Raw genomic sequence first — 112,202 nt, forward strand, 5'->3', positions numbered from 1 at the left:
CCGGATCATCAAGGACAGGGGCAACGAGTCATACCGGCCCCGAAGGCCACGAGCCCCGAACCGGGCTCTACGAAGACGGTAATGGGCAACGGGGGACGGGGCGCGGCACGGTGAGGGGGGTGCCGCGCCCCGCACTCCGCGTACAGCCGATCGTTCGCGATCTTCGGCGGCATAACCCCAGAAACTGGACACGGTCCATCTGGAGCACCCGGCCAACTCCCTCTTCCCGCGGGATGGAGTCCAGCTCGTCGAGTACGCCAAAATGTTCGAGCGGCTCTGCGAGTTGGCCCTGGCTCCGGTCGATCCCGAATCGGCGCCGGAGACACACGAGTCACGCGACTCGCCGAGCGAGAGCGAACACCCGCACGAGATCACCACGACCACACCCCACGCCTTGGCGAACCTGCTCCACGCGGTCAAGGCCGGAGGCCTCCGTCACTGAGGCCCAGGTGTGCGAAGACGACGTCCCGTACGCGGAGGACGGCGTCGGGGTCGATCGCGGCGAGAACCGGGACGGCGTGGTGCCAGCCGTCCGGGGTGAGGGCTTCCGCGAGGAGAGCTCACGCTCGGGGGAGGTCTGCTCCGGACAGGGGTGGGAGCAGGAGAGAGGCCAGGCGGCGGCTGAGCGAAGCGACGTTGCGAAGGTCTTTGATGAGCGGAACGTCCGTGGAGTCACTGGGGATACAGGCGACATACGCGGCGACGTGGGCGAACATCTCCGAGCGTCCCTCTTCATCCGCTTTGCGCCGGGCGATGGTCTGGGCCGCCTCATAGTCACCGAGCGCGGCGTAGACAACGGCTGCAGAAGCGGTTCGGGAACCAGGCCCCACTCGTCCTTCGTACAGTGATACCGATGCGTCGATGAAGCGACGGGCGGCGGCCGGGTCGACGGTAGCGGTCAGCAGGCTGAGCAGCACCCTGTCGTCGTACTCCAGAGCTACGTCGGCGCACCCGTACTGACGGTGCAACACCTGCTTGATGCTGGTGGCGAGCTCGCTGTCGTGGGGCCCCACGACGACGAGGTGTTGTGCACGGCGCGATACGGATCCGCCGTACCTGCCCAAGAGCGCCTCTCCCACCAGTCGGCCTGCCAGGTCCGGGTCGTGCGGCCACAGGCCCGCAGCCGTGGCTGTGCGGACGTGATCGCACTCAACCATGGTCAACCCGCGCCGGCTCAAGAGCCTCTCGAAGAGCTCCACAGCGCGATCCCTCGCGCCCGCGCACCCCAGCGCCTGGACGGCGGTCGTCACTGCGTCAGGGGGACCCAGGACGAAGTTCGCGAACGACAGGTCGGCCGCCTCTTCGGCGAGCCGCTGCGCCCGGTCCGGGTCGACGCGCGCGGCGGCCAGGGATACGACGGCACAGCCCCAGGCACGCGCCCCTTCGACGTCAGAGATGGCTGCCAGGAGTCGCTCTGCCTCATCGGGTCGCCCTGCGGTGGCGAGCGCACCCGAGAAGGTGGCGAGGCGTTCATGCTGGGTGTAGCTGACCGGTCCGCCCACGGGCTGATGCCAGTGCTCGGCCTCGTGGAGAAGCGGGAGCGACCGCTTCGGATCGCCGGCGACAAAGTGATCGGATAGGACGGCAAGTGCTTCCGCGCCAGCCCATCGGGGGCAGTCCGCCCCGGTGAGTAGGGCTTCCAACTGATCGGCCGCACCGGCTCCGGTAAGGAGCTCGGCGATTCGCGCGGTGGAGCCGTCGCCGTTGTCAGAGCTCCCGTAGAACGCCCAGGAATGTTCGAGAGCCGACCAGGCTTCGGTCGCCTCGCCCTGGCGAGCCCATCCTTCGGCGATCGCCAGCCAGGCGTCCCGATACCGGTCCCCCTCATCCTAGTGATCACCGAATTCCGGCATGGTTTCCGCGATCCGGCGGGCATCCACCATCCGGTTCGCGGCGACGAGCGCGTACACGGCGCCATATGTCGCCCTCCCACCGACCGCGTGTCCGCGTCGGCCCAATTCGGCTGCGGCCAGCGAGGCCAGGAGCTTCGCATTGCGCGGGCGCGTCGCACGCAGGGCCTCCGCGGCGACTGCGGGGAGGTTCTCGAAGCCGCCCGCGTGACGTCGGGCGAACCAGACCACGGAGCCATGTCACAAGCCCCCACACCGCGCACCGGCCCACAGCGACGACTACACAGCGACGAGACGCACCCTGTCCCCGCAGAGTTTCGCCATGTCGTCGATGTCCGAGGTGAGCATGACCACCGGACGATGCTGCCGCAGCGCCATCTCGGCCACGGCGGCGTCGATCGCGTACTTGTGACCATGCAGTCCAGCACTGATCAGCATGTCCGACGCGGCCTTCGCCTCTTCGTCACCGATATGCACGATCCGGATGCCGGACAGCACCCAGGCGAGCCGCGCTCTGTCGGTCCGACGATGGACCGCTTCGATGAGGGTGAGCGCGCTGATGACCACCTCCATGCCCCTCTTCCGCGCCTCGGCAACAAGGGCCACGACTGGCTCGTGATCGCCGACGAGCTTGGACAGGCCTTCGCGGTCGAGGACGAGGGTGCCTTCGTGGCTCAGCTTGCGGCGGGCCACTGGCCCTCCTCGGTGAACACCTCGTCGAAGACACGACGAGCCCGCTCTTGTTCCTGCTCGGAGATGGGTCCCTGGCGGTGCTCGTAATCGGCCAGGTACTCATCCAGGATCTGGCCGCGCAGTTCACGCTCCACCGCCTCGGTGATGAACGCGGAGAACTCACGCTTGCCGACCCGCTGACGGATCGCCTCGGCCGTCCCCTCCGGGAGCGAGAGGCTGACCCTGGTGGCGGGCCCTTCGCCGATGCTGTACGGAGTCTCACCCATGCGGCAAGATTATCAAACGAGTAGGAATCCCGTCGCGCCGCAGCTCCCAGCCGACGAACCATCCCTACGGATGCAGCGACCCCTCGCCCACCACCCGGATCCCCGTCTCCTCCCCCGGCCGGACCGACAGCGGTCCCGCGACCCGGATGCCGACCGGGTCACCGTGTCCGTCGACGGACACGGTGACCATGGCGTCGTGGCCGTAGAAGCGCACGTCGGTCACCGTGCCCCGCACCGCGCCCGTCGTGCCCGGGCCGGTCAGCCGGAGCTGTTCCGGGCGGAGCAGGACCGTGCCGGTGCGGGGGCCGTCGGAGGGGGCGGCGAGGGGTACTGAGCCGAGCGCGGTGCGGGCCGTGCCGTCGGCGTGCACGGCGGCGGGGAGCAGGACGGCGTCGCCGACGAAACCGGCGACCCAGGGGTCGGCGGGGTGGCGGTAGAGGTCCTGTGGAGTGGCGCACTGGACGACACGGCCGTCGCGGACGACGGCGACGACGTCGGCGGTGGACAGGGCCTCCTGCTGGTCGTGGGTGACGAGGACGGCTGTCGCGCCCGTCGCGCGCAGCGCGGCCCGCACATCCGCCCGTACCCCCGCTCGCAGCGCGCTGTCGAGGGCGTTGAACGGCTCGTCCAGCAGCACCAGTCGGGGGCGCGGGGCCAGTGCCCTGGCCAGGGCGACGCGCTGCTGCTGGCCACCCGACAGCTCGTGCGGCATACGGTCGCCGTAGCCCGCCAGACCGACCAGATCCAGCATGTCCTCCGTGCGTCGGCGTCGCTCGGCCCGGTCCACGCCCGTCAGGCCGAAGGCCACATTGCGCGCCACGCTCAGGTGCGGAAAGAGCGCGCCCTCCTGCGGCACGATGCCGACGGAGCGTCGCTCGGGCGGAAGATGGGTGCCCGGACCGGTCAGCACCCGGTCGCCCACCCGGACCGTGCCCGCGTCGGCGCGCAGGAAGCCCGCGACGATACGCAGCAGCGTGGTCTTCCCGCAGCCGGAGGGTCCGAGGACGGCGGCCAACGCACCCGCCGGGACCGTGAGTCCGAGTCCGCGCAGGACCGGCTCCCCGGCTCCGTAGGACTTGGTGAGCCCTTCGACGTGCAGTTCGTGCAGTTCGTTCATGTGCGGTGCCTGCCTAGGAGGTACGACGGGACGGCGGCCAGCAGGATCAGCGCGGCGGCGTAGGGGGCCGCGGCCGCGAAGGATCCGGCGCCCGTCTCGGTCCAGAGCCGGGTGGCGAGGGTGTCCATGCCGGTGGGGCGCAGGAGGAGGGTGGCGGGCAGTTCCTTCATGCAGACCACGAAGGTGAGCGCGGCGCCGGCCGCCACTCCGGGCGCGGCCAGCGGCACGGTGACCTCGCGCAGGACCTGCCACGGCCGCCGCCCCAGCGACCGGGCCACGTCCTCGAGGGCGGGCGGCGCCTGGAGCACGGCGGCCCGGGTGGCGGCCACCGCGACCGGCAGGAAGAGGACCGCGTACGCGCCGACCAGCAGCGGGAGTTGCTGGTAGAGCGGGTACGCGTACCGGACCGCGAAGAAGACCAGCGACAGCGCGACCGTGATGCCGGGCAGCGCGTGGCCCGCGTACGACGCCTGTTCCAGGAGTCGCGCGCCGCGCCCCCGGTGCCGGGCGGCGATCACCCCGACCGGCAGGGCGAGGGCAGTGGTGAGGGCGGCTCCGGCTGCCGCGACTCCGAGGGTGGCCCAGGCCGTGTCCGCGAGCCCGCCCAGGTCCCAGGTGGCCGAGGTGCCGGCGGCCAGCCAGTACCCGAGGGTGCCGAGCGGGAAGGCGACGGCCACGGCCGCCACCGCCCCGCACCACAGCAGTGCGAGCGGCCGCCACCGGCCCAGGGGGAGCGGAACTGCCGGGCGTGCGGTGCCCGTTCCGGTCCTGGTGTGTCCGGCGCGTCCGCGTGTACGGGCCTCGGCGGCGACCAGCGCCACCGTCATCACCACCAGCACCACGCTGAGCGCGGCGGCGGGCGTGCGGTCGAAGGAGGCGCGGTACGAGGTGTGGATGGCCCGGGTGAAGGTGTCGTACCGCATCAGCGAGACCGCGCCGAAGTCGGAGAGCACGTACAGCGCGACGAGCAGCGCCCCGCCCGCGGCCGCCGGTCGCAGTTGGGGCAGGGTGACCCGGAGGAAGGTGCGCAGCGGCCCGTATCCGAGGGAGCGCGCGGCCTCCTCCTGCGCCGGGTCGATGCCGCGCAGCGCTGCGGCGACCGGCAGTTGGACGTACGGGAAGCTGACCAGGGTCAGCGCCAGCGCGGCTCCGCCGAACCCGGCGAGCCCCGGCTCGGCGGACAGCCAGGCGAACGCGGCGACATAGCTGGGCACGGCCAGCGGCAGCGTGGCCAGCACCGACCAGGCGCGGGCGCCGGGCAGGGCGGTGCGCACCGTCAGCCAGGCCAGCGAGACGCCCAGCACCAGGCAGGCCGCCACGACGGCGGCCGTGAGGCCGAGGCTGCGGCCGAGGAGCTGGAGGGTGCGTTCGTCGGCGACGATCTCCCACGCGTAACCCGGGCCGCGTTCGAGGGCGCGGACGGCGAGGTAGCCGAGCGGGAGCAGGGCGAGGACAGCGGCGGCGCAGGCGGGGATGACGAGGACCAGCGGCGGTCTCCGGCCGGCCGGCTCGCCTGCCGTACACGATTTCCGCCCGGCCGCCGTACGGAACAGCCGTGGCCCGCGGCCGCCGCCCCCTCCAGGAGTACTGACGCGCTCGCGTCCGGCCGGAGCGGACGCTCCGGCCGGACGCGACGCGGACTCTGCTGACGCGGACCCCGATGTCCCGAACTCCGGTGACTCGGATTCCGGTGGTGTGTGCACGGCCGTCAGACCAGTCCGACGTCCTGGAGCATGGCCTGGGTCTCCTGGACGGACTCCAGCTTGCCCAGGTCGATGTCGGGGGCCTCGAGGGAGTCGAGCGGCGGCAGGTCCTCGACGGTGCTCGTGACGCCCGCGGCCAGCGGGTACTCCTTGGTCTTGTCGGCGAAGTAGGTCTGCGCCTCCTTCGACAGCAGGAAGTCGACGGCCTTCTGGGCGGTGGCGCTCTGCCCGCTGTCCTTGAGGATGCCCGCCCCGGCGACGTTGATCAGCGCGCCGGGGTCCTTGCCGGGCAGGAAGTGCAGCCTGGAACCGACCTTTTCCTCGCCCTTCTCGGCGACCCGCTCGTACCAGTAGTAGTGGTTGACCAGCCCGAGGGAGACCTCGCCGGCCTCGACGGCGTCAAGGGTGGCGAGGTTGTGCGCGTAGGTCTTGGCGCCGTTGTCCTTCAGCGCCTTCAGCCACTCGCGGGTGGCGTCGTCGCCCTCCAGGACGCGCATGCCGGTGACGAAGGCCTGGAAGGAGGCGTTGGTGGGCGCGATGCCGACCTTGTCCTTCCACTCCGGCTTCACCACGTCGTGGACGCTGTCCGGGACCTTGTCCTCGGTGACCTTGTCCGGGTTGTACGCGATGACGCGGACGCGCCCGGAGAGGCCGATCCAGTCGCCCTCGCCGCCCCGGTAGGCCGTGTCCACCTCGTCGAGGGTGGCCTGGGGCAGCTTCTGGAGCATGCCCTCCTTGGAGAGGGCGCCGAGGGCCCCGGCGTCCTGGGAGAAGAAGAGTCCGGCCTTGGTGCGGTCGCCCTCCTCCAGGATCTGGGCGGCCAGTTCGGCGCTGTCGCCGTAGCGCACCTCGACCTTGGCGCCGACCGCCTTCTCCAGCTTGTCCAGGAGCGGCTTGACCAGCTTCTCGTTGCGGCCGGAGTAGATGACGAGGGCGGAGTCGCCGCCGTCCCCCGAACCGCCGCTGTCGTCGTCGGAGCCGCAGGCGGCGAGGGCAGGGAGAAGCAAACCAGCCGCGACGAACGCGGTGATCCGGCGAGCCGAGGGGCGTCGCATGGTGAGGAACCTTCCTGCGTGGCTCGCCTTTACGCCGCGGTCGCGTCGTCGGTCAGCAAGCGGCGAATCGATACTTTCAAGCCAACTGTGAACATGCTATGAATAAGGTAAAGCTTGCCTAAGCGTCAAGGGATCTGTGTTACCGGCGGACGCTGCCACGGAAAGGGCGCGCCCCGTGATACATCCCTCTGGTCCCCTCCGGGTCCCGGCCACCGTCCGCCCCCCGCGCCCCACCACGTCGCTTCGGCCCACACCGCTTCCGTCTCCATCGCTTCCGCCTTCATCGCTTCCGTCGGGGTCGCTTCCGTCCACGTCGCTTCCGCTCGCGAAACCGCCCGTACGGCCGCACGCGCACGGCGTGCCCTTCGCACGCGACCTCGCGGTGTACGGCGACCGCGTCGCCCTCCACACGCCGACCGGCGCACTCACCTACCGCGCACTCGCCGACCGGGTCGCCGCCACCGCCGAACGCCTCGGCCCCGCCCGCCGGCTGGTGCTGCTGGCCGGCGCCAACCGGGCCGACGCCCTCGTCGTCCACCTCGCGGCCCTCTCCGCCGGCCACCCCGTCCTGCTCGTCCCGGGCGACAGCGACAGCACGGTCCGCTCGCTGACCACCGCGTACGACCCGGACGTCGTGGCCCGGCCGGACGCGGACGGCAGCTGGACCCTCGAGGAACGGCGGCGGCACCCGGGGAGCGCCCACACCCTCCACCCCGACCTCGCGCTGCTGCTGAGCACCTCCGGTTCGACCGGCTCACCCAAACTGGTGCGGCTCTCGCACGAGAACCTGCAGGCCAACGCCGAGTCCATCGCCACGTACCTCGGCATCTCCGACACCGACCGCGCGGCCACGACCCTCCCGCCGCACTACTGCTTCGGTCTGTCGGTCATCCACAGCCACCTGCTGCGCGGCGCCGGCCTGATCCTCACCGAGCGTTCGGTGTCGGAGGCTGCCTTCTGGCAGGAGTTCCGCGCCGCGCGAGGCACCTCCCTGGCGGGCGTGCCGTACACCTTCGACCTGCTCGACCGGGTCGGCTTCGAACGGATGGAGCTGCCGCACCTGCGCCGCGTCACCCAGGCGGGGGGCCGCCTGGCGCCGGAACGCGTGCGGCGCTACGCCGAGTTGGGGCGCCGTTCCGGCTGGGAGCTGTTCGTCATGTACGGGCAGACCGAGGCGACGGCCCGCATGGCCTACCTGCCACCGCACCTCGCCGCCGAGCGCCCGGAGGCCGTCGGCGTACCGATCCCGGGCGGCTCCTTCCGACTGGCCCCCGTGGACGGCCCGGACGACGACGGCCCGGACGACCACGGTCCCGAGGTCGGCGAACTCGTCTACTCCGGGCCGAACGTGATGCTCGGTTACGCCGAGAGCCCCACCGACCTCGCCCTCGGCCGCACCGTCCGGGAACTGCACACGGGCGACCTGGCCCGGCGCGCACCCGACGGGCTGTACGAGATAGTCGGCCGCCGCAGCCGCTTCGCGAAGATCCTCGGCCTGCGGATCGACCCGCAGCGCGTCGAGGCGTTGCTGGAGCAGCATGGGGTGAGGGCGTACTGCGCGGGCGACGGGGACGCCCTGGCGGTGGCCGCGCTCGGCGACGCGGGCGAGGAGGCGCAGGCCCGGCTTCGGCGGCTGGTCGCCCAGGAGTGCGGACTCCCGGCCCGTGCGGTCCGGGTCCTGGCCCTCCCCGAACTCCCGCGGCTCGCCACGGGCAAGCCCGACTACGAGGCCGTACGACGACTGACGCGCCCGGCGCCGGAGGAAGCAGCCGGGCCCACTGGGGATCTGTGCCGGCTCTACGCCGAGATCCTCGACCGCACCGGCGTCACCGAGGACAGCAGCTTTGTGAGCCTCAGCGGCGACTCGCTCTGCTACGTCGAGATGTCGCTGCGGCTGGAGGAGGCGCTGGGCGGTCTGCCCACCGACTGGCACACGAGACCGATCCGCGAACTGCGGTCCGCGACGGTGTCTCCGCCGGCTGCACAAGCGCCCCTGGTGACAGCGGAAGCAACGGAACGTACGGCTCGTCGGCCCTGGCGGTCTCCGGCATCATCACCCCGATCCCGGAGCGTCCGGCGCTCCCTCGAAACCGGCATCGCCCTGCGCGCCATCGGCATCGTCCTGATCGTCGGCTCCCACATCCCGGTCTTCTCGGTCCAGGGCGCCGCCCACGTACTCCTCGGCGTCGCGGGCTACAACTTCGCCCGCTTCCAGCTGACCGGGGCCGAACGCCGGGAGCGCGTACGGCACTTGTGGCGCAGCATCGCCCGCATCGCCGTGCCCAGCATGGTGTGGATCACCTGCGCGGTGATGCTGACCGGCCTGTACGACCCGGCCAACGCCCTGCTCCTCAACAGCCTCCTCGACCAGGGCACCGAACGCCACGAGTGGCACTACTGGTTCGTGGAGGCCCTGGTCTACGTCCTGGTCGCCCTGTGCGTGCTCATGACCGTCCCGCTGCTGGACAGGCTGGAGCGGCGGTACGCGTTCGGGGTGCCGCTGGCCCTGATGGGGATCGGGCTGATCGGCCGGTACGACCAGCTGGGGCTGGCGCCGGCCCGCTTCCACCTGGGGCCCACCGTGGTCTTCTGGCTGTTCGCGCTGGGGTGGGCGGCCGCGCGGGCGACCACCGTGCGGCAGCGGTCGCTGCTGACCGCGGCGCTCCTGCTCACCGTGCCCGGACTGTTCCCCGACCAGCCACTGCGCACGGCGCTCGTGGCGGCCGGGCTGACGCTGCTGATCTGGGTGCCGACACTGCCCAGCCTGGGCTCGCTCAACCGGGTCGCCGGGGTGCTGGCGAGCAGCTCGCTCTACATCTACCTGACGCACTTCCAGGTCTACCCCCATCTCCGGGACGACTTCCCGCTCCTGGCCCTCTTCGCTTCGCTGGCGGTGGGCATCGGGTACGCGACCGTGGCGACCCGAGCGATGCGGTGGCGCCCCGGCCGGGTGGGGGGAAGGGCCGGCCGGGGCGCGTAACCCCCGTGCGGAGGTGGCTGTGTGCAGGACTCACGCGTGGGGTCGCTCGTAGAGCCGCTCGCGGGCTGCTTGTACGCGCCGCGCTCGCGGGCTGCTTGTACGCGGCGCTCGCGGGCTACCTGTATGTGGCGAAGGCCTTCGAGAAGGCGTGCCCGTCCTGGAGGATCGAGCTGCACGTCGCGTCGGCCGAGGGCTTGGTGCCGCCGGGGCACTGCTTGTCCCGGGTGGCGGACCACATGGAGAGCCAGCCGAGGCCCTTGGACTCGGCGAAGTTCACGAGCTGGGCGGCGTCGTCGACCTTGAAGATCTCCGTCGTCACGTCGTTGACGCCGATCATCGGGGTGACGGCGACCGTCTTCCAGGCGGCGGACTCGGACAGTCCCAGAACTCCCTTGATCTGAGCCTGCGTTGCCGTGGCGGCCTGTTCGGCGTAGGTGCCCATGTCGCCGCTGTACGCCGGGCCGTAGTCCATCGCCATGATGTTGACGGTGTCGATGCCGACGCCGTTCGACTTGGCATTGGAGAGGAGGTTCACGCCGTCCTGGGTGAGGCCCTCGGGCATGACGGGCAGGGTGAACGAGACGTCCAGGCCGGGGTGTTCCTGCTGGAGCTCGGCTATCGCCTTCGCCCGGCGCGTGTTCGCCGCCGTGTCCGGGAGCGCACCGCCCTCCACGTCGAAGTCGACCTTGGTGAGCTTGTACGCGTCCACCACCTTGCCGTACGCCGCCGCCAGGGCGTCCGCCGACGAGCAGTTCAGCGCCAGCTCCGAGCCCGCCGCGCCGCCGAAGGACACGCGGACGTCGCCGCCCTTGGCACGCAGGTCACCGATCTGCGCGGCCACCGCGTCGCTGCCGAGGTCCGTCACACCGCCCCACTTGGGGGTGCAACCGCCGCCGTCCGTGACGAAGGCGAGGTTGTAGTCCTTCACGCCGGTGGCCTCGGCCGTGGCGAGCAGGTCGAAGGCGGGGTAGAGGGAGGTGTCGACGTAGGGCGCGAAGCCGGCGGTGGCAGGGGTGCCACCGCCGGTGGACTCGGAGGGCGACGGGGTGGGGCTGGAACTCTGGGTGGGCGTGGCCGTCGGGGTCGGAGTCGCGGTGGGTGCCTGTGTGGGGGCCTGCGTCGGGCGGCCGGTCGGCTCGGGGGTCGCGCCGTCGTCCACCGAGCACTTGGCGTTGTCGATGAGACAGCCGGTCGGGTTGCCGGAGCCGTTCACCACGAAGCCGACCGTCACCGATTCGCCTTTCGCCAGCCCGTCCTTGTCCCAGGCCGGCGGCTGCACGGTGACATGCCGGCCGCTCACGCTCGACTCTCCGTTCCAGAGCGAGCCGAGCCTGGCGCCGGACGGCAGGTCGAACTCCAGCGTCCAGTCGGCCTTCGCCCCACCGCTGTCGTTCGTGATGACGTACTGGGCGGTGTAGCCCGTCGACCAGTCGCTGGTCCTGGTGTACGCGGCGCCGACCCCGGCCGCCTGCGCGGTCCCGGAGAACGCGAAGGCTCCACCGCCGACCACGGCCGCGGCGACCACGCCACCTACCGCCTTGCTTCTGCCACTGACCTTGCGCCGGTGCGTGCTCATCGCGTGCCTGCCTTCGGTGTTCACGAGGGGGGTGGATGCGGCAGCACGCTAGCGAGGCCGAACCGGGCAATCTGCCCGATCCGGACGGGGGTTGGGGATCTTAGGGTGCGCTTAAGGAAGGGATCGGGACCGGTTAAAGGTCGAGACCAATTTGGTGTTTCTGCGACGCCGTACCGTCGCGCCCCGATGTCCCCGCCGCACCGGCTCGCGCCCGTCCAGCTGGATCCAGATCCGGACCTCGGTCCCGCCCAGGACGGAACGCCCGATCCGTACGTCCCCGCCCGTCGACTCCGCGAGCCGGCGCACGATGTCGAGCCCAAGCCCGGTGGAGCCGTCGCTGCCGGAGCCGCGGCCCCGTGCCATCGCCGCCTCGGGGTCCGCGATCCCCGGGCCCGCGTCCGACACCAGGACGATCACCGCGTCCTCGCCGTTGTGCACGTCGACCGCGAAGGCCGTGCCCTCGGCCGTGTGCCGGAACACGTTCCCCAGCAGCGCGTCGAGCGCGGCCACCAGCTCGGCGCGGGCCACGGGTATGCGTACGGGCCGGTCGACCCCGGCCACCCGCACCTTGCGCCCCTCGTCCTCCGCGAGCGCCGACCAGAAGTCCATCCGCTCGCGGACGACCTCGGCCGCGTCGCACCCGCCGCCGACGCCTATCGCCGCGGTCTGCGGCTTGGCGTCACGGGCCGTCCGGATGATCGTGTCGACCTCGCGCTCCAACTGCGCGACCGCGGCCCGGGTCTGCTCGGCGGCCGGCCCGTCGCCCAGCGAGGCCGCGTTCAGCCGCAGCACCGTCAGCGGCGTACGCAGCCGGTGTGAGAGGTCGGCCGCCAACTCCCGCTCGTTCGCCAGCAGTTGGACGACCTGGTCGGCCATCGAGTTGAAGGCGACCGCCGCCAGCCGCAGTTCGGTCGGCCCTTCCTCGGGCACCCGGGCGCCCAGCTTCCCCTCCCCCAGCTCGTGCGCGCTCTCCACCAGGCGCTGCGCGGGCTGCACCATCCGTACGCCGAGCCGGTCGGCCACCGCGACCGAGCCGACGATGAGCGCGACGCCCACCCCGGCGAGTACGGCCCAGGCTGTGGCCACGCCGTTGGTGACCTCCGACTCGGGGACGTACACCTCGACGACCGCGATCTCGCCCGAGCTGAGCGCGACGGGCTGGAGCAGCGTGGAGCCGCCGGGGACCTCGGTGGTGGAGGCCCGGCCCAGCTTCCGGGTCGTGGCGATGTCCTCGTCCGCGGCACGCTGCCGCCCGATGTCGACCGCCTGCGCGTCGGCGGCCGCGCCCTCGCTCGCGCTGTCGCCCTCGCCCGCGCTGTCGCTCGCGGGTATGTGCACGGCCATCCCCGCGTCCGAGCCGGCGGAGGCGACGACCCGCTCCAGCTGGTCCCGGTCGGTGGTGATGGAGAGCGCGGGAGCGATGGCCGCGGCCTCCCGCTCGGCGTTCGAGAACGCCCGGTCCCTGGCCATCTCCCTGATCACGAGCCCGAGCGGGACCGCGAAGGCCACCACGACCATCGTGGTGACGGCCACACAGACCTTGACCAGCGCCCACCTCATCGCGGTGGCTCCGTGCCCGTCGGCCCCGGCGGCTCCAGCTTCACCCCGACCCCGCGCAGGGTGTGCAGATAGCGCGGCCGGGCCGCCGTCTCGCCCAGCTTCCGCCGCAGCCAGGACAGATGGACGTCGATGGTCTGGTCGTCGCCGTACGACTGCTGCCACACCTCGGCGAGCAGCTCCTTGCGCGCCACGACGACCCCGGCCCGCCCGGCGAGGAAGGCCAGCAGGTCGAACTCGCGCCGGGTCAGATCGAGACGTACGCCGTCCAGCTCGGCCTGGCGGCGCAGCGGGTCGATGGACAGGCCGCCGACCCGGATCTCCGGCGACGGCGGGGCGTCCCCGGCCGAGGACCGGGCGCGGCGCAGCACCGCCGACATCCGCGCCGACAGGTGCTCGACCGAGAACGGTTTCGTCAGGTAGTCGTCCGCCCCGTCGTTCAGCAGCCGGACGATCTCCGTCTCGTCGTCCCTCGCGGTCGCGACGATCACGGGCACGTCGGTGATGCCGCGCAGCATCTTCAACGCCTCCGACCCGTCCAGGTCGGGCAGGCCGAGATCCAGGATCACGACGTCGAAACGGAAATGGGCGACCTCGCGCAGCGCCTCAAGCGCGGTGCCGACACTGCGCACCGTGTGCGCGGCCTCGGTCAGATGCCGGATGAGGGCCGAGCGTACGAACTGGTCGTCCTCGACCACGAGCACACTTGCCATGGCCCGCACCGTACGCCATACGAGAGAGGCAGGTCCGAGCCTGTGGACAACTGCCCGCGCGGCCCTCACACGGGACACGTGTGGGGCGCGTGGGGCAGTATGGCCCGCGATGCGCAGAGGACTCGTACACGGTTTGGCATGGTCGCTCGCCACGGGCGCGGCGGTCACGCTGTCGTGGTGGGGTGTGCACACGGTGATGACGGGGACGGCCTACGATCCGCCGCGGGCGCTTCCCATCACGGCGGAGGGGGCGACCGCCCAGGGGGCGAAGCCGCTCGCTTCTTCGACGAGTCGGCCCGAGCGCGAGACCGATCCCGAGCCCGAGCCGTCGAAGAGCCGCAAGCCGGGTACGAGCCCTTCGCCCTCGAAGCCTGCGAGCCCGAGCCCGAGTCCCACGCCGAGTGCGGGCGCCTCCGCCTCCGGCGAGGTGAAGAGTTACGACACCGAAGGTGGGCGGGTCGTTTTCGACCTCGGCGAGACTTCGGCGTCGCTGGTGTCCGCGACGCCCGCGTCGGGATGGTCCATGCAGGTGTGGAAGACCGAGACCTGGATTCGGGTGGAGTTCTCGTCGGGGGCGGATCGGGTTTCGGTGTTCTGTACGTGGCACGACTCGGCGCCGCGGGTCGATATCAACGATTACTGAGTTCCGGCCCGGTGGTGATCCGCGAGTCCGTTGTGGCTAGTCGCGCCGTTCCCCGCGCCCCTAGAAGGGGCACCACTGTCGGAGCAGTTTCAACGGAACACCGATGGTGGGGGTGCCGGTGACGCCACCGCCATTGCGTCCGTGACCGGCAGGGCTCCGCCGGTGAAGTCCCGTAGCCCCTTGCCGTGTTCGACCCTCGCCGGGTGCGGGTCGGAGGCCGCGCGGCGGGTCAGTTCGAGGATGGGCAGTGGCAGGTCGGACCCGATCAGGACGGCGTTGCCGAAGCGCTTGCCGCGTAGGACCGTCGGGTCGGCGACGAGGGCCAGTTCGGGGAAGACGCCGGCGGCGGTCGCGATCTGGCCGCGGAGATGTGCGAGGGGCGGGCCGTCGGCGAGGTTGGCGGCGTACAGGCCACCAGCCTTGACGACCCTGCGTACGTCGGTGAGGAATTCGCCGGACGTCAGGTGCGCGGGCGTCCGCGCCCCGCTGAAGACGTCCGCGATGACGAGGTCCGCCCAGTCGTCCGGCACCTTGGCGAGCCCTTCACGGGCGTCGACGGACCGCACCCGGATCCGGGCGTTCGGGTCCAACGGCAGTTCACGGCGGACCAGTTGGACGAGGGCCGCGTCACGTTCGACGACCTGCTGGGTGGAGCGGGGGCGGGTGGCGGCCACGTAGCGGGCGAGGGTGAACGCGCCGCCGCCGAGGTGCACGACGTGTACGGGTTTGCCGGGCGGGGCGACGAGGTCGATGACATGGCCGAGGCGGCGTTGGTACTCGAAGCCCAGGTACGCGGGATCGTCGAGGTCGACATGCGACTGCGGGGCACCGTCGATGAGCAGCGTCCAGGCCCGCGCCCGTTCCCGGTCGGGCATCAGCTCGGCGAGCCCCCCGTCAACGCTCTCGACGACAGCCGACACGGCCCCACGTCTGTCACCCGCCCGTTTGTCGTCCGACCGTTTGTTCCGAGCCCTCGCCATCCGCCCATTATCCGCCCGAGCGAGTGAGCAGGCTCAGCGAGAGGCGCCCCTCAGGGGCGCGGGGAACTGCGCGACCAGCCCAATCCGACCCGCACACGACAAACAACCCCAAGCCCCCCGAACCCCCCGCCAAGCCTCAACGGCAGTTGTCCGCGGCCTCGATCAGACGAGCCGCCTCCCCCAGCGCGGCCCGCAGCACAGCCGGATCCGTGGCCAGATCCGCGTCCTCGGGCGGAAGCAGCCAGTCCGAGCCCTCCACAGGCGGCTCGGGCGCGAGACGAACACCTCGCCCGTCGGTCTGCGTACACGTACTGCCGGGGACATCCCAGGCGTCAGCCGTCCCCGGCGGCACCAGAAACCCGAGCGTGTCGCAGCTGTCGTCGTGCAGCACGGGCCCAACCGCCTCCGCGGAAGCACCCCGGCGCAGAATGTCGACGGCCTCCAGCCCCTGCCGAGCGGGAACGGTGACGAGATCGCAGGGGTCCTCGGCGTCCTCACCCCGCTCACCGCCGGACGGCACGAGCGGCGTACAGGGATCGACGCTCTGCCTGGTCTCCATCCTGGCCTCCACCACGGAACCCTCCTCGATCGAGCTCACCGCATGGTTCAACGCCCCACTTCGTCAACGGCTACGGCGAAACTCGGCCGCAAAGGATGGCAGTTCATGGCAGATCAGGGATGAGATATCCGGTTTGTAGCCAAACTCCGCGTGGTGCTCTCGTCACAGCGGGTACGTTCGTGCCCGCCGGAAACACAGGTGCGGCACGATCGCCGACATGATCAACTCGCCCTGATTCCGGCATGGTTCGACGGTTCGTGAGAGAGGGCCCGGCCATGACGTCGTCAACGATGACCTCGTCGTCCCAGTCACCTCGGCCGCCGCGGCCGAACCTCGCCTTCCGGCGGCTGCGCGGCCGGCGCTCGCCGGGCGAATTCGCCGCGGCGGTGCGGCGGGCCGCCCGGGAGATCGGCGAGCGGGTCAGCTGCGACGCGCGCTACATCGGGCGGGTCGAGGCGGGGGAGATCCGGTGTCCCAACTACGCGTACGAGCGGGTGTTCCTGCACATGTTCCCCGGCCGCACGCTGACCGACCTGGGCTTCGCGCCCCGCTCGACGGTACGCGGCCGGGGGGCGCGCACCACCGAGGAGGCGCCCGCCCCGCACACCACGAGCCCGTTGTCCGCCCCGTATGAGACGGACGGGGCGCACGGGCCGTATGACACCACGTACGGCCCACAAGACACGCACGACCCGCACTACCAGCACCACCCGTATGACCCGCACCACCCGCGTGATCCGCACCACCCGCATGATCCGTATGACCCGCATGAGATCGACGATCAGAACCACGAGGAGAGCGACGTGCAGCGTCGCGCATTCATGAGCGGCGGTACCGCCACAGTGGCGGCCGCCTCCCTGGGCCCTTTAGGGCTCGCTTTCGGCGGCGTCGCCGCGGCCGCGGACCGTTCCGTGCGCCGGCCCGGCGAGGCCGAGGCGGGGGCACTGGAAGAGGCCGTACGCAAGATCCGGCTACTGGACGACCGGCACGGCGCCGACGGGCTGTACCGGAGGGCGGCGGCTCCACTGCGGGCCGCGTACGCCCTGCTGGACGCCGGCGCGACGCGGCGGGCGACCGCCGAGCGGCTGCACACGGGGGCCGGTGAACTGGCCATCTCCGTGGGCTGGCTGGCGCACGACTCGGGGCGTTTCGACGACGCGCGCTCGCACTACGCGGAGGCGCTGGCGACCGCCCGGGTGGCCGGGGACCCGGCCCTGGAGGCGCACGCCTTCTGCAACACGTCCTTCCTCGCGCGTGACGCGGGGCGCCCGCGCGAGGCGGTGCGGGCGGCGCAGGCCGCGCAGTACGCGGCGCGTCCGCTGGGCTCGGCCCGGCTCCTGTCGCTGCTCGCGCTGCGCGAGGCGGGCGGCTGGGCGGGGCTCGCCGACCGCACGGGCTGCGAGCAGGCCCTGGCCCGCGCGCAGGCGCTGTACGGCCGCGGTCCCTGTGACGCCGATCCGGAGTGGATGAGCTTCTACGGAGACGCCGAGTTGGCGGGCCTGGAGGCGCAGTGCTGGTCGACGCTGGGCGACTGGCCGCGCGCGGCCCACCAGGCGCGGCGCGCCGCCCAGCTCCAGGACCCGCACTTCACCCGCAACCTCGCGCTCTACACGGCCGAGCTCGCCGACGACCTGGCCCGCGCCGGGCACCCCGACGAGGCCGCCGCGGCCGGACTGCGCGTCCTGGACCTGCTGGACGAGGTCCAGTCGTCCCGGGTGCAGACGATGCTGGCGGGCACGGCCCGCGTACTGCTGCCGCACCGCCGCGCGTCGGGGGTGTCGGACTTCCTGGAACGGCACGGGGCACTGCCGCGATCGGCGTAGCGGGCGGGCGACGGGCGTGGGGGCGGGGCTACTACAGGGGTACCGGCGGGGTTACGCGGTCAGGTGGCCGCAATCGTTCCAGGTCTCGATGGCGGGCTCTCCGTAGGCCCAGCCCAGGATCGAGAGGGACGTCGGGTTGAGGCGGACACGGGCCGCGAAGTCGATGTCCAGGCCGAGCCAGCGGGCGCCTATCGAACGCAGGATGTGGCCATGGGCGAAGACCAGCACGTCACGGTCGGCGGAGCGGGCCCACTCGACCACCTCGTCCGCGCGCGCGGAGACCTCGGCGAGGGTCTCGCCCCGGGGCACCCCGTCCCGCCAGATCAGCCAGCCGGCACGGCCCGCCTGGATCTCGTCGGGGGTCATGCCCTCGTACGCGCCGTAGTCCCACTCCATGAGCGTGTCCCAGGTGGTCGCCCGGTCGCCGAACCCGGCGAGTTCGCACGTCTCACGCGCGCGTGCCAGCGGACTCGTGCGCACCTCGACTCCGGGGAGCCCGTCCAGCGGCGCCCTGTGCAGCCGCTCGCCGAGCAGTTTGGCGCCGCGCCGGCCCTCTTCCAGGAGCGGGATGTCGGTCCTGCCGGTGTGCTTGCCGGACAGCGACCATTCCGTCTGTCCGTGCCGGGCCAGCAGGATGCGCGGTGCCATGGAGGGGCCTTTCCGGGAGAAATGAGGGGCGGATCACTTCATCATCGCGCACCCTTGTGCGGGGCAACCTGCCGGGCGATCTCTGCGTCTATGACCACCAGGGGCGCCCCCGACAGGCGTTCGCATACACCGTAAATTGTGGGAGTGGTCCAACGGCCACGGAAGCAGGAGGGGGAGGGATCGGATGCTGCGGACCGATGCACCGGGCACCGAGGCGGCACCACGCACCCGCCTCCGCTGGTGGACCGAGCTCCCCCTGATCCTGCTGGTGTACGGGGCGTACTCGGCGGGCCGGCTCCTCGCGCGCGGGGATGTGACCAGCGCCGTCGACCACGGCCTGGCGATCCTGCGGGTCGAGAAGTTCTTCTACCTCAACGCCGAGCACCCGCTGAACCGTCTCTTCACGCGCGAGCCCTGGATCGGCATACCGGCCGACTTCTGGTACGCGTCGCTGCACTACATGGTCACGCCCGCGATCCTTGTCTGGCTCTTCCGGTCCCGTGCCGTGCGCTACAGAGCCGCTCGAACCTGGCTCATGGCCTCCACGTTCATCGGCCTGATCGGTTTCACCCTGCTTCCTACCTGCCCGCCGCGGCTGCTGTCGGCGAGCCACGGGTTCGTCGACACGATGGCCCAGTACAGCGACTACGGCTGGTGGGGCGGCGAGGCGAGCGCGCCGCGCGGGCTCGGCGGCATGACGAACCAGTACGCGGCGATGCCGAGTCTGCACTGCGGCTGGGCCCTGTGGTGCGGTGTGATGCTCTGGATGTACGGCGGCACACGGCTCACCAAGGTCGCGGGCGTCCTGTACCCGTTGATCACCACGATCGTGGTGATGGGCACTGCCAACCACTACTTCCTCGACGCGGTCGCGGGCTTCGTCGTCATGGGCGTCGGATTCCTGCTGACCCGGCCGCTGTTGCGGCTCGCGGACACGATGCGGGTGCGGCTCGGGGTGCGGCCCGTCGCACCGGCCACGAAGGGCTCGCACGGCGCAGGTTCCTCAATTGTCAGTGCGGGGTGCCAGACTTCCCCGGGTGAGCGAATTCCCCGACAGCGCAAGGCCCCAGCCACCCCGGGTACCGCCGAGCCGGGAGCCCGGCCACCGGGAGCCGAAGAGGGAGCGAGTCCCCCCGGCGCGGGGGACGGGGCTCCGGCAGCGGCTCGCTGAGCTGCGCGGCCCGGCGGTTCCGCCGCAGCCGCTCGACGCGCGCGCCCTCGCGGCGCTCGCCGCGAACCCGGGCTGCAAGCGGCGGGCGATCCTCGACGGGGCGGGGGTGAACAAGGCGGCATTGGCGAGCGCGCTCGGCTCCCCGTCCGCCTTCGGGCAGTCGCAGTTCGCGTTCATGCGGGGCAACGCCTTCGAGGCGCGGGTCAAGGCCGACGGCGGCGCGGAGCTGCTGCGCCTCGTGCACGAGAAGCTGGACGCGAGGGCCGAGCCGCCCACCTCCGGTGTCGTTCCCGACCTGTCCGCCGTAGGCCCCGAGGGGCGCACGGCCCGTACGGCCCTGGCCCTGCGCGAGGCCACCGCGGCGGGCGTCTGGACGCTGCTCGACCACCCCCTGCTCGCCCTGGAGGTCGCGGGCTCCCCCGCCTTCCTGGAGCCGGACGCGGTGGTCGTGCACCCCGACGGGAGCTGGACGGTCGTCGAGATCAAGTCCTTCCCGATGCTGGACGGTTCGGCGGACGCGGCGAAGGTGGGCGCGGCAGCGCGCCAGTCCGCGGTGTACGTACTGGCGCTGGAGCGGGTCGCGGCCCGTCTCGGCGCGGAGCCGGAGGGGCGCGCCGGTGCCGAGGGGAGGAGCGCAAAAGAAGACAGCGCGGAGCCGGAGGGGCGGCACGCCCAGGACAGCGCCCCCGCGCCCAAGGTCCGGCACACGGTGCTGCTGGTCTGCCCCAAGGACTTCTCCAACCTCCCCACCGCCTCCGCCGTCGACATCCGCAAGCAGCGCTCGGTGACCCGCCGCCAGCTGGACCGCCTCACCCGCATCGAGGACATCGCCGACGCCCTCCCCGAGGGCACCTGCTTCTCCCCCGACCTGCCCACCCCCGACCTGACGGTCGCGGTGGAGTCGGTCCCGGCGACATACGCCCCGGAATGCCTCTCCGCCTGCGAACTCGCCTTCCACTGCCGCGACCGCTCCCGAGCGGAGGGCGCGGTGACCTCCCTGGGACGCTCCCTACGAGCGGAACTGGGCGGCCTGACCACGGTCGCCGACGTCCTGTCGGCGTCCCGCGGAGAATCCGGCGACCCCACCGACCCGGCGGTCGCTGCCTTGCGCAGGGCAGCGGAACTGCGGGCGGAGGCGCTGAGCGGCGGGCCGGCCCTGCACCCCGAGGCATCGGGACATGCAACGTGATGAGCCCGTTCCATCTCCGGTGCGCACCGGCCAGCCCCTTCAGGGGCGCGGGGAACTGCGCGACCAGCCCCCACCGACCCGCACGCAATGCACCAGCCCGCGCGGAGCACCTCTCCGGCCATGAGGGAGCCGCATGTCCCTGATCACCACCCTCGCCCGCCTCGAGGCAGTCGACACCGGCCGAGCCCAACCGCTCGCCACCGTCCGACACCGCCACCTCTCCGACCGCCCCCTCGTCTTCGTACCGCTCACCACCGCAGGGGAAGCCGGGGCCCCGCTGGGGGCACTCGTCGGCACGGACCGCGACGCGCCGCGGCTGCTGGTCGTGCCGCAACCCCGCGACAGGGACCTGCGGTTCGCGTTCCTCGCCGAGCTCGCGGATGTCGTGCTGCCGTACATCGACTCGTACGCGGAGGACGTCGAGGCCGCCGAGCGCAACGAGACCGACCCGGAGACCGGCAAGCGCGTCAAGGTCGAGGTCGAACTGTGCGCGGACGCCCCGCAGTTGATCGTGCCGAGCCGGGCCGGCATCGACTTCGTACGGCTGCTCGGCCGCTCCATGCGCTTCAGGCGCACCGCCGAGCAGGACCCCGAGACACCACATCCGGCGCCGCCGCGCGTGCCGCTGCTCGGGCGGTGGCTGACGCACTACGGGGAGCGGGCCCGCGTGCCCGGTTCCTCGCTCCTGCTGGCCCTCACCGACGTTCTGTCCCGGCACTGGGCGACCGGGCAGAGCAGCCTGGAGGACCAGCACCTCGGGGCGCTGCTCGCCTGGATCGACCCGCCCGACGACGAGTCCGGCGCCGAGGCCGCGCTGCGGGCCGAGCTCCAGCGGGACGCCAAGGGCCAGCTCGTCTGCCCGCCCGCCGGGCCCGCCACCGACCCGGCCTTCGACAACAAGCTGCTCGCCCCCGCCATCGAGCGCTACGACCGCGCGCGTACGGCACTCGCGGCCGCCGAGGACGGCATCGAGGCGGACGACCGGCTCGGTGAACTCACCGCCGCCGAGCGGCAGATCCGCGACCTGGTGGCGAGCCGCACCCGCCCCACCTGGGACGCGGTGTGGCGCGGCCTCGACCTGCTGCGGGCCCTGCCGGAGGGTGCGCACGCGACCGACCGGTGGACCCGCGACCGCTGGTCGTTCACCGGCCACCGGGACCGTGTCCTGGCCGGAGAGCCCCCGCAGCCGCGCCGCGACGACGCGGTCACCGCGGCGAACAAACTCGCCACGCGCGAGCGCGAACAGGCCCGTCTGGAAGCCCAGGAGGCCCTCGACGACCCGCTCGTCATGGCCGGGCGGCGCCTCGCCGGCGAGGCCTTCGCGGGCGAGGTCACGGATGTCGTCATGGCGTACAGCGAGGGCAAGCGGCCCAGCCCGCGCCCCCTCGTGACCGTCCGCACGGACGACCGGCCGCATCTCGGCGAGCGCGCCAAGGTCTACCGCTCGCTGGGCGGAAAGCCGCAGGCGGCCGAGTTCGTGGGGTACGAGGGGAACGGCGGAAACGGGGAGGAGCAGGGGGGATACGGGGAGGAGCACGGGGGCTACCAGTCCGGTGGCGCCCTCGATGACAACGGCGCCCTCGTCGTGCTGCGCGTCGTCGACAAGATGGGCCGAGGCAAGGAGCCCGAGACCGGATCCGTACCGGAGAAGGGCGACCTCGTCTGCTTCACGCTTTTCGAGCACGAGCAGCGGGGCGGGGCCAAGCTGCCCGACCCGGAGGAGACGCCGTGGACACACGGCGGACCTCCGGGAGAGACCGAGGCCACCCCGCAGCTCCACGCGCCCGACGCCGTGACCGAAGAGGACGTCCTGTGACCACCGTGTTCGATCCGGGTGCCGAAGCCGCCCGCGCCACCGACGCGATCCTGTGCGACACCCTGCACGGGACGCACCGCGGGGTCGTGGTCGACTCCCCGCCCGGTGCCGGCAAGTCCACGCTCGTCGTCCGGGCCGCGCTCGAACTGGCCGACGCCGGACGCCCGTTGATGGTCATCGCGCAGACGAACGCGCAGGTGGACGACCTGGTCCTGCGGCTCGCCGAGAAGAACCCGGAGCTGCCGGTCGGCCGGCTGCACAGCAGCGACGCGGACCCGTACGACAAGGCGCTCGACGACCTGCCGAACGTCCGCAAGTCCGCGAAGGCCGGGGACCTCGCCGGGCTCGACGTCGTCATCTCGACGGCCGCGAAGTGGGCGCACGTCAAGGGCGTCGAGCCATGGCGGCACGCGATCGTCGACGAGGCGTACCAGATGCGCTCGGACGCGCTGCTCGCCGTGGCCGGGCTCTTCGAGCGGGCGCTGTTCGTGGGCGACCCGGGCCAGTTGGACCCGTTCGCGATCGTCGGCTCGGAGCAGTGGGCGGGCCTGTCGTACGACCCGTCGGCCTCGGCCGTGACGACGCTCCTCGCCCACAACCCGGAGCTGCCGCAGCACCGACTTCCCGTCTCCTGGCGGCTCCCGGCGTCGGCGGCGCCCCTGGTCTCGGACGCGTTCTACCCGTTCACGCCGTTCCGCAGCGGCACGGGTCACGGCGACCGCCGTCTCACCTTCGCGGTGGCGTCGGACGGTTCGGGCCCCGACCGGGTCATCGACGAGGCGGCGGAGTCGGGTTGGGGTCTGCTGGAGCTCCCGGCCCGGCACACCCCGCGCACGGACCCGGAGGCGATCCGGGCACTCGCCCAGGTCGTACGCCGCCTCCTGGACCGGGGCGGCGCGGCGACCTCGGAGCGCGCCCCCGACCCGGCGCCTCTGACGGCCGACCGCATCGCCGTCGGCACGGCCCACCGCGACCAGGCGGCGGCCGTCCGCTCGGCCCTGGCGGAGCTCGGCGTCCCGGAGGTGACCGTCGACACGGCGAACCGGCTCCAGGGCCGCGAGTACGACGTGACCGTCGTCCTGCACCCCCTGTCGGGCCGCCCCGACGCGACGGCCTTCCACCTCGAAACGGGCCGCCTGTGCGTCCTGGCCTCCCGCCACCGCCACGCCTGCATCGTCGTCTGCCGCGCCGGAGTCACCGACCTCCTGGACGACCACCCGTCCACGGAACCGGTCCAGCTCGGCGTCACGGTGAAGTTCCCGGACGGCTGGGAGGCGAACCACGCGGTGCTGTCGCATCTGTCGGAGCACCGGGTGGCGTGGGGATCGTAAGGGAGCGCGGGGGCTCGTAGGGGGCGCGCATCGGGGCCGGTCAACGGGGCTAGGGGCCCTCTTGCGCGGTCAAGGGACAATGGACTGTGGCCCACCCACACGGACGGGTCGACCGCTGTACGAGGAGGAGAAGTCATGGCGGAGCCCACGCCGCGTCGGAACGAGCCGCGGCTTCGCCCCGCGCCGCTGCTCTTCGAGCCCGCGGAGGCAGCCGCCGACCCGGAGCACTTCTTCGACCTGGAGTCGATCGACGACCCCCTGGCACTGCTGGACCGGGCCACGGAGCTGACCCTCGCGTTCCGCGCGGCCACCGATCGCGCGGTCGAGTTCCAGGCGATGGCCGCCGCGCAGCTCGCCGATCCCCGGCGGTTCGACCGGCTCACGCCCGCCGAGATCGCCGAGCGGGCCGAGTGGACCGAGGACTACGCGAAGAAGATGGTGGAGTTCGGGCGAGAGCTGCTGCGCGGGGCGGACGCCGAGGGGTACGCGGACCCGCTCTGAGCTCGGACGGGCACGAGCCTCAAGGCCGGGACAGGCCGCACCTCAAAGAGGCCGGGCGGGCGGGACCTGAAAGAGCCCGGACGGGCCGAGCAAGCCTGGCCGAGCCCCGAGCCGACCTGCGCCCACCCGTGAGTCCGGCCTCGAAACATCCCTTGGCATATGCCGGACGGGCAAGATACCCGAGCCCACCCCCTCCTGTCCCCGTTTCCTGCAACCCTCAGGAACGGGCCGCTCACCCCCCGTAGATCTAGAGCCATGAGCAGCACACGGAACCCGGTAAGCACCGTCCCCCAACGCCCCCGCCACGGCACGGTCGAGCCGCTCCCGGACCGGTTCGACGTCTCGGGCGGCCCGGCGGCGGGCGTCACCTCGGAGGGCGCCGCCTGGCTCGCCTCGGCGGGAACGTATCCGCGCGGCACGCTCTCCCTCTGGGAGGACCGGCCCGCCGCCGCAGTGGTCCTGTCCTGCGGCTCCGCCTTCGACGTCGTCAACGCGCCCGCGGTCTTCGGCCGCCGCATGCTGGACCGGCTGTGGGACGAGGGTCCGGGGTCGGGCCCCGTGGCCACCCACCGGGGCCGGATACTCCTGTTCGCCGCTCCGGGCACCGCGCAGCGCCTGCCCTCGCTCCTGGAGTGGGAGGAGTGGGGCTCGGGCGGCGCCTCGGACCGCGGCCGCGCGATCCCGCCACTCCTCTGCCACGGCACCGGCGACGCGGTGACGGTCCCCGCGCCGAGCCTGGCCGCCCCGGCCTCCCCGCGCCCCCGCTTCGACTCCCGCTGGCTCGTCGCCCCCGACACCCGCCACCCGTGGCTGCCGACCCCCGAGATCCTGCTCTGGGCGGCGGTACGGGCGGCCCGCGCGGCAACCCGCGCAGCGGCCCGGCGGAGGATCCAGGAGCCCCAGGCCGAGGCCCGGATATCGATTTTTCCTCCCACCGATCAGGATGCTAAGGTCTACGACGTCAGCAGGCGCCGCTAGCTCAGTTGGTTAGAGCAGCTGACTCTTAATCAGCGGGTCCGGGGTTCGAGTCCCTGGCGGCGCACAGACGGTGAGAAGCCCCTCGCGGAAGCGAGGGGCTTTTCGCATGCCCGGCAGGCGTCGGCAACGCGATCAACGCGCCGCCGAAATCGTCACCGTCCAAGCCCCCGATGCCGTCCGGTCCTCCACCTCGATCCGTACGTTCTCGCCCGGCACGGTGAAGCTCTCCCCGAGCCCGACCGGTGCGTCCGCGAGCGGTGGGTAGACCGAGTCCTCCCAGCAGGCGTCGGACGCGGGATGCGCGTCGACGACCTCGATCGGCCCGCCACCGGAGACGGTCCCGCTGCGTACGCGGTAGACGAGCACGCCCTGTGAGCAGACCGCCTCGTCGTTGCCGACCGGCCCCCGCGCCTCGAAGGCGATCGCGCTGTCCGGCCCGGTCCGCACGACCGCCACCTTCGTCCCGTTCCCCGAGCCGAACCCCAGTGGCCCCGAGTCGCCCCTTCGCCGGCCCGCCCCGAAGGCCTCCGCGCCCGCCGCGGCCATCCCCGGCCCCGCCCCCAACGGCTCCAGCGTCAGCCGCGTACCCTCGTCCCCCGCGCCCCGCACGCACGCCACCTGACGCGGTTCAAGCCACCCGAGCTTCCACTTGTGCCAGCCGAACAGGTCGGGGGCCAGTCCGAACTGGCTGCCCATGAGATCCCAGTCGCCGACGTACGTGTCCCAGTCGCCCTTGCCGTCGGAGGGCCGGTGGTAGAGGTCGGGCAGGTCGAAGACATGGCCGGTCTCATGGGCCAGGACCAGCCGGTCCGGCGGGTGCTCCTCGAAGACCGTGACGACCCGGCGGATGTCCTTCCCGTCGGCCCGCAGCGGCATGTCCAGGTTCACCACCTTCGTCGCGTCCGAGTCGACGCCCGGCGCGTCCGGGTCGGCGACGAAGTAGACGACGTCGTAGCGGGAGAAGTCGACCCGGTCGTCCGCCGCGGCGAGGGCGTCACGCAGGTAGGCGGAGCGCGCCGCCGCGCTCCAGTCGCGCTGTATGGCGTACGAGGTGGAGGCCCGCGGCATCCGGATCCACTCGCGGAGCGGGTGCGGGCGCAGGTGGAACCTTCCGTACGAGGCCTGTTCGAAGAAGCGGCTGGTGGCCGGGAAGTAGTCGGCCGTCAGTTCGTCGGGCATGGTCAGCGGCTCGGCGTCCGGGAAGGAGAGGAAGACCATCACCGCGTCGAGACGGCGGATGGGCCGCGGATAGGCGGCGTTCCAGGTGTCCACGCCCTCCGAGTGGTGCGCCTCGGTCCGCTTCAGCGCGCACGGCATCGAGAGGGGCACGGCGACCGAGGGGCCCGCCACCAGGGAGGTGGCGGCGAGCGCCGTCATGGAGGTGAACGCGGCCGCGGGGCCGTGCCAACCCTGCCGCCAGCCCGGCCCGCGCCATGGGAGCCGGCGCCGGTTCTGCCCACGCCGGCTCGAATCAGGCAGGCCGAAACCGCGCCAACGGGGTCGAACCCCGCCACGGGTGAGCCCCTTGAGGGGGAACAGACGCGGCACGTCGACCTCCGGACGCGGAATTCGGGATACCGCGTCCAGCCTGTGACGGTTTGATTACTAATGCCCTGTTTATCTGAACCAAAGGAGTGAGAGGGCCGACATCCGACCGAGAACCCCGGGGAGCGCCAGGGGGGCGCCAGGACGCGCCGACACCCCGAGAGCTCACGGAACGTCACAAGCGATCGGCCAGGGAAGGAACCCGTCCAGGTGCGGGCAGAAACGATCTGTCAGAGTGAGGGGTTCTTCCGGGACACTGGACAGTAGCTGGAAGGCCTTCCGGCCACCCTCTATGATCGGCACACTTTCCTGCGCGGACACGGCTAGAGCGGCCGTCCACCACCGGCCGACCCCCGACGAGACCTGTACGACGAACGAGTGCACAGCGGGAGCGAACGGTGAGCGGAACGTCCGATGGGCCGGCGCCCACGGCAGACCTCGTCCGACCGGCCGTCACAGACAGTCACATCGCGACCTCTCGTCGCGCCGGGGCCCCACCTCACGAGGAACGGACCCCACGCGTCGAGCCCCTGGTCGAACCCCAGGTCAACCACTCGGCCGGGCTCCCGGCCGAGTTCTCCGACGGATTCCCGCCCGGTCTCCCGGCCGGGCTCCCGCCTCACCCCGAGGCCGGTGCCGGCAGCGAAGCGGACGTGGGCATGGACGTGAACGCGGACGCCGGAGTCGAGGCCCATACCTTCCGCGCCATCTTCGGCGCCGCTCCCCTCGCGATGGCCGTCGTCAACCGTGAGGGCCTGGTCGTCACGGCCAACGACACGCTGGCCGCGCTGCTCGGCGCCGGCCCGGAAGGGCTCACCGGCCGGATCGCCGCAGATCTGGTGGACCTCGCCTCGGACGCCCGCACCTGGCACGCGTACCGCGAGGTGCTCCGCGGCCGCCAGGCAAGACTTCGCTGCACCCGACGTCTCAAACACCCCGACGGGCACTCGCTCTGGGCCCAGGTGACGGTCAGCCCGCTGCCCGAGGAGGAGCGGGCGGTGCTGCTCTCGGTCTCCGACATCAGCGCCCGCCGCGAACTCCAGGCCCGCCTGCGGCACTTGCAGATGCACGACCCGGTGACGCGGCTGCCCAACCGCGCGCTGTTCTTCGAGCGGCTTTCGGCCGCGCTGGAGGCGGAGGCGTACGAGGAGTCCGGCACCGGCCGGATCGGGCTCTGCTATCTGGACCTCGACGGATTCAAGGCGGTCAACGACACGCTCGGCCACCGCGTCGGCGACCGGCTGCTCGCGGCCGTCGCCGAGCGGCTCACGCGCTGCGCGAACGAGGCCGGGTACGCGAGAGCGGTCACGCCGCTGGTCGCCCGGCTCGGCGGCGACGAGTTCGCGCTGCTGGTCGAGGACTCCACGGGTACGGAGCAGCTCGCGGACCTCGCCGATTCCGTACTCCAGGCCCTGCAGGCGCCCTTCGACCTCTCCGGGCAGCGGCTCTCGGTCTCGGCCTCGATCGGTGTCGTCGAGCGGCACGCGGCCGGCACCACGGCGACCGGTCTGATGCAGGCCGCCGACACGACGCTGTACTGGGCGAAGGCCGACGGCAAGTCCCGCTGGACGCTCTTCGACCCGGAGCGCAACGCCCACCGCATGACCCGCCAGGCCCTCTCCTCCACCCTCCGCCCGGCCATCGAGCGCGGTGAGTTCGCCCTGGAGTACCAGCCGCTCGTGTGCATGGAGGACGGCGGGGTGCGCGGGGTCGAGGCACTGGTGCGATGGAACCATCCTCAGTTCGGCACACTGACGCCGAATCGGTTCATCGGACTTGCTGAGGAGGACGGCTCGATCGTGCAGCTGGGCCGCTGGGTGCTGGCCACCGCCTGCCGGCAGGCGCGCCGCTGGCAGCTCGACCACCCGGACGCGGAGCCGATCTTCGTCAGTGTGAACGTGGCGGTGCGTCAGGTCTGGGACTCCGACCTGGTGGCCGATGTGGCGGCGACCCTCGCGGAGACCGGACTCGCCCCGCACCTCCTCCAGCTGGAGCTCACCGAGTCCGCCGTGATGGGCTCCGCGGGCCGACCGCTCCAGGCCCTCCAGGCGCTCAGCGACATGGGCGTACGCATCGCCATCGACGACTTCGGCACCGGCTACTCGAACCTCGCCTACCTCAGCCGGCTGCCGGTCTCGGTCCTGAAGCTGGACGGGTCGTTCGTACGCGGCTTCCAGTACGAGACCGCCGAGAACGCCGCGGGCGGCGACGGCACCACCGCCCCGCCCAACCCGGCCGACGAGGTCATCGTCGAGGCGATGATCCAGCTCGCGCACCGGCTCGGTCTGACCGTCACCGCCGAATGCGTGGAGACGGCCGGCCAGGCGTCCCGACTGCGGCGCATCGGCTGCGACACCGGCCAGGGGTGGCTGTACTCCCGGCCGGTGGCGCCGGATCGTATCTCCGCACTATTGCACTCGGCCTGCGCTCAGGCCTGAGCCGTCGGCGCGGTGGGCAACTGGTAGGCGTCCGCGATCAGTTCGTACGAGCGCAGGCGTACGGCGCCGCTGTGCGCGTTGGCCGTGAGCATCAACTCGTCGGCGCCGGTGCGCTTTTGCAGGTCGTCGAGGCCGGAGCGGACCTCGTCGGCGGTGCCGTGGATGACGTTGGAGTTCCAGGAGTCGATGAAGTCCCGCTCCATCGGGCTGAATTCGTACGCCTCCGCCTCTTCCGGGGTGGGGACCAGGCCGGGGCGGCCGGTGCGCAGGCGGACCATGTTCAGGGCGGCGGCCAGGATCTGACGGCGGGCCTCCTTCTCGTCGTCCGTGGCGAGGGTGGAGACGCCGATCAGGGCGTAGGGCGAGTCGAGTACGGCCGAGGGCTGGAAGGACTCGCGGTAGAGGTCGAGCGCCGGGATCGTGTTCTGGGCGGAGAAGTGGTGCGCGAAGGCGAAGGGCAGGCCGAGGACGCCCGCGAGACGGGCGCTGAAGCCGGAGGAGCCGAGCAGCCAGACGGGCGGGCGGTGCGGGGACTGGACGCCGCCGGGGGACGTGGCCTGGATGGGGCCCGGGACCGCGTGGATGCGGGCGTAGGGGTGGCCGTCGGGGAAGTCGTCGTCCAGGAAGCGGGTGAGCTCCGCGAGCTGCTCGGGGAAGTCGTCCGCCCCTTCGTTCAGGCGGTCCGTGCGGCGGAGGGCCGCCGCGGTCGCCCCGTCCGTGCCCGGGGCCCGGCCGAGGCCCAGGTCGATGCGGCCCGGGGCCATGGCTTCGAGCGTGCCGAACTGCTCCGCGATGACCAGGGGGGCGTGGTTCGGGAGCATGACGCCTCCCGAGCCGAGGCGGATGCGGGTGGTGTGGGCTGCCAGGTGGGCGAGGATCACCGCGGGGGAGGTGGAGGCCACGCCCGGCATGGAGTGGTGTTCGGCCACCCAGTAGCGGTGGAATCCGCGGTTCTCTGCGAGGCGGGACAGTTTGACGCTCGTCCGGAGTGCGTCGGTTGCTGTGTGGCCTGCGCCCACCGTGACCAGGTCAAGGACCGAGAGGGGGAACTGGGCGGTGCCCTGCGTCCTGCCTCGGATTCCGTCGGGGTCGGTGGGCGTGTGGTCCGGTGCCGCCACGGGGTGCCTCCTGTTTTGTGCGTCGCGTTGTCCGCGGTGCACTAACAGGAGGGGGGCTCCGTTTATTCCCCGGGCTTTACTCGTGGGTGGTGACGTGCGGGTTGTCTGTGGCTGGTCGCGCCCACGCGGCGGAGCCGCACATGTCACAGCCCCGCGCCCCTTACGGGGCGCCCGAACCGAACGCCTCTCGACTACTGAACGCCTCTAGGCCTGCACGATCGGCTCCTTGGTGAAAAGTGTGCCTAGTTCTGGGGCGTTCACGCGGCGGTCTGTCAGGCGTAGGCCTTCCCAGACTGTGACCTGGTTGGCGGTGAGGATCGGCTTGGACAGGGCCTTTTCCAGGTCGGGGATGTAGGACGCCGTGTGGAGGGCGGTGTCGGGGAGGAGGATCGCCTCGGCCGACGGGTGATCGCCTTCCTCGGCCAGGAACATGACCTCGTCGTGGCCCCAGGTGCCCACTTCGGCCGCCGTGATGATGCCGCTGCCGCGGACCGAGACCACCTCCACTCCCCCGTCCTTCAGGAACTCGGCGAAGAGTGCGGCCACGTCGTCGGGGTAGGTGGCGGCGATCGCTACCCGCTTCGCGCCGAGTTCCCGGGCGGCGTGGGCGAACGCGAAGGACGTGGACGAGGCCGGCAGGCCCGCCGCCGTGGCCAGGGCGCGGACCTGGTCGTGGGCGCCCTGCCAGCCGTAGACGAAACTGCCGCTCGTGCAGGCCCAGACCACCGCCTCGGCGCCGGACAGGCGCAGCTCCTCGACCCCGGCGGCGAGGCGGGCCGCCGAGCCCATCTCCAGCAGGGCGTCCACGCGGTGGGCGTCCTCGCCGATGTCCGTGTGGACGACCTGGAGGCGGATGTCGCTGCCGAGGAGCTGCTCGATGCGCGGGTAGTCGTCCTCGGCCGAGTGGCCCGGGTAGAGGAATCCGAGAGCCGTCATGCCCAACCTTCCTGTTCTTCCGGCAGTGCGGGCGGTAGAGCGGGCGGCATCGGCCGCTGCCGTGCCGAAGCGTCGATCAGCGCCTGATACGGCCCTACCGCCCGGGTACCCAGATGGCGCAGGGCGGCCCACATCGTCACCTGGTTGGCCGAGATCACCGGAATGCGCAGCTCGGCCTCGAGCTGCGGGATGACGTCGTACGTCGGGAGGTTGGTGCAGCTGATGAAGAGGGCCTCCGCGCCCCCTCGTACGGCGCTGTGGGCCATGTCGACCACGTCGCGGTACGGGACCTTCCAGATATGCCTGGTCAGGCCCATGTAGGCGCGGCCGGTGACCGTGATGCCGGCCTCGGCGAGGTAGTCCTCCAGGGACTGGGTGACGGAGACCGTGTAGGGCGTGACCAGGGCGATCCGGCGCACACCCAGCTCTGCCACGGCCTCCAGGAGGGCGCCGGACGTGGTCACGGAGGGCACCTCGCCGGCCCGGGTCATGGCCTCGCACATCGCGCGCTCGCCGGCGATGCCGCCGACGAAGCTGCCGGACGTGCAGGCGTACGCGACGATCTCGGGCTCGACGGCGTTCAGCGCGCGGACCGCTTCGCCGAGCGTCTCGTGCTCGCTGACCAGGCGTGCCAGGTCGAGGCTGACCTCGACGGGGACGAACGGAGTGCGGGTGAGGTGCAGGGACACCTCGTCCGGGACCCAGCGCCACAGTTCGCGGTCGAGGGCGAAGTCGAAGGGGGCGACGATGCCGACACCCCTTTGAGGGTGCGGTCCACCAAGGAAGGAGACGTCCATGAGCAGCCCCAACTCAAATCGAGCGAGCGGTGGAGACCGGCCGGGAGGCCGGGGGACAGAAGCCGGCGCGTGCCGGGACGTCGGGACAGGGAAGCGGGCGGGACTCCGGGAATCCCACGGAAAACGAGCCCTTGTTGACGAAGGTAGGTTCCGGTGCGAGCGTGGTCAATCCGCGCATCTCAGACGGCGTGCCCGATCTCAGAAGGCGTGGCCGATGTCCCGCACGAGTGCCATAGATTCCAGAGAAGCGGACCCGCGTTGCGAAACGGTTTCCCCCCGATGACCGCTCCCACGTCCCCCCACATGGCCGAAAAGACGACCCTGCTGGTGCTCGACGCCGAGCCGCCGCCCCGGCTCGGACGGCTCACCGGGCGAGCCCGGATCGAGCACGCCGACGAGTCGACGCTGGCCGCGCTGCTGCCCGCCGCCGACGTCCTGCTGGTCTGGGACTTCACCTCGCACGCGGTGCGCCGGGCCTGGCCCGGCGAGGGACCGCGGCCGCGCTGGGTGCACACGGCGAGCGCGGGCGTCGACCACCTCATGTGCCCCGAACTGGCCGCGTCCGACACGGTCGTGACGAACGCCCGCGGCGTCTTCGACCAGCCGATCGCGGAGTACGTGGCCGCGCTCGTCCTCGCCATGGCCAAGGATCTGCCGCGCACCTGGGAGCTGCAGCGGGCGCGGGAGTGGCGGCACCGCGAGTCCCAGCGGATCGCGGGCACGCGCGCGTGCGTGGTGGGTTCCGGGCCGATCGGGCGGGCGATCGAGCGAACGCTCCAGGCCCTCGGCATCACGACGGCGCTCGTCGGGCGCACCCCGCGCGAGGGGGTGCACGGCCCCGACGAACTCGACCGGCTGATGGCCCGCGCCGACTGGGTGGTGTCCGCGGCACCGCTCACGGACGAGACGTACGGCATGTTCGACGCGCGGCGTTTTGGGCTCATGCAGCCGTCCGCGCGCTTCGTGAACGTCGGACGCGGGCAGCTTGTCGTCGAGGAAGCGCTGGCCCGGGCGCTCACGAACCGTTGGATCGCGGGAGCGGCGCTCGACGTGTTCGAGCACGAGCCGCTGGGGCCCGAAAGCCCGTTGTGGGAGGTCCCGGGCCTGATCGTGTCGCCGCACATGAGCGGGGACATCGTGGGCTGGCGGGACGAGCTCGGCACGCAGTTCGTGGAGTTGTACGAGCTCTGGGAGGCGGGCAAGCCGCTGCCGAACGTCGTCGACAAGCAGCGTGGATACGTACCTGGCCACTGACACACGTTGGAGGGCGGATGACCGAGCTCACCGAGCTGACGGCCGTACGACTCGTCGAGGGATACCGCAAGGGCGAATTCAGCCCCGTTGACGTGGCGCGGGCCGCGCTGCGCCGGGCCGAGGAGGTCCAGCCCGCGGTGAACGCGTTCGTACGCCTCGACGCCGAGGCCGCGCTCGCGCAGGCGCGGGACTCCGACGAGCGATGGCGGCGCGGTGAGCCGGCCGGGCTGGTGGACGGGGTGCCGGTCTCGGTGAAGGACATCCTGCTGATGCGGGGCGGCCCGACCCTGCGGGGCTCGAAGACCGTGCCGGTGGAAGGACGCTGGGACGAGGACGCGCCGTCCGTCGCGCGGCTGCGCGAACACGGGGCCGTGTTCATCGGCCGGACGACGACGCCCGAGTTCGGCTGGAAGGGCGTCACGGACTCACCGCTGTCCGGGGTGACGCGCAATCCGTACGCCCTGTCCCGCACGTCGGGCGGGTCGAGCGGCGGGAGCGCGGCGGCCGTGGCGCTGGGCGCCGGCCCGCTGTCCCTCGGCACGGACGGGGGCGGCAGCGTCCGCATCCCGGGCGCCTTCTGCGGGATCTTCGCCCTGAAGCCGACGTACGGGCGCGTGCCGCTGTATCCCGCGAGCGCGTTCGGCACGTTGGCGCACGTCGGGCCGATGACGCGGGACGCCGCGGACGCGGCGCTGATGATGGACGTCATCAGCGGATCCGACGTGCGCGACTGGTCGGAGCTCGGCCCGGTGAGCGGTTCGTACGCGGACGGTCTCGAGGGCGGCGTGAGGGGACTGCGGGTCGCCTACTCGCCCTCCCTCGGCGGGCAGGTGGCCGTCCAGCCCGGGGTCGCGGCGGCGGTACGGCGCGGGGTCGAGGGGCTCGCCTCCCTCGGCGCGTACGTCGAGGAGGCCGACCCCGACCTCACGGATCCCGTCGAGGCGTTCCACGTGCTGTGGTTCAGCGGGGCGGCCCGGGTCACCCAGCGACTCGGCCCGCACCAGCGGGAGCTGCTGGACCCGGGGCTGCGGGAGATCTGCGGGCTGGGCGCGGGCTTCAGCGCCCTGGACTACCTCGCCGCGGTGGACGTACGCATGGACCTCGGACGCCGGATGGGCCACTTCCACGAGACCTACGACGTCCTGGTGACCCCGACGATCCCGATCACCGCGTTCGAGGCGGGCGCGGAGGTCCCGCACGGCTCGGGCCACCGCCGGTGGACGGGCTGGACCCCGTTCACATACCCCTTCAACATGACCCAGCAGCCGGCGGCGACGGTCCCGGTCGGGGTGGACAGGGAGGGGCTACCGGTGGGCTTGCAGATCGTGGCCGCCCGCCACAGGGACGACTTGGTCCTGCGGACGGCGCACGCGTTGTATGCGGCGGGGGTCGCGGGGATCACCCCGCCCGCGCCCCTGTAGGGGCGCGGGGAACTGCGCGACCAGCCCCCACCGGCCCGCAGCTCAGGGACTACCCGGCACTACCCCATGCGCTCAGGCCCGACGAAAACTCAGCGTCTCCCCCAGCGCACCCCCACGCCACAAGTCGTTACAAGCCTCCGCCATCCCATCCAGCCCCTCCACCACCTGCCCCCACACAATCCCCGGCACCCACCCCACATCCCCGTTGAGCAGCAGATTGTTCCGCTCGTAGAAGAGGGCCAGGTCGATCACCGGCGTACCGGCCTGGACCCCCGAGGCGCCCCCGTACCCGTACGACTGCGTCCCGAGCTGCGTACCCGAGAAGGAGAAGTAGCAGAGGTCGCCGGGGATGGGGGTGACGGTGGGGTTCTCGAGGGGCGGTTCAGAGGGGGCGAACGCCGGGAACAGGGCATAAATCTCGTTGCGGGCATACTTCGCGTGGTACACGTCCCCGCCCAGCGGCAACGCGTTCCACACCGCCTCGCAGGTGATCGGCGCGCGGTCGTCGAGGAGCTTCGCGGTGCAGTGGACTCCGCGCTTGGACAGGGAGACGTCGATGTAGCGGTCGGCCATGATTCCCATGGTCCACCCGGGGTCAAGAGCGCACCCGCCGTAACAGGGGCGCAAACTGATCCGCATAACTCGCATGGTCCCGGGTAGCCGCGCGCCCATGGCTCCACCACTTGGGAACGACGCGAAGGAAGCTTCGGCAGAAGTAGGGAAACGCGGTCCGAGCCGCCGGTCACTGCTGGCCGGCGTCGCGGCGCTGGGCGCGCTCGGCGCCGCGGGTTGCAGCCGTGTGGCCACGGCGTCGGGTACGGAGGGCGGTGATCTCCTGGACCGGCTGAAGGCCCAGGGTGTCGTACGCCTCGGTATCGCCGGCGAGATCCCCTTCGGATACATCGACAAGAACGGAGAGCTCACCGGCGAGGCCCCGGAACTCGCGAAGGTCATCTTCAAACGGCTGGGGGTGGACAGCGTCCAGCCCGTGCCCACGGAGTTCGGCTCGCTGATCCCCGGCCTGAACTCCCAGCAGTTCGACGTCGTCGCCGCCGGGATGTACATCAACGCCGAGCGCTGCGAACAGGTGATCTTCTCCGATCCTGACTACCAGATGCTCGACGCCTTCATCGTGCGCAAGGGCAACCCGAAGAACCTGCACGACTACAAGGACGTCGTGGAGTCCAAGGCCAAGTTCGCGACCGGCACCGGCTACGCGGAGATCCAGTACGCGGTCGACGCCGGGTACAAGGAGAGCGACATCCTGATCGTCCCCGACCAGGTCGCGGGACTGAACGCCGTGGAGGCGGGCCGTGTCGACGTCTTCGCCGGCACGGCGCTGACCACCCGCGAGGTCGTCAAGAAGTCCGCCAGTACCGAGGTGACCGAGCCGTTCGCCCCTCTCGTGGACGGCAAGCCGCACGTCGACGGCGGCGGCTTCGCGTTCCGCCCGACCGAGACGAAGCTGCGGGACGCCTTCAACGTCGAGCTCCACAAGATGAAGGAGAGCGGTGAGCTGTTCCGCGTCCTCAAGCCCTTCGGCTTCACAGAGAAAGAGATGACCGATATGACCGCGAAGGAGTTGTGCGGCGGATGACATCGGGACTCTGGGAACTGGTACTGAAGGGGATCTGGATCACCGTCCAGCTGCTGTTCTTCAGCGCACTGCTGGGCGGGGTCGTCTCCTTCGTGGTGGGCATCGCACGCACTCACAGGCTGTGGATCGTCCGCTTCCTCGCGGGCTTCTACACCGAGGTGTTCCGCGGTACCTCGGCGCTGATCATGATCTTCTGGGTGTTCTTCGTGCTGCCGCCCGCCTTCGGCTGGCAGCTGGTCCCGATGTGGGCGGGCACACTCGCGCTGGGGCTGACCTACGGGGCGTACGGCTCCGAGATCGTGCGCGGCGCCCTGAACTCCGTCGACCCGGCGCAGCGCGAGGGCGGTATCGCACTGAGCTTCACGCCCATGCAGCGGATGCGGCTGATCCTGCTGCCGCAGGCGGTGCCGGAGATGATCCCGCCCTTCTCGAACCTGCTGGTCGAGCTGCTCAAGGGCACGGCCCTGGTCTCGATCATGGGCATGGGCGATCTGGCGTTCAGCGGCAACCTGGTGCGGCTCGCACTGCAGGAGAGCGCGGAGATCTACACGTACATCCTGCTGATCTACTTCGTGATCGCCTTCCTGCTCACGCGGATCATGCGCGGTCTGGAGAAGCGGCTGAAGGCCGGGATCGGCAAGGCGCCTGAGCGTCGCGGCAAGCTCGCGATGCCCCGGCCGGAGACCACGGGCGTCGGCGCCGGCGCCGGAGGTGGTGCCTGATGAAGTGGGACTGGGACGCGGTCGGCGACTTCATGCCGCACTTCTGGGACGGACTGCTGGTCACCCTGCAGGCCCTGGTGCTCGGCTCGCTGATCTCCTTCGCCCTCGGCCTGGTGTGGGCGCTGCTGATGCGGGCGCCGAGCCGCTGGGTGCGCTGGCCGGTGGGGGTCGTCACGGAGTTCATCCGGAACACCCCGCTGCTGGTGCAGCTGTTCTTCCTGTTCTACGTGCTGCCCGAGTGGGAGATCACGTTCTCCGCGATGACCACCGGTGTCGTCGCCATCGGGCTGCACTACTCGACGTACACGATGCAGGTCTACCGGGCCGGTATCGAGGGCGTGCCGGCCGGCCAGTGGGAAGCGGCCACGGCACTGAACCTGCCCATGCGGCGCACCTGGACCGCGGTGATCCTGCCGCAGGCGATCCGCCGCGTGGTGCCCGCGCTGGGCAACTACGTCATCTCGATGCTCAAGGACACACCCCTGCTGATGGCGATCACCGTCCTCGACATGCTCGGCGAGGCGCGGCTGTTCGCGCAGCAGAACTTCCAGTTCACCGAGCCGCTCACGGTCATCGGTGTGGCCTTCATCCTCATTTCCTATCCGGCTTCCCTCCTCATGCGAGCCCTGGAGCGACGTCTTGTCCGCTGACACGCCTTTGATGAAAGATCCCGACGCCAACTCCGACGCCAATCCGGCGGCGGACGGCAGTGAGCTGATCCGGTTCGACAAGGTCACCAAGCGCTTCGGCGCCAACACGGTCCTCGACGAGCTCGACTTCTCCGTCGCGCCCGGCAAGCACGTCACGCTGATCGGCCCGTCCGGCTCCGGCAAGACGACGATCCTGCGCCTGCTGATGACCCTGACGAAGCCCGACGAGGGCACGATCAAGGTCAACGGCGACTACCTCTACCACCAGGAGAAGGACGGCAAGCTGGTCCCGGCCGGCGAGAAGCACATCCGCGAGGTCCGCAAGAACATCGGGATGGTCTTCCAGCAGTTCAACCTCTTCCCCAACATGAAGGTGCTGCGCAACATCACCGAGGCGCCGGTCACCGTGCTCGGCATGTCCAAGGACGCGGCCGAGGAGCGGGCCCGCGAGCTGCTCGAACTGGTGGGGCTGACCGAGCACATCGACAAGTACCCGAGCCAGCTCTCCGGCGGCCAGCAGCAGCGTGTCGCGATCGCGCGCGCCCTGGCGATGCGGCCGCAGGTGCTGCTGCTCGACGAGGTGACCTCGGCGCTCGACCCCGAGCTGGTCGCGGGCGTCCTCGACGTGCTGCGGGACATCGCCCGCACCACCGACATCACGATGCTCTGTGTGACCCACGAGATGAACTTCGCCCGGGACATCTCGGACCAGGTGCTGATGTTCGACTCGGGGCGCGTCCTGGAGGCCGGGGTGCCGGAGAAGATCTTCGGTGATCCGGATCACGAGCGGACACGGGAGTTCCTCGGCGCGGTGCTGTAGGCCCTTCTTGAAGCACCTCTTGAGGCACTTCAAGAGGTGCTTCAAGAAATGAAGACGGCAAGGTCCGAGGCCGGGCCGCCGGGGCATGACTTTGGCATATGCCAGAGAAATGCACCGCTGTTGAGGGGACTGGAATGCGCCACCAATCTCGCCAACAGCCCCTCCCCGTCCGCCTCTTGGCGGTTATCGTGGAGGGGGCCCGGCCGTCCGGGCTGCGTTGATGTGAAAGCCGGGCCAGAAAGCGCAGGGGGACAACCGTGGCGCTGAAGCACGAGCCGACCGCGCCGTACCACTCGGCCCAGGACGCCCTGCGCGTCCTGGAAACCGTGGCGCGGCACACAAGCGGCGTCACCGACGTCGAACTCGCCCGCCTCACCGGCCTCGGCACCGAGCGCCTGACCGCCCTCCTGCGGATGCTGCGCCGCGAGGGGTACGTCGAGCAGGTCGCCGACGGGGCGTACGTCACCGGCGCCGCGCTCAGCAGGCTCGGTTCCGCACATGGCCGGGACCAGGCCCTGCGCGCCCAGCTCCAGCGGAACCTCGACCGGCTGCGCGACTCGGTCGGCGCCGCCGTCTACATCAGCCGGTACGTCGACGGCGAGATCCACGTCACCCAGTGCGCCGAGGGCCCGAGCACCCCGGCGGTCAACGAGTGGGTGGACTTCCGCTCCTCGGCCCACGCGAGCGCGATAGGCAAGAGCCTGCTCGGCCAGCTCGACCTCAACGGCCGCCGTGATCACCTCTCCCGCCACAAGATGGCCCGCCTCACCTCGCGCACCATCACGAACGAGCGGGTGTTCCTGTCCCGGCTCGACGCCCAGGCACCCACCGTGCCCGTGCTCGACCTCCAGGAGTACGCGGTCGGCACGGTCTGCGCGGCGGTCCCCATCACGGCCGGCTCTGCCGTGGGCTGCCTCGCCCTCTCGCTCCCGGTGGCCGACGCCCACCGGCTGCGCGACGCCGCGGACAGGCTGAACCAGGGCGCGGCACCGGTACTGCTCTCCCTCGCGATCTGAGGCCGTGCCCGAGCGGCCGGTCCCAAGTGGTCCGGAGCACATTCGCGCGGTCCGGAGCACCCCTGCGGACCGGGTAGTATTTTCTCTGTCGCCAGCCGCGAAAGCGGTCGGCGAGAGTCATGCGCCGCTAGCTCAGTTGGTTAGAGCAGCTGACTCTTAATCAGCGGGTCCGGGGTTCGAGTCCCTGGCGGCGCACAAAGTCGATGGCGAGGCGTGTTCGCGGAAAGCGCGAACCACCCGCCATCGTCGTTTCTGCGCGGTTTCGCCGCGCCCAGCGGGGCTCCGCCACCCGCCCCCTGCGCCGGGGCCGGGCTCAGCCCCGGAGGTAGGCCAGCACGGCCAGCACCCGCCGATGCGTGTCCTCCGCCGGCGGCAGGTCCAGCTTTCCCAGGATGTTCCCGATGTGCTTGCCGACGGCGGCCTCGGTGACGACCAGCTCACGGGCGATCGCCCCGTTCGACTTCCCCTCGGCGACCAGTCCGAGCACCTCCCGCTCGCGCGGAGTCAGCGCGGCGAGCGGATCGCGCCGCCGCCGCAGCAGCTGCCGTACGACCTCGGGATCGACGACCGTGCCACCGGCCGCCACCCGCTCCACCGCCTCCGCGAACTGCTCGACCTGCCCGATCCGGTCCTTCAGCAGATAGCCGACGCCGGTGCCGTCGCCGGTGTCCAACAGCTCGGCGGCATACGCCCGTTGGACGTACTGGCTGAGCACGAGCACCGGCAGGGTGGGCCGTTCGGCGCGCAGCGCGAGCGCCGCCCGCAGGCCCTCGTCCTGGAATCCGGGCGGCATCCGTACGTCGGTGACGACGAGTCCGGGGTCGTACGCCGCCACGGCCTCGACGAGCGCGTCCGCGTCCCCGACCGCCGCCACGACCTCGTGCCCGAACCGCTCCAGCACGCCCACGAGCCCCTCGCGCAACAGCACGCTGTCCTCGGCGAGCACGATCCTCAACGACTCGGGCAAGGAATCTCCAGACGCAGAACGGTCGGCCCGCCGGCCGGGCTGGTGACGGTCAGTGTGCCATCGAGGACGGCGAGCCGGTCGGCGAGCCCGGTGAGCCCGCTCCCGGCGGCCGGGTCGGCCCCGCCGCACCCGTCGTCCCGTACGCCGATGAGCAGCCGCCCGTCCTGGTACGAGCCGTCGATCCGGGCCCGCGTCGCCCCGCTGTGCTTGCCCACGTTGGCGAGGGCCTCGCGGACCGCGAAGTACGCGGCGGACTCGACGGATTCGGCGAACCGGGGCAGTTCGAGGGACACCTCGACGGGTACGGGCGACCGGTCGGCGGCGTCGGCGATCGCGTCCGCGAGCCCGTAGTCGGCGAGCACCTGCGGATGGATGCCGTGGATCAACTCCCGCAGCTCACCGAGGACTTGGCCCGCCTCCTCGTGCGCGGCGGCGAGCTGCCCGGCCAGCGCGGGCGGCGCGTCGAGGCGGGCGAGGCCCAGCGTCATCGACAGGGCGACCAGCCGCTGCTGTGCCCCGTCGTGCAAGTCCCGCTCAATGCGCCGCCGTTCGGCGTCGAAGGCCGCGACCAGCCGGGCCCGCGACCGCGTCACCTCCGCGAGCCGCCGCTCGGTCTCGGCCTCGCGCGGGGCGAGCAGCAGCCGGGCGAACGCGGCGCGGGCACGGGCGTACAGGGTGAGCGGCCACAGCAGGGCGAGGAGGAGTACGAGTCCGGCGGCGGCGCAGACGGCGGCCTGCGGGTAGCTGTCGATCAGCCAGAGCTTGACGATGCGGGTGTCGCCGCTGGTGTCCGCCGAGACCGCGAGCTGCACCGGCGCCCCGATCATGGCGCCGGGCACGGCCAACGCGAAGGCCAGGACCAGCAGGTCGAGCGGCCACAGCACGAACGCGAGCAGCACGGCGTAGGCCAGTTCGCGCCAGGTCGCCTGCTCGGTCAGCCGGAGCCGGGCCCAGGCGGTGAGGCCGGGTTCCGGCGGAGTGCGGTGGGGGTCCGGCACGGTTGCCGGGCCTAAGCGGTCTCGGGAGGTGGGGTGCGTTCCCGCGTCGTTCGGTGCGGTGCATCGGCGTGCTGCCGCATCGCCCTCGTACTGGACGTACTTGGGTGATGCGGCAGTGCGGCGAGGTGCCGTGCCGGGCGGCGTGGGGGCGTGCCTCACTTCCCCGAGACCGCTTAGCAGCCGCAACCGCCACCGTTCGAGCGCCCCGACCGGTACGCCCGACAGCGCGAGCAGCACCAGCAGCGGCAGCCCGACGAGCACGACCGACAGCGCTGCCCCGACGACCCCGAGCACCAGCATGCCGACGAGCAGCGGCGCACCCACCAGCACCCCGCCGACGAGATACCCGGCCGCCCGCAGCGGGTTCCGCCCGCGAAAGTCGATCACGCGCCCACGGTAGGCGGCCGCCACCGGCCCGGACCATACGAGCAGCGGGTGTTCCGGGGGTATGCCCAGCCCTACCCGATCCCCATGCGAGCCCTGTCCCATCCCCGTCCCGTGCCCAGCCCTACCGCACGCCCGTCCCGTGTCACCTCGCCAGCAGTTCCTCCCGCCCCCGCGCCCGGTACTCGGCCTCCAGCCCCTCGACATCCGCGCCGCTCAGAAGCCGGTAGCCGGACTCCCCCGGCGGCCGCCACCACACCGGGTCCGCGCACCGGAAGCCCTCGCGTCGCAGCCCGACCCGGTGGATCTTGTTGGTTGCGGTGACCGGCATACGGTCGACGACCCGCACGAAGCGCGGTGCCATCTTGGTCCCCAAGTCCGCCTGGTCCAGCAGGAACTCGGCGAACCCGAGCGGGGCGAAGTCCGCCCCCTCCCGCAACGCGAGGGTCGCCATCACCTGGTCCCCGGCCACCGGATCCGGCACCGCGTAGACGGCCACGGCGGCGGCGTCCGCGTACCGGGCGAGGATGTTCTCGATCACCGCGGCGGCGAGGTTCTCGCTGTCGACGCGGAGCCGGTCGTCCGTCCGCCCCGCGAAGTACAGGAACCCGTCGGCGTCCCGGTAGAAGAGGTCCCCCGTCCAGTACCAGCCGTCGCGCCGCCGTGCCGCGTCGGCCGCCGGGTTGCGCCAGTACCCCTCGAAGGGGTTGGACCCGCGGTTCACCAACTCCCCTATCGCGTCACGCCCGTTGAGCAGCCGCCCGTCCGCCCCGAAGACCGCGGCGGGGCACTCCGCCCGGCTCACCGGATCGACCACTGCCAGGTCGTCACCGGGTGCCGCCCGCCCGATCGCCCCCTTCGGCGTGCCGGGCGTCCGCTGGATCGCCGCCCCGCCCTCCGACGACCCGTACCCCTCCACCAGCCGCACCCCGAACCGCTCCTCGAACGCGGCCGCGTCCACCGCTCCGGCCTCCGTCCCGAAGCCGAGGCGCAGCGGACTGTCCCGGTCGTCGGCGCGGGGCGGGGTCGCCAGGATGTACTGCACGGCCCGTCCGACGTAGGTGAAGTACGTGGCCCCGTACGCCCGTACGTCCGTCAGGAACCCCGAGGCCGAGAACCGTCGCCGCAGCGCGACGCCCGCGCCGGCCGCGAGGGCGGGTGCCCAGTCGGCGATCACGGCGTTGCCGTGGAACATCGGCATGCAGATGTAGTGCACGTCGTCCGCGCGCACCCCGAAGTGGTCGACCAGCGACCGCCCGGCCGCCGCGAGCCGCCCCTGCGAGCAGATCGCCGCCTTGGGCGCGCCGGTCGAGCCGGAGGTGAAGTACAGGAGGAGGCGGCTGTCCGGCGCGGCGGCCTTCGTCGGCTCGGGGCGCGCGTCCGCGTACGGCGCGAGCAGTTCCTCGTACTCCTCCGTGTCGGTCACCAGCAGTCGCACGCCTGGGAGTTCGAGCCCGTCGAGGAGCGGGAGGTGCGCCCGCTCGGTGACCAGGACCCGGCACTCGGTGTGCAGGATGTCGCGGGCGAGTTCGGGGCCGCGGCGGGTCGGGTTGATCCCGGCGACGGCGGCGCCCGCCAGGGCGGCTCCGCTCAACCACAGCGGATATTCGGGGGTGTTGTCGAGCAGCACGCCCACATGCGGCTCGGCGCCGGGCGGCAGCAGGTCACCCAACAGCGCGGCCCGCGCCGCCGCACCCGCGGCCACCTGGTGATGCGTCAGGGAGCGCTCCTCGAACCACAGCCCCGGCCGGTGGTCGCCCCACCGCTCCTGTACGAGTTCCGCGACGGTCCGCACGCTCTCGGCTCCCATGAGGGCGCACCATAATTGACGGAGCGTCAGATGTGGAGGGTCAGACGCGGAGCGTCAGACGCGGAAGGTCACGGCACCTTGTCGTACGGCATGTCGTCGAGCCCAGGGGGCTCGTCCACCTGGGTGCCGGAGGGTCCGTCGTCCATGAAGGAGTCGCCCGCCGACAAGACCTCGGCGTACGTGACCATGAAGCCGACGCAGAACAGCACGACCACCCCGAGGAACAGCAGGATGCCCACGGTGGCCGCCGTGTTCCTGACGCGGCTCGGCGTGTGGGCCGTGGCCTTCACCGTCTCGCCCTCGGAGTAGTGCACGACGACGATGTCGCCCTCGAGCGTCGTCCCTGGCCCGCCCTCCTCCTCGAAACGGATGGTGCGCCCGCCCCGGGCCGTGAACTCGTAGACGTGATGCAGGGTCGTGCGCACGGAGGAGTCGCCGCTGCCGCCGCTGGTCGTCGTGTACGTGCGCAGGCAACGCGCCTCGGCGGTCAGGCCGCTGTTCCAGGCCCGCCTGAGCTCCAGCGAGCGACGGATCACGCGGCTCGCCACGAAGAGGACCAAGGCCATGATCAGCACCGGTGCCCCGTAGAACATGAAGTCCATCGACAACCCCCGATGTTCGGTACAGCTCCACGCACGCCGTCATGGTCATGTCGACGTGCGTGGAACCTACCCGTGGGGGGTGCGGAAGAGCCTCAAGGGATGCTCAGAGGTCGGGCGTTCAGAACGTGACGTCCGAGCAGGCGTAGAACGCGTTCGCCGTGTCGGCGATCGTCCACACCGCGAGGATCACGTGGTGCCCGCTCCTGCCGCCGGGGACCGTGCCGCTGTGCGAGAGCGTGGACGGCGGGCGCTGGCCGTTGTAGGGGACGGTGAGGAACGGCGTGGTGTCCAGGTCCGAGCGGCTCAGCGCGTGGTTCTGGTTCCAGCCGTTCTTGGTGATGTAGTACTTGAAGTCGGTCGTGGCGTGCATGGCCGTGAACTGCCAGCGGAAGGTGTAGCTCTGCCCGCCGTTGACCTTGGTCGTCGGCCAGGCACCGCCGGACGGCGTCCTCGGCTGGTTGAGAGCACCGAAGTTGGCGTGGTTCGCCGAGCAGATCTGGCCGTCGGCGGGACCGGCCGCCGGGAAGCCCTTGGGCCCCTCGACACTCTGGGGCTCCCACTGGATGGCACCGCAGTTGGTCACGGTGCCGTTCTGGCAGAGCTTCTGCCGGCTGATGGGGAGGTCGGTGTAGCCGTGGCCGGTGGCACCGCCGCTGGAGAGCACGAACGCTCCCGTGGTGGCGAGCCCCACCACGGTGGCGTACCACTTCGTCTTTTTCCGCATGCTGCCGCTCCTGGAGAACGTGGGGGAAGTTCCGTGAGCTGTGCGTGCGCATCGCGATGCGTATGACGATGATTCAGGTCTAGACCAAGTTCCAGATTATTGCCGGTTGTTGGCTGTGTCCATATCAAAAAGAGGATGGGTCCATACCAATCGTGGTGAGGATTCGGTGGCAGCGGTCCCGCGACTTCTCCACGAGCTCCCCGTTCGGATCGTCGTTCGTCGCGACCCAGTCCCGCGCCTCCACCTCGTTCCTCCCACCTGCCAACTGCCGCTCCAACAGCCTCACTTGACGCACGTCCCCGGGCGCCTCCACGTACCAGCACTCCCCCATGAACACGTACGCGTCCCGCCACCCCGGCAGATCGCAGGCGAGGTAGTTCCCCTCGGTGACGACGAGCCGGGCGGCCGGGGGCACCACGTGCCGCGCCGCGACGGGCTCGTCGAGCGTGCGGTCGTAGTCCGGTACGTAGATGTCGCGGCCGGTCTCGTCGAGGACCCGGCGCAGCAGGTCGACGTACCCCCATACGTCGAAGCTCGGCTCGGAGCCCTTGCGGGCGGTCAGGCCGAGGCGCTCCAGCTGGGCGTTGGAGAGGTGGAAGCCGTCGAGCGGGAGATAGGCGGCCCCCTCCCCGAGGTGCGCGACCAGGGCGCGGGCGAGGGTCGACTTCCCGGCGCCGGGCGGACCCGCGAGGCCCAGCACGGCGCGCGGTGTGCCGTCGGTCAGGCTCCAGGCGTCCGAGGCGAGCTCGGACAGTGTGGGGCGTTCTCCAGCGGGCGTACGTCGGTCAGCGATCTCCATGTCCCGTATAGAACGCCACCGTCAGATCCTTCACCAGAGCCTTGCGCTCGTAGTCGTCGAGTTCGACGAGCCCGCGTACGGTCAGCCGGGTCACCGTGTCCTCGACGGAGTCGACGACCGAGGTGAGGACCTTGTCGCGGTGCTGGGCGTCCAGGGCCGCGATCCGGCGGCGCTGCATCACGGCGGCGACCTCGGGCGCGTACTCGACGCGGACCGGCTGCGCGGAGAACACCTGGAGGCCGACCGCCCCCGCGTCCGCGGCCACGATGCGGGTCAGCGAGTCGCTGACGGCCTCCGTGTTGCGCAGGGTCGCGGCGTCCGCGGCCCTGGGCGCACCCGGCGACACATCGGCGGGCAGCTGCGCGAGCACCCGGGCGAGCGCCGCCTCGACGCACTCGCGCAGATACCGCTGGTGGTCCTCGACGCCGAGCGCGGCGCGGGCGGTGTCCTTCACCCGCCAGACGACGAGCACGACGACGCGCAGCGCGACCCCGTTCGCGTCGACCGCGGGCATCGGATCGCTGCGCCAGTGCCGCAGGCGTACGTCGATCCGGCGGCGCAGCAGCAGCGGGTTCACCCACATCAGCCCGGTGCGGCGGACCGTGCCCCGGTAGCGGCCGAAGAGGCCGAGCACCCAGGCGCGTCCGGTGCGGCCGCGGGCCAGCCCGCCGAACCCGAACAGGCCGAGCGCCCCGGACCCGGCGAGCGCCGCCCACTGCGGTCCGCGCAGCCCGGCACCCGTGTGCGTCGGCAGCCCCAGCGCGTCCACGGCGAGCGCCGGCAGTACGCCCGCCCACCACGACGCCAGCACACAGCCGGCCGCACCGACCGTTCCGGCCAGCACCCCGGCCGCGCCCGGCAGTACGCGTGCGGGCCGCTCCACCAGGTCGGGGTCGACCTCGGGCACCGGCCGCGGTTTCACCGGGGCGGATGCGCGCCGGGGGACCCGCGGCTGCTCGCCCGTGCCCCGCCGCCGGCTCACGACGGCGGGCGCGAGCGGTACGGACACCGGCTCGGGCTCGTCGCGGAACAGCAGGTGGACCGGGATCTCGGTGGTCGCCTCGTTGTGGATGAGCCGCGCCCCGCGGCCACCCGCCTCTGGGGTCCCCTCGAACTCCGGGGACTGTGAAGTCGTCGTGGTCATACGTGCCTCCGTGCCTCCGCGCCAGGAAGAACTGCCAAGAGAGAGGTGCCGTCAGGGGCCGTCGAGAGCCCTCAGGAGAAGAGCCGCCGCCACGTCTCGGGCCCCGGGTAACCGTCCGCCGCCCCGCCGCGCCACCCCTGCGCGCGCTGGAACGCCTCGACGTTGCGCCGGTCGCCCTCGCCCCAGCGCGGCCCCGGACCCTGCGTGTAGTACTTGCCGAACCCCTTCCTCACCAGCTGCTTCCCGAGCTGGGTGACGTATGTGTTGCTGGCCCCGGGCCGGAACAGCGCCCGCCCGGGATAGCCGGCGACGCCGTGCGAGGCGACGCCTCCGGCCGGGGGCAGTGCGGGGGTGCCCGGGCTCCCGCCGCTCGCGACCCTGATGTCGCGGCCCTTCCCGTTCACCAGGTACGACCAGGTCGTCGGCCCCGGAAACCCGTTCGCGTCGGCCCCGGTCCAGCCCTGCGCCCGCTGGAACGCCTGGGTCGCCCGCCGGTCCGCCTCCGACCAGCGCGGCCCGGGCCCCGCCGAGTAGTACGCGCCGGCACCTCGCGCGACGAGCATCCGCCCCAGCCGGGTCACGTTCGCGTTGTTCGCCCCGGGCCCGAAGGCGGCCGCGCCCGGGTAGGCGGCTGTGGCCGGATCCGTCGCTGGAGACGCCGGAGACGCCGGGAACTTGACGGGGGTCGCCGGGGTTTTCGGGTCGGCGGGGGAAGCCGGGTCCGAACCTCCCGTCCCCGTCCTCACCCCTTTGTACTGGTAGGCCAGATAGCGGTCGGAATGGCTCCAGTAGGCGTAAGGAGTGGCCTGCCTGCGGGTGTGCGGGCGGGTCTGCTCGTACGCGAGGTAATGGCTCCGCGTGTAATCCGTCCAGCCGCCGAAAATCACAACGTGCGACCCTTTTTCGGGGTCCGCCGGGTTGTGGAACAGCAGAATGTCCCCGGGCTGGAGCTGGTCCTTGGAAATGCGGACGCCGTACGTGTGGAGGCTGCCCGTCCACTCGTTCCCGCCGAGGTTCCAGGCCATCGAGACATAGCCCGAGCAGTCCTGGCGGTAGCCGTCGGACCAGTACTCGCTCATGCTGTACGGCACCGCCGCCTCGACCCACACCTTGGCCCGGTTGATGATCTCGGCCCGGGTCGTCGGGGGCGCCTTGACCTTGGCCGGAACACCTCCCGGCCCGTGCAGCGGGGCCTTGCCGCCCTGCGGTGTGTCGGGCTCGTCAGCCGTGGGAACGCCGGGCCGCTGCGGGGCGTGCGCGGCGGCGACGGCCACCGCCGCGTGCCCCGCGCCGAGCGCCGTGCCCGCGGCGGCCGCGAGCACGAGCGCGCGGTGGGCCGCCGGGTGCCCGCCGATTCCGCCGGCCGCCGAATGCGGCAGGACGCGCCGCCAGTGCTTGCATCCGGGGCATTCACAGCCGCTCTCGGGATCGAATTCCTCGAATACCGGAGCTGCCATGCGATTCCCCTCACACTCCAGGTGGAAATGTCCGCGCTTCTGCACGTCCGTCAGTTTCTCAACTGTCACCGGGTGTCGCATGTTGACGGTCCGAATGATGTAAAGGGGGGTGCGGGTGCCTCCGGCGGGTCGGTGGTCGGCTGCGAGTGAGTGGGGGTTGCTCGCGCAGTTCCCCGCGCCCCTATCGGGGCCGGGGTGCGGCCCGATCCCCGCAGACGACGCCCCGGTCCCGGCCACCCAGCCACCTCAGGGGCGCGGGGAACTGCGCGACCAGCCCCCACCCACCCGCACCAGGAACACAACCCGTAACAACACGAGCCGCCGAACCGCCGGAGGCTACGGCTACCCTCTCGCCATGGCGCGCGACCTTCAGGAGCGGATCAAGAAGCTCATCATTGACCGACGGCTGCCCTCGGGTGCCGTACTGCCGACCGAGCCCGAGCTCATGGAGCTGCTCGGCGCCAGCCGGAACTCCGTGCGCGAGGCCCTGAAGGCGCTCCAGGCGATGGGCATCGTCGAGATCCGGCACGGCTTCGGCACGTATGTCGGTCCGATGTCCATGGCGCCGATGATCGAGGGCCTCGCCTTCCGCACGGTCGCCGGGCACTACCGCGGCGAGGACAGCCTGCTCCAGCTCCTTCAGCTGCGCGAGGCCGTGGAGACCGGGCTGATCACCCGTCTCGCGGGCCGGGTCCCGGCGGAGGACCTCACCGAACTGGACGCCCTGGTCGACCGTATGGGGGCGGAGGCCGCCGCGGGCACCGGCCTCGCCGAGACCGACCGCGCCTTTCACGCCACCCTCTACCGGGGCATGGGGAACCTCCTCCTGAGCGAGCTCCTGGAGGCGTTCTGGGACGCCTTCCACCGCGTACGCACGGATCTCGTGGAGCTGCCGCAGGATCCGAAGATCACCTGCCGGCAGCACCGGGAGATCCTCGACGCGGTGCGATCCGGCGATGCGATCAGGGCTGAGGACGCCATAAGAGAACACTTCGGCAACATCCGTAGACGCTTGACCGCAACGGCACCGAACGAGACCATCAGGCACCCCAATGAGCGCGTATGACCGGTAAACACCGCGTTTCGCATCTTGCGATCATGATGAATGACGTAGAACCCTGAACTTTGGTCTGCCAAGGGGCTGCGGTCACGGGGCAGTTGGGGGCTTGGAACCGGTTGCGTTCCGAGGCGGGGACAGGGGGCCCCGTTCATGAACGGATGTCGAGGGGGGCATCATGCAACCGTAGGGCCGGTGCGCCATGTCTATAGGGTATGTAGATGATGTGGTGGCGGGGGCCTGCTGTTGATGCGCCTGTGAATGTCTAGGGGGACATGAGTGGGCGAACGGAACAACGAGCACGCGCTGTTTCGCGTGTGGGGGGATGACTCATGACGTCGACGCCGACGGGCGCCCGGCAGAACTCCGATCCGTCCGAGACGACCCAGTTGAGGGTGCCGTCACAGACTCGGACCGGGAGCTTCCGGAGAATCAAGAAGAATCTGCCGAGATACGACTACGAGCACTACAGCCGGCTCGCTGGTCCTCTCACGCAGCCCGATCCGACGAAGCCGTACAAGGTGCAGTACCGCTCGCTGCTCTCGCAGGAGCCGCACCGGCTGCGCGCTGCCCTCATGCTGGGCGCCGCGCCGCTGCTGTCCCTCGTGCTGCTCGCCTGGCTGCTCCAGCCGACGCACTGGACCAAGCGCGACTACGTGCCCAACGCCTACCTCGAGCACCTCGATGTCGTGATGTTGATCTCGATCGGTCTGATCGAGCTGTTCCGTTGCATGAACGTGCTGTCCAACGCGCACGCCACCCTCGTCGCCCGCGACCCCATCCCGGTGGTCCCGGAGACCGGCACCAGAGTGGCGTTCCTCACCTCCTTCGTGCCCGGCAAGGAGCCGTTGGAGATGGTGACGAAGACCCTGGAAGCCGCGGTCAAGATCCGTCACCGCGGCCTCATGCATGTCTGGCTGCTCGACGAGGGCGACGACCCCGAGGTGAAGGCGGTCTGCGAGCGTCTGGGCGTGCACCACTTCTCCCGCAAGGGCGTCGCGAAGTGGAACCAGAAGAAGGGCCCGCACCGCGCCAAGACCAAGCACGGCAACTACAACGCGTGGCTGGACGCGCACGGCGACAACTACGACTACTTCGCCTCCGTCGACACCGACCACGTCCCGCTGCCCAACTACCTGGAGCGGATGCTCGGCTTCTTCCGCGACCCGAACGTCGGCTTCGTCATCGGCCCGCAGGTCTACGGCAACTACGACAACCCGATCACCAAGGCCGCCGAGTCGCAGCAGTTCCTGTTCCACGCGCTGATCCAGCGGGCCGGCAACCGGTACGGCTCGCCGATGTTCGTGGGCACCTCCAACGCCGTACGCATCACGGCGCTGAAGCAGATCGGCGGTCTGTACGACTCGATCACCGAGGACATGGCGACCGGCTTCGAGATCCACCGCCACAAGAACCCGGCGACGGGCAAGAAGTGGCGCTCGGTCTACACGCCGGACGTGCTGGCCGTCGGTGAGGGCCCGAGCGCCTGGACGGACTTCTTCACCCAGCAGATGCGCTGGTCGCGAGGGACGTACGAGACGATCCTCAAGCAGTACTGGAAGGGCTGGTACTCGCTGCCGCCGAGCAAGCTCTTCAACTACACGATGATGATCATCTTCTACCCGATGTCGGCCCTCAACTGGCTTCTGGCGGCGCTGAGCTGTGCGCTGTTCCTGGGCCTGGGCGCCTCGGGTGTGAACATCGACCCGGCGATCTGGCTGATGCTCTACGGCAACGCCTCCGCGCTGCAGATCGGCCTCTACGTCTGGAACCGCCGCCACAACGTCTCGCCGCACGAGCCGGAGGGCTCCGGCGGTGTGGCCGGCATGATCATGTCCGCGTTGTCGGCGCCGCTCTACGCGAAGGCGCTGATCGACTCCGTGCTGCGCCGCAAGAGCAAGTTCGTGGTCACCCCGAAGGGCGACTCCGCGAGCCCGGACCGCTGGTTCGCGACCTTCCGGTACCACTGGTACTTCATCGTGATCTTCGCCGCCTCGATCGCCGCCGGCTTCGTCTACGGCCACTCCCACCCGGCGATGATCATCTGGGCGTCGTTCGCGCTCCTCATCACCGCCTCGCCGATGTTCGCGTGGCGCTGGATGATGCGGCAGGAGAAGAAGGGGCGGAAGCACCGGCACGGTGACGCGCCCAAGGAGCCGCCGGCGCCCGCGCAGGACAGCCGGATTCCCCACCACCAGACCCAACAGCCTCCGTCCGCACCGCACACGCCCCAGCACAAGCCGAGCTGGGCGGCCGACGGAGGGAACGACCAGACCGTGCAGATTGCCCTTGGGGGACATAAGAAATGAAAGACGGTTCCAGCCGCCGCCGCGCCCGCCGCATCGCGATAGGTGCGGCGGTGGTGCTTGCGCTGGCCGGGATGAACGGACCCGCGCTCTACCGCTTCGGGTCGGACCAGTACCACGAGTACAAGATCAACAGACCCGAGTACAAGGCCGACAACGGCAAGTGGGACATCGTCGAGTTCCCCGAGGAGTACCGGCTCAACACCATCCACGCCGCGCTCCTGCACACCGGCAAGATCCTGCTGATCGCGGGCTCCGGCAACAACCAGGACAACTTCGACGCGAAGAAGTTCGACACCCGCGTCTGGGACCCGGTCAAGAACTCGATCAAGAAGGTCCCCACCCCGGCCGACCTGTTCTGCACGGGTCATACGCAGCTGCCCAACGGCAATCTGCTGATCGCGGGCGGCACGAAGCGCTACGAGAAGCTCAAGGGCGACGTCACCAAGGCCGGCGGCCTGATGATCGTCCACAACGAGAACCCGGACAGGCCGATCACCCTGCCCGCGGGCACCCGCTTCACGGGCAAGGAGAACGGCAAGACGTTCGAGTCGAAGGACCCGGTCGTCGTCGAGCGCGCGAAGAAGGTCTTCGACAAGGAGACCGGCAAGTTCCTGCGCAACGAGCCGGGCCTCGGCCGCATCTATGTCGAGGCGGAGAAGCGCGGCGCCAAGTACGAGACGGGCACGCAGGACAACTACCGGATCCAGGGCCTGTCGGGCGCCGACGCGCGCAACACGTACGGCATCGCCCAGAAGATCGCCCTCGACAAGAAGGACTTCCAGGGCATCAAGGACGCCTACGAGTTCGACCCGGTCGCCGAGAAGTACATCAAGGTCGACCCGATGAACGAGGCGCGTTGGTACCCGACGCTCACCACGCTGTCCGACGGCAAGATCCTCAGCCTCTCCGGCCTGGACGAGATCGGCCAGCTGGTGCCGGGCAAGAACGAGGTGTACGACCCGAAGACCAAGGAGTGGACGTACACCAAGGACGTCATGCAGTTCCCGACGTACCCGGCGATCTCCCTGATGCAGAACGGCAAGCTGTTCTACTCGGGCGCGAACGCCGGCTACGGCCCGGACGACGTCGGCCGTGACCCGGGCGTCTGGGACCTGAAGACGAACAAGTTCAAGAAGCTCTCGGGCATGTCCGACCCGAAGCTCCTGGAGACCGCGGGCACGGTGCTGCTGCCGCCCGCGCAGGACGAGAAGTACATGGTGATCGGCGGCGGCGGGGTCGGCGAGTCCAAGCTGTCCAGCAAGAAGACCCGCATCGTCGACCTGCTGGCGGACGACCCGAAGTTCGTGGACGGGCCCGACCTGGAGAAGGGCACCCGCTATCCGCAGTACTCGGTCCTGCCCGACGACAACGTGCTGGTGTCCGGCGGCTCCGAGGACTACCGCGGCCGCGGCGACTCCAACATCCTCCAGGCGCGGCTGTACGACTCGAAGAGCAACGAGTTCAAGCGCGTCGCCGACCCGCTGGTGGGCCGCAACTACCACTCGGGCTCGATCCTGCTGCCCGACGGCCGCGTGATGTTCTTCGGCTCGGACTCGCTCTACGCCGACAAGGCCAACACCAAGCCCGGCAAGTTCGAGCAGCGCGTCGAGATCTACACGCCGCCGTACCTCTACCAGGGCTCGCGGCCCACGCTCTCCGGAGGTCCGAAGACCATCGAGCGCGGCGATTCGGCGACGTTCTCCTCGCAGCACGCCTCGTCCATCAAGTCGGCCCGCCTGATCAGGCCGAGCGCGTCCACGCACGTCACCGACGTCGACCAGCGGTCCATCGCCCTGGACTTCGAGAAGAAGGGCAACGGCATAGAGGTCACCGTCCCGAAGAGCCGCAATCTGGTCCAGTCCGGCTGGTACATGCTGTTCGTGACGGACGACCAGGGCACCCCGAGCAAGGCCCAGTGGGTCAAGGTGCCCTGACCGCGACCGGGAGTTACCCGCTGACCCCCTGAGAGTCAGAGGACATCACGTAGAAGGGGCGCCCTCCGGTGTGGAGGACGCCCCTTCTACGTGTCTACGTGCAGGCCGCTACTTGCTGGCCTTCGCGAGTTCCAGCGCGTACTCCGGCCACCACTGGCCCGCCTTCGGGCCGCCCTTGCAGGTGCCGTCGGACTCGCCGGGGCGCTTGACCCACAGGTAGGCGTCGACGAGGTCGTCGCCGGTGCTGATGGTGGGCGTCTCGCCGAGCGCGCGGCCCGGCGGGTTGCACCAGTTGTCCTGCGGGTCGCCTTCCGTATACGGGCCGTTGCCGTTGCGGCTGGTGTCGATCACGAACGGCTTGTTGCCGATCTTCGCCGACAGTTCCTTGCCGTACTTCGTGCTGTCCTCGGTCGTGTAGAAGTTGGACACGTTGACCGAGAAGCCGTCGGCCGCCTCGACGCCCGCCAGCTTCAGCGGCTCGGAGATGTCGTCGGACTTGCCCCAGCCCGCGTTGCCGGCGTCCAGGTAGACCTTCGTGTTCTTCAGGGACTTGAGCTTCTCGACCGCGCCCTTGAGGAGGTCGTAGCGCTCCTCGTGGAACTCGTCCGGAGTGCAGCCGTCCACTATGTGCAGGACGGCGTCCGGCTCCAGTATCACCGTGGCCGGGCGATCACCGATACCCGCGGCGACCTGGTCGATGAAGGCCCGGTACGCGTTCCCGTCCGCGGCGCCGCCGCCGGAGAACTGGCCGCAGTCGCGGTGCGGAATGTTGTAGACGACGAGCAGCGCGTCCCGGTCGGCCTTCTCGGCGGCCTCGGTGAAGCCGCGCGCCTCCTGCTCGGCGTTCTCCGGAGTGAGCCACTCCCCGGTGGGATGCTCGGCGATCCTGCGGATCAGCTCGGCGTCCGCGTCCTTGCCGTCCTCCACATACGAGGCCACCTGCTCGGCCGCGTTCCCATCGGGATTGACCCAGAACGGGTCCTTGTCCTTGGGCTGCTGGCTCACCTTGGCGCCCGACTTCTCCTTCTCGCCGTCGTCGCCCGAGGACGAACACCCCGCGAGCAGCAGCACAGCTCCGGCCGCCGCCACGGACGCCCTGGCCAGCGTCCCTGAAGTGAAAAGAGACACAGCCCCCCTGCTCCCGTACATCGAACTCCCCCTCGGGTGCACCTTCAGAAGTACCAATCCTGACATACGTGTCTAGCCGCCACGAGCGCGGTCGCGCCCTTGTCGGCCAGCTGTTACACCCCCTCCCGACCGGGTAGGCGCCGGACGGCGGGGCGGGTGGCGGGGCCGATCTCGGGAAGGGCGCGGAGATGCACCACAGCAACCGGGAGATCCGGCTCGGGGCGGCCCTCGTGGAGGCCGCCGACACACTCTCCGAGGCCTTCGACACGGAGGTCTACCTGCAACGGCTCTCCGACCACTGCGTGGCCCTCCTGGAGGCCTCGGCGGCCGGCATCATGCTGATCGAGGGCGGCGAGGCGGTGTCGTTCGGCGTGAGCAGCCGCCAACAGGAGCTGGCGCTCGACCTGCTGGAGGTCCAGCACCACGGCGGGCCCTGCCTGGACAGCTACGGCACCGGGGAACCGGTCCCGCCGGTCGCGATCCGCGCGGCCCACGCCGCCTCCCGCTGGCCCGACTTCACGGAACGGGCGCTGCGCTACGACGTCGAGGGCACCTTCGCGGTGCCGCTGCGCCGGGACAGGACGCGGCTGGGCGCGCTCAACGTCTTCGTGCCGGAGCCACCCGATCCGCCCGATACGCACGAGATACCCGATATACACGAGATGACCCAGATACCCGAACCGGCCGAACCGTCGGCCCGGCCCGAGCACCCGGTGTGGGAGGAGCGGTCGGGGCTGCGCCTCGCGCAGACCCTGGCCGACGCGGCCGCGCTCGGGCTCACCAACCATCGCATGCACGCCCAGTACCGCACTCTGGCCGGCCAGCTTCAAGGGGCCCTCTCCAGCCGCGTACTCATCGAGCAGGCGAAGGGCATGCTCGCCGAGCGCTGGCGGACCGGGGTCGACGAGGCGTTCATGGCGCTGCGCCAGTACGCGCGCAGCCGCCGCCTGCCCCTCGCCGATGTCGCGATGGCGGTGATCGCGCGCACGGAGGACGCCGCGGAGCTGGGCCGCGGGCGTCCGGAACGCCCATAAACCGGCAGCCACCCGGCGACTAGCTGCGCGGATAACACAGCGCCACCGGTCCGGGACTTGGCGTCAATCAGACCCTAGGCCGGAGCGCTCATCCGTTCTAGAGTCTTCCTCAGACGGCCCCGGCCCCCGGCTGTCCAGACCATCCGCCCATGTCCGGATGGGCCCCTGAACCTCCCGTGCCGGTCGCCGGGTTACTCCCGCAGCCCGTGCGCGCACGGTCGAGGACCAGCCCGGTCGACGGCTCCAGGGGGAGCGGGTCGTCGACCGGGCCAGGTGCGGGCCCCACAAGAAATTCGCGTCAGAGAACCGCGTCACAGAATCGCGTCACAGGCCAGTGCCGCTGAGATACGCGGAGACGACCACGTTCGCCGTGTAGGTACGGCTGGACCGGTCGAAGGAGCCACCGCAGGTGATCAGGCGCAGCTCGGCGCGCCCGGACTGCCGCGTCCCGTACACCTGCTGGGCGTCGAAGCGGTCCCGGGCGAAGACCTGAACGTCCTCGACGGTGAACTCCGCGACCGTGCCGTCGTCGCGGATCACCCGTACCATCTCGCCCGGCTTCACCTCGCTGAGGTGGTAGAAGACCGCGGGCCGGGTCTCCGTGTCCACATGCCCGACGAGCAGCGCGGTCCCGGCCGCCCCCGGCTGCGCACCGCCCCGGTACCAGCCCACGACCCCCGCCTGCCCGTACGGCGGCGGATCGATCGCCCCGCGCGAATCGAGTCCGCGCGCCACCACGGGTGCCTGTACGCGCAGCGCGGGTATGTCCAGGCGCTGCGGCCGTGCGTCCCCCAACGGCTCGACCGCGGGCGGCAGTTCGACGCCGAGCGGCCGTCCGACCGCCGCCACGTCACCCGTGGTCGGCGCTGATATGCCCTGGCGTACGTCGGTCACCTCGCGGCCCCACAGCCACAGCCCGAGCAGCAGCAGCGCCCAGGCCACGCCCATGAGCAGCCGGCCACTGCCGGAGGTACGTTCCCCGTCGTCCCGGCGCTTCCGGTCGGACATGGTCAGTCAGTCCGTACTGCCCGTACTGCCGCGCCCCCGGCGGGCGCTGCGCACCGCCACGGCGACCGCGGCGACACCGGCCAGCACGAGGCCGACCACCGCGTGCCGGGTGCCGGGCCCCTCCGACTCGGCGTCGACGACCGCGAGCCGCGCGGTGCCGCCACCGCCCGCGTGCACGGGTGCGACGGGGGACGCGGGCGTGCTCGGCTTCTGCTGCTTCTCCTGCCCGTCATGCTTGCCCTGCCCGTCATGCTTGCCCTGCCCGTCGTGCTTGCCCTGCCCGTCATGCTTGCCCTGCTCGTCCTGCTTGCCCTGCTCCTGCTTCTTCTGGCCGACGGCGATGTCGCCCTTGACCTTGTCCTCGACGCCGTCGCAGGTGACCTTGACGTCGTAGGTGCCGGGGGTGAGCGTCGAGCGGACACGGGTCTCGCCGGTCAGGGCCCCGGGCTGCCCGGTGAGCTGCGCGTCCGCGACGAACGCCTCGGACGCGGCGCTGCCGGTCCTTCCGGTGCAGCCCCGGACCCACAGCTGGATGTCGCTGCCGGGAGCCGGGGACGCCGGGGTCACGGAGACGCCTCCGTCGGCCGCGTGGGCGCAGGGGGCGGGGGCGAGCGCGGCGGCCACCACCACCGCCGCCCCGGCACAGAGAGTGAGTCGCAGTGAGCCCATCGTGAACCTCCAGACACTTGAAGGTTCCTCCCGGGGGCACAGTGGCGCATCCGGAGGAGGGTTCCACTGCTCCGTACGGGTGCCCGGCGGGAAGCCGGAGGTTTACGGGTCTACGAGGGGCTCAGACGCGGTCGACGAGGTCCGCGATGGAGTCGACGACCTTCGACGGGCGGTACGGGTACCGCTCGATCTCCGAGGGCGCGGTGAGACCGGTGAGGACCAGGAAGGTCTGCATCCCGGCCTCCAGACCGGCCAGGACGTCCGTGTCCATGCGGTCGCCGATCATCGCGCTGGTCTCGGAGTGCGCCCCGATGGTGTTGAGCCCCGTACGCATCATCAGCGGGTTCGGCTTGCCCGCGAAGTACGGCTTCTTGCCGGTCGCCTTGGTGATCAGCGCGGCCACGGCACCGGTGGCGGGCAGCGGGCCCTCGGTGGACGGGCCGGTCTCGTCGGGGTTCGTGGCGATGAAACGGGCACCGCCCTGGATCAGCCGCACGGCCTTCGTCATGGCCTCGAAGGAGTACGTACGGGTCTCGCCCAGGACCACGTAGTCGGGGTCGTGGTCGGTCAGCACGTACCCGATGTCGTGCAGGGCCGTGGTCAGGCCCGCCTCGCCGATGACGTACGCCGTGCCCTCGGGCCGCTGGTCGTCCAGGAACTGGGCGGTGGCCAGGGCGGACGTCCAGATGTTCTCGACGGGCACGTCCAGGCCCATTCGCCGGAGGCGGGCGTGCAGGTCACGGGCCGTGTAGATGGAGTTGTTCGTGAGGACCAGGAACGGCTTCCCCGACTCCCTCAGCTTCTTTATGAAGGCGTCGGCGCCGGGGATCGGCACGCCCTCGTGGATGAGCACCCCGTCCATGTCGGTGAGCCACGATTCGATGGGCTTGCGCTCTGCCATGTGCCGTCTCCTGCCGTACGCGTGCTGCGTGAGCCGTGCGGGTGTGCCGTGCGGATGTGCCGCGCGGGGTGTGGGGGGACGCCGTCACAGCTGTGTGCCGACGCCTCCAGACTAGCCATCCGCTGGATCTTGGTGGAGGGGGCGGGCGCGGCTTCCCGGGGAGGGCTTGGGGCCGGGTTTCGGCGGTGCGTGCTTGGGGGGCGGCAGTGCGTGCTCGGTGCGTGCTTGGTGCGTACTTGGGAGAGGGCGGCCGGCTCCGCGCTCAGCGTCTGCGGCGGGCCGTGAGGAGTGCGGCGACACCGGCACCGAGGAGCAGGAGCGCGCCGGCCGTCGCCGCGAGGATCGCGCGCGGGGAGTCCAGACCAGTCCTGGCCAGCTCCTCCGCGAAGGGGATGCCGTCCGGTACGGGGGTCGGGGCGTCCCCGCCGTCCGGGGTACCGTCCGGGTCGCCGGTGACACCCGCATCGCCCGCGTCTTCCTTGCCGCCCCCGTCATCCCCGTCGCCCTCGTCGCTCCCGTCGCCCTCGTCGACGATGCGGAACCGGTAGTCGTTCGACTGCCCGACCCACTCGCCGTCGTCCTCGTGCCGCTGTACGACGGCCGCGTTCGCGACGACGTCGTTGGCCACCGCGTCCGAGGTGATCGCGAGCCGCATCTTGACGGAGAGGGTCGCGCCGGGCGGCACGGTGAATCCGGGGAACGCGTCCTCCTCGCGTTCGGGATCGCCTTTGGGGCCTCCCTCGGGAGCGCCGAGGATCCCGATGCTCTCGTCCTCGTCGGTCCGCTCGAAGGTGACAGGGCGGGGCCGCTCCCCGTCGTAGAACTCGAGGCGCGGCTGCTCCGGCTTCAACGCCCGCTTCCCGTCCACGAGGACGACGATCGGGTGGATGTTCCCGCAGGTGGCGTCGGTGGTGTTGGTGAGGTCGATGTACCAGGTCCGGAACCCGCCTCCGGCGTCGTACGCGGTGGGCCCGCCGTGGATCCTCGTACGGACGGGGAACTCACGGTTTCCCGGCGCGGCACAGGTGGGCCGGTCGAGTCCGGGTCGGCCGGCCTGGCGATCCGGCCCGGGCGCGGCGACGGCCTGCGCCGGCACGGAGACGGGCACGGAGATGAGGGCGGCTGCAGCGGTTACGGCAAGAGACACGGCTTTGCTCAGTCGCATGGACACGGGAGCTTGCCAGGGGGCTACGGGGTGTCGGCTCCGACGCGCTGGGGCGGGGGCCGTTCGGGGGTGGGATTGCGCCCGGTCGGGGCAGGCCGGGCAAGCCGGGGCGAGGGCCGACCCACCTAGGGGCGCGGGGAACTGCGCGACCAGCCCTCCACGACCCGCACATCACGTCGGACCCGCGGAAGCCTCACTTTCCCCTCCTCACGCTTCGGCCCGCCCGAACAAAGGCGCCAACAGCAACTGAGCCGCCCCCTCCGCCACAGCCCGAGCCTCGCCGGAGGCAACCCGCACGGGCACGGGGCTGCCCGCGCCCGCCCGCTGGGCATGGGCGTCGAGGGCAGCACCGACACCGCGTACGAAACGCTCGGGCTCGGCGGCCACGGTGCGGCCGCCGAGCAGGATGAGGTCGATGTCGAGGAGCCAGACGAGGTTCGCGGCGCCTTCGCCGAGGACACGGGCCGCCTCGTCCACGTCCCCCCGCGCCACCGCCGCGAGGCACAACGCCTCGACGCAGCCCCGGTTGCCGCACGAGCAGGGCGGCCCGTCCAGCTGGATGACCTGGTGTCCGAACTCCCCCGCCCCGGTGCGGGCCCCGCGGTGGACGGCCCCACCGAGTACGAGCCCGGCCCCGAGCCCCGTACCGAGATGCAGATACGCGAAGGCCCCGACCTCACCCCCGACGGCCAGCCCGAGCGCCGCGGCGTTCGTGTCCTTGTCCAGCACGACCGGCACCCCGAGCCGCCGCGCCAACTCGTCCCGCAAGGGGAAGCCGTCCCACTCGGGGAACCCGGTCACGCGGTGCAGCACGCCGTGGGTGTGGTCGAGGGGGCCGGGCATGGCGACGCCGACACCGAGGACGGCGGTCCTGGCAGCGGCGTCCGGACCGGGCACAGCCCCCGACCGCCCCGCGGCCGACCCTGCCACTACCTCCCCGATCTCCGCCACGACCGCGCCCAGCACGGCCTCCGCCCCGGCGCCCAGATCGAGCGCGGCCCGCCGTTCTCCCGCGACCGCCCCGGTCAGATCGACGAGCACGACCCGCAGCTCGTCCCGGTCGAGGTGCAGCCCCACCGCGTGTCCGGCCTCCGGCACCAACCGCAGCACCGTGCGCGGTTTGCCTCCCGTGGAGGCCTGCCGTCCCGCCTCGGTCACCATCCCGTCGTCCCGCAACCGAGCGGTGATCTTGCTGACGGCCTGGGGTGTCAGCCCCGTACGCTCCGCGAGCTCCAGGCGGCTGATCCCCATCCGTCCGGCGCGCCGCAACAGATCGAGCAGCAGCGCGGCGTTGTGGCTGCGCAGCGCGAGCAGGTTCGCCCCGGTCACCCTGGAGGCAGGTCCGGGGCCCGACCCGGGTCGGGCCCCGGACCTGCCTCCAGCTCCCGCGCCGATGCCGGCCACTCAGATCCCCCCTGCGCTACCACTCGCGTCCACACCCCCATTGTCCCCCGTGCTTGCACTTTGGCAACAGCGTTGCTTAAGTGGAGGACATGACTGGCACAGGCTCCGGCACCTCCCTCCGCGAAGGTCCCTTCCGCGACGGCCCCTTCCGCGTGGGCCTCGTCGGCTACGGGCTCGCGGGCTCCGTCTTCCACGCCCCGCTGATCTCCGCCACCGAGGGGCTCGTCCTCGACACGGTCGTCACCGCGAACGCGGACCGGCAGCAGCAGGCGAGGGCCGAGTTCCCGGACGTACGGATCGCGACGACCCCCGACGAACTGTGGCCGCGCGCCCACGAGTTGGACCTGATCGTCATCGCGTCCCCGAACAGGACGCACGTCCCGATCGCGACGGCCGCCCTCAAGGCGGACCTCCCGGTCGTGGTCGACAAGCCGATCGCGGGCACCGCGGCGGAGGCCCGCGAGCTCGCCGCCCTCGCCGAGGAACGCGGTCTGCTGCTCTCCGTCTTCCAGAACCGCCGCTGGGACAACGACTTCCTGACGCTCCAGAAGCTGATCACCGAGGGCGACCTCGGTGACGTCCACCGCTTCGAGTCCCGCTTCGAACGCTGGCGCCCCCAACTCAAGGGCGGCTGGCGCGAGTCCGGCGATCCCGCAGAGATCGGAGGTCTGCTGTACGACCTCGGCAGCCATGTGGTCGACCAGGCCCTGGTCCTCTTCGGCCCGGCGGCCGCGGTGTACGCGGAGTCGGACGCACGCCGCCCGGACGCGGAGACCGACGACGACACGTTCATCGCCATCACGCACGCGAACGGCGTCCGCTCCCACCTCTACGCCTCCGCGACGACCGCCCAACTCGGCCCGCGCTTCCGGACGTTGGGCTCGAAGGCCGGTTACGTGAAGTACGGCCTCGACCCCCAGGAGGCCGCCCTGCGCGAGGGCGAGCGTCCGGCCGCGGGCAAGGTGAAGGAGTGGGGCGTCGAGCCCGAGGAGCTGTGGGGCCGCGTCGGCTCCGGAGAGTCCCCGCTGACCGGCGGCGGCACCCCGGTCCCGACCCTCCCGGGCGCGTACCCCGCCTACTACGCGGCCGTCGCCGCAGCCCTGAGCGGCACCGGTGAGAACCCGGTCACCGCACTGGAGGCCGCCGCCGCCCTGGACGTACTGGAAGCCGCCCGCCGCTCGGCCCGCGAGAACGTGACGGTGACGCTGTGACCACCGACTCCGCCACCACGGCCCCCACGATCGCCGAACTCGAGGAGCAGGAGCGCCGCCTGACGCTCCCCCGCTTCACCTACGACGACGCGTGGACCCTCGGCACACTCCTCGTCGAACTGGCCCGCGACCGCAACGCCCCCGTCGCCATCGACATCCGCCGCGCCGGCCAGCAGCTCTTCCACGCCGCCCTCCCCGGCTCGACCCCCGACAACGACGCCTGGATCGACCGCAAACGCCGAGTCGTCGACCGCTACGCCGCCTCCTCCCTCCTGGTCGGCACCCGCTTCCGAGCCAAGGGCACAACGTTCGAGGACTCGTCCCGTCTGAACCCGGACACCTACGCCGCCCACGGCGGAGCCTTCCCGATCACGGTGGAGGGAGCGGGCGTAATCGGCACGGTGGTGGTATCGGGACTACCACAACTGGAGGACCACGCAATGGTGGTGGAGGCCTTGGAACGCTTCGCCGCCGGTTAAGTCCTCAATTCATCGCCGGCCAAGTTCTCAATCGCCGGGCAACAAGGGCGCGCCCTTTAGGGGCGCGGGGAACTGCGCGACAAGCCACGACGGGTCCGCACCCAACAACGCGCCGTAGTCCCCGCCCCCAGTGGAACGCCTACGCGTCCTTGAAGACCTGCCGCTGCCGCCCAAGCCCCTCAATCTCCAGCTCCACAACATCCCCGGCCCTGAGGAACGGCTTGGGCTCCGGCATACCCAGCGCAACCCCCGCCGGCGTACCGGTATTGATGACGTCCCCGGGATACAGCGTCATGAACTGACTCACATACCGCACGACTTCGGCAACGGAGAAGATCTGGTCGGACGTACTGCCGTCCTGCTTCAGCTCCCCGTTGACCCACAGCTTCAAGCCGAGCGCCTGAGGATCCGGAACCTCGTCCGCCGTCACGAGCCACGGCCCGAGCGGATTGAACGTCTCGCAGTTCTTCCCCTTGTCCCAGGTCCCGCCCCGCTCGATCTGGAACTCGCGCTCGGACACGTCGTGCGCCACCGCGTACCCGGCGACATGCGCGAGCGCCTCCTCGTGCGAGCCGAGGTAGCGGGCCGTACGCCCGATGACGACCGCGAGCTCGACCTCCCAGTCGGTCTTCACCGAGCCGCGCGGCACGAGCACCGTGTCCTGCGGCCCGACGACCGTGTCCGCCGCCTTGAAGAAGATCACCGGCTCGGCGGGCGGCTCGGCGCCGGTCTCCTTGGCGTGGTCGTGGTAGTTGAGGCCGATGCAGACGATCTTGCCGATCCGGGCGAGCGGCGGGCCGACCCGCAGCCCGGCCGCGTCGAGCACGGGCAGTTCCCCGGCCTCGGCGGCGGCACGGATCCGGCCGAGCGCCGCGTCGTCGGCGAGCAGCGATCCGTCGATGTCCGGCACGATGCCCGACAGATCCCGCAGGACTCCCTCGGCATCGAGCAGCGCGGGACGCTCGTCCCCAGCCGTACCGACTCGCAGCAGCTTCATGATCACAATCTCCCTCGATCGCGGGCGGCCCGACCGATGGGTGCAGCCATCGGAGGACTGGTCGATCCTCCAAGGTCGGCGTCCAGTCCGCAATACCCGGTTCACGGACTGGACCGTAACCTCACGCCGCGGTGGCCGGCGCCGCCCCCGGCATGTCCCGGTACAGCACGGCTCGCTCGACCGCGCTCCACGTCGTACTGGTCACCACGTACAGCGCGGCGGCCAGCGGCACCACCGCCACGGTGACCAGGGTCATGAACGACATCAGCGGCATGAACTTGAGAACGGCCCCGAGCCCGGGCACCTGCTCGCCGCTCTCGGAGGGCACGACGGGCATGGCCGTGGCCGCCATCTGTCGCTTCGTACGCCGGTAGTTGAAGGTCGCGACCGCCGCGACGATCACGAACAGTCCCGCATACACCAGCCCCTGCGCCCCGAAGACCCCGCCGTCCCCGAGCGCGTCCGCCCACCGGTCGCCGAGCGGCGCCGCGAACAGCTTGTGGGCGAGCAGGGAGTTCGCCTCGCCGCCGATCTCCGAGTTGGAGAACAGGTGGTAGAGGAGGAAGAAAGCCGGCAGCTGGAAGAAGCTGGGCAGACAGCCGGAGAGCGGCGAGACCTTCTCCTTGGCGTGCAGCTCCAGCACCGCCTTCTGCAGTTTCTCGGGGTTCTTCTTGTGCTTCTTCCGCAGCTCGGCGATCCGCGGCTGCAGCGCGGCCCGCGCCCGCTGCCCACGCGCCGAGGCTCGCGACAGGGGATGCACGAGGAGTCGTACGAACGCCGTGAACAGGACGATCGCGGCGGCCGCCGCGGAGGCCTGGAAGAGCGGTTCGAGCAGATCGGCGAGCCCCTCGACGAGGCTCGCGAAAACGGACATGAAGGAAGAGAAGACGGACATGGGTGAGCCCTCCGAGGGTCTCGTCGTGCCGAGGAGAGGAGACGTGACGTGCGTCGGCATGACGACCCGCGAGGGGCACTGAGGAAGAGCAGAGGAAGAGCAAGAAGCGAAAGAAACCACGGATACTGCTGCTCCGCGGAGCTCCCCTACGCGGCCGTCGGAAGGGACCGGCCGGGTGCTCGGGGACGCCTGCGCCCCCGGGCGTCGGGGTCGCGCTGCGGCAGGAACGCCGTGCGCTGTTCACGGTCGCGGATGGCCGTACGGACCCGTGTACGGGGCACGGCGGGCGCGAGCCGTGAGGCGATGAGCGAGCAGGCGGCGAGCGCGGACCCGGCCGCGGCGGTCGCGGCGAACGCGACGGCGCCCGCGAGGCTGCCGGTGTCGAGCAGCGCCACCTCGAGAAGAAGGACGAGCAGCAGGGCGGCGGGCTTCAACTGCGCCCAGGTCCGCGTCATCGGCTGTCCTCCGTCCCTTCTTTCTCGTCTTTCTCGCTCCACGGCTTCCTGCCGTTATACAGGATCCGCCTTCAGTGGCTCAGTCCCCAGAGGCTCCGTTCCCAGAGGCTCCGTCTCGATCGGCTGAAGCAGCCTCTTGGGCTTGAGCAGTGCCCGGCTGACCGGATCCTCCGGGGCCGGGTCGAGTCCGGGTCCCGGCATCATCTCCACGTCCTCCAGCGGTACGACGGTTCCGCAGGCGGCGCATTCACCGTACGGGCCGAGTTCCGTACCGCAGATGGTGTGCCGGAAGTAGCGAAGCAGCGTCTCCGTGAAGTGCAGGCGCCCCCAGAGGCCGAGTGACCGGACGGTGGGCCACAGGCCGCGGCCGCGCTCGGTCAGGACGTACTCGTCGCGCGGCGGCGACTCCTGGTACCGGCGCTTCTCGAGGACGCCCGCGGCGGTGAGCGTCTGGAGGCGGGCGGCCAGGACGGCGCGCGGGATGCCGAGATGGACGAGGAAGTCGTTGTACCGCCGCACGCCGTAGAACGCGTCGCGGACGACGAGGAGCGTCCAGCGCTCGCCGACGACCTCCAGCGCGCGGGCGATCGAGCACTCCTGCGCTACGTAGTCCTTACCCAGAGCCATGGGTCCCACTGTAGCGACTTTTCGACGTCTTGGTTCATTCACCGAACCTTGGGTGCTACGGTCGACTCATCAAATGAGTTCATTCACTGAACCTTGTAGAGGCTCAGTGGAGCTCAGTGAGCCTTATCGACCGGACCGCACGCACCTGGATGCTTCGAAGGGGCAACCGATGCCACGCACCGACACCACGAAACCCGCCGTACAGCAGCTCTCTCGAGCCACCCCCGCCCCCGTCCGTCCCACCGCCACCCTCGCCGTCACCAGCGCCGCGACGGCCGTGGCCCTGATGGCATACACCGCGCCGATCGTCACGCTCCCCGACACCGCCGCCTCGCTGCACACCCCGCTCTCCGCCCAGGCCTGGCTGCTGAACGGCACTCCGCTCGGTCTCGCCGCGCTGCTCCTGGTCGCGGGCAGCCTCGCCGACGACTACGGCCGCCGCCGGATCTTCCTGGGCGGCACGGTCGCGCTGGGCATCACCACGGCGCTGGGCGCGCTCGCGTCCTCGACCTGGCTGTTCACGCTGGCCCGTATCGCGCAGGGCGCGGCGAGCGCGGCGATCCTCGCCAGCAGCCTGGGCCTGATCGTGCACGCCTTCCCGACGGCGGCGGGGCGACTGCGGGCCACGGGCGTCTGGGGCGCGTTTGTCAGCGGCGGCATCGCCACGGGCCCCCTGCTCGCGGGCGGGATCGCCTCCTGGGACTGGCGGGCGGCATACGCGGTCCTCGGCCTGGCGGCGCTGATCGCCGCGCTCTTCGGGGCCCGTGCGCTCTCGGAGTCCCGCGCCCCACGCGGCGGCCGCCCGGACCTGGCGGGCGCGGTCTCCTTCGGCCTCGCCCTCGTCTCCCTGGTGGCCGCGCTCACCCTGGGCCGTGACGGCTGGCTGCGCGCGCCGGTGGGCCTCCTGCTCGCCGCGACCGTCCTGCTGACCTTCGTGTTCGTCCTCGTCGAGCGCCGCACCACGACACCCATGATCGACCTCGGGCTGCTGCGCCGCCCCCGCTTCCTGGCGTCCTCCGCGGGCGGCCTGTTCACGGGTCTCGCGGTGATCGGCCTGTTCAGCTTCCTGCCCGCGATCCTGCAGCAGTCACTGGGCATGTCCGCCATGGACACCGCGTGGCTGTTCCTGCTCTGGTCCGGCCTCTCCTTCGCGGTCGCCCTGCAGGCGAGGCGGCTGGCCGGCCGGGTCTCTCCCCGCCACCAACTGGCCCTCGGCTTCGCCCTGCACGCCGCCGGCGCCCTAACGATGCTCGGCGCGATCGGGGCCGGCTCCTGGCACCGCCTCCTCCCCGGCCTCGTCGTCGCGGGCATCGGCAGCGGCCTCCTGAACGCCGCGCTGCCGCTGCTCGCCGTGGAGTCCGTCCCGGCCACCCGGGCCGCGATGGGTTCGGGCGCCAACCAGACGTTCCGCTACATCGGTTCGTGCGCGGGCGTCGCACTCACCATCGCGGTGGTGACGTCCTCCGGCACCCTCTCCCGCGGAGCGGACCTCGCCCTCGCCGTCTCGGCGGGGCTCGGGCTCCTGGCGGCGGCCAGCGTGCTGGTTCTCCGGGACCGGGACCGGGCGTGAGGCCGTCCAGGCCGACAGGGCCCAACGGGGGCCCAACCGGGGGGCCTAGCGAGGCCGCATGGAGGCGAGCTTCCCCCAGACCACCAGGCGATACTTGGACGTGTACTCCGGCGTGCAGGTGGTGAGCGTGAGGTAGTACCCGGGGTCGGTGTACCCGTACGAGGGCCTGACCCTGCTACGAGGGACCTCACCGATCACTCCGCCATCCCCGGCCGAAGTCTGCGACAGCGTCCGGTCGACGACGTACGTGAAGGCGGCCACCTTGGTCTCGACCTCGATCCGATCCCCCTTCCGAAGCCGGTTGATGTACCGGAACGGCTCGCCATGGGTGTTCCGATGCCCCGCGAGCGCGAAATTCCCGGCGCGGCCGGGCTGGGCGGTGTCCGGATAGTGGCCGACGTACCCCTTGTTCAGAACGTTTGGCTTACTGATGCCTTCCGCCACGGGAACGCGGAGATCGAGGCGGGGGATGGTGAGGATGGCGTAGGCCTGGTCCCACCGGGGTCGCTGGACGACGGTGGAGGTAGGAGTCCGCCGGGATCCGGACCCGGAGCCATTGCCGCTGCCGCTGCCGGAGTCGCCCGCGTCCCCATCGCCATCGCTGTCACCGTCACGGTCGCCGTCTGGGGTATCACCGGAGCTGTCGGTGGCATCCAGGCCTCCTCCACCCGCCTCCCCCCACTCCCTCTCCAGGGCCTGGACCTTCCGCTCGGCCCCTTCCCGCGCCTGCCGATTGGTCCACCACAGCTGATGGACGACGAGCAGCATCAGGACGACACCGAGGGTGACGAGAACTTCGGCGCTGCTCCAGAGGAGGCGGCCGTACCGGGCACGCCGCCGCAGCTCACGCTGATGGACGACGGGAACCCGCATACGTACGCCTCCCTCCCGCAAAGGCTGCCGCCACAAGGCCCGCGGCCGAGGCGGCACGATGCCGCAGGCCGCACGGCCGAGGCGGACGATAAGGGAGGAGCCGCGAACTAACCATCCCCATGAACGCCACTGAACGCCACGCAGTCTCCGTACGACCTCACACCGTTCCCCGCCACCCCTCCCCGCCACTCTTCCCCGCCCTCCGTCGATCTCGCCTCTGGCCTGCACATACCTCTCTTCTGTCGGTCGTCGGCAGTACGGTGTCCCCCATGCGCCCCGACACGCCTGCCGAGAACGTCGACCACACCGCCGAAGCGGCACGCCTGGAGCGGACCGCCGGCCTCTACCCGGAGGACGCCGAGCACCTGCTCCTGCAGGCCGCGGCCCACCTCGAACTGGCCGACGACCGCCCCCGAGCCAGCTCCCTCTACGACCGCCTGCTCGCCGGCCCGACGACCCTGGACAACCCGTTCCTGGTACGGGCCCTGAAGGCGGCCAACCTCTGGGAGTACGGCCACGAGGCGGAGGCGAGGGCGATCATCGAGGGCGTCCGCGCGGCGGCACCCCGCGACCCGGCGCCCTGGGTGATCGTGGCGGAGGCCCTGGAGTCCCACGACGAGCTGGAGGCGGCGCAGGAGACGTTCACGCAGGCGGCGGTCCACCTCCTCACCGACGTCCCGGAACCCCCGTACGCGACCCACCCGGTCCTCTTCGGCCGCCACCGCGTACGCCGCATGCTGGGCCTGACCCACGACAACTGGGACACGCTGGCGGACACGCTCCACTCGTCCCCGGTCTCCCTGGACGAACTCCACGACCCGAAACGTGTCTGGTCCCTCGGCTCCAATAACCCGGCGGAACTGGAGGCGGAAATCTCCCGCCTCCGAGCAGAACTGGGCACGTACCGGGAGGCCCTGTCCCGCCCCTTTCCGGTAGCGGTTCTGCACTGGCCGGCGGAGGAATTGGCTGAACTGGTGACGGCGTACCCGGAGTTGGCGGAGGAGTACCCATCCCACGAGGAGCACCTCGCGACGATAGAGCGGGCACTGCGGGAGCTTGCTGCCTCGGGCACGGCCAACTTGGGGATCGTGACCGGGACGGTTCCTTCGTATGAGGCTTTCGCAGCTTCGGAGGGGGCTTCGCCGAGCGACGCGTCGCTGCTGCCGCAGTATGCGACGACGCTGGCGGCGCGGGGGAGGGCTGTGGCTTGGCCGCCGCAGAGGGGGGCGGGGTGTTGGTGTGGGTCGGGGCGGAGTTATGGAGAGTGTCACGGCCAGGCGTAGGCGACCTTGTAAAAACTCTCCCTGAGGACGAGTCTTGGAAGATTCTCTTTTCCCTCGCGATATCACGGCAGCGCAGAATATCGCAAACTCGCCACCCCCTCTCGATCCTGACCCAAATTTACTTGAGGTTCGAGACTGGTTCAAGATGCAACCGAAGCTCGAAGCTCGATTCGGGCAGGTACTACGTCAATCGATCGATGAAGTTCTCGATGGACAGCGAACAGGTCGCTTCAACATTAAAGATCTCGAGAAGACAGAAAAGACATACCTGGGAACAAAAGTTGAGATCATCGCCCGAACGGAATTTAATCTTGGCCGCGGAAATAGAATGGACTTCTCCATTTCCGGCCATGACGTAGACTCGAAATTCACAAGCGGTGATAACTGGACAATCCCACGCGAAGCCGACGGGCACATTTGTCTACTGATCAAGGCAAATGATCTCAAGGCGAGCTACCAGGTCGGAATACTTCGAATCCATGACACTCTTTTGAACCTGGGAGCAAACAGGGACGGCAAGCGCACACCGTCAGCCGCTGGACGGAGCGCCATACAGTGGATCATCCCCGAGGGAAGGCTCCCCGAGAACATTTTGCTGACCCTCTCCGAGACAGACAGAGATGCAATCTTCAAAGCTGGGACCAGCGGACAAGCGCGCACCAATGAACTATTTCGCCGCGTACAGGTTCGGCTGGTAAACCGCAACACCGTCCTCACGGTGGCCCGACAGGACGACAGCCTGAAGCGCGTGCGTGACGCCCGTCATCATCTCCGTAACGAAGGAATCATGATCCTCGGCCATCAGAAGCAGCATCCTCACATCGCCCGCGCCCTAGGTCTTCGCGTACCCGAAAAAGGATCATGGATAGCGATTCGCGTTGCCTGCGTCGATAGTCTTGACTCGGCGAGGAAGTCTACTCGAATCTCCGGCCAGGACTATGCAGTCTGGGAAGAAGGAGACTCTTCGGTCCCAGCTCCTGCCGAGTACTGATCGCAGCGCCTGATGACGAACGAGGAACAGAAAGACAGCCTTCCGTCCTGGACTCCGCCAACCGGGTCCTGGGCGTCATCAGCAGCGCGCCGCCGAAACATGCAGGCTATCCGTAGCCGGGACACCACCCCAGAGCGCATGATCCGTCGGCTTGTTCACGCTCAAGGCCTTCGCTACCGGGTCGCAGCCAGGCCGCTTCCCGACCTCCGCCGGACGGCAGACATGGTCTTCCGTCCGGCGAAAGTGGCGGTTTTCATCGACGGCTGCTACTGGCACGGCTGCCCGGAACACTACGTGCCGCCGAAGACCAACCCGGGCTACTGGTCGGACAAGGTAGCCCGAAACATGGCCCGCGACCGGGACACCGACCAGCACTTGGCCGAGGCCGGCTGGACGGTGCTCCGGTTTTGGGAACATGAGCCATCAGCAGAGTGTGCGGAGCGGATCGCGACCGAGGTCAAACGACGCCGCGACTCTGCTGCGGAGAGGAACGGCTGATCAGCGCTTCTTGCGGTCACGCTCACGCGCAGCCTTCAAAACGTCGATGATCGACTCTCCGACTGCTTTGGCCACCGGTGGCGGGAAGGCATTGCCAACCTGCCGGTACTGCGCCGTCTTGCCGCCTTGGAATCGCCACTTGCGTGGGAACCCCTGAATGATCGCGGCCTGCTCCACCGTCAGCATCGGGCCGTCCTCCCTGAAGAGGTCCCGATCCTCAGTGCCCTTCTTTGCACAGGTCTCAGCATCATTAGCAACCCCGAGCCCACAGACACCAAGCTGCTTCCATGCAGCCTTCGCGCGACTGGGGCCCAAATCAGCGCCACCGTGCTTCTTGGACCCGCCGACTAGCGTGGGCGCGATGCCGCCCCCCTTGCCCTTGAGCTCCGCATCACGCTTCTGTGCCTGATGGAGCCAGCGATCATAGGCTTTGCGGGCTCGCTCGGCGTGGATCCCCTTGAAGTACGGCTTATAGCGATCGAGCATGGATTGCTCAAGGCCCTCCGCGACGCTGACCGGCTCCTCATGAGTAGGTGTCGGCCACTCGTACTTCACGTCCTTGAGGACGTCATTGCGGAAGGCCACGAGGATGGCCCGCGGACGAAGTTGCGGGACCCCGAAATCGCTGGCTTCCAAGATGCCCCACTTGCAGACGGTGTAACCAAGCCCTGCAGTATGGGCCTGCTCGCCGTCCTCACCTCGATATGTGCCGCCCTGGAGCCGAGCCACGATCCAGTCACGATAGTCAGAGAACTTCGGGTCCATGATCCCGCGCACGTTCTCAATCATCACTGCACGCGGTTTGAGCTCCTCAACGAGCTTCAGCATCCGCGGGAAGAGATCACGCTCATCGTCCTTGCCTAGCTGCTTACCCGCATGCGAGAACGGCGGGCACGGGACACCTCCGGCCAGGAGGTCCAAGCCATGGGGCCCGAGCAGGTCACCACTCTTCTTGAGGTCTTCGGACGGGGAGAACTCGTTGACGTCTGCTGACAGAACGTCGCAGTGTTCTCTCTCCCAACTCCATTCCTCGTGGGTCTTGATGTTTTCAGCGAGCGTCTCTGCCGCATGCGAGTCGATCTCCACGAGCGCGAGGTGCCGGAATCCGGCCTGATGCAGGCCGATGGCCTGCCCTCCTGCTCCAGCGCAGATCTCCACAGAGGTGTATGCGACATCGTTCGTGCGGGTCATGCCCCCTCCTTACAGCCGTGCAGCGGCAGACACATCTTGCGATCCACCATCACTGAGGGTGACAGACCCCACTGACAACGAGACTCGACCAAGTGTGCAGCACTCCCCCTCATTCGTTGCACGCACCCTCCGTCGCGCCGAACACTCATACGATATTGCTCATGAAGAGCCCCGCGTGGACTGAAGACGAACTCGTGCTGGCTGGAGCGCTCGTCGTGAAGAACGGCTGGCGCGAGCTGAGGACCGGCGACCGGAAGGTGCAGGAGCTGTCCGAGCTGTTGCGCTCGCTGCCGATCCACAGCGCGGAAGCCAGGGCCCTGCCTGAATTCCGCTCCATGGACAGCGTCAGCCGCAAGACCACGGACTTCGCCACGAACTACGGCCCTTACTCCGGCAAGCCCACCCGCTGCGGCGAGCCCACTCTCCAGATGATCAAAGCGTTCACCGAGCGCGAGTCCCAGATGCTCCAAGCCGCCCAAGCCATCGAAGAAGGCATCGGATCCGGCGAGCTGTACCTCCTGCCCCGGCAGCCCGACGAGGTCGACGACGACGGGTTCACGGCCATCGAGGGACGACTCCTCGTCCGCCGGGCGCTCGCCCGCGAGAGGGACCCGAAGCTTCGCAAGCTGAAAATCCGGCAGGTGAGTCGCGATGGGCAGCCGCTGAGGTGTGAGGTCTGCGACTTCGACTTCGCCCGCACCTACGGAGACCTCGGCGAGGGCTACATCGAGGTGCACCACGTCACTCCCCTCTACATCTCCGGACGCCGGAAGACCAAGCTTGAGGATCTCGCATGCATGTGCGCCAACTGCCACCGCATGTGCCACAGGAGCCGTCCCGGAGAATCCTGGCGCACTCCGGGCGCGCTTCGGGATGAGATACGGAAGTCCGCGCAGAATGGCGCCCACTAGGCCGCGTCCGCGTCAGCTTCGTAGTGCATCTGGGCCCGTTCAAGGATGCCGTCTGGATCGCACCCTCGGGCGGCAGTCCAGTGGAGCAGATCGGCGATCAGCTCCACCGCTGACTCCTCAAGCCCGGTGCCTGTTCTACCGCCGCGAAGGACAGCACCGCCGCAGGCTTCCTGATAACTCTCAAGCGCGCCGACAGCGCGCTCGATACGGCGGCAGGCACTGCCGTAGTCGAGCGATACCTCGCACCAGACCGCCTTGCCCGCCGCCGACAAGGCCGTTCCCCAGTCCACGGCCAGAGCAGCGAGCAAGTGCAGGCCGCGACCACATTCTTCATCGCAGTCGGCGGACCGAAGGGACGGGACCACGTGGCTCTTGTCGTGGACTTCAACACGGAGGCGCTCACTCTGCAATTCAAGGATCAAGGTCGCCGAAGCGCCCTCCCCTACATGCTTGATGACGTTCGTCGCCAGCTCAGTGACGAGCAGTTCCGCTTCCTCAGCAGCCTCACGCATTCCCCATAGGTTGAGCTGTGCGGAGGCAGCCTTCCGGAGCAAGCGCACCTCCGCCGGCTCTGCCTCGAAGGGGAGAACACAGCGGAGTCGGGGTGTAGCGACGTCGTAGCCGGTCATGGCCACTCCTCCCTCCATGCCACGCGCGTGCTGCGCCTGCCGTGTTCACACGACTGCACTGCGTAGCGATCTGCAGAGGAGCATGGCACAGAGAAGTCTCACTGTGTAACTTCTCACGAGAATCCATCGAGTGAATCTGCTGGTACTTCAAGTTCCGTACTGCCTAGCCTGATTGGGATCTCCGGGCGGGCGCCCGGCGCACGCGGAGAGGAGTTGCATGTCGGTCCGGACCACAACACGGCGCCGTCAACTGGGCGCGATGATGCGCAAACTGCGGGCCCGCAAGGGGTTGACCCTTGAGGAGGCCGGGCGGCTCGTCGGAGCTTCCAAGGCCACGATCAGCCGGTACGAGACCCAGGCCGGACCGGTCAAGTGGCTGGTCGTGGATGCGCTCTGCCGCGAGTACGGGGCAACAGATGCTGAACGTACGGCAGTTGTCGGCCTCGCCAAGGATGTCAAGCAGCAGGGCTGGTGGAGTTCCTTCGCCGACTCCATCCCGGAGAGCATGAACCTTCTGCTCACGCTTGAGGACGAGGCCGTACGCGAGGATCACTTCTCATGCGTCTACGTTCCCGGGCTCCTGCAGACCCGTGGCTATAGCACAGCTCTGCAGCAGGCCAACGAAGTACGTCTGGAGCCGGCCGAGATCGAGCGGCTCGTTGACATCCGTATGAAGCGGCAGGAGATTCTCACGCGGCCAAAGCCCCCGCACCTGTGGGCAATTCTCGACGAGTCCGTGCTCCGTCGCGTCGTCGGTTCGCCGGAGATCATGAAGGAGCAGCTCGGCCGACTCCTCGAAGGGAACGAGTCAACGCAGGTCACGCTGCAAGTACTTCCGTTCTCCAAGGGGGCCCACTGCGCAGCCCTCGGAAGCTTCGTGATCATCGGTGGCAGGGAGCCAGCTCTCGACGTCGTGTACGTGGACTTCCACACCGGGTCGCTGTTCCTGGAGAAGGACGAAGAGTTGGAGCGTTACCGACTTGCGTTCGAGTACCTCCGCGCACAAGCGTTAGACATTGAGGCTTCCTCGTCCTTGATCCACCGCATCCGCAAGGAGCTATGAATGCCCGCCACCCCTCAACTCACTCCTGCCCACGCTTGGTTCAAGTCGTCATACAGCGGCGGCAACACGACCGAGTGCGTGGAAGCTGCCTTCGTGCCGGCCGGTGTGCTGGTACGGGACTCCAAGCGGCCGGAGGGCCCTCACGTCGCGATATCGACGGAGGCATGGGGGAGGTTCTTGGCTGCTCGGCTGGACTAGGACAACCGAGAGAAGGAGACGGAACGATTCCACCCCGACGCATGCCGCCCATGATCCGCGCTGTGGTCTTCGGCCTCGGCGTGCACTGCCGGCTACGGGAGCCGCGCAATGATCTCGTTCTTCTCTTCTTTCAAGAGCGCCTTCGTTTTGCCGATCGTCTTGAGGACGAGATCGCGGATCTTGGTGCTGTCGAGCTCGAGTGAGTCCAGGATGTAGTGCCGCCGACCGTCCACCGTAGTCGTGGTGATGTCCAGTCCGAGTTCTCTGAGTTCCCTGATGCGGCGCTCCGTGTGGATGTCGTCCCCATTGATAGTGCGGAGACGAGCGTTGTCGACAGGCCAGCCGATCTCCTGGTGAAGGACCGCAAACAGCCTCTCATTTGCCTTCGTTCCGTAGGGAACTTTTAAATACCGCTCCGGTACGTGCCCAGAGAACCTCAAGTGCATTTCATCCTGGATCCGAGCCCGCAACTCGTGGAACTCAGCGCAGGTGGGAGGGAGTTGCGACCGCAGTAGCGACTGCATGGACTGGGCCAGAGCGCGCTTCGCAAACAGGTAGGCATCCAGGACCGCATCAGGCGATGCGTCTGGCTCCTCCAAGGCTGAACTAAGCGCCTTGACCGCGAACTCAGTGTCAGGCTTCAGACGCCCCCACGCCTCGAACGCACCCTGATTCTCTATCGCCACGCTGGCTGCCCTTCGCTCTCAGTCCTGGCACGTACTCATCAAGTAATAGACGCTATCGCAGCACTCCGGCACGGTGGGAATCAATGAGTGCAGGGACCCGTACACCGAGCGTCGGCGCCGTCAACTAACGGGAGCGTCGGTTCTTCTCTGCCTGCTGTGCTGCGAGTCTGCGCAGTACGGCCCGGTCCATCTGCGGAGTAGCGTCCAGGAGTTCCATGAACCACGGCGCGATCCACGACGAGTCCCGGTGGAGCCACTCCCCCGGCGGCAGGACCGTACCCGGTTTCCACAGCGGGGACGGCGGCTCAGGACTTCTCGATGCCGCTGCGATATCAACGCTGGGCTCCCACTCCTCGGGGATTCGTCGCCCTAGCTGGGCCGTCACACCGATGAGCCACCACTGGAACATCCACTGGGATGGGGAGGACGACTCAAGAGCAGCGCGCACGGCCGAGGACGCAAGCTCCACCGACTGCAATGCGGACAGCGCCAACCCCTCCGGCGGAGCAAGTTGAGGGGCTATCTCCGCCGTGACGATTGGGTCGTCCTGGGTCTTCACGTCGAAGGTCTCAGACACCCGCACGATCTCTGCATACGTGTCCTCAGCGAGCTCGGCATCCAGGAACTCCCTTATCCCGCCGTAGAAGTGCAGCTGAGTCTCGATCCTCAGATCTGCGCCTGCCCTCCGCTTCAGCTCGTCGATGAGACTCGGCCACGGACGTGAATTGCGCGAGCCGGCATCAGATTCGTACCAGTCTTCCTTCGTGTCGTTCGATACGAACAACACGCGGCGACTGGACTGGGACAGCTGGCTGACGTGTTCGATCAGCTCTTCCCAGAGGAGGAAGTCTCCAGCCGACCTCAGCGGTGTGTCCTTGTCGGAGTCTGCGAACCCAGGCGGGATCTTGTTCGGGAACCGGAAGGCGGTAGCTTCCTCCAGGCGCTTGCGGAGGACTTCGTCGTCCGGCTGCTGGCCGACGCCTTCCCCGTAGAGCTTCGCGACGCGCGGCAGGATCGGATCCTCTGCATCGGCCGCATTCAAAGCCAGGTCGTGATCAGCCTTCAGCATGTCCAGGTGGCGTTTGAACTCTTCCCGATAGACGGACAGGTGCTTGTCAACCGCCGAGTCCTTGGCCAGTTCATCGAGACTGGCTATCTCCTCCGGAGCGCGGGCGTACTTATCAAGCTGGGCACACACGAGGTTCTTGGCTTCCACGATTGCCTTGCGCGCGGCCATGAGCTTCTTGTTGACCTCTGACGCGGCGTCTGAGAGTGCCCTCTTCCGAGACTCGAGCGTGCTGCGGCGGCCGCGTACGAACTCAAGACCGACCTGGTACGGCATCCACAGCCGCCCCGCGGTCTGCTCGAGCGCCGAGAGAACCTCTTCGCGGGACGTCTCTGTGTACTCGTACAGGCTGAGGAGCACGTTCGTGTCGAGAACGATGATCCCGTCCTGGAAGAACGCGCTGCGTTCCGCATCCTCCGCCGATGGCTGCGGCTGCAGCCATGCTGCGAACCGCTGCAGCAGTACCGGGTCGCTCATATCCGCCTCCGGTTCGACAATGCGCTACTTCCTCACGTGATCATGCCGGCACAGGCCGCCGGCAGCCGAGGCTTGCCTGCACGACTGCCGACGCTCGGCTCTACTACAGCTCTCAACTGCCCCTGCATTTACGGAGGCTGAGCGAGGCTGCCGTCCACTACATTCCATCGAAGTCGGCAAGCAGGGCCGAAACCCGTGCTGGAGCCTTGTCGAGCAAGAAGTCGTCAATGAAGACGACATCTGGGACACCTCGGCTGTCCAATGCGGCAGCCTTGCGCACAGCACTGAGCCGGACGGACTGCAGAGGCTCGTCGGCAGCCTCGAACGGGCTCTTCGCGGCGACCCAGACCCGCTCTTCGAAGAGGACCGCAGGTCCTGTGCCTCCGAGGTCGTCAACGAACTCCGCGTCCCCGTGAGGGAAGTCCGACGCCCAGTTCCGCAGCAGTCGCACAGCCCCCCGCGCTCGCCGACTGCTCGCAGCGTCTTTGCCCTCCTGGAGGATGGAGAGCAGGTCACCGGCTAGGCGCCAGTCGAGCAGGCTGTGGTACGCCATGTTCGTGTAATCGCGGAGGCACTCGTAGCACGAGCCTCCGCAGTCGCGACCGTGCGCGCCCTCCTCGAGTTTGGCCAGCTTGTTGTGCGCGGTGGCCATGAGCTGGGTGAACACCTCGGGGTCGGCAAGGTGCGTGCAGTATCCAGCGCCGTTGTCCAACGTGTCGGAGAGGAAGGCGAAGGTGCGCGCCTCCCGGCTCCCGGATCCAGCGCCGTGGATACCGGACGCGATCTCGTTGGGCTGCACTTGAAGGAGTTCGCCCGCGGCCGTCCGGAGCAGCGCGGCGAGTGAGTACCAGGCAGCCCGCCTTCCTGAGCGGTCGTCCGGGAAGCCGGTGCTCTGGGGAACAGACGTGAGGTTGAGGCGCAGTCCGAGCTCTGGGATCTCTCCGGCCTGAGGCCCTAGGAGGAACAGGTCGGTGTGCTGAGTGGCGCCGACGGCCGTGGTCAGTAGCTCTTGGTCTGCTGCGATGTCTTTCTTCAGCCAAGGGAACAACTCCGCCGCCCCGGCCTCCAGATACGCCCCGGACCAGCGTGCGGCCGGAGTCACCTTCGCGAAGCTGAACAGTCGGCCCCCGTTGTCGTTGACGGCGTAACGGCGACCTTTACCTGCATGGACAACCATGCCCGGCGTCGCAATCGCCAGGCGTGCGCCTTGCTCGAGGTCTGCGGCGGTTCGAGGCGCCAGCGACCTAGCCCGCCAAGCGAAGTTGCCATCGAAGTCGCGGGCCTTGCCTGCGGAGTAGAAACCTGCCGGTTCGCGGAGTCCGATCTCGCGGTACGAACCGTCGGCGGCTCCGCAGGCGCGACAGGGCTGCGGTGGGGCACCGTCATCCTGCGTCGGCAGCGTCTCCACACTCTCCGCAAGGTGGCCGCAGGCTCGGCAGATACCGATGAGTGCGGCCTGCCCGAACGGCTCTTCCACGACCAGCGGCGCCCTTCCTGTCGGCTCGAACGCGACGACACCCACAGCCGTATGAACCTGTCCGTCTTTCACCGTCTCAGCACCGGGCGCGAACTGCGAGATGGCGATGTCCAACGACCGGTCGACGACTCCGCTCGGTGGCCACGGGTACGAGTCGAAGGGGCGCTTGGTGTACAAGTAGCGGGCAGACGTGGGGAATCCGAACATCGGCAGGAGGCCGGACTCTGCCAGCCGCTGGCTTAGTTCATGGTGGCCCTGAGGCCGGTCCGCGATCTGCGTAACGCGATTGACAAGTTCGCCGTCCACCCATGCCGTGGCCTCAGCCGGGTGCCACGCGCTGCGGGTCCGCTCAGCGAGTGCTTCGGCAAGGCTTCGGATCTCGGCATCATGCGACTTGATCCACGCGCTCACGGCCTCGGCTACGACGGGCCAGTCTGCACAGTGGCCGAACTGGCCGTGGACGTTGCGGGTCGGGTCGAGCCCGCCGTCGTCGTCAACGGCGGTCTGTACGGCGTCGAACGCCCGGCGCAGCACCTCCGCTGCGAGCACGCGTTGGTAGATGTCCTTCATGTCGGTGGACAAGTACGGCCGCGGAGTGGCGTCGTTGGTGATGCGCTTCGGGTCCTGGAAGTAGTGCTCGTCGTGGCTTCGGCCGCGGCACACGGTCAGAGCGAGCGCGACTGGCGAGCTGCGACGCCCTGCACGGCCGACGCGCTGCTGGTAGTTGAACCGGGTCGGCGGCATGTTGGCCATGAGGACTGCCGAGAGTGGGCCGATATCGACGCCGGCTTCCATCGTGGTGGTGACGGAGAGGACGTCGAGCCTGTCGGGGAGCTCGTTCTCCTTGCCGTTCAGGAAGATGCCCTGGAAGCGGGCCTGGCGTGCCTGCGCGTCGAGGCGGTCTGTCTGTCCGGTGAGTTCGGCTGTGTTGAGCCGGAAGTTCCCGAACTGGTTGCGGGCCATCCAGGCGTAGTAATCCGCGTCGGTGCTCTCGAATGGCTCAGGCGTCGCAGGAAGCGGACGTCCGCATTTCGTGCAGACGCCGACACCCGGGTGAAGGTGCCGACGGCGGCAGGTAGAGCAGGTCCAGGACACCCCGCGACCGTGGCGCAGTGCAACATGCTCAGGTTGGATGACGTACTTGACGACTGCGCTCCCCCAGATCCGCTCCACCGTCGCCTGGAGATCGTCTTTGTCCTGCCCCAGGTGATCTGCTGCGCTGGCCCAGAAGGCCCGGAGCTTCTTCGGGGGATTGTCCGCGGGGCTCCGCAGGCCGGCGAACCGGCGCATGTGGCCGAGGACCCGCAGACTCGCCCGGGCCAGCGCTGCATCGGACGCCCGCTCTGCCTCGAGCGGCCACTGGTCGGATGCCAGAGTGAGCCAACCCAGTCCGAGGGATTCGAAGTCGCGCCCAGCAGTGCCGAAGAGGCCGTTGAGCAGTTCGCTGCTGAGGTCTTCGCGCATGTCCTGGCGCAGTTGCTCCTGCCGCTCGCTCAGTACGAGGCCTGATTCATCCCGTACTGGGCCGTTCCCGCCCACGGGCCAGCGGTACAGGGAAGTCCAGGGCTGCGGCAGCGAGCCCTTTTGGTAGGCCGTCTGCTGGAGGGATGCCTTTGGGCCGCCGGGGTTAACGCCGAGTTGCACGAGGCGTTCAGCGACGGCGGCAGTGTGGCTGTCGAGGCTCGGTACGCGGCTCAGAAGGCCATAGAGCGCTTGCTCCTCAGCAGGGTCGGGATGGTCGTCGCTGAGGTCATCGAGATTTTCGGAGGCCTGGGGTTTCTGGAGTTTCTCCCACGCGTCGTACGTATCCCGGTCTCGGGCGTGGAGCCGATCGCGCGCTGCCTTGGCCGTATTCCTGTCCACCGGGTTTCCAGGCGACTTACGGAAGAAGCCTGCGACGGCAGCGAGGTCTGCTGCTGGATCGCCCTGGCCCGCGACCTCCTCAGCAAGCAGCAGGCGCAGCAGGTCCTGATAGTGGCGAAGTCCGAGGCCTGCCGACAGCTTGGCCGCATCCTGCCGACTGTCGGAGAAGACCACCGCCTGCCGGTTCGGGAGGTTGGAGAGGATCCCGGTGGTCAGCACCTGGTTGACCTTCTCGAAACCAGTCCGCATAGAGCGGACCGGGGTGCGCATACGCCGCGGGTCGCTCAGACTGACGTGCTCGTTCCCGACCTGCCGGACTTCCCAGTCATCGCCGCACGACGGGCATCGGGTCGGCGCCGCAGGGAGGTTCTCGGCCTTGAGCCGGGCTCTCCCATTCTTCGGCTGGGGGACGCTGACGTGGAAGGACCAGCCTGTGTGATTCTTCTGGTTCCGGAGACGGCCTGTACGTGGGTCGTACTTGCTGCGCTTGAACTCGAAGCTGGCGCTCAGTGTTCCCTTGTCAGATGAGGAGTTCCAGGCCCACTCGTCCGCGGCTGGGTCGTCCTTTCGCGGCCAGTAGACGATGTAGTTGGCCGCACTCGGCCCGAGAGCAGCAGCATCGGGGAGGGAGTCGAGGTCGGGCAGATCCGCCAGCAGGCCGGCATCGAACAGGCGGTCCTTGGCATTCTGAAAGGCCGATCCAGGCGCGTATCCGCCGAGGAAGGCGTCACCGCAGTTCTGGCAATAGAGGAGTTCGAGTACGCGGCAACCGCAGCTGCATCGCGGCGTGGGCCGCGAGTACAGCTTTCCGACGGTCCTCCCGGTGCCATCGCGACGCTCGGCATCGGGGCATGCAGGGTCTGAACAGGCCCAGACTCCAGGGATGTTGCGGAAGAAGAGGTGTCCGCGGAGCTTGGGGGTCTTCGGGTCTTCTGAGCGGCGCAACGCAGCGAGGACACCGCGCAGCGCATGTTCCTGCCTGGTGTCGTCGGCGGAGGGAAAGAGCTTGCCTGCGACTTCATCGTCGAAGTCCGCGATCAGCCGGTCACCCTCGCGCAGCGCGTTGACAAATGCATCGGCAGCTCCGGTATCGGCCAGGAGTCTTTCAGCCTCGGCGGGTTCGGGGTCTGCATTAAGGCCCGCGTACGTCTCAGCGTGCTCGGAGATGTCGGTCCGCGTGTGGGGCGGCAGTACGAGCTGGCCGCCGAGGACCTCGAACCGATCGCGATCAGCGCCGAAGAACTCTTCCAGGAAATCCAGGTCGCGAGGCGCTTCAAGAGAGGCGGAGGCCGCGAGGATCCGGAACTTCTCCGGCTTGTCGTCGAGGCCCAACCGGTGACGCAGGTTGCGCAGGAGGTAGGCGATCTCGGTGCCCGCGGTGCCGCGGTACATGTGGAGCTCGTCGACGACCAACGTGAAGCGGGCGTCCGGGACTTCATTCAGCCAGCGGCGCGTCTTTTCGAAGATGCCCGACTCGCGCGACCGCATCAGCATGACGTTGAGCATGCTGTAGTTCGTGATCATGATGTCCGGTGGAGCCTGGATCATGTCCCATCGGCAGCGCATCTCTCCGCCATCGAGCCTCGGGATGAAGAACCGGCCGTCTCCTTCGGCTTTCTGCGCCTGGCGCGAGCGCTCCTCAGTCGCAGCGAACTCCCTGCGCAGCGTCTTCACACCGGCGGCCGAGCCGAGGTCTCCGGGGACGGGCGTCGCTCCGGTGTAGCGGCCGAAGTAGAAGCGATGCCCCGGCCGCGACTGCTCAAGCCAAGACCGCACCTCGTCGCTGTCGAGGGCCTTGCGCAGGCGCATCATCTGGTCGTCGACGAGCGCGTTCATGGGGTAGAGGACGAGAGCACGTACAGCCGCGTGCCGCCCGCTCTCGCCTGCTCGTTGCGGCTGGTACTCACCGTCGGGAGAAGTCCACCAGCGGTTCAACGGCAGGCTGCCCACCGGCCAGGCTGCAGACTCGCGGACCAGGTCGGCCAGGATCGGCAGCATGAAGGACTCCGTCTTGCCAGAGCCCGTACCAGCAGTGACGACGACGTCGCGCCCGTCTCGTACCGCGGCGACGAGGGCCCGGTGCTGGTGCTCGTAGAGCGACGGAACACCCTGCAGCAGGCCAAGCTGCACCAGTTCCGCAAGATCAGGGTGAGCTCCTGCCCTGCGAACGGACTCCGCGATGCCCGCGTCCATCGTGACGTACCGCGGGCGGACCTCCAGGAGCGGTCGCCGCCACGCCCCGCCGTCCTCATCGAAGAGGTCCTGCCGCTCACGTTGCAGGTCCTCGTCAGCGAGGCCGAACGGCGTGTTGTAGTAACGGAAAAGCGCCTCTTTCAGATGCTCGAACGAGCCCAAGATGTCGACGTCCCGGCCAGTGCTGCCGGACTGTTCCGCGACGGTGTCACTCATCGTTCTCCCCGAGATGTTGTCCGAGCGAGTCTGCGATCTTCACAGCAACGATCTTGGGCACGTTGTCGTACGCCAGGTTCTCTGCGTGCGCGTTGATGCGGGGCGCGAGGCCGGAGCACATGACGGCCACCCGCCTATGCAGATCCGGCAGCGGGTAACCCCAGTCGACGTACAGGGTGCCGTACCTCTCCCGCCCGCAGTCCTTCTCCGGCAGCCAGCGGAGAACATCGGCGTCCCGGCTCTGGGACTCGAGAACTGAGTAGACCCCCAGCTCATGGCTGGTCTCGTACCACTCACCGTCGCGCAGAACCTGGCACACGCGCTTCGAGTCGCGCCGTTTGAGCCGGTACAGGCCGTCGCCCCGAGGGCTGCGCACGGGCTGGTACTCGCGACGGTCCAAGTCGTACTGCTCAAGCGGCTTCCCGAACTCCGGTTTAGAGGTGCGTACTTCAAGCCCAAGAGGCGGAAGCAGAGCAGCTCCCTGAAGGGCGAAACAGGGCGTGTACGAGACTCCGAGTTCGGCAGCCCACCCCACGAGCCCTGCCTCATCGTCGAACTGGACGATCAGCGAGACAGGCAGAGGGATATCCCGCGGTGGGCGAGTGCTGGGCACCCGGAAGAGCTCCACCAAGCCGTCCTGCACTACTTGTGTGAGGCGCGCTTCAAACGCGGCTGTCCTGCTTCCGGTCAGCACCGCCAGACCCCGGGCTTGCGGCAGCCGGGTCAGGGCGGGTGGGGCCGCGCACCAACGCCTGTTGTGCCAGCCGATGTCCATGTGCGCGAGGGACAGAGCGTCCCGCAGCCAGCGGCCTGGGGCACCAGGCTCGATGTCCGGACAATGTCTGGCGGCAAGCCACCACATGCCCTGCTTGAGATCGGACAACGTGCCCGCGCCCTGCTCGCTCACCCAGCGCAGCAGCAGGTCTCCGGGGTCAGCCATCAGGCCCCCTGTCTTCCGGCGATCACATCGGCTGCCGCTACGTAGTCGAGCCAGGCCGGGTCCTGCAAGCGCTCGGCGGCGCTGAGTACGGCGTATGCCCATGCGAAGTCGCCGGCAGACGGAGCGGGCGCGGGGATATCCCCTGCTGCCGCCAAAGGCCGTACCGACCACCGGGCTGCTGTCCGGTAGACCAGCCAGACGTAGCCCTCTGGCACCTCGACCTCAAGGCAAGGGCCGAGAGCATCTTCTGGCAGGCGCGACTCCATCCAGGCCGGGACGGTCTGCTGCTTGACTTTGCGTACGCCGCCGTAGGGATCGATCAGCACGGCTTCCAGGACGGTACGCCGCACTAGCTCGGTACGCGGGAGCCGTATGCCCTCCGGCGTGTACGCACCGCGGATGGCCTCCTCAGGATCTTCGGCGTCACTCAGCTCACGCCGAGCGGTGCCATTGCAGGAGTACCCCAGCGTCCCAGTTCCCGGCGGCAGCGCTTCGTGCAGTCCATCGTGAAGGGTGAAGACCTGGCTGCTCTCAGCGGTACCTACCCGGTGTGCACCTTCTTCGAGGGGGACTAGGCAGAGCGGGAACGGGACCCGTGGGTCGGCGCGCAAGTTCTCGGTGCAGCCGTCGAGTACAACCTCGACTCGTCCGTCCGCGGCCTCGCTGGCAGGCAGCAGCAAGTCCGGGGCGCCGCCGCGGAGGAAGTGGCCTGCGACACCGGCGCCTGCCCGGTACTCGGAAGCGATGCGGAGCCCACCGGACAGCTCGGCGTGCTGCCGGATCTGGGGCTCGAGGACGTGGGCATGGACTCCGCCTCGGTCCAATGTGCGGGCAAAGGCACTCCCGTTGACAGCCCGCACGCCCTTGAACAGCTTCCACCCCGGTACAGGCGCAGGCGCTTGGCGGACGGTGCGGCCGCCGAGGGCACTCACCATGGCCCGCACTTCGCCGACTGCGGAATCAGCGGCCAGGATCCAGTGCTGCTCGCCCGGTTCGAAGTACTCGGTGCTCACCCACTCGCCAAGATGGGGATGCATCCGCAGCAGTATGACCTCCTGCGGTGCCCACTCCAGGACAAGGGCATGGCCCTCAAGGCGTACACCGTGGGCCAGCTGCTGCGGCGAGGGGTGCAGCGACTCCAGACCGTCGTAGACGCCGCCATACTCCTCGCGGAGTCTGAAAGCACGCCCACCCGGTATACCGACCTCAGTTTCGGGGAGCGCTTCCACGGTCTCGGCGAGCCATTCGAGGCGGCTTCCCCGGTCCGCGACCATGAGCCGGAGCCCGAGCGCCCGGCGCCGGTGCTCACGCTCCGGCTCGTGAAGAGTCCCGTCCCAGTCATCGGCAAGTCGTTTGAGGAGACTGGTGATGAGCGTTTCGCCGACGTCGACCGCGTTAGCGAGTTCATCCATGAGTCGGGGGGACAGATGCCGGTCGCGCCCTACTGTCCAGACGCGTAGCCGCCTCAGGAGTTCCCGACCGGAAACCCCGTTCCGATTGCGCGGCCGCAGGCGGGTGGTGGCGAAGAAGCGGGTGAGGATCTGCCGGTCCGAACCGCGGACCAGCGCCTGGGAGATGGGGTAGCCGATCTTCCAGTAGTGGTCGTCCGTGCTCACCGTACTTGTGCCGTAGAGACCACCCGCTTCATCTAGCCAGGTATCGAGCTGCTCCCACATGGCGGCGACGTCCAGGAAGGCCTTCTGCAGCTTGTTCGCACGGTAGCCGGATGACTGCTCGCCGAACAGATGGATCCAGCGCCCGTAGAAGTTGCTTCTCAGCATCCCGTCGGAGGACGCCATTCGAGTGGCAGCGAGCACGGACAGGGCGAGCACCGGGAGGCTCGGCGGGGGTCCCTTGCTCCCGTCGCTTTCCCACTGCACGACCTCCCTCTGGACACGGCTGAACAGGGGCCTCTCCAGGTCGCTCCAGTTGAGTTCGTCGGCCACAGCCAGGGCCAGGCCCGTTCCGATGCCCTGGCCCTCTACGAGCTGCCGTTCGATCTCGTCGTCGACATACAGGACCGTGCTCTGCAGCGCGTGTTCCGCACCGAAGAATTCTGCGGAGAGAACCTCATGCCACTGCTTGTACGCAGCCCTCATCGCACTTCCAGCCCTCATCCGTCACCGCAGCCCACCTGCGGCGGGGAGCACACTTCGGCAGGCGCCCTCCCGCCCCGTACCCTCCAGAGGCGACCGCATAGCCGTGCCTGTCCGCGAAGCAGGTCAGCGGGAGAAACGTATTCGGGGCGTATACAGCCCCAACACGCGGCTCCGACTGCCACCGGCGAAGCAGGTATTTGAATATGCCATCACCTAGCGTAGCGGCTCCGCGACAGGTGTACGAGGCGTATTCGCAATTCGACGGCCTTGCCTTCGAGTACCTCCGCGCACAAGCGTTGGACATGGAAGCCTCCTCTTCCTCGATCCACCGCATCCGCAAGGAGCTATGAATGCCCGTCGCCCGCCAACTCCTATCTGACCTCGCCTGGTTCAAGTCGTCGTACAGCGGCGGCAGCGGGACCGAGTGCGTAGAGGCCGCCTTCGTGCCGACCGGTGTGCTGATACGGGACCCCAATCGGCCGGAGGGACCTCACGTCGCGATGAGGCGCCGTTCCGTCAGTGGGCCCCCTTACGGCAGGAGGTCGAGGCACGCACCGAGCAGCTACGTCAGCGTGCGGAACTCGAACGCTGGGCGGAGGACTGGGAGCGCTCCGGGCGCAGCCCCGACTACCTGCTCACCGGCGAGCGGCTCACTCTGGCACAGCGCTGGCTGCAGGCACTGCGCGAGTCCGGGCAGGCCTCGGAGACCGCGCAGGTGCTCGTCGAGTCCTCGCAGCGGCGTGATCTCGCCTTTCTGCGCCGCGTATCGGACAGCATCGGGCAATACGCGCTCGGCGCCGCCGAGCAGCAGCCGGAGCAGTCCCGTCTGCTGTCCCTGGCCGCACTAGGTGAATGCACGCCGACCCCGTCCGCCCGACGGGGCCTGATGGCGGCCCTGGCATCCAGTCACCTGCGCATCCAACTCGACGGACACACCGACACCGTCCGGCACATCGCCTGGTCGCCGGACGGCCGACCCTTGGCCACCGCGTCACGAGACGGTACGGCCCGCATCTTCGACGCGCGGTCGGGTCGCTCGCTACGCGTCCTTCCGTCCGGCGGCGCCATGGTCGAGGGCGTGGCCTGGTCACCGGACTCAACCCGCATAGCCACCGTAGGCCGCGATCACGTCGTACGGATCTGGGACGCCGCATCCGGAGAGCCGCTTCGGTCGCTCACCGGCGCCCCCGATTCCTCGACGAGGGCGGGTGCCAGGTGGTTGGTGGGCTCGTCGAGGAGCAGAGGGTCGACCGGGTCGCTCACCAACCGGGCCAGCTCGATCCGGCGGCGCCGTCCGTAGGAGAGTTCCCCCCACGCGCATGCGCAGATCGGCCGGGCCGAACAGGCCGAGCGCGAGCAGCGTCTGTCAACTCGCCGCTCTCGAAGCGCTCCTGCCGGGCGATGAGTCTGAGCAGCGTGGACTTTCCGGAGCCGTTGTCACCGATGACACCGACCTTCTCGCCCGGCTTGACGGTGAGGCTCACCTGGTCGAGTACGACGTGGTCGCCGTACCGCTTGGTGATGTCGTGGAGGGTGAGTTGTGACGTACGTATGGCGCTCTTCCCCTGTTCTCGGCCGAGCCGGTCGATGACCGTCGATGACGTTTCCGTGCTCGATGACGTTTCCGTGCGCACCGTGCGGGGCGGGGCGCAGCGAGGTCGGCGAGGGGGTAGCGGGCGTCCTATGGGATGTCTCCTCTGTGCGGGGGCAGGGCGTGACGGCGGCGTCGTGGGATCAGTCGTGAGATGAGTCGTGAGATGAGTCGTGAGATGAGTCGTGGGATCAGGGAGCGGCCGGTGCGGTCCACTCGACGAACTGGACGATCACGCCGTTGGGGTCGGTGATCTGGAAGAGGCGTTCGCCCCAGGGCTCCTCGCGCAGCGGCATGGTGATGTCCACGCCCGCGGCGTGCAGGCGCTTCTCCTCGTCCTGGATGCCGGTGGTGGTGAAGGCGAGGATCAGGCCGGAGGCGTGCTGGTCGCGCTGGTCAGCCGGCAGGATCTGGGTGCCGCGGGCGAGCAGGACGATGCCGACCGCGGCGTCCTGGCGGGTCAGGGAGGCGAAGCCGTCGGCGGCGGCCTGTTCCGTGTAGCCCAGGTGGGTCGTGAAGAACTGCTGGGAGGCGGCGACGTCGTCGACGGTGAGCGAGACGGTGGAGGCGTTGATCTGCAAGGTGTTTCTCCTCATGGGTTCCGGGAGGGGGAGTTGTGAGTGCCGGTCGGGTGCGGGTCAGTAGCCGGAGCGGCGCGGCAGATTGCGGGCCGGCGGGGGAACTCGTCGGGCGCGGGCGGTGGGCGTCTGGACGGGCGGGCGCCGGTCGCCGCGGTGCGGGGCCGGGGTGCGGCCGTCGCGTCCGGCCAGGGTCCGGCCGATGACCTGGGTCCGGCCGATGTTGACGGCCGGGATGCGGAGGGAGGTGAGGAGGGGGTCGGGCATGGGCACTTCCGTTCTTCGCTCCGTGGAAAATTTGCGACTGACGTAAACTTAGCCCAGCCCTCCCAAGGGTGTCAACATAAAAATGCTACGAGTGTAAGATTGCCCCATGACTACTGATGCCACCTCGTCCGCGCCCTCTGCCGGCCTGCGGGAATCGAAGAAGCAGGAGACCCGGCAGCTCATCTCCGACCACGCCACCCGCCTGTTCATCGCCCAGGGCTTCGAGCAGACCACCATCGCCGAGATCGCCGCCGCCGCACGGGTCGCCAAGAAGACGGTGACCAACTACTTCCCGCGCAAGGAAGACCTGGCCCTGGACCACCAGGACGCCTTCATCGCCTCCCTGGCCCGCACCGTGACCGATCGTCAGGCCGGGGAGTCGGCCCTGGCGGCACTGCGCCGCGCCTTCACCGACGCGGCCACGGCCGCCGAACCGGTCGCCGGGTTCTCCGGGCCCGAATTCGCCCGCATGATCGCCGACAGCCCCACCCTCTCCGCCCGCCTGCGCGATCTGCACGACCTGCGCGAGGCAGCCCTGTCCGACGCCCTGACCGAAGCCACCGGCGCACCCCGCGACGACATCACCCCCCGCGCCGCCGCCGCACTGCTCGGCGCCGTGCACCGCACCCTGTTCCAGCGCATCCAGGAACTCACCCTCGCCGGCCAGGACAACACCCGGATCTCCGCCACCGTCACCGCGGAGGCGGACAGCGCCTTCGGCCTGCTGGAGCCCTCACTCGCCGACTACGCCGCGGCGTGATCCGAGCGTCGCTCGTCGGCGTCCCGGTAGGGATGTCAGTGACGTCGCGCCCCTGCGGGTCGCCGATGACGGTTGTGCGAGGGCTACGACCGGGATGCTGCCCAGGCCAGTGCGTAGCCGAAGCCGTTGACGGCCCAGTGCAATGCCGCGGGGGCCAGCAAGCTTCCGGAGCGGCGGCGTAGTTCGCAGAGGATTGCGCCGGCGGCGATCATGGCCACTACCGCTGCCGCGACGGTCAGGGTTACGTCTGCCGAGCCGGTTCCGAAGACCGTCCCGGCGGCGGTGTTGGAACGGTTCAGGCCGCGGGAGGGCAGTACGTGCCAGAGGCCGAAGAGCAGTGATGACACTGTGGTGGCCCATGTGCTTCCGCGTCGGCGTCGGATCATCGCCCACAGCACGCCGCGGAAGGCGGTCTCCTCCATCAGTACGGTGCCGAACGGCACACGTACCAGCACGCTCCACAGCAACTGTTCCGCGGATGTACCGGCGGCCCTGGTGTCCTGGAACGCGTCTCGGCTGAGCGGGACGGCCAGGGCGAGCAGATAAACGGCGAGGACGGTACCGGCCAGGACGGGTGCCCAGCGCAGGCCCCGGCGCAGAGCCACCGCGTCCAGTCCGAGGTCGGCCAGGGTGAGGCCGTCCCAGCGGGCGATCAGCATCAGTACGGCGGTCGCGGTCACGCAGGTGAGCACGTAGGCGCCCGGCGCGAGCCAGTTGTTGAGCACGGTCGCGGCGACCAGGACGACAAGGACAGAGAGGATCCGCATCTTGGTTCCAGGATCCCCCGTCGGGGCGAGTGCCAGCGTGCCAGGCGATCAACGGGCGTGGCGGTTCTGGATGTTGTCGCGCCTTGGCTCTCGTTGGCGTCGCGCGTTGGCGTGGTTGCGTTGGTGGCATTGGTGGCGTGAGCGGAGATGCCTCCTGAGCCTCGCGCGAAGGTTCGGAGCCTTTCTGTTATTGCGGTGCGACTGTCTTTAGCCAGTCTTCGACTGTGACGGCATCTGCCCACTGCGGGAACAGTTTCTCGGTGAGGATGCGGTGTACCTCGGGGTCGGTGTCGAGGCAGGCGTCTGTCAGGACGGTGAGGCCGAAGTCCAGGTCGATGGCATGCCACAGGGTGGACAGCACTACGGCGCTGGTGGCGATGCCGGTGAGAACAAGGCTGTCGATATCGCGAGCCCTGAGTACCAAGTCGAGGTCGCTGCCCGAGAACGCGCTCCCCCGCCTCTTGGTGACCACGACGTCGCCCTGCTGGGGCGCGACGTCGTCATGGATCTCGGTGCCAGGAGCCCCCTCTCTGAACAGGCCGGCTCGCACGGCGTTTGTCACCACCCTGTTGCGGGGGCTGACTTCTGGATCGCCCGGCCGTAACCCCATCACCACGTAGATCACGGGGATGCCGGCAGCCCGGGCACCGTCGATCGCGCTGCGCAAGCGCGGCAGATATCCGGAACCGTCGTCGGCGATGGCCACGACGTCCCGTTGGACGTCCATCACGAGGAGGGCGGTGTTCGCCATGTTGCCGTCCCTTCTTCTCTTCGCTGGGAAACAAGAGTCTTCACTGGGAGAGGGCAGTGCGTCAGCAAGATCGGGCCGCCGCCTGTAAGTGACTTGTCGTGTGCGGGCTGCCTGCTCGAGCCCGGTCCTAGAAGGTGGCGTGGGGACCGCCCGCTTCTTGGTCAGTGTCGTGCTTCCGCGGGCCGAGTAAAGGGCGCTCCCTTCGGTCGCGTCGGCTTCGCCGATTCCGCTTCGCTTCACCCTTGACTCTGCCCGCTCCAGCACGGGTGAGAAGCGAGCGGGCGGTCCGGAAGGGTGGGGTCCCACGGTGGGCTGCGGGGTGGGTGGGGTTGGTTGTGGGCCGGGACTGGCGGGTGCGCGGTCGCGTCTCGCCAGCACGCCGGGGAGGCTCGGCGGCTGGCTGGTAGTGGGTGGGACGCGCGTCGGCGTTTCGACTTGGCGCCGGGTGACTCGGCGGCGTCGGGCTGTTGCCTGCTTTGAGTCACCCGGGATCCGCATACCGGCGTAGCCCTCTGGACCGCGCCGACCGGGCACACGTACACCAACGCCCCACCCGTCTACCGCGAGTGACGCGGCGCGGGGCGTCGTCCACCGCTTCCGCTGTGCGCGCAGGCCAGACCTACTTCGGGCCCCCTTCCCCTGGACCATCAGAACCGCCCCGCGGGTCAGGTCCGGCGGGGCGAGTCAGCAGGTCAGGTCAGCGGGCGTGACGTCCTGCCCGAGGCCTCGTCTATTTCGTCGTGGGCCTTGGTCAGGAGCCTCATCGCCAGTTCGTTGAGGGCCCTGGCGCCGGCTACTTCCTCGCCCACCCTTGGCTGGTTCGGGTCGGAGGGATGGCGGCTTGCGTAGCCGTGGGCCCGTACCTCGCTTCCGTCGGGGAGGCGTACGAGGGCGGCCGCACGGGTGCGGTTGGCGTCCTCCTCGAATTCCATCTCCACATGCCATCCGACAGCGGTCTTCATCATCACGATCACCTCCGGAGCCGCTGTTTCCAGATGCTTCCAGAGTGCGCCTGCTCAGCTGCGATTGCACGACTTGGCCCGGCGATGCCGCGGCTGTCGCCAACCGCACTCCGGCCGACCTGGGACGCCTCCGGCACCCGCCCCTCCCGGTACCGGTGCCGGGAGAGGATGATCTGTCCCATGGCACACGGGACATGGGAGAGGCGGCTGGTCGGGCATGGATGACGCCCGGGCTTGGGACGAGCGGTTGGGGTGGGCGTACGGGCTGATTGCGGACGACCCGGCTGAGCGGGCTGCCGCGCTTGATCATCTGGTTTCCTCCCGGAAGAACGCCCTGGACGCTCAGCTGCGGTTCAACGAGGCGTGGCTTACGGCCGACCGGCTGGGAGTCAAGGACCGGTGGGAGGAGCCGGTGTTTCGGAATGCCCACCAGGAGTACCGCCGGGTTCAGAGCCACAGCCTGCCCGAGGCCTTCTGGGGTGGGGTGGATCGCGAGGACCTCGTCGAGTGGCCCGGGCTGCCCTACGCCCTCGTCTTTCTGGAGTGGGAAGCCCGGTATCCGGAGGAGTGGACCCGGCATGCCAAGGCGTGGGGGACGAAGGAAGTGCTCATACGGGATCTCGCCAGGGTCGCCACCGATGCCTCTGTCGGGCCGGACTCACCGGTCACGGTCAAGCTGGTCGATCTGGTCGAGGTCGTCGTCCAGCGGGCCTATCGCTGTAAGGATCGCGAGTACGTGCGCGTCGCCCGGGCCGTCGACGGGGACGAACTGCGGGGTCGGCTGGAGCTCGCCCTGCGGTCGGAGAATCCCTGGGCGCAGTTGCACGCCGGGTACGTCCTCTGGCTCCTCGACCGGCCCGCCGTGCCCAACACCCGGCATGTCTGGCGTACTTGGCTGGCGGACGGGCGTCAGTGAGATCAGTGAGACTGGCGTTCCGCCGCCGGTGATTTCAGGCATCCAGTGGCTTCAGGAAGGCCCGTACCGCCTCGTGCAACCGGTGCGGCTGGTCCAGGTGTACGTCGTGGCCCGCGTCCTCGATTGTCTCGGTCGCCGTCTGCGTCGGGCGGCGGGTTCTCATCTCCTCCATTTCCGCTTCCCGCATCGTGCCCCTTGAGCCGCGTACGACGAGGGTGGGGCAGTTGATCCGGTCCCACTGCGGCCAGTACGCGCGGGCGGCCAGTTCGTCGATCGCCGCGAGCATCGTGTCGCGGTCGAAACGGGGGTGTCGGCCGTCCTCGCGTTCCTCCAGGCCTCTCGCCCAGGCCTCGTGGCCGAGGAACGCGGCGGCGGAGGAGAAGGACGTGAAAGGGGTGGGCCAGCTGTCCAGCCAGGTGGCTATGCGGGTGGGGAGGTCCGGGTTCGGGCCGGCCGGGCCCGCCTCTATCAGGATCAGGGAGTCGACCAGGGGCGGGTGGGCGGCCGCGGTGAGGAGGGCCGTGTGGCCGCCCAGGGACTGGCCGAGGAGGGTTACCGGCGTGGGGAGGGAGAGCTCCTCGATCACGGTTGTCGCGTCTCGTACCGCCGAGGTTCTCGTCATGTCCGGTGGGTGGCGCGTGCTCGCGCCGTGGCCTCGGGCGTCGTACGTGATCACGCGGTGGCCGTCCGCCAGGAGGAGGGGCAGTACGTCGTCCCACTCCCCCATGTGGCCTGCCAGGCCGTGCAGGAGGAGGAGCGGGGAGTGGGGGCCTGGGGCCGGCGGGGCGTGGTCCCGGTAGGCGAGGCGGGTGCCGTCAGGGGTGGTGACGTGACCGGTGCGGGTGTCCAACTTGGGTGCCTCTCCTCGTACTCACCCTTGGTTCACCCATTGTGGCGGCAGCCTCGCAGGACGCGGACCACGAGGTCGTCGCCCACCCCGGCAACCTTTCCCGTACTGGCTGCCACCTCTCTCCGACAGTCCTCAACTCCTGTGTAGGGAAGGTCAGATGAGCCGCAACGCCAGTGCCAGTAGCCGCAGACGGTTCCTCGTCGGTACCGCGGGCGCTCTCGGGGCCGGGGCCCTTGGTGCCCTGAGCCTGCCCGGTACCGCTGCCGCCGCCTCCCGGAGCTCCGCGAATGCTACGAGTACGACGAGTGCCGCCGCGGCGACCGGCACCGTCTACATCGCCAGTGACTCCACCGCTCAGACCTACAGCTCCCGCTTCTACCCCGAGGCCGGCTGGGGCCAGAAGCTGTCCGCCTACTTCACCCCGAACATCACCGTCGCCAACCACGCCATCGGCGGCCGGAGTTCGCGGTCCTTCATCGAGCAGGGGCGGCTGGCCGCGATCCATCAGGTGATCAAGCCAGGCGACTACCTCTTCGTGCAGTTCGGGCACAACGACGCGACCGTGAGCAATCCCGAGCGGTACACGCCGCCCGCCGACTACAAGGAGTACCTGCGCAACGACTACATCCGGGCGACCCGGGCGCGGGGCGCGACGCCGGTCGTCGTGACGCCGGTGTCGCGGCGCTCCTACAACGCGTCGACCGGGAAGTTCAACGTCTCCTTCCCCGCGTACGTGGATGCCGCGAAGGCGGTCGCGAGGGAGGAGAACGCCCCGCTCGTCGACCTGTCGGCGGCCAGCCGCGCCTACCTCGACGGGATCGGCGTCGAGGCCTCGAAGGGCATCTTCCTGTGGCTGGCCGCCGGGCAGTACCCGAACTTCCCCAACGGGGTCCAGGACAACACCCACTTCCAGGAACGGGGTGCCGTCGAGATGGCCCGGCTGGTGGCGCGGGCCGTGGCGGGACTGGGGCTGCCGATCTCGGGTGAGGTGCTGCCGGGCGCCCGGTAGGGGCGGGTTAGCCTCGGTCCGACCGTCGGAAGTCGACCGTCGGAAGCAGCAGCAGGAGGCAGTGATGGCGAAGGTACCGGCCGCGGCGGTGGCCGCGAGTGGGCTCATCGGTGGGTACGGGGTCGCTCGCTGGACCAAGAAGCGGCAGCTCGGCGGGGCCGTGCTCGCCGTCGCCGGGGCCGCGGCCGCGCAGCAGTGGCGGCAGCAGGCCGGCGGGCGTGCGGCCGGGGCACTGACCGCCGCGTACGTCGTCGCCTTCGCCGGATCGCATCCGCTGGCCAAGAAGGTGGGGGCGTGGCCCGCGGTGTTCGGCGTGGCCGGGGCCGTGGCGCTGGCGTCGTGGGCGGTGGCGGACCGGCGGGGCTGATGCCGAGCCGCGGCCGCGCCACACTGCGGCCGCGCCACATCCGCGCCGCGCCGACAAGCCTTAGCTGACCGGCGCTCCCCGGAACGCCCTCCGGTAAGCCTGCGGGCTCGTCCCCACCACCCGCTTGAACCGGTCGCGGAAGGCGGTCGGTGAGCCGAAGCCCGCCTGGGCCGCGATCCGTTCGACCGGGTGGGATGTGGTCTCCAGGAGGTGCTGGGCCCGGCGCACCCGCGCCCGGTGCAGCCACTGCAAGGGTGTCGTGCCGGTCTGCTCGCGGAACCGGCGGTTGAGCGTACGGGCGCTCATGCCCGCCTGGGCGGCGATGTCGTCCAGGGTCAGGTCGCGGTCGGCGTTGTCCTCCAGCCATGTCAGGAGGGGTTCCATCGTCGTGCCGGCCGGGGCCGGGGGCTGGGCGTGGACGATGAACTGGGCCTGCCCGCCCTCCCGTTCGAGCGGCATGACGGACATCCGGGCCGCGTGCGCGGCGACGGCCGAGCCGTAGTCCTTGCGGATCATGTGCAGGCACATGTCCATCGCCGCGGCGGCGCCGGCCGAGGTGAGGAACTGGCCGTTGTCGACGTAGAGGACGTTCGGGTCGACCGTGACCTTCGGGTGCATGGCCGCCAGGTCCGCGGCCGCGATCCAGTGGGTGGTCGCCCGCTGTCCGTCCAGCAGTCCGGTGGCCGCGAAGATGAACGCGCCGACGCAGATCGACGCGATGCGCGTACCGTTCGCGGCCGCCTCGCACAGGGCCTCGGCCACACCGGCCGGCAGCGGGACGGTCGGGTCCTCGGTGCCCGGCAGGATGATCGTGTCCGCCTCGGCCAGCACCTCCAGCCCGTACGGCGCCCGTACGGTGAACGGGCCCGCGCTCACCTCCTCCGTCACCGAGCAGACCCTGATCCGGTAGGGCGCGCGGCCGTCCGGCAGCCGGGCCCAGTTGAAGGTGTCGATCGGGGCGGAGAGGTCGAATGGGATGACGTGGTCGAGTGCCAGTACAGCCACGGAGTGCATGGCGAGAGAGTATGCGGGGCACGGGTTCTGGCCAACAGGACATCGGTCGGCATCGGCCCTGTTCGGCCCGTCCAGGGCCAGAAGACCTGCCCGCGGAACCACCCCGGCACGACCCGGCGAAAGCCCTGGCGAGAATCCGTTGAACCATGGCAATACCGCCACTTCCACAAGATCCCGTACGCCGCCTACCGTCCCCTCGTGACCAAGTTCTTCCTCGTCCTCCATGTCCTCGCCGCGATCGTGGCCGTCGGTCCCGTCACCGTGGCGGCCAGCATGTTCCCGCCCAGCGCGCGGCGGGCCCTCGCCGATCCCGGGGACCCGCGGGCGGCGGAGACCGTATGTCTGCTGCACCGGATCTGCCGGGTGTACGCGGGCATCGGCATCGCCGTCCCCGTCCTCGGTTTCGCCACGGCCATGAGCATGGGCGTACTCGACGACGCCTGGCTGGTCGTCTCGATGATCCTGACCGCGATCGCGGCGGCCGTCCTCCTGGCGCTGGTGCTGCCGCGTCAGGAGGAGGTCCTCGAGGCGGTGACGGGGACCACCGAGACATCCACCGAGACCACCGGGACATCCACCGAAGTCGCCGTGAGCCCCCGGGCCACCGTCCGGCTCGCCATGTTCACCGGCATCTTCAACCTGCTCTGGGCCACCGTCACGATCCTCATGATCGTCCGGCCCGGCTCCACGACGGGCGCCTGACGGCTCCGCCCGGCCTGCTCATCCCGGCCCGTTCGGGCTCAGCCCGTCACACCTGCCCGATCACTGGTGCGTGAGCACGTTCACGACCCGCCCGTTCGGATCCCGTACGAAGAACCGCCGTACGCCCCACTCCTCGTCCTGAACCCCCCGTACGATCTCCGCGCCGGACGCCACCACCTCGGCGTACACCGCGTCGACGTCCTCGACCTCGACGCTCATGTCGGGGACGACCGGAGCGGTCCTCTCCTCGGTGAAGAAGCTGACCTGGGCGGTGGGGTTGGAGGGCGAGGCGACGGTCGCGACCCAGCCCATGTTCATGACTTCCTCGAAGCCCAACAGGCCGTAGAAATCACGGCTTTGGGCCATCGACTCCTTGGAGTCGGTGCGGATGTTGGGGACCACCCTGCGGATACTCACGGGCTCCACACTCCTCACGGCAATCAGAGCGATCAGACGCTCACGCGGACTTCTCGACGGGCTCGCGATGGGCTCACGCCGAAGGGTGGGCGACCATCAGCCCGTCCATCGAGTCTCCCCCATCCTCCCTGAACTGCCGTGCCACCGACGCCGCGACGAGCACCCCCGCCGCCATGACGAGTGTGGAGAACGCCCAGGTCAGCGGCCACAGGGATGCGTCCGGCGGCTCGGGGTTCGTACGGAACGAGAGGTACATGAGCGTGGCCGGGGGTGCCGCCACTAGCAGCAGGGGCCAGGCGAGGGCGTCGCGGTGGCCGAAGTACACGGCGAGGACGAGCAGGAACACGGCCAGGACCGCGACGCCGAGGACGGTCGCCGGGGTCGTCTCGGTCGTCGAACCGGGTGACTCGGCGCGGTTGCGCAGGTCCCACGGGAGGCAGAGGAGGTACGCCGCCGAGGACAGCGCGGCACCCGCCAGGCGGGTCAGCCAGCGTTCCGTCCAGGGGCGCTTCGACAGGAGGCCCAGCAGCTTGTCGGTCATGGGAACAAAGGTCCCCTGGACATACACAGGGCCGACAGAGTACGCGTACTCAGTTCCCGTGAGCACTCCGTGAGCATTCCTCCCGGCCGTACGACTGGGGCGTATGACCGACCCTCGGCCTAGACTCCCAGGTCATGAAGGGACTGCTGCTACGGCTGTCCGCCCTCGACGCGGACGCGGCGGCTGCGCTGCGGGTCATCGCGCACTTCGAGGCGCTGCTCGGGGCCGGGCGGCTCGACGCCGAGTCGCTCGTGCGGTCCACGGCGCGGCTGGCCGAGTGTCCGGCGGGGCTCGAGGTGGGCGGGCGTGTGGTGCGGTTCGGGCCGGCCGGGACCGTACCGGCGGGGCCCGTCCCCGCGGTCTCCGGGAGTGCCGAGTTCGCGCCGGGCGGGCGGGTGTGGCTGGAGCGGGCGGGAGCGGCGGGGCCCCTCGACGAGCTGGTGCTGGAGTGGATGGCCATCGCCGCGGGCGTCGTACACGGCAGCCGCGATCAGGACAGCGCACCCCACCAGGTGGCCGACCCGGCGCTGGTCGAGCGGGTGCTGTCGGAGCGCGAGGCGGTCGAGGACCGGGCTCGGGCGCTGCGTCTGCTGGGTCTGGTGCCCGAGCAGCCGCTGCGGGTGGTGGCCGCCGCCGGGGCCTCCTCGGTGGCCGTGCTCGGGCGGCGCGAACTGCGTCCGGGCGTGCGGGTCGCCGCGGTCGGTCAGCTCGCGGTGGCGCTGGCGCCGGGGGCCGCCTCGTCCGCCGACGAGCTGCGGGCGTTCCTCCGGGAGCAGGGCTCCGAGGGGGTACGGATCGGGGTCGGCGGCAGTGCTCCCGCCCTGGACGCCGGGGTCTCCTGGGCGCAGGCCCGGCTCGCCCTGCGGTTCGCCGTCGATGTCGCCGGGCTGCCCGACGAGGCCGTCGTCGACCACGACACCCTCGGCCCTGTGGCGCTGCTCGCCGACATCCCCGTCGACCGGCTGCGGGCCCAGCCCGACGTGCGGGCCCTGGCCGACCTGGCCGAGGGCAAGGGCGGCCCGGCTGCCCTCGCCGCCCTGACCGCCTTCCTGCGCACCGGCTCGCTCCGCCACGCCGCCGCCGACCTCCACCTGCACCACAGCTCGGTCGCCTCCCGGCTGTCGGGCGTGGAGGCCGCGCTGGGCTACCGCCTGAGCGACCCGCAGGACCGGTTCAGGGCCCAACTGGCTTTGTATGCCTTGCGTTTGGCGCCCCTTTAGGGGCGCGGGGAACTGCGCGACAAGCCACAGCGGACCCGCACCCAACAACCAACAGGAAGCCCTCGCCCCACCCAGCGGAGCGCTACCGCAGCGCCTTCCGCAACACCGCCACCGCCTCCGCGGCCTCCCGCTGGGACACCTCCGCGTGCGGGATCATCCCCGAGCCGTGGAAGGTGCCGGGGAACAGGTGCAGCTCCACGCTCACACCGGCCGCGAGCAGCGCACAGGCGTAGTCGATGCCCTCGTCGCGCAGCGGGTCGAACTCCATGACGGAGATGTACGCCGGCGGCAGCCCGGCGAGCTGTTCGGCGGTTGCGCGGGCAGGGGCGGCGTACACCGGGACGTCGGCGCTCCCGGGGACGCCGGAGCCGAGGTAGGCGTCCCAGCTGACGATCGCGTTGGGGCGGTTCCACAGCGGCGTGTCGGTGAAGGCCCGCATGCTGGGCGTGTCGAGGCGGTCGTCGAGTTCGGGGATGCCGAGGTACTGGAAGGCGATCGCGGGGCCGCCCCGGTCGCGGGCGAGGAGTGCGAGACCGGCCGCAAGACCGGCGCCGGCGCTGATGCCGAAGAGGGCGATCCTGGCGGGGTCGACGCCGAGTTCGGTGGCGTTCTTGGCGATGTGGACCAGTCCGGCGTACGCGTCCTCGAGGCCGGCCGGGTACGGGTTCTCGGGGGCGAGCCGGTATTCGACGGAGAAGACGGCGGCGCCCAGTTCCCGGGCGAGCGTCGCGTTGGTGCCGTGGTCGAAGTCGACGTTGCCGAGGATGAAGCCGCCGCCGTGGATGTCGTAGACCACCGGCAGCGGGCCCTCGACGCCCTGCGGGCGGTAGCTGCGCAGGACGACGTCCGGTGCTCCCTCCGGCCCGGGGGCGACCACTTCGGAGACGTCCACGCCGGTGGTGTCCGCGCTCTCGAGGGCCGCCGCGATACCGCCGAGCATCTCGGCCCGGGCCCCTTCGAGGTCCGAGCAGTCGGCCCGCGGCAGCATGGGCAGGACCTCGGCGAGCTCCGGGTCGAGCTGGTAGGTCGTCATCGTCGTCCTCCGATCCGACGCGCCGTCCCGTCTTCGCGGCGCTGCGTCGTTGCGGAAACCGTGCCATGCCGCATCCTCGCAGGTCACCCGACGGGTGTCGGGGAATCAGACGGGGCGACCCGACAGTCGTACGGGTCGGCTCGCGAGGTTGGTGGCGGGGTCGGTGACAGGGACGGCGACGGACATGGGCTCCCTCCCCGGGCTCCTCGGGTCACGCCCACCGGTCCCCGTACGAAAGCCGGTAACGCCAGTCCGTATGAGGGCCGGCTACGCCCCCAGCGCCCGCGACACCGTGTAGATCAGCAGGCCCGCGAGCGAGCCCACCACCGTGCCGTTGATGCGGATGAACTGGAGGTCGCGGCCGATGTGTGCCTCGATCTTCTTCGAGGTGTGGTCGGCGTCCCAGCCGGCGACGGTGTCGGTGATGAGGGAGGTGATCTCGTCGCGGTACGTCGTCACGACGTACACCGCCGCGCCCTCGACCCAGCCGTCGACCTTCGACTGGAGCTTCGGGTCGGTGGCCATCCGGGCGCCGAGCGAGAGCAGCGAGGCGCGCACGCGCAGCCGCAGCTCGCTGCGCTCGTCCTCCGCCGCGGACACGATCATCTGCCGTACGGCGGACCAGGCGGAGGCGATCAGGTCCTGGACCTCGCCGCGGCCGAGGACCTCGCGCTTGAGGTTCTCCACGCGCGCGCGGGTGTCGGTGTCGGACTGGAGGTCGGAGGCGAAGTCGGTGAGGAAGCGGTCGAGGGCGCCGCGGGCCGGGTGGGCGGGCATGTCGCGCATCTCGGTGACGAAGCGCAGCAGCTCCTTGTAGACGCGCTCGCCGACCCTCTTGTCGACGAACCGGGGGGTCCAGCCGGGGGCGCCGCCCTGCACCGCGTCCATGACCTGGTCGTTGTGGAGGACCAGCCAGTCATGGGCGCGTACGCAGATCAGGTCGACGACCCGCCGGTGGCCGCCGTCCGCGACGACCTTCTCCAGCATCTTCCCTATGCCGGGGGCGATCTCCTGGGCGTCGGCCCGCCGGTTGATGGCCTCGCCGACGACGGCCTGCACGTCGGAGTCGCGCAGCACGGCCAGGGCGCCGCGCAGCGCGGTGGCCAGTTCCGCCGTCACCCGGTCCGCGTGGTCCGGAACGGCCAGCCAGGCGCCGAGCCGGCTGCCGATACCGACGGCGCGCAGCCGCTGCCGTACGACGTCCTGCGAGAGGAAGTTCTCCCCGACGAACTCGCCCAGGGAGACGCCCAGCTGGTCCTTCTTGGTGGGGATGATCGCGGTGTGCGGGATGGGCAGGCCCATGGGGCGCCGGAACAGGGCGGTGACCGCGAACCAGTCGGCGAGCGCGCCGACCATGCCGGCCTCGGCGGCCGCGGCGACGTATCCCGTCCAGGCACCCGCGCCGGAGTTCCCGGCCCACTTCGCGAGTACGTAGATCACAGCGACGAAGAGCAGCAGGCCGGTCGCCGTGAGCTTCATCCGGCGGACACCGCGGAACTTCTCCTCGTCGGCGGCACTGAACGAGGTCATCGCACGGTTGGCCGTGGCCCCGCCGGCGACCGTGCGGTTGGTCACACCGCCTGGGAGGGCATGCTGCCCCTCTGAAGATGTTTCGCCTGTCACATCCGCTTTCGTACGTTCCATCCACTCCACCCGTTCCCGGTCCCCCACACCCATTGTCCCAACCTGACCGACTCCTGGAACGGAACAGGAGTTCCCGGCGTCTGTCCGGGCGGGGGCCAGATAATTGGATACGGCCTGCGGGGGCAATGAGGGTCCTGTCGGCTTCCCTCCACCCCATGCCTCATCATGGGGTGATCACGTCGGAGCCTCGGGCTCCACTGCTCGAGGAGACACGCACCGCATGACCAAGCGTCACGGTTATGCCTTGCTGGCCGCGATCATTGCCGTGATCGTGGTCATCTCAGCCGCCATATACGTCGGTGTGTCCGCCGACGACGGCGAGGACAACACGCTCGCCGGCGGCCGTACGCCGCACAACTCCGCGGCCCCCGCGTCCACCGGCACCTGGGTGGGCGCCTGGTCGGCGTCCCCGGCCGGGTCGGAGCCCGGCACCGAGGTGAACGGCATGGCGGGCCGTTCGGTACGCAACGTCGTCCATGTCGGCGTCGGCGGCACCGCGGCCCGGATCACCCTGTCCAACCTGTACGGGCAGCAGCCGCTCAACATCACACACGCCTCGGTCGCCGTCGCCGCCACCGCGAACAACGCCGCCGCTGCCGCCGACACCATGCGCCGCCTCACCTTCGGCGGCCGCCCGTCGGTCGTCGTGCCGGCCGGGCAGCAGGTGGTCAGCGACGCCGTACGGCTGCTGATCCCGCACGACACGGACGTGCTGGTGACGACGTACTCGCCGACCCCGTCCGGGCCCGTCACCTACCACCCGCAGGCACGGCAGATCTCGTACACGGCGGAGGGCGACCGCACGGAGGACGTGACCGGCGCCCCCTACACCTGGCAGACGCCGTACTGGCGCTATCTGACCGCGCTGGACGTACTGAGCAACGAGTCCAACGGCACGGTCGTCGTCATCGGCGACTCGCTCACCGACGGCGTGACCTCGGCCATGGGCGAGAACCGGCGCTGGACGGACGTCCTCGCCGACCGGCTGCGCGACAACTCGGACGGGCCCCGCTACAGCGTGGTCAACCAGGGCATCAGCGGCAACCGCGTCCTGGCCAGCGGGCTCGGCCGCCCTGCCGAGAACCCCAGCGGCCTGATCCGCTTCGACCGCGACGTGCTCGGCCGCACGAACGTGAAGGCCGTCGTCATCGCGCTCGGCGTCAACGACATCCTGCGTACGCCGCACCAGACCGACGCGAGCAGGATCACCGCCGGTCTGCGCGAGCTGACGCGCCTCGCCCACGCCCGGGGCCTGCGGGTCGTCGGCGCCACGCTCATGCCCTTCCAGGGCCACCGCGGCTACCGGCCCCACCTGGAGGACACCCGCCAGGCCGTCAACGCCCAGATCCGCTCCGGCAAGGTCTTCGACGCCTACGTCGACTTCGACAAGGCACTCCGCGACCCGTACAACCCACGCCACCTGCACTCCGACTACGACTCGGGCGACCACCTCCACCCGAGCGACAGGGGCTACAAGCGAATGGCGAAGGTCTTCGACCTGGACACCTTGAAGGGGGCAGCTCCGGCCGAGCTGTAAGCCCCTTTAGGGGCGCGGGGAACTGCGCGACCAGCCACACACGGCCCGCAGTGAAGGCACAACCCGCGGGAGCATTCAGTCCCGATCACGCCGCTCGCGCCGAGCGCGCCGCTCCTCGTGGCGTTCCTCCCGGTGCTCGCGCAGCATCTCCCGATGCTGCTCCATGGCGTCGCGGTGGATGGACCGGGCCTCGTCCAGGGAGTCACGGTGGTCCAGAGAGTCAGGGTGGTCCCAGGCGTCGGTGCCCTCCAGGGCCCGGCGCCTGGTCTCCTCCAGCTCTTCCTGGCGGGCAGCCTTCCGCTCCAGCTTCTCCAGCCGGCGCTCCTCCTTCAGGCGCAGCCGCTCGGCCTTGGTCACCTTGCGCTCGACGCCGACGCCGCCCCAGAAGGCGAAGCCGGTGACGATGACGCGCGGGGCGCCGGGGTCGCCCGGCACACCCTCCTCGCGGTGGTCGAAGCCGCCCATGATGCCGATGCCGCGGACGACGACCTCGACGCCGGGCGGCACGATGACCTGGATCCCGCCCATGATCGCGACGCAGTTGACGACGACCTCGCCGTCGGCGAAGTTCGCCTCGCGCAGGTCGATGACGCCGCCACCCCAGAACGCGAAGGAGTTGAAGCGGCGCGGCATCGTCCAGCGGCCCTTGCGCTCGAACCCCGACATGATCGCGACGCCCCACTGCGACGTGCCCTCGCCGCCGACGATCCGGCCCGGCCAGTCCCCCGCCCCGACCGCTCCGGCGGGCTGCTTGACCATCGACACCGTGGGGGCGGGGGCGGTCACACCGGCCGCGGGCAGATCCCGGGTGATGGGCGCCAGCTCCTTGTACGTACGCGCCTTGTACGTCGCTTCGAGCCGTTCCTCGAACTCCTCCATGTCGAGGCGGCCCTCCGCGAGGGCGTCCCTCAGCACTTCGGCGACCTTTTCGCGGTCGGCGTCGGAGGCTCGCAGCTCGGGAAGTCCGCCGGGGAGTTCGTCCGTCATGAACAGAAGCCTACGAGGTTGCCTTCTCCGCGTACATGCGGCTGATGACCGCCTCGATGTCCGGTTCACGTACCGACAGGTCCACCAGCGGATACTCCGCAGCGATCCGCGCCACCAGCGGAGCCGCCGACTCCGCCGCCGGGAAGGCCAGCCACTGCCGCGGCCCCTCGACCTTCACCACACGCGCCAACTCGACGTCGATGGGAGGCAGTTCGCGCTCCAGGTCCACGACGAGCGTCCGCTCGCTCTCGCCGATCTCGTGCAGCCCGGTCAGCGGCCCGTCGTACATCAGGCGCCCGTGGTCGATGACCATCACCCGCTGACAGAGCTGCTCGATGTCGGTCAGGTCGTGGGTCGTGAGCAGCACGGTCGTGCCGCGCTCGGCGTTGAGGTCCCGCAGGAACTCCCGCACCTTCGCCTTGCTGATCACGTCGAGCCCGATCGTCGGCTCGTCCAGGTACAGCACCTCCGGGTCGTGCAGCAGCGCCGCCGCGATGTCGCCGCGCATCCGCTGCCCGAGCGAGAGCTGCCGGACGGGTACGTCCAACAGGGCGCCCAGTTCGAGGAGTTCGACGCACCGGTCGAGGTTCTCGGCGTACCGGGCGTCGGGGATTCGGTACATGCGGTGCATCAGCCGGTACGAGTCGATCAGCGGGAGGTCCCACCACAGGGTCGTACGCTGCCCGAACACCACCCCGATGCGGTGCGCGAGCCGGGTGCGCTCGCGGGACGGGTCGATGCCCGCGACCCGGAGGCGGCCGCCGCTCGGCGTCAGGATGCCGGTGAGCATCTTGATGGTGGTGGACTTGCCGGCGCCGTTCGGCCCGATGTAGCCGACCATCTCGCCGCGCGGCACGGTGAAGGAGATCGAGTCGACCGCCCGTACCTCCCGTCGCTCACTGCGCAGGAAGCCGGTCTTCTTGCGTACGTCGAAGACCTTCTCGACGCGATCGAGGTGAATGAAGTCGTCGGCGTGAACTTCGGCGTGACTGTCGGCGTGAATGAGGTCCATGTGCGGCTAACTCCCCGTGCTCCGGTACGAACGAAGACCCGCGCGCCAGGCGACCCCCGAGAGCGCGCAGCAGGCGACCGCCACCAGCGGCGGCAGGAAGGCGACCCACTCCGGCAGGTCGAGCGGATACGGCAGATCCAGCACGTACAGCGCGGGCAGCCAGTTGACGAAGGCGAGCGGCAGTACGAAGGTCACGCCACGTACGAGGTCCTTCGCGAAGACGGTCGGCGGGTACTGCAGGAGCGTGGTGCCGCCGTACGTGAAGGAGTTCTGCACCTGGGACGCGTCCTGCGCCACGAACTGGAAGGCCGCGCCCGCCACGAACACCGCCGCGAAGATCCCGGCCCCGCTGACCACCATCACCGGCATCAGCAGCACCTTCAGCGGGGTCCACGAGATGTCGAGTACGACGAGCGCGTATCCGAGGACCAGCAGCCCCTGTGTGATCCGGCCCAGGCGGCGCAGCGCGAACCGGTCGGCGGCGACCTGCGCGAGCACCGGCGCGGGACGCACCAGCAGTGTGTCGAGCGTGCCGTCACGCACCCGCGCGCCGAGCCGGTCCATCGAGCCGAGCACCAGGTCGGTCAGCCCGAAGGCGGCGCAGGACAGCCCGTACAGGAAGGCCACCTCGCCCAGCGAGTAGCCGCCGAGCTCGTCGACCCGCGAGAACATCAGCAGGATCGCGACGAAGTCGAGCGCGGTCCCCGCGAAGTTGCCGAAGACGGTCATCGCGAAGGACGCCCGGTACGCCATCGTCGAGCGGATCCACATGCCGGCGATCAGCCGATAGGCGCGCAGCCCGTCCACCAGGCGCGAGCCACCGGCCGGCGCGAAGTCGCGGTACTCGTCGCGCCTCTCGTCGAGGTCAGCCACCCTGGACCACCACCCTGCGCGTCGCCGCCGACTGGACCAGGCGTCCCACCGCGAGCAGCCCGACGGCCCAGGCGGCCTGGAAGGCGTACGTACGCAGCAGCCCGAACCCCGTGCGCTCGCCGAGCAGGACGTCCGCGGGCGCCTGGAGGAGCGCCGACCAGGGCAGCGCGCGGGCCAGCTCGCCGAGCGCGCCCGGGAAGACGTTCAGCGGCAGCACCATCCCGGAGAAGAACAACCCGGTGAGCACTGCCAGTTGCTGCACGCCCGCGCCGTCCATGAACCAGAACGCCGACAGCGCCACGAGATAGCGGATCGCGAAGCTCACGAGGACGCCGAGCCAGACGGCGACGAGGAACGCCAGCCATGTCCCGGCGTCGGTGGGCAGCGCGATGTGGAAGACGAGCCCGCCGAACGCCATCGGCACCACGCCACGCCCCAGCAGCTGGAACGCCGCCCGCCCCGCGTCCGCCGCCAGCCACCACGCCTGGAGGTCCGCGGGCCGGTAAAGGTCGATCGCGATGTCACCCGTTCGGATTCTCTCGATCATCTCGTCCTCGAAGCCGCCGCCCATCACCGCGACCGCCGAGAGCAGCCCCTGTCCGAGCCACACGTACGTCAGCGCCTGCGCCTGGTCATACCCGCCCAGACCAGGCCTTTCGTCCCACAGCGCGATGTACGTGTACGCCAGGACCACCCCGAAGACGGTGTTGGTGAACAAGCCCGCCGCCGTGGCCACCCGGTAGGTCGAGTACCGCCGGAAACCGCCCGCCGCGACGGCCGCGTACAACCGCCCTGTCCCCACCCGAGGCCCCCTTCAGCTGCTCCGAGCCAAAGCGCAGGAGCCTAGCCGCGGGGCCGTGCCGGGTGCCAGGCATTTTCTCCGTGCGACACGTGCCACGTCCCGGGAACGAATCGCCGGGTGCGACAGTCTTCAAGGGAGGGGGCGCACAAGACGTATGAGGGCGTACGAGACGTATGACGCGAAACGGGAGTCCGGCACAACATGAACGACCAGCCGCAGCCGCAGCAGCCGAGCGAGGGCTGGGCACCGAGGGAACCCCTGGCCGCCTCCGTGGCGGCACCGGACACCCCCGGCAAGAAGCCCAAGCGCCCCCGGCGCACCGGCTGGCGGCGGCTGATCCCGACCTGGCGGATGGTGCTCGGCACGTTCATCACCGTGGTCCTGCTGCTCATCGGCCTGTTCGCGCTCGGCTACTACCTGGTGGCGATCCCGTCGGCGAACGAGGCCGCGACCAAGCAGAGCAACGTCTATCTGTACGCGGACGGCAGCCAGCTCGCCCGCGACGGTGAGGTCAACCGGGAGAACGTGACGCTGGCGCTGATCGCCAAGGACGCCCAGCACGCGGTACTGGCCGCCGAGGACCGGGACTTCTACACCGAGTCCGCGGTCGACCCCAAGGCGATGGTCCGCGCCGCGTGGAACACCGCGACGGGCAAGGGCAAGCAGTCCGGCTCGACGATCACCCAGCAGTACGTGAAGAACTACTACCTGGCCCAGGAGCAGACGGTCACGCGGAAGGCGAAGGAGTTCTTCATCGCCATCAAGCTGGACCGCGAGAAGAGCAAGGACGAGATCCTCGAGGGCTACCTCAACACCAGCTACTTCGGCCGCAACGCGTACGGCATCCAGGCCGCCGCCCAGGCCTACTACGGCGTCGACGCCAAGGACCTGACGGTCGGCCAGGGCGCGTACCTGGCGGCGCTCCTCAACGCGCCGAGCGAGTACGACGTGGTCGCGCACCCCGAGAACAAGCCGGCGGCGCTGGCCCGTTGGAACTACGTGCTCAACGGCATGGTCGAGAAGAAGTGGATCAGCGAGGCGGACCGCGCCGGCGTCAAGTTCCCCGAGCCGAAGCAGACGGTGATCGCGACGGGGATGTCCGGCCAGCGCGGCTACATCGTGAAGGCCGTGAACGACTACCTGACCGACAACAAGATCCTCGACGAGGACGAGCTGAACGCCGGCGGCTACCGCATCACGACCACCCTGCAGAAGCCCAAGCAGGACGCCTTCGTGAAGGCCGTGAACGACCAGGTGATGGACGAGCTCGACAAGAAGGACCGCAAGGTCGACAACTACGTCCGCGCGGGCGGCGCCTCCATCGACCCGAAGACCGGCAAGGTCCTCGCGATGTACGGCGGCATCGACTACACGAAGCAGTACTACAACAACGCCACGCGCCGGGACTACCAGGTCGGCTCCACCTTCAAGCCGTTCGTGTTCACCGCGGCCGTGCAGAACGACTCGACCACACAGGACGGCCGCCCGATCACCCCGAACACCATCTACGACGGCACGAACGAACGCCCCGTGGAGGGCTGGGAGGGCGGCTCGTACGCCCCGGAGAACGAGGACCAGGTCTCGTACGGCCCGATCTCGGTCCGCACCGCCACCGACAAGTCCGTGAACTCCGTGTACGCGCAGATGGCGGTGGACGTCGACCCGACGAAGGTCAAGGAGACGGCCGTCGACCTCGGCGTCCCGTCCGACACCCCCGACCTGACCGCGTCCCCGTCGATCGCCCTCGGCCCCTCCACGGCCAGCGTCCTCGACATGACGGAGGCGTACGCGACCCTCGCCAACCACGGCAAACGCGGCACGTACACGATGATCGAGAAGATCACCAAGGACGGCGCGGACGTGGTGGATCTGCCCGAGCGGAAGACCTGGCAGGCCGTGAGCCGCGAGGCCGCCGACACCACGACCTCCGTCCTGCAGAGCGTCGTCGAGGGAGGCACCGGCACGGCCGCACAGGCCGCCGGGCGCCCCGCCGCGGGCAAGACCGGCACCGCGGAGGAGGACCAGGCGGCCTGGTTCGCGGGCTACACCCCGAACCTCGCCACGGTCGTCGCCATCATGGGCCAGGACCCGGACACCGGCGTCCACAAGCCCCTCTACGGGGCGCTCGGGCAGGAACGCATCAACGGCGGCGGCTATCCCGCGCAGATCTGGGCCCAGTACACGAAGGCCGCGCTGAAGGGCACGTCGGCCCAGGACTTCGACCTGGAGCTCCAGGAGGGCTCGGAACAGCAGGAACTGCCACCGTCCGACCCCACCCAGAACCAGCCGGGCACGGCGGCCGGCCAGGACAACGGCGGCACGACCACCGGCGGCCAGGAAACCCCGGGAACGCAGGGCCAGACCAACGGCGGCACGACGAACGGCGGCGGAACCACGCCCCCCGGGAACACGACGACCGACGGAGGCACAACCACGGACGGCGGCACGACGGACGGAGGCGGCGGAACCACCGGCGACGGCGGGACGACAACCGGCGGAGGCACCACCACGGACGGCGGCACGACGGACGGAGGCGGCGGAACCACCGGCGACGGCGGGACGACGACCGACGGGGGCACGACCACGGACGACGCCCCTCTCTCGCTCTAGGCTCTCTCGGCTCGCTCTAGTGACCGGCAGGTCGCCTTCAGGCCCACCGCCTAGTGACCGGAGGTCGCCTTGAGGCCCACCACGGCCACGAGCAGCAGACAGACGAAGAAGATCCGGGCGGCGGTCGCCGGTTCACCGAGCACCACCATGCCGAGCACCGGCGCCCCGGCCGCGCCGATACCGACCCAGACGCCGTAGGCGGTACCGATGGGCAGCGACTTCGCCGCGTACGACAGCAGGAACATGCTGGCGACGATGCCGGCGCCGGTGAGGACGCTGGGCACAAGGCGGGTGAATCCGTCGGTGTACGGGGGTCTGGGGGTGTCCCCCAGATAAGCACAGCATGCCGATCGACCAGCCGACTTCGAGCAGACCGGCGACGATGAGCAGGACCCAGGCCATGAGACGCAACCTCCAGAAGATGACGGCCTTCAAGAAGTGCGTCGTCTTTGCGAGGTCCCGGTACGGCGCGTCTCGTCGAGTTCCCTTCGAAGGTAGCAAAAGGCAGGCAAAAGGGGCTGGTGACGATGGTCACCAGCCCCTGCTGCCTTTGTTCCTGAGGCCTGACCTCTGGGGCTCCAGGCCTTGTTCGAGGCCTTAGAGGTACAGGCCCGTCGAGTCCTCGGAACCCTCGAACCGGTCCGCCGCCACGGCATGCAGGTCCCGCTCACGCATCAGCACATACGCGGTGCCGCGCACCTCGACCTCGGCGCGGTCCTCCGGGTCGTACAGGACACGGTCGCCCGGCTCCACGGTCCGTACGTTCTGCCCGACCGCGACGACCTCGGCCCAGGCGAGCCGCCGGCCCACGGCCGCGGTCGCGGGGATCAGAATGCCGCCGCCGGAACGGCGCTCGCCCTCCGAGGTGTCCTGCCGCACGAGCACACGGTCGTGCAGCATCCGGATGGGCAGCTTGTCGTGATGGGTGCTGTGCACATTCCTGTTGGCGCTCACAGTCCGAACCTACCTGCCTTCGCGCGGCTCGTACGCAGCTGGGGTGCGGGTGGGTGTGGGTGGAATGCCGGCGGGGTCAGGCCCGGCGACGCCTGGTGCCCAGGGTGAGCAGCCCGACGACTCCGACCACGACGAGCGCCACGGGCACGATGCGCTCCAGCCGCGGCGCGCCCTCCTCCGTGACGAACTGCCCTTTCACATCGCCGACGATGCGGTTGACACCGACGTAGGCACGTCCGAGCGAGTGGTCGACGCTGGACACCATCTTGGCCTTGGCGTCCCCGACGATCGTCTTCGGGTGCACCCGCACACCGATCTCGTCGAGCGTCTCGGCGAGGGTTTCGCGACGGCGTTTGATGTCCGCCTCGATCTGCGCCGGAGTCCTGGTGTCCGGCGTGCTCGACGTGTCCGTCACGCGCTGCCTCCGTGGTCGTGTTCGTTCGCTTCCCGCGGCCTGTTCTCATCGGCCTTTTTCTCTGGTCGACAGTCTGTCAGCTCCGCCCGCCGCGCACCGCCCGGCACCCCCATTACGCTCGGGTCCGTATCCACCACCTCGCAAGGAGACCGAACGAGATGAGCGAGCGACTCCAGCCCGGCGACACCGCCCCCGCCTTCACCCTGCCCGACGCCGACGGCAACGAGGTCTCCCTGGCCGACCACAAGGGCCGCAAGGTCATCGTCTACTTCTACCCGGCCGCCCTGACCCCCGGCTGCACCAAGCAGGCCTGCGACTTCACCGACAACCTGGACGTCCTCGCCGGCGCGGGCTACGACGTCATCGGCGTCTCCCCCGACAAGCCCGAGAAGCTCGCCAAGTTCCGCGAGAAGGAGAACCTGAAGGTCACGCTGGTCGGCGACCCCGACAAGACGGTCATCGAGTCCTACGGCGCCTTCGGCGAGAAGAAGAACTACGGCAAGACCTACCTCGGCGTCATCCGCTCCACGGTGATCGTGGACGAGGAGGGCAAGGTCGAACAGGCCCTGTACAACGTCCGGGCAACCGGCCACGTCGCGAAGATCATCAAGGACCTGGGGATCTGAGGTCCGGCTCCCCTTCTCGGGCGTCCGGACGTCCGGACGCCCGGGCTTTCGCAACCGTCGGAACGGCCCGCCCCGCGAGAAGCGGCGCGGGCCGTTCCAGCCGAAGCCGGGGAGAACGGCATGACGTAAACCTCCGCTCAGCAGCGCCCATGTGACCGGTACGATGGCATGCGGCTGGCGGCGGTGGCGCAATGGCTGACGCAGCAGACTTAGGATCTGTGGCCCGTGAAACGGCTTGAGGGTTCGAATCCCTTCCGCCGCACAGTTGACGGCCTGCGAATCGAATGATCGATGCGCAGGCCGTTTCCTTCTGCCCAGCAGGAGTGGGACTGCTACTCGACCGGGAGAGCGAACCATCGCAGCAGTACAGGCCTGGCGTCGGGCGGGGCATCCTCCGGGCCGCGGGTGAAGCGGGTCAGTAGGTCGAGGTAGGCGTCGTGGAAGGCGGTCACCTCGTCCTTGGTGAGGTGGCTGAGGCTGCGGGAGCCGCGCATCCACCCCTCCGACTCGGCCTGCTCCTCGGTGAACCGCCGGGCCAGCTCGATGTCCTCGTCCAGCCGCATGCGGTCGAGGGCGCCCGCGACCGCCCGCTCGCTTTCGGTCATCTCCTCCTGCGCCGGCCTGCGTACGTCCAACCCTCGCACTGCCCGCCACCAGCGCTCGCGGCTGTTGGGCCGTTCCGGAACGTCCTCGATGAAGCCGCCGCGTTCCAGGCGGCGCAGGTGGTAGCTGAGGGTGCCGGTGTTCTCCCCGAGGGCGGCGGCGAGCGTCGTGGAGGTCGCGGGGCCAGAGACGCCGAGGTGGCGCAGGATCTTCAGCCGCAGCGGGTGCGCGAGCGCCTTTAGAGCTGCCGGGTCACTGACCGTGCGTCGCTCGCCGCCCGACTCGGCACCCCCGGCGTCCCCGACGCCCCCACCGCCCACGCCATCCCCTTCGCGCGTCGTATCGCTCATGCGGGCAGCCTACAGCGACTCGCAGCCGATCCTCTGCATAGTAAATTCTGCAGATTTTTCTCTGCAGATCTTCCATTGCAGAGAAACGGCTGCAATCCTTGTCGTATGCGGGCGCCTCCTGGTCGCCCGCCGACTACTGACCTGGAGGCCTTCATGCGTCGCGCCCGACGTCTCGTCATGGCACTGTCCGCTCTGACCC

The 112,202-nt window shown here is 69.9% G+C and carries 105 protein-coding genes, 3 tRNA genes, 3 pseudogenes and 1 riboswitch (1 of these 112 running past the window's edge); of the genes and pseudogenes, 46 read left to right on the forward strand and 65 right to left on the reverse strand.

The features are described from left to right. The first annotated feature begins 262 nt into the window (after positions 1-262). On the forward strand, positions 263-442 hold the full coding sequence (locus GAS53_RS06300) for a hypothetical protein (RefSeq protein WP_151476445.1): 180 nt from the start codon (positions 263-265) through the stop codon (positions 440-442). A 118-nt stretch (positions 443-560) separates the two neighbouring features. Here GAS53_RS06300 and GAS53_RS06305 read toward each other — a convergent pair whose 3' ends face one another. The 7 genes from GAS53_RS06305 to GAS53_RS06335 form a co-directional block, all read right to left on the reverse strand. Beyond that, entirely contained in the window at positions 561-1,643 is a 1,083-nt protein-coding gene (locus GAS53_RS06305; RefSeq protein WP_151476446.1) for a hypothetical protein, read from the reverse strand. Positions 1,644-1,829: 186 nt separating this feature from the next. Beyond that, complete coding sequence (locus GAS53_RS06310) at positions 1,830-2,081, reverse strand: hypothetical protein (RefSeq protein WP_151476447.1); 252 nt, start codon at positions 2,079-2,081, stop codon at positions 1,830-1,832. Positions 2,082-2,129: 48 nt separating this feature from the next. Further along, positions 2,130-2,543, reverse strand: coding sequence for a DNA-binding protein (locus GAS53_RS06315; protein ID WP_151476448.1), 414 nt, complete (start codon positions 2,541-2,543; stop codon positions 2,130-2,132). Beyond that, positions 2,525-2,809 carry a hypothetical protein gene (locus GAS53_RS06320; protein WP_151476449.1) on the reverse strand — a complete coding sequence of 95 codons (285 nt, stop codon included), beginning with the start codon at positions 2,807-2,809 and terminating at the stop codon, positions 2,525-2,527. The genes GAS53_RS06315 and GAS53_RS06320 overlap by 19 nt, the downstream gene beginning before the upstream one ends. 64 nt (positions 2,810-2,873) lie before the next feature. Next, the gene (locus GAS53_RS06325) at positions 2,874-3,926 is read right to left on the reverse strand and encodes an ABC transporter ATP-binding protein (RefSeq protein ID WP_192582991.1); all 1,053 of its coding nucleotides are present in this window, start codon (positions 3,924-3,926) and stop codon (positions 2,874-2,876) included. Continuing rightward, positions 3,923-5,629 carry an ABC transporter permease gene (locus GAS53_RS06330; RefSeq protein ID WP_404829178.1) on the reverse strand — a complete coding sequence of 569 codons (1,707 nt, stop codon included), beginning with the start codon at positions 5,627-5,629 and terminating at the stop codon, positions 3,923-3,925. The genes GAS53_RS06325 and GAS53_RS06330 overlap by 4 nt, the downstream gene beginning before the upstream one ends. 5 nt (positions 5,630-5,634) lie before the next feature. Then, complete coding sequence (locus GAS53_RS06335) at positions 5,635-6,684, reverse strand: iron ABC transporter substrate-binding protein (RefSeq protein WP_151476450.1); 1,050 nt, start codon at positions 6,682-6,684, stop codon at positions 5,635-5,637. Between the two features lie 358 nt (positions 6,685-7,042). Here GAS53_RS06335 and GAS53_RS06340 point away from each other — a divergent pair, with 358 nt between their 5' ends. Further along, the gene (locus GAS53_RS06340; RefSeq protein ID WP_151476451.1) at positions 7,043-9,664 is read left to right on the forward strand and encodes an AMP-binding protein; all 2,622 of its coding nucleotides are present in this window, start codon (positions 7,043-7,045) and stop codon (positions 9,662-9,664) included. A 115-nt stretch (positions 9,665-9,779) separates the two neighbouring features. On the opposite strand, the gene GAS53_RS06345 is transcribed toward GAS53_RS06340, so the two are convergent. From GAS53_RS06345 to GAS53_RS06355, 3 genes are all read right to left on the reverse strand, one after another. After that, positions 9,780-11,240, reverse strand: coding sequence for a glycoside hydrolase family 18 protein (locus GAS53_RS06345; RefSeq protein WP_151476452.1), 1,461 nt, complete (start codon positions 11,238-11,240; stop codon positions 9,780-9,782). Between the two features lie 111 nt (positions 11,241-11,351). Beyond that, positions 11,352-12,800, reverse strand: a complete 1,449-nt coding sequence (locus tag GAS53_RS06350) for a sensor histidine kinase (protein WP_151476453.1) — start codon at positions 12,798-12,800, stop codon at positions 11,352-11,354. Further along, the gene (locus GAS53_RS06355) at positions 12,797-13,510 is read right to left on the reverse strand and encodes a response regulator transcription factor (RefSeq protein WP_151476454.1); all 714 of its coding nucleotides are present in this window, start codon (positions 13,508-13,510) and stop codon (positions 12,797-12,799) included. Before GAS53_RS06355 ends, GAS53_RS06350 begins: the two co-directional genes overlap by 4 nt. 109 nt (positions 13,511-13,619) lie before the next feature. Between GAS53_RS06355 and GAS53_RS06360 the strand changes: the two genes are divergently transcribed. Further along, entirely contained in the window at positions 13,620-14,153 is a 534-nt protein-coding gene (locus GAS53_RS06360; RefSeq protein ID WP_151476455.1) for a hypothetical protein, read from the forward strand. An 89-nt stretch (positions 14,154-14,242) separates the two neighbouring features. On the opposite strand, the gene GAS53_RS06365 is transcribed toward GAS53_RS06360, so the two are convergent. Further along, positions 14,243-15,133, reverse strand: a complete 891-nt coding sequence (locus GAS53_RS06365) for a spermidine synthase (RefSeq protein WP_151476456.1) — start codon at positions 15,131-15,133, stop codon at positions 14,243-14,245. 136 nt (positions 15,134-15,269) lie between these two features. Then, the gene (locus GAS53_RS06370) at positions 15,270-15,692 is read right to left on the reverse strand and encodes a hypothetical protein (protein WP_225858778.1); all 423 of its coding nucleotides are present in this window, start codon (positions 15,690-15,692) and stop codon (positions 15,270-15,272) included. A gap of 275 nt (positions 15,693-15,967) precedes the next feature. On the opposite strand from GAS53_RS06370, the gene GAS53_RS06375 reads away from it, so the two are divergent. Further along, positions 15,968-17,515 carry a hypothetical protein gene (locus GAS53_RS06375; protein WP_151476458.1) on the forward strand — a complete coding sequence of 516 codons (1,548 nt, stop codon included), beginning with the start codon at positions 15,968-15,970 and terminating at the stop codon, positions 17,513-17,515. A 51-nt stretch (positions 17,516-17,566) separates the two neighbouring features. Here the strand turns inward: GAS53_RS06375 and GAS53_RS06380 are convergent, their stop codons facing one another. Next, a complete protein-coding gene (locus GAS53_RS06380) occupies positions 17,567-18,163 on the reverse strand; it encodes a histidine phosphatase family protein (protein ID WP_151476459.1) in 597 nt (198 codons plus the stop codon). 184 nt (positions 18,164-18,347) lie between these two features. Between GAS53_RS06380 and GAS53_RS06385 the strand changes: the two genes are divergently transcribed. The 7 genes from GAS53_RS06385 (at position 18,348) to GAS53_RS06415 (ending at position 25,213) form a co-directional block, all read left to right on the forward strand. Then, positions 18,348-19,334 carry a phosphatase PAP2 family protein gene (locus GAS53_RS06385; RefSeq protein WP_151476460.1) on the forward strand — a complete coding sequence of 329 codons (987 nt, stop codon included), beginning with the start codon at positions 18,348-18,350 and terminating at the stop codon, positions 19,332-19,334. 1 nt (position 19,335) lies between these two features. Next, on the forward strand, positions 19,336-20,523 hold the full coding sequence (locus tag GAS53_RS06390) for a hypothetical protein (RefSeq protein ID WP_151476627.1): 1,188 nt from the start codon (positions 19,336-19,338) through the stop codon (positions 20,521-20,523). A 133-nt stretch (positions 20,524-20,656) separates the two neighbouring features. Continuing rightward, on the forward strand, positions 20,657-22,339 hold the full coding sequence (locus GAS53_RS06395) for a hypothetical protein (RefSeq protein WP_151476461.1): 1,683 nt from the start codon (positions 20,657-20,659) through the stop codon (positions 22,337-22,339). Then, a complete protein-coding gene (locus tag GAS53_RS06400; protein ID WP_151476462.1) occupies positions 22,336-23,670 on the forward strand; it encodes an AAA domain-containing protein in 1,335 nt (444 codons plus the stop codon). The genes GAS53_RS06395 and GAS53_RS06400 overlap by 4 nt, the downstream gene beginning before the upstream one ends. Positions 23,671-23,805: 135 nt before the next feature. Further along, positions 23,806-24,171, forward strand: coding sequence for a hypothetical protein (locus GAS53_RS06405; RefSeq protein ID WP_151476463.1), 366 nt, complete (start codon positions 23,806-23,808; stop codon positions 24,169-24,171). A gap of 255 nt (positions 24,172-24,426) precedes the next feature. Beyond that, a complete protein-coding gene (locus tag GAS53_RS06410) occupies positions 24,427-25,149 on the forward strand; it encodes a bifunctional DNA primase/polymerase (RefSeq protein WP_151476464.1) in 723 nt (240 codons plus the stop codon). Then, positions 25,140-25,213: transfer RNA gene (locus GAS53_RS06415), tRNA-Lys, on the forward strand. Before GAS53_RS06410 ends, GAS53_RS06415 begins: the two co-directional genes overlap by 10 nt. Before the next feature lie 68 nt (positions 25,214-25,281). On the opposite strand, the gene GAS53_RS06420 is transcribed toward GAS53_RS06415, so the two are convergent. Beyond that, complete coding sequence (locus GAS53_RS06420; RefSeq protein WP_404829179.1) at positions 25,282-26,697, reverse strand: M6 family metalloprotease domain-containing protein; 1,416 nt, start codon at positions 26,695-26,697, stop codon at positions 25,282-25,284. A gap of 395 nt (positions 26,698-27,092) precedes the next feature. On the opposite strand from GAS53_RS06420, the gene GAS53_RS06425 reads away from it, so the two are divergent. Beyond that, complete coding sequence (locus GAS53_RS06425) at positions 27,093-29,132, forward strand: putative bifunctional diguanylate cyclase/phosphodiesterase (RefSeq protein WP_404829180.1); 2,040 nt, start codon at positions 27,093-27,095, stop codon at positions 29,130-29,132. Here GAS53_RS06425 and GAS53_RS06430 read toward each other — a convergent pair. The 3 genes from GAS53_RS06430 to GAS53_RS06440 all read right to left on the reverse strand — a co-directional run bounded on the left by GAS53_RS06430 (position 29,123) and on the right by GAS53_RS06440 (position 31,983). Further along, a complete protein-coding gene (locus GAS53_RS06430) occupies positions 29,123-30,250 on the reverse strand; it encodes an LLM class flavin-dependent oxidoreductase (protein ID WP_151476466.1) in 1,128 nt (375 codons plus the stop codon). The two genes, GAS53_RS06425 and GAS53_RS06430, sit on opposite strands and share 10 nt — an antisense overlap. Positions 30,251-30,454: 204 nt before the next feature. After that, positions 30,455-31,186, reverse strand: a complete 732-nt coding sequence (locus GAS53_RS06435) for a maleate cis-trans isomerase family protein (RefSeq protein WP_151476467.1) — start codon at positions 31,184-31,186, stop codon at positions 30,455-30,457. Continuing rightward, positions 31,183-31,983, reverse strand: coding sequence for a maleate cis-trans isomerase family protein (locus tag GAS53_RS06440; RefSeq protein ID WP_151476468.1), 801 nt, complete (start codon positions 31,981-31,983; stop codon positions 31,183-31,185). The genes GAS53_RS06435 and GAS53_RS06440 overlap by 4 nt, the downstream gene beginning before the upstream one ends. Positions 31,984-32,286: 303 nt before the next feature. Between GAS53_RS06440 and GAS53_RS06445 the strand changes: the two genes are divergently transcribed. Both GAS53_RS06445 and GAS53_RS06450 read left to right on the forward strand, forming a co-directional pair. Further along, complete coding sequence (locus GAS53_RS06445; protein WP_404829181.1) at positions 32,287-33,237, forward strand: D-2-hydroxyacid dehydrogenase; 951 nt, start codon at positions 32,287-32,289, stop codon at positions 33,235-33,237. A gap of 17 nt (positions 33,238-33,254) precedes the next feature. Beyond that, complete coding sequence (locus tag GAS53_RS06450; protein ID WP_151476470.1) at positions 33,255-34,658, forward strand: amidase; 1,404 nt, start codon at positions 33,255-33,257, stop codon at positions 34,656-34,658. A gap of 72 nt (positions 34,659-34,730) precedes the next feature. Here GAS53_RS06450 and GAS53_RS06455 read toward each other — a convergent pair whose 3' ends face one another. After that, complete coding sequence (locus GAS53_RS06455) at positions 34,731-35,231, reverse strand: DUF3830 family protein (RefSeq protein WP_192582992.1); 501 nt, start codon at positions 35,229-35,231, stop codon at positions 34,731-34,733. Between the two features lie 97 nt (positions 35,232-35,328). Between GAS53_RS06455 and ehuB the strand changes: the two genes are divergently transcribed. From ehuB to GAS53_RS06485, 6 genes are all read left to right on the forward strand, one after another. After that, a complete protein-coding gene (gene ehuB, locus GAS53_RS06460) occupies positions 35,329-36,255 on the forward strand; it encodes an ectoine/hydroxyectoine ABC transporter substrate-binding protein EhuB (RefSeq protein ID WP_151476472.1) in 927 nt (308 codons plus the stop codon). Next, on the forward strand, positions 36,252-36,977 hold the full coding sequence (gene ehuC, locus GAS53_RS06465) for an ectoine/hydroxyectoine ABC transporter permease subunit EhuC (RefSeq protein ID WP_151476473.1): 726 nt from the start codon (positions 36,252-36,254) through the stop codon (positions 36,975-36,977). Before ehuB ends, ehuC begins: the two co-directional genes overlap by 4 nt. Next, positions 36,977-37,627 carry an ectoine/hydroxyectoine ABC transporter permease subunit EhuD gene (gene ehuD / locus GAS53_RS06470; RefSeq protein WP_151476474.1) on the forward strand — a complete coding sequence of 217 codons (651 nt, stop codon included), beginning with the start codon at positions 36,977-36,979 and terminating at the stop codon, positions 37,625-37,627. Before ehuC ends, ehuD begins: the two co-directional genes overlap by 1 nt. 10 nt (positions 37,628-37,637) lie before the next feature. After that, on the forward strand, positions 37,638-38,447 hold the full coding sequence (ehuA, locus tag GAS53_RS06475; protein WP_151476475.1) for an ectoine/hydroxyectoine ABC transporter ATP-binding protein EhuA: 810 nt from the start codon (positions 37,638-37,640) through the stop codon (positions 38,445-38,447). Between the two features lie 257 nt (positions 38,448-38,704). Continuing rightward, a complete protein-coding gene (locus GAS53_RS06480; RefSeq protein ID WP_151476476.1) occupies positions 38,705-39,463 on the forward strand; it encodes an IclR family transcriptional regulator in 759 nt (252 codons plus the stop codon). Positions 39,464-39,584: 121 nt separating this feature from the next. Further along, positions 39,585-39,658: transfer RNA gene (locus GAS53_RS06485), tRNA-Lys, on the forward strand. A 118-nt stretch (positions 39,659-39,776) separates the two neighbouring features. On the opposite strand, the gene GAS53_RS06490 is transcribed toward GAS53_RS06485, so the two are convergent. The 8 genes from GAS53_RS06490 to GAS53_RS06530 all read right to left on the reverse strand — a co-directional run bounded on the left by GAS53_RS06490 (position 39,777) and on the right by GAS53_RS06530 (position 48,348). Next, positions 39,777-40,430, reverse strand: a complete 654-nt coding sequence (locus tag GAS53_RS06490) for a response regulator (RefSeq protein ID WP_151476477.1) — start codon at positions 40,428-40,430, stop codon at positions 39,777-39,779. Then, positions 40,415-41,815, reverse strand: coding sequence for a sensor histidine kinase (locus GAS53_RS06495; RefSeq protein WP_225858779.1), 1,401 nt, complete (start codon positions 41,813-41,815; stop codon positions 40,415-40,417). The genes GAS53_RS06490 and GAS53_RS06495 overlap by 16 nt, the downstream gene beginning before the upstream one ends. A gap of 142 nt (positions 41,816-41,957) precedes the next feature. Beyond that, positions 41,958-43,622 carry an AMP-binding protein gene (locus GAS53_RS06505; RefSeq protein ID WP_151476478.1) on the reverse strand — a complete coding sequence of 555 codons (1,665 nt, stop codon included), beginning with the start codon at positions 43,620-43,622 and terminating at the stop codon, positions 41,958-41,960. Between the two features lie 68 nt (positions 43,623-43,690). After that, positions 43,691-44,224, reverse strand: a complete 534-nt coding sequence (locus tag GAS53_RS06510; protein ID WP_225858780.1) for a hypothetical protein — start codon at positions 44,222-44,224, stop codon at positions 43,691-43,693. 118 nt (positions 44,225-44,342) lie between these two features. Further along, the gene (locus GAS53_RS06515) at positions 44,343-44,948 is read right to left on the reverse strand and encodes a lytic polysaccharide monooxygenase auxiliary activity family 9 protein (protein WP_151476479.1); all 606 of its coding nucleotides are present in this window, start codon (positions 44,946-44,948) and stop codon (positions 44,343-44,345) included. Between the two features lie 124 nt (positions 44,949-45,072). Further along, positions 45,073-45,747, reverse strand: coding sequence for a nucleoside/nucleotide kinase family protein (locus GAS53_RS06520; protein ID WP_151476480.1), 675 nt, complete (start codon positions 45,745-45,747; stop codon positions 45,073-45,075). Further along, complete coding sequence (locus tag GAS53_RS06525) at positions 45,734-46,891, reverse strand: SPFH domain-containing protein (protein WP_151476481.1); 1,158 nt, start codon at positions 46,889-46,891, stop codon at positions 45,734-45,736. The genes GAS53_RS06520 and GAS53_RS06525 overlap by 14 nt, the downstream gene beginning before the upstream one ends. 71 nt (positions 46,892-46,962) lie before the next feature. Further along, positions 46,963-48,348: a peptidoglycan-binding protein gene (locus GAS53_RS06530; protein WP_151476482.1), complete on the reverse strand. Its 1,386-nt coding sequence runs from the start codon at positions 48,346-48,348 to the stop codon at positions 46,963-46,965. Positions 48,349-48,703: 355 nt separating this feature from the next. Here GAS53_RS06530 and GAS53_RS06535 point away from each other — a divergent pair, with 355 nt between their 5' ends. The 3 genes from GAS53_RS06535 to GAS53_RS06545 all read left to right on the forward strand — a co-directional run bounded on the left by GAS53_RS06535 (position 48,704) and on the right by GAS53_RS06545 (position 53,648). Next, on the forward strand, positions 48,704-49,414 hold the full coding sequence (locus tag GAS53_RS06535) for a FadR/GntR family transcriptional regulator (RefSeq protein WP_151476483.1): 711 nt from the start codon (positions 48,704-48,706) through the stop codon (positions 49,412-49,414). Between the two features lie 323 nt (positions 49,415-49,737). Further along, positions 49,738-51,714, forward strand: a complete 1,977-nt coding sequence (locus tag GAS53_RS06540; RefSeq protein WP_151476484.1) for a glycosyltransferase family 2 protein — start codon at positions 49,738-49,740, stop codon at positions 51,712-51,714. After that, on the forward strand, positions 51,711-53,648 hold the full coding sequence (locus GAS53_RS06545; protein WP_151476485.1) for a radical copper oxidase GlxA: 1,938 nt from the start codon (positions 51,711-51,713) through the stop codon (positions 53,646-53,648). Before GAS53_RS06540 ends, GAS53_RS06545 begins: the two co-directional genes overlap by 4 nt. A gap of 108 nt (positions 53,649-53,756) precedes the next feature. Here GAS53_RS06545 and GAS53_RS06550 read toward each other — a convergent pair whose 3' ends face one another. Then, entirely contained in the window at positions 53,757-54,797 is a 1,041-nt protein-coding gene (locus GAS53_RS06550; RefSeq protein WP_151476486.1) for a glycoside hydrolase family 6 protein, read from the reverse strand. A 167-nt stretch (positions 54,798-54,964) separates the two neighbouring features. On the opposite strand from GAS53_RS06550, the gene GAS53_RS06555 reads away from it, so the two are divergent. After that, positions 54,965-55,810 carry an ANTAR domain-containing protein gene (locus GAS53_RS06555; protein WP_151476487.1) on the forward strand — a complete coding sequence of 282 codons (846 nt, stop codon included), beginning with the start codon at positions 54,965-54,967 and terminating at the stop codon, positions 55,808-55,810. A 324-nt stretch (positions 55,811-56,134) separates the two neighbouring features. On the opposite strand, the gene GAS53_RS06560 is transcribed toward GAS53_RS06555, so the two are convergent. From GAS53_RS06560 to GAS53_RS06580, 5 genes are all read right to left on the reverse strand, one after another. Beyond that, on the reverse strand, positions 56,135-56,818 hold the full coding sequence (locus GAS53_RS06560; protein ID WP_151476488.1) for a class F sortase: 684 nt from the start codon (positions 56,816-56,818) through the stop codon (positions 56,135-56,137). Positions 56,819-56,824: 6 nt separating this feature from the next. Continuing rightward, positions 56,825-57,487: a hypothetical protein gene (locus tag GAS53_RS06565; RefSeq protein ID WP_151476489.1), complete on the reverse strand. Its 663-nt coding sequence runs from the start codon at positions 57,485-57,487 to the stop codon at positions 56,825-56,827. A 121-nt stretch (positions 57,488-57,608) separates the two neighbouring features. Beyond that, positions 57,609-58,388, reverse strand: coding sequence for an HAD-IIA family hydrolase (locus GAS53_RS06570; protein ID WP_151476490.1), 780 nt, complete (start codon positions 58,386-58,388; stop codon positions 57,609-57,611). 262 nt (positions 58,389-58,650) lie between these two features. Next, positions 58,651-59,535 carry a hypothetical protein gene (locus GAS53_RS06575; protein WP_318721401.1) on the reverse strand — a complete coding sequence of 295 codons (885 nt, stop codon included), beginning with the start codon at positions 59,533-59,535 and terminating at the stop codon, positions 58,651-58,653. A 225-nt stretch (positions 59,536-59,760) separates the two neighbouring features. Then, complete coding sequence (locus GAS53_RS06580; protein WP_225858781.1) at positions 59,761-60,882, reverse strand: ROK family transcriptional regulator; 1,122 nt, start codon at positions 60,880-60,882, stop codon at positions 59,761-59,763. 164 nt (positions 60,883-61,046) lie between these two features. On the opposite strand from GAS53_RS06580, the gene GAS53_RS06585 reads away from it, so the two are divergent. After that, positions 61,047-62,168, forward strand: coding sequence for a Gfo/Idh/MocA family oxidoreductase (locus GAS53_RS06585; protein ID WP_151476493.1), 1,122 nt, complete (start codon positions 61,047-61,049; stop codon positions 62,166-62,168). Then, positions 62,165-62,647, forward strand: a complete 483-nt coding sequence (locus GAS53_RS06590; RefSeq protein WP_151476494.1) for a heme-degrading domain-containing protein — start codon at positions 62,165-62,167, stop codon at positions 62,645-62,647. The genes GAS53_RS06585 and GAS53_RS06590 overlap by 4 nt, the downstream gene beginning before the upstream one ends. A gap of 139 nt (positions 62,648-62,786) precedes the next feature. Here GAS53_RS06590 and GAS53_RS06595 read toward each other — a convergent pair whose 3' ends face one another. The 4 genes from GAS53_RS06595 to GAS53_RS06610 form a co-directional block, all read right to left on the reverse strand. Further along, positions 62,787-63,644: a fumarylacetoacetate hydrolase family protein gene (locus GAS53_RS06595; protein ID WP_151476495.1), complete on the reverse strand. Its 858-nt coding sequence runs from the start codon at positions 63,642-63,644 to the stop codon at positions 62,787-62,789. 121 nt (positions 63,645-63,765) lie between these two features. Beyond that, positions 63,766-64,518, reverse strand: a complete 753-nt coding sequence (locus tag GAS53_RS06600; RefSeq protein WP_151476630.1) for a YidC/Oxa1 family membrane protein insertase — start codon at positions 64,516-64,518, stop codon at positions 63,766-63,768. A 167-nt stretch (positions 64,519-64,685) separates the two neighbouring features. Then, positions 64,686-64,994, reverse strand: a complete 309-nt coding sequence (locus GAS53_RS06605) for a DUF6412 domain-containing protein (protein ID WP_151476496.1) — start codon at positions 64,992-64,994, stop codon at positions 64,686-64,688. A gap of 54 nt (positions 64,995-65,048) precedes the next feature. Further along, positions 65,049-65,621, reverse strand: coding sequence for a winged helix-turn-helix transcriptional regulator (locus GAS53_RS06610; RefSeq protein ID WP_192582994.1), 573 nt, complete (start codon positions 65,619-65,621; stop codon positions 65,049-65,051). A 169-nt stretch (positions 65,622-65,790) separates the two neighbouring features. On the opposite strand from GAS53_RS06610, the gene GAS53_RS06615 reads away from it, so the two are divergent. Next, complete coding sequence (locus tag GAS53_RS06615; protein ID WP_151476498.1) at positions 65,791-67,191, forward strand: MFS transporter; 1,401 nt, start codon at positions 65,791-65,793, stop codon at positions 67,189-67,191. A gap of 45 nt (positions 67,192-67,236) precedes the next feature. Here the strand turns inward: GAS53_RS06615 and GAS53_RS06620 are convergent, their stop codons facing one another. After that, positions 67,237-68,064, reverse strand: coding sequence for a class E sortase (locus GAS53_RS06620; RefSeq protein ID WP_151476499.1), 828 nt, complete (start codon positions 68,062-68,064; stop codon positions 67,237-67,239). A gap of 269 nt (positions 68,065-68,333) precedes the next feature. Here GAS53_RS06620 and GAS53_RS06625 point away from each other — a divergent pair, with 269 nt between their 5' ends. Genes GAS53_RS06625 through GAS53_RS06635 form a run of 3 tightly spaced genes read left to right on the forward strand, consistent with a single transcriptional unit; the run spans position 68,334 to position 70,836 of the window. After that, positions 68,334-69,347 (forward strand): SEC-C domain-containing protein, encoded by a 1,014-nt coding sequence (locus GAS53_RS06625; protein WP_151476500.1) that lies wholly within the window; start codon positions 68,334-68,336, stop codon positions 69,345-69,347. Positions 69,348-69,381: 34 nt separating this feature from the next. After that, positions 69,382-70,338, forward strand: coding sequence for a NaeI family type II restriction endonuclease (locus tag GAS53_RS06630; RefSeq protein ID WP_151476501.1), 957 nt, complete (start codon positions 69,382-69,384; stop codon positions 70,336-70,338). A 12-nt stretch (positions 70,339-70,350) separates the two neighbouring features. After that, positions 70,351-70,836 carry a very short patch repair endonuclease gene (locus GAS53_RS06635; RefSeq protein ID WP_151476502.1) on the forward strand — a complete coding sequence of 162 codons (486 nt, stop codon included), beginning with the start codon at positions 70,351-70,353 and terminating at the stop codon, positions 70,834-70,836. On the opposite strand, the gene GAS53_RS06640 is transcribed toward GAS53_RS06635, so the two are convergent. After that, the gene (locus GAS53_RS06640; protein WP_151476503.1) at positions 70,837-72,027 is read right to left on the reverse strand and encodes a DNA cytosine methyltransferase; all 1,191 of its coding nucleotides are present in this window, start codon (positions 72,025-72,027) and stop codon (positions 70,837-70,839) included. It abuts the gene before it with no gap. A 161-nt stretch (positions 72,028-72,188) separates the two neighbouring features. On the opposite strand from GAS53_RS06640, the gene GAS53_RS06645 reads away from it, so the two are divergent. Beyond that, on the forward strand, positions 72,189-72,938 hold the full coding sequence (locus tag GAS53_RS06645) for an HNH endonuclease (protein ID WP_151476504.1): 750 nt from the start codon (positions 72,189-72,191) through the stop codon (positions 72,936-72,938). On the opposite strand, the gene GAS53_RS06650 is transcribed toward GAS53_RS06645, so the two are convergent. Next, positions 72,935-73,567 (reverse strand): ATP-binding protein, encoded by a 633-nt coding sequence (locus GAS53_RS06650; RefSeq protein WP_151476505.1) that lies wholly within the window; start codon positions 73,565-73,567, stop codon positions 72,935-72,937. The genes GAS53_RS06645 and GAS53_RS06650 overlap by 4 nt on opposite strands. A gap of 217 nt (positions 73,568-73,784) precedes the next feature. On the opposite strand from GAS53_RS06650, the gene GAS53_RS06655 reads away from it, so the two are divergent. Both GAS53_RS06655 and GAS53_RS06660 read left to right on the forward strand, forming a co-directional pair. Next, positions 73,785-74,630: a helix-turn-helix domain-containing protein gene (locus tag GAS53_RS06655; RefSeq protein ID WP_151476506.1), complete on the forward strand. Its 846-nt coding sequence runs from the start codon at positions 73,785-73,787 to the stop codon at positions 74,628-74,630. After that, positions 74,631-74,828 (forward strand): DUF397 domain-containing protein, encoded by a 198-nt coding sequence (locus tag GAS53_RS06660; protein WP_151476507.1) that lies wholly within the window; start codon positions 74,631-74,633, stop codon positions 74,826-74,828. It begins immediately after the preceding gene. A gap of 92 nt (positions 74,829-74,920) precedes the next feature. Here GAS53_RS06660 and GAS53_RS06665 read toward each other — a convergent pair whose 3' ends face one another. The 5 genes from GAS53_RS06665 to GAS53_RS06685 form a co-directional block, all read right to left on the reverse strand. Continuing rightward, positions 74,921-75,514, reverse strand: a complete 594-nt coding sequence (locus GAS53_RS06665) for a hypothetical protein (RefSeq protein WP_151476508.1) — start codon at positions 75,512-75,514, stop codon at positions 74,921-74,923. 124 nt (positions 75,515-75,638) lie between these two features. Continuing rightward, on the reverse strand, positions 75,639-77,057 hold the full coding sequence (locus GAS53_RS06670) for a PIN-like domain-containing protein (RefSeq protein ID WP_151476509.1): 1,419 nt from the start codon (positions 77,055-77,057) through the stop codon (positions 75,639-75,641). Positions 77,058-77,214: 157 nt separating this feature from the next. Beyond that, positions 77,215-82,806, reverse strand: coding sequence for a DEAD/DEAH box helicase (locus tag GAS53_RS06675; RefSeq protein ID WP_151476510.1), 5,592 nt, complete (start codon positions 82,804-82,806; stop codon positions 77,215-77,217). After that, positions 82,799-83,746, reverse strand: coding sequence for a hypothetical protein (locus GAS53_RS06680; RefSeq protein WP_151476511.1), 948 nt, complete (start codon positions 83,744-83,746; stop codon positions 82,799-82,801). The genes GAS53_RS06675 and GAS53_RS06680 overlap by 8 nt, the downstream gene beginning before the upstream one ends. Further along, positions 83,746-85,845 carry a hypothetical protein gene (locus GAS53_RS06685; protein ID WP_151476512.1) on the reverse strand — a complete coding sequence of 700 codons (2,100 nt, stop codon included), beginning with the start codon at positions 85,843-85,845 and terminating at the stop codon, positions 83,746-83,748. The genes GAS53_RS06680 and GAS53_RS06685 overlap by 1 nt, the downstream gene beginning before the upstream one ends. A 350-nt stretch (positions 85,846-86,195) precedes the next feature. Here GAS53_RS06685 and GAS53_RS56100 point away from each other — a divergent pair, with 350 nt between their 5' ends. Further along, positions 86,196-86,693 carry a DUF397 domain-containing protein gene (locus GAS53_RS56100; RefSeq protein ID WP_151476513.1) on the forward strand — a complete coding sequence of 166 codons (498 nt, stop codon included), beginning with the start codon at positions 86,196-86,198 and terminating at the stop codon, positions 86,691-86,693. 38 nt (positions 86,694-86,731) lie between these two features. Then, positions 86,732-86,941: pseudogene (locus tag GAS53_RS58255) on the forward strand (WD40 repeat domain-containing protein); the annotation flags it as partial. Between the two features lie 29 nt (positions 86,942-86,970). Here the strand turns inward: GAS53_RS58255 and GAS53_RS58260 are convergent. From GAS53_RS58260 to GAS53_RS06715, 4 genes and pseudogenes are all read right to left on the reverse strand, one after another. Beyond that, the gene (locus GAS53_RS58260) at positions 86,971-87,174 is read right to left on the reverse strand and encodes an ATP-binding cassette domain-containing protein (RefSeq protein ID WP_404829182.1); all 204 of its coding nucleotides are present in this window, start codon (positions 87,172-87,174) and stop codon (positions 86,971-86,973) included. A 26-nt stretch (positions 87,175-87,200) separates the two neighbouring features. Beyond that, positions 87,201-87,398, reverse strand: a pseudogene (locus GAS53_RS58265) (ATP-binding cassette domain-containing protein); the annotation flags it as partial. A gap of 229 nt (positions 87,399-87,627) precedes the next feature. Beyond that, positions 87,628-88,017, reverse strand: coding sequence for a VOC family protein (locus GAS53_RS06710; RefSeq protein ID WP_151476515.1), 390 nt, complete (start codon positions 88,015-88,017; stop codon positions 87,628-87,630). A 57-nt stretch (positions 88,018-88,074) separates the two neighbouring features. Beyond that, positions 88,075-88,281: a hypothetical protein gene (locus GAS53_RS06715; protein ID WP_151476516.1), complete on the reverse strand. Its 207-nt coding sequence runs from the start codon at positions 88,279-88,281 to the stop codon at positions 88,075-88,077. A gap of 106 nt (positions 88,282-88,387) precedes the next feature. Here GAS53_RS06715 and GAS53_RS06720 point away from each other — a divergent pair, with 106 nt between their 5' ends. Further along, the gene (locus tag GAS53_RS06720; protein ID WP_151476517.1) at positions 88,388-89,041 is read left to right on the forward strand and encodes a TetR/AcrR family transcriptional regulator; all 654 of its coding nucleotides are present in this window, start codon (positions 88,388-88,390) and stop codon (positions 89,039-89,041) included. 83 nt (positions 89,042-89,124) lie between these two features. Here the strand turns inward: GAS53_RS06720 and GAS53_RS06725 are convergent, their stop codons facing one another. The 3 genes from GAS53_RS06725 to GAS53_RS06735 form a co-directional block, all read right to left on the reverse strand. Further along, a complete protein-coding gene (locus GAS53_RS06725; protein ID WP_151476518.1) occupies positions 89,125-89,808 on the reverse strand; it encodes a CPBP family intramembrane glutamic endopeptidase in 684 nt (227 codons plus the stop codon). 187 nt (positions 89,809-89,995) lie between these two features. Then, a complete protein-coding gene (locus GAS53_RS06730) occupies positions 89,996-90,559 on the reverse strand; it encodes a cysteine hydrolase family protein (protein ID WP_151476519.1) in 564 nt (187 codons plus the stop codon). Between the two features lie 692 nt (positions 90,560-91,251). Beyond that, positions 91,252-91,524, reverse strand: a complete 273-nt coding sequence (locus tag GAS53_RS06735) for a DUF1876 domain-containing protein (RefSeq protein ID WP_192582995.1) — start codon at positions 91,522-91,524, stop codon at positions 91,252-91,254. 214 nt (positions 91,525-91,738) lie between these two features. Between GAS53_RS06735 and GAS53_RS06740 the strand changes: the two genes are divergently transcribed. Then, positions 91,739-92,437: a hypothetical protein gene (locus tag GAS53_RS06740; RefSeq protein ID WP_151476521.1), complete on the forward strand. Its 699-nt coding sequence runs from the start codon at positions 91,739-91,741 to the stop codon at positions 92,435-92,437. Positions 92,438-92,471: 34 nt separating this feature from the next. Here GAS53_RS06740 and GAS53_RS06745 read toward each other — a convergent pair whose 3' ends face one another. Next, complete coding sequence (locus tag GAS53_RS06745) at positions 92,472-93,287, reverse strand: alpha/beta fold hydrolase (protein ID WP_151476522.1); 816 nt, start codon at positions 93,285-93,287, stop codon at positions 92,472-92,474. Positions 93,288-93,444: 157 nt separating this feature from the next. Here GAS53_RS06745 and GAS53_RS06750 point away from each other — a divergent pair, with 157 nt between their 5' ends. Further along, on the forward strand, positions 93,445-94,296 hold the full coding sequence (locus GAS53_RS06750; RefSeq protein WP_151476523.1) for a rhamnogalacturonan acetylesterase: 852 nt from the start codon (positions 93,445-93,447) through the stop codon (positions 94,294-94,296). Between the two features lie 64 nt (positions 94,297-94,360). Further along, the gene (locus GAS53_RS06755) at positions 94,361-94,663 is read left to right on the forward strand and encodes a hypothetical protein (protein WP_151476524.1); all 303 of its coding nucleotides are present in this window, start codon (positions 94,361-94,363) and stop codon (positions 94,661-94,663) included. Positions 94,664-94,723: 60 nt separating this feature from the next. On the opposite strand, the gene GAS53_RS06760 is transcribed toward GAS53_RS06755, so the two are convergent. Next, entirely contained in the window at positions 94,724-95,677 is a 954-nt protein-coding gene (locus GAS53_RS06760; protein ID WP_151476525.1) for a GlxA family transcriptional regulator, read from the reverse strand. A gap of 198 nt (positions 95,678-95,875) precedes the next feature. On the opposite strand from GAS53_RS06760, the gene GAS53_RS06765 reads away from it, so the two are divergent. Next, on the forward strand, positions 95,876-96,379 hold the full coding sequence (locus GAS53_RS06765) for a DUF2269 family protein (RefSeq protein WP_151476526.1): 504 nt from the start codon (positions 95,876-95,878) through the stop codon (positions 96,377-96,379). A 60-nt stretch (positions 96,380-96,439) separates the two neighbouring features. Here GAS53_RS06765 and GAS53_RS06770 read toward each other — a convergent pair whose 3' ends face one another. Further along, positions 96,440-96,796: a VOC family protein gene (locus GAS53_RS06770; protein WP_151476527.1), complete on the reverse strand. Its 357-nt coding sequence runs from the start codon at positions 96,794-96,796 to the stop codon at positions 96,440-96,442. Between the two features lie 73 nt (positions 96,797-96,869). Then, complete coding sequence (locus GAS53_RS06775) at positions 96,870-97,337, reverse strand: hypothetical protein (protein WP_151476528.1); 468 nt, start codon at positions 97,335-97,337, stop codon at positions 96,870-96,872. 134 nt (positions 97,338-97,471) lie between these two features. Between GAS53_RS06775 and GAS53_RS06780 the strand changes: the two genes are divergently transcribed. Next, complete coding sequence (locus GAS53_RS06780; protein WP_151476529.1) at positions 97,472-98,557, forward strand: helix-turn-helix domain-containing protein; 1,086 nt, start codon at positions 97,472-97,474, stop codon at positions 98,555-98,557. A gap of 82 nt (positions 98,558-98,639) precedes the next feature. On the opposite strand, the gene GAS53_RS06785 is transcribed toward GAS53_RS06780, so the two are convergent. Together GAS53_RS06785 and GAS53_RS06790 are read right to left on the reverse strand one after the other, a co-directional pair. Next, positions 98,640-99,590, reverse strand: a complete 951-nt coding sequence (locus GAS53_RS06785) for an alpha/beta hydrolase (RefSeq protein WP_151476530.1) — start codon at positions 99,588-99,590, stop codon at positions 98,640-98,642. A gap of 267 nt (positions 99,591-99,857) precedes the next feature. Further along, positions 99,858-101,267, reverse strand: a complete 1,410-nt coding sequence (locus tag GAS53_RS06790; protein WP_151476531.1) for a DUF445 domain-containing protein — start codon at positions 101,265-101,267, stop codon at positions 99,858-99,860. A gap of 187 nt (positions 101,268-101,454) precedes the next feature. Between GAS53_RS06790 and GAS53_RS06795 the strand changes: the two genes are divergently transcribed. Further along, positions 101,455-102,771 carry an SGNH/GDSL hydrolase family protein gene (locus GAS53_RS06795; protein WP_151476532.1) on the forward strand — a complete coding sequence of 439 codons (1,317 nt, stop codon included), beginning with the start codon at positions 101,455-101,457 and terminating at the stop codon, positions 102,769-102,771. Positions 102,772-102,846: 75 nt separating this feature from the next. Here GAS53_RS06795 and GAS53_RS06800 read toward each other — a convergent pair whose 3' ends face one another. Genes GAS53_RS06800 through GAS53_RS06815 form a run of 4 tightly spaced genes read right to left on the reverse strand, consistent with a single transcriptional unit; the run spans position 102,847 to position 106,445 of the window. After that, positions 102,847-103,758: a DUF1707 SHOCT-like domain-containing protein gene (locus tag GAS53_RS06800; RefSeq protein ID WP_151476533.1), complete on the reverse strand. Its 912-nt coding sequence runs from the start codon at positions 103,756-103,758 to the stop codon at positions 102,847-102,849. 10 nt (positions 103,759-103,768) lie between these two features. After that, entirely contained in the window at positions 103,769-104,770 is a 1,002-nt protein-coding gene (locus GAS53_RS06805) for an ABC transporter ATP-binding protein (RefSeq protein ID WP_151476534.1), read from the reverse strand. Between the two features lie 6 nt (positions 104,771-104,776). Further along, positions 104,777-105,643 carry an ABC transporter permease gene (locus GAS53_RS06810; protein WP_225858782.1) on the reverse strand — a complete coding sequence of 289 codons (867 nt, stop codon included), beginning with the start codon at positions 105,641-105,643 and terminating at the stop codon, positions 104,777-104,779. Further along, on the reverse strand, positions 105,636-106,445 hold the full coding sequence (locus tag GAS53_RS06815; RefSeq protein WP_151476535.1) for an ABC transporter permease: 810 nt from the start codon (positions 106,443-106,445) through the stop codon (positions 105,636-105,638). Before GAS53_RS06815 ends, GAS53_RS06810 begins: the two co-directional genes overlap by 8 nt. Positions 106,446-106,646: 201 nt before the next feature. Between GAS53_RS06815 and GAS53_RS06820 the strand changes: the two genes are divergently transcribed. Beyond that, a complete protein-coding gene (locus GAS53_RS06820) occupies positions 106,647-109,055 on the forward strand; it encodes a transglycosylase domain-containing protein (RefSeq protein WP_151476536.1) in 2,409 nt (802 codons plus the stop codon). A 50-nt stretch (positions 109,056-109,105) separates the two neighbouring features. Here GAS53_RS06820 and GAS53_RS06825 read toward each other — a convergent pair. The 3 genes and pseudogenes from GAS53_RS06825 to GAS53_RS06835 all read right to left on the reverse strand — a co-directional run bounded on the left by GAS53_RS06825 (position 109,106) and on the right by GAS53_RS06835 (position 110,424). After that, positions 109,106-109,457 (reverse strand): annotated as a pseudogene (locus GAS53_RS06825) (DMT family transporter). Between the two features lie 35 nt (positions 109,458-109,492). Next, positions 109,493-109,555, reverse strand: a riboswitch (guanidine-III (ykkC-III) riboswitch). Between the two features lie 97 nt (positions 109,556-109,652). Further along, positions 109,653-110,009 carry a GroES family chaperonin gene (locus GAS53_RS06830; RefSeq protein WP_151476537.1) on the reverse strand — a complete coding sequence of 119 codons (357 nt, stop codon included), beginning with the start codon at positions 110,007-110,009 and terminating at the stop codon, positions 109,653-109,655. A gap of 76 nt (positions 110,010-110,085) precedes the next feature. Further along, positions 110,086-110,424 (reverse strand): DUF3618 domain-containing protein, encoded by a 339-nt coding sequence (locus GAS53_RS06835; RefSeq protein WP_151476538.1) that lies wholly within the window; start codon positions 110,422-110,424, stop codon positions 110,086-110,088. Positions 110,425-110,582: 158 nt separating this feature from the next. On the opposite strand from GAS53_RS06835, the gene bcp reads away from it, so the two are divergent. Both bcp and GAS53_RS06845 read left to right on the forward strand, forming a co-directional pair. Next, complete coding sequence (gene bcp / locus GAS53_RS06840) at positions 110,583-111,050, forward strand: thioredoxin-dependent thiol peroxidase (RefSeq protein ID WP_151476539.1); 468 nt, start codon at positions 110,583-110,585, stop codon at positions 111,048-111,050. A gap of 177 nt (positions 111,051-111,227) precedes the next feature. Beyond that, a tRNA-Leu gene (locus GAS53_RS06845) sits at positions 111,228-111,312 on the forward strand. A gap of 70 nt (positions 111,313-111,382) precedes the next feature. Here GAS53_RS06845 and GAS53_RS06850 read toward each other — a convergent pair. Then, complete coding sequence (locus GAS53_RS06850; RefSeq protein WP_151476540.1) at positions 111,383-112,003, reverse strand: ArsR/SmtB family transcription factor; 621 nt, start codon at positions 112,001-112,003, stop codon at positions 111,383-111,385. Between the two features lie 153 nt (positions 112,004-112,156). On the opposite strand from GAS53_RS06850, the gene GAS53_RS06855 reads away from it, so the two are divergent. After that, a protein-coding gene (locus GAS53_RS06855) for a hypothetical protein (protein ID WP_151476541.1) crosses the window boundary here: on the forward strand, positions 112,157-112,202 show its start. The gene runs 653 nt beyond the window's last position; the window shows 46 of its 699 coding nt (coding positions 1-46); it begins with the start codon at positions 112,157-112,159; its stop codon lies off the right edge, out of view.

Origin of the sequence: Streptomyces albicerus (assembly GCF_008905045.1) — a bacterium.
Lineage (GTDB): Bacteria > Actinomycetota > Actinomycetes > Streptomycetales > Streptomycetaceae > Streptomyces > Streptomyces albicerus.

Bases quoted from the DNA above. Each gene is read 5' to 3' on its own strand.
- GAS53_RS06300 (WP_151476445.1), top strand. From the start codon at position 263: ATGTTCGAGCGGCTCTGCGAGTTGGCCCTGGCTCCGGTCGATCCCGAA.
- GAS53_RS06320 (WP_151476449.1), bottom strand. From the start codon at position 2,809: ATGGGTGAGACTCCGTACAGCATCGGCGAAGGGCCCGCCACCAGGGTC.
- GAS53_RS06325 (WP_192582991.1), bottom strand. From the start codon at position 3,926: ATGAACGAACTGCACGAACTGCACGTCGAAGGGCTCACCAAGTCCTAC.
- GAS53_RS06335 (WP_151476450.1), bottom strand. From the start codon at position 6,684: ATGCGACGCCCCTCGGCTCGCCGGATCACCGCGTTCGTCGCGGCTGGT.
- GAS53_RS06345 (WP_151476452.1), bottom strand. From the start codon at position 11,240: ATGAGCACGCACCGGCGCAAGGTCAGTGGCAGAAGCAAGGCGGTAGGT.
- GAS53_RS06350 (WP_151476453.1), bottom strand. From the start codon at position 12,800: ATGAGGTGGGCGCTGGTCAAGGTCTGTGTGGCCGTCACCACGATGGTC.
- GAS53_RS06355 (WP_151476454.1), bottom strand. From the start codon at position 13,510: ATGGCAAGTGTGCTCGTGGTCGAGGACGACCAGTTCGTACGCTCGGCC.
- GAS53_RS06360 (WP_151476455.1), top strand. From the start codon at position 13,620: ATGCGCAGAGGACTCGTACACGGTTTGGCATGGTCGCTCGCCACGGGC.
- GAS53_RS06365 (WP_151476456.1), bottom strand. From the start codon at position 15,133: ATGGCGAGGGCTCGGAACAAACGGTCGGACGACAAACGGGCGGGTGAC.
- GAS53_RS06370 (WP_225858778.1), bottom strand. From the start codon at position 15,692: ATGGAGACCAGGCAGAGCGTCGATCCCTGTACGCCGCTCGTGCCGTCC.
- GAS53_RS06375 (WP_151476458.1), top strand. From the start codon at position 15,968: ATGACGTCGTCAACGATGACCTCGTCGTCCCAGTCACCTCGGCCGCCG.
- GAS53_RS06380 (WP_151476459.1), bottom strand. From the start codon at position 18,163: ATGGCACCGCGCATCCTGCTGGCCCGGCACGGACAGACGGAATGGTCG.
- GAS53_RS06385 (WP_151476460.1), top strand. From the start codon at position 18,348: ATGCTGCGGACCGATGCACCGGGCACCGAGGCGGCACCACGCACCCGC.
- GAS53_RS06395 (WP_151476461.1), top strand. From the start codon at position 20,657: ATGTCCCTGATCACCACCCTCGCCCGCCTCGAGGCAGTCGACACCGGC.
- GAS53_RS06405 (WP_151476463.1), top strand. From the start codon at position 23,806: ATGGCGGAGCCCACGCCGCGTCGGAACGAGCCGCGGCTTCGCCCCGCG.
- GAS53_RS06410 (WP_151476464.1), top strand. From the start codon at position 24,427: ATGAGCAGCACACGGAACCCGGTAAGCACCGTCCCCCAACGCCCCCGC.
- GAS53_RS06435 (WP_151476467.1), bottom strand. From the start codon at position 31,186: ATGACGGCTCTCGGATTCCTCTACCCGGGCCACTCGGCCGAGGACGAC.
- GAS53_RS06440 (WP_151476468.1), bottom strand. From the start codon at position 31,983: ATGGACGTCTCCTTCCTTGGTGGACCGCACCCTCAAAGGGGTGTCGGC.
- GAS53_RS06445 (WP_404829181.1), top strand. From the start codon at position 32,287: ATGGCCGAAAAGACGACCCTGCTGGTGCTCGACGCCGAGCCGCCGCCC.
- GAS53_RS06450 (WP_151476470.1), top strand. From the start codon at position 33,255: ATGACCGAGCTCACCGAGCTGACGGCCGTACGACTCGTCGAGGGATAC.
- GAS53_RS06455 (WP_192582992.1), bottom strand. From the start codon at position 35,231: ATGGCCGACCGCTACATCGACGTCTCCCTGTCCAAGCGCGGAGTCCAC.
- ehuB (WP_151476472.1), top strand. From the start codon at position 35,329: ATGGCTCCACCACTTGGGAACGACGCGAAGGAAGCTTCGGCAGAAGTA.
- ehuC (WP_151476473.1), top strand. From the start codon at position 36,252: ATGACATCGGGACTCTGGGAACTGGTACTGAAGGGGATCTGGATCACC.
- ehuD (WP_151476474.1), top strand. From the start codon at position 36,977: ATGAAGTGGGACTGGGACGCGGTCGGCGACTTCATGCCGCACTTCTGG.
- ehuA (WP_151476475.1), top strand. From the start codon at position 37,638: ATGAAAGATCCCGACGCCAACTCCGACGCCAATCCGGCGGCGGACGGC.
- GAS53_RS06505 (WP_151476478.1), bottom strand. From the start codon at position 43,622: ATGGGAGCCGAGAGCGTGCGGACCGTCGCGGAACTCGTACAGGAGCGG.
- GAS53_RS06510 (WP_225858780.1), bottom strand. From the start codon at position 44,224: ATGGACTTCATGTTCTACGGGGCACCGGTGCTGATCATGGCCTTGGTC.
- GAS53_RS06515 (WP_151476479.1), bottom strand. From the start codon at position 44,948: ATGCGGAAAAAGACGAAGTGGTACGCCACCGTGGTGGGGCTCGCCACC.
- GAS53_RS06520 (WP_151476480.1), bottom strand. From the start codon at position 45,747: ATGGAGATCGCTGACCGACGTACGCCCGCTGGAGAACGCCCCACACTG.
- GAS53_RS06525 (WP_151476481.1), bottom strand. From the start codon at position 46,891: ATGACCACGACGACTTCACAGTCCCCGGAGTTCGAGGGGACCCCAGAG.
- GAS53_RS06530 (WP_151476482.1), bottom strand. From the start codon at position 48,348: ATGGCAGCTCCGGTATTCGAGGAATTCGATCCCGAGAGCGGCTGTGAA.
- GAS53_RS06535 (WP_151476483.1), top strand. From the start codon at position 48,704: ATGGCGCGCGACCTTCAGGAGCGGATCAAGAAGCTCATCATTGACCGA.
- GAS53_RS06540 (WP_151476484.1), top strand. From the start codon at position 49,738: ATGACGTCGACGCCGACGGGCGCCCGGCAGAACTCCGATCCGTCCGAG.
- GAS53_RS06545 (WP_151476485.1), top strand. From the start codon at position 51,711: ATGAAAGACGGTTCCAGCCGCCGCCGCGCCCGCCGCATCGCGATAGGT.
- GAS53_RS06550 (WP_151476486.1), bottom strand. From the start codon at position 54,797: ATGTACGGGAGCAGGGGGGCTGTGTCTCTTTTCACTTCAGGGACGCTG.
- GAS53_RS06555 (WP_151476487.1), top strand. From the start codon at position 54,965: ATGCACCACAGCAACCGGGAGATCCGGCTCGGGGCGGCCCTCGTGGAG.
- GAS53_RS06560 (WP_151476488.1), bottom strand. From the start codon at position 56,818: ATGTCCGACCGGAAGCGCCGGGACGACGGGGAACGTACCTCCGGCAGT.
- GAS53_RS06565 (WP_151476489.1), bottom strand. From the start codon at position 57,487: ATGGGCTCACTGCGACTCACTCTCTGTGCCGGGGCGGCGGTGGTGGTG.
- GAS53_RS06570 (WP_151476490.1), bottom strand. From the start codon at position 58,388: ATGGCAGAGCGCAAGCCCATCGAATCGTGGCTCACCGACATGGACGGG.
- GAS53_RS06585 (WP_151476493.1), top strand. From the start codon at position 61,047: ATGACTGGCACAGGCTCCGGCACCTCCCTCCGCGAAGGTCCCTTCCGC.
- GAS53_RS06595 (WP_151476495.1), bottom strand. From the start codon at position 63,644: ATGAAGCTGCTGCGAGTCGGTACGGCTGGGGACGAGCGTCCCGCGCTG.
- GAS53_RS06600 (WP_151476630.1), bottom strand. From the start codon at position 64,518: ATGTCCGTTTTCGCGAGCCTCGTCGAGGGGCTCGCCGATCTGCTCGAA.
- GAS53_RS06605 (WP_151476496.1), bottom strand. From the start codon at position 64,994: ATGACGCGGACCTGGGCGCAGTTGAAGCCCGCCGCCCTGCTGCTCGTC.
- GAS53_RS06610 (WP_192582994.1), bottom strand. From the start codon at position 65,621: ATGGCTCTGGGTAAGGACTACGTAGCGCAGGAGTGCTCGATCGCCCGC.
- GAS53_RS06615 (WP_151476498.1), top strand. From the start codon at position 65,791: ATGCCACGCACCGACACCACGAAACCCGCCGTACAGCAGCTCTCTCGA.
- GAS53_RS06620 (WP_151476499.1), bottom strand. From the start codon at position 68,064: ATGCGGGTTCCCGTCGTCCATCAGCGTGAGCTGCGGCGGCGTGCCCGG.
- GAS53_RS06625 (WP_151476500.1), top strand. From the start codon at position 68,334: ATGCGCCCCGACACGCCTGCCGAGAACGTCGACCACACCGCCGAAGCG.
- GAS53_RS06635 (WP_151476502.1), top strand. From the start codon at position 70,351: ATGACGAACGAGGAACAGAAAGACAGCCTTCCGTCCTGGACTCCGCCA.
- GAS53_RS06640 (WP_151476503.1), bottom strand. From the start codon at position 72,027: ATGACCCGCACGAACGATGTCGCATACACCTCTGTGGAGATCTGCGCT.
- GAS53_RS06645 (WP_151476504.1), top strand. From the start codon at position 72,189: ATGAAGAGCCCCGCGTGGACTGAAGACGAACTCGTGCTGGCTGGAGCG.
- GAS53_RS06650 (WP_151476505.1), bottom strand. From the start codon at position 73,567: ATGACCGGCTACGACGTCGCTACACCCCGACTCCGCTGTGTTCTCCCC.
- GAS53_RS06655 (WP_151476506.1), top strand. From the start codon at position 73,785: ATGTCGGTCCGGACCACAACACGGCGCCGTCAACTGGGCGCGATGATG.
- GAS53_RS06660 (WP_151476507.1), top strand. From the start codon at position 74,631: ATGCCCGCCACCCCTCAACTCACTCCTGCCCACGCTTGGTTCAAGTCG.
- GAS53_RS06670 (WP_151476509.1), bottom strand. From the start codon at position 77,057: ATGAGCGACCCGGTACTGCTGCAGCGGTTCGCAGCATGGCTGCAGCCG.
- GAS53_RS06675 (WP_151476510.1), bottom strand. From the start codon at position 82,806: ATGAGTGACACCGTCGCGGAACAGTCCGGCAGCACTGGCCGGGACGTC.
- GAS53_RS06680 (WP_151476511.1), bottom strand. From the start codon at position 83,746: ATGGCTGACCCCGGAGACCTGCTGCTGCGCTGGGTGAGCGAGCAGGGC.
- GAS53_RS06685 (WP_151476512.1), bottom strand. From the start codon at position 85,845: ATGAGGGCTGCGTACAAGCAGTGGCATGAGGTTCTCTCCGCAGAATTC.
- GAS53_RS56100 (WP_151476513.1), top strand. From the start codon at position 86,196: ATGCCCGTCGCCCGCCAACTCCTATCTGACCTCGCCTGGTTCAAGTCG.
- GAS53_RS06715 (WP_151476516.1), bottom strand. From the start codon at position 88,281: ATGCCCGACCCCCTCCTCACCTCCCTCCGCATCCCGGCCGTCAACATC.
- GAS53_RS06720 (WP_151476517.1), top strand. From the start codon at position 88,388: ATGACTACTGATGCCACCTCGTCCGCGCCCTCTGCCGGCCTGCGGGAA.
- GAS53_RS06725 (WP_151476518.1), bottom strand. From the start codon at position 89,808: ATGCGGATCCTCTCTGTCCTTGTCGTCCTGGTCGCCGCGACCGTGCTC.
- GAS53_RS06730 (WP_151476519.1), bottom strand. From the start codon at position 90,559: ATGGCGAACACCGCCCTCCTCGTGATGGACGTCCAACGGGACGTCGTG.
- GAS53_RS06735 (WP_192582995.1), bottom strand. From the start codon at position 91,524: ATGATGAAGACCGCTGTCGGATGGCATGTGGAGATGGAATTCGAGGAG.
- GAS53_RS06740 (WP_151476521.1), top strand. From the start codon at position 91,739: ATGGATGACGCCCGGGCTTGGGACGAGCGGTTGGGGTGGGCGTACGGG.
- GAS53_RS06750 (WP_151476523.1), top strand. From the start codon at position 93,445: ATGAGCCGCAACGCCAGTGCCAGTAGCCGCAGACGGTTCCTCGTCGGT.
- GAS53_RS06755 (WP_151476524.1), top strand. From the start codon at position 94,361: ATGGCGAAGGTACCGGCCGCGGCGGTGGCCGCGAGTGGGCTCATCGGT.
- GAS53_RS06760 (WP_151476525.1), bottom strand. From the start codon at position 95,677: ATGCACTCCGTGGCTGTACTGGCACTCGACCACGTCATCCCATTCGAC.
- GAS53_RS06775 (WP_151476528.1), bottom strand. From the start codon at position 97,337: ATGACCGACAAGCTGCTGGGCCTCCTGTCGAAGCGCCCCTGGACGGAA.
- GAS53_RS06780 (WP_151476529.1), top strand. From the start codon at position 97,472: ATGAAGGGACTGCTGCTACGGCTGTCCGCCCTCGACGCGGACGCGGCG.
- GAS53_RS06785 (WP_151476530.1), bottom strand. From the start codon at position 99,590: ATGACGACCTACCAGCTCGACCCGGAGCTCGCCGAGGTCCTGCCCATG.
- GAS53_RS06790 (WP_151476531.1), bottom strand. From the start codon at position 101,267: ATGGGTGTGGGGGACCGGGAACGGGTGGAGTGGATGGAACGTACGAAA.
- GAS53_RS06795 (WP_151476532.1), top strand. From the start codon at position 101,455: ATGACCAAGCGTCACGGTTATGCCTTGCTGGCCGCGATCATTGCCGTG.
- GAS53_RS06800 (WP_151476533.1), bottom strand. From the start codon at position 103,758: ATGACGGACGAACTCCCCGGCGGACTTCCCGAGCTGCGAGCCTCCGAC.
- GAS53_RS06805 (WP_151476534.1), bottom strand. From the start codon at position 104,770: ATGGACCTCATTCACGCCGACAGTCACGCCGAAGTTCACGCCGACGAC.
- GAS53_RS06820 (WP_151476536.1), top strand. From the start codon at position 106,647: ATGAACGACCAGCCGCAGCCGCAGCAGCCGAGCGAGGGCTGGGCACCG.
- bcp (WP_151476539.1), top strand. From the start codon at position 110,583: ATGAGCGAGCGACTCCAGCCCGGCGACACCGCCCCCGCCTTCACCCTG.
- GAS53_RS06850 (WP_151476540.1), bottom strand. From the start codon at position 112,003: ATGAGCGATACGACGCGCGAAGGGGATGGCGTGGGCGGTGGGGGCGTC.